Genomic DNA, 102199 nt, shown 5'->3' with positions numbered 1-102199 from the left:
GGGCTTGGGGGCACTCCAATAAAGCCTGCTGGAATGCTTGGCTTTGCGCTATTTGTTGGGCTTGTTCTTGGCTTTGTAATTGAACATAAAGATTCTGAAGCTCAAGCCTTGCCTGCGCGTCACTTATCTTGCCATCATCGACACCTTGCCCGAGCATCTTCGCAGCAAGGACATATAACTTAGGTGTTGGTGCTGATGCCATGCGTGAGTCGTTCTTCACGCTAGCATCAAGGCAATTAGCCATATCGCTAAGCTTTGGATAGCGTTGTTCGCAACTTGCCTGATAGTCGCTAACCTTTGCACACCCTGCCAGCAGAAGCGGGATAATTAACAGTGATTTTTTCATATGATTAACTCTCCTTATCTTTGCCATCATGGCACTGTTGGGTGTAAATGAGTTATTAACTCAATCGACAATATCTTCACGAAAATACTTTTTATTATTAAGATCTTTCTGATTCTAACAAAACGGAAAGTAATATGAAGAGGATTATCGGCGTCGTTGCTGGCGCTATATTGTTATCTGGGTGCGCAACTATTGTTGGTGACGAAACACAGCTTGTGCAAGTGAACAGCAATCCTTCCGGTGCGAGCTTTAAGGTAAAAGACGAATCAGGCGTGATTGTTGCGCAAGGTAAGACCCCGCAAGGAGTAACTCTTGCCAAGTCAGATGGTAGTTATTTTGGCAAAAAGAGCTATCAGATCACTATGGAAAAGGATGGGTACGAGCCAGTAACCTTGCCAATCAAAGCCAATGCTAATGGTTGGTATATTGGTGGAAACCTTGTGTTTGGTGGGTTAATTGGTTGGCTTGCTGTAGATCCATTTAATGGTGGAATGTATACCTTGAAGCCAAAAGAGGCAAATGCATCACTTATACCGTCCACAAAGCAAGACTAATAAATGGAACCCACCATCAGGTGGGTTTTTTGTACAAATCTTTCAGCGTATCAAACACCATCTTCTTAACAAGTTCGGACTGCTCATCAGCGATTCGTTCCGCATCGTCTCGATAGCCTGAAATTTTGGATGGCTTTGATACAGCATCAGTCACTATCTGAACTAATTCTGAATTAAGAGAGCGACCATTGGATTTGGCTCGCTGTTTTAGTTTTTCCTTTAATTCGTAAGGTAGCCGCAGATTAAATTGCGGGTCATCTCTTCCCATTCTTGATGCCTCGCTTTTGTGAGTGGATCGGCATCTTATTATCTGCTGGTTGCATCCTCAATAAGACCACAGCGGTCCCTTTGTTTGATTAATAATGCATCACTGTGGCAATGCTGCGGCGATTCCTTGTATCTGGAGCAAATTAAATGACAGACATTACAGCTAATGTTGTAGTGAGTATGCCTTCGCAACTCTTCACTATGGCGCGTTCTTTTAAAGCCGTAGCCAATGGCAAAATTTATATCGGTAAAATTGACACTGACCCGGTAAATCCTGAAAACCAGATTCAGGTTTATGTGGAGAACGAAGACGGCTCTCACTTTCCTGTTTCGCAACCAATCATCATTAACGCTGCTGGTTACCCGGTATATAACGGACAGATTGCCAAGTTCGTAACTGTGCAAGGCCATTCTATGGCTGTATATGATGCATATGGTGCGCAGCAGTTCTATTTTCCTAATGTGCTGAAGTATGACCCCGATCAACTGCGATCTGAACTGGAGGGGCCTGGTGGAGCTGGATTTGTCGGAGGATTAGCAAAGCCTGTTACTTGGAGTGGTTTTGCCGGAGGTGCTGACCCAACAGGGGTTGTTGATTCTACTGAAGCGTTTCTTGCGGCTAATGCGACAAGGCGCAAAATTTATATTCCTGCTGGCACTTATTTGTTAAGTCAGGATATTGTTTCAGACCCACTTACATCGTGGGAAATGGAAATGGATGTTACATTCATTGGTGGGTATTGGTTAAGGCAAGTGCCATGGATGGCAGGGCTAGGGGGAAATATTTATTTCTATTTAGAGCGACACTGTAGAAATGTTGGGATTGCCCCACCAGATGGGATAGGAATTTTTGGATCTGCTCATACTGGAGATGGTGAACCGGGTAATGCTGCTCTTGCCGTAGCCGGGATGGCTTACAACGATGATTCATCAGGTGTTAGGTCTAGCGCATGGGCACTTTATGGTTCAACTGTAAGAAATGCAGGAACAATCGGAGCAAGTCACGGTCTTGAACTTGATATAGCAAACAGGGGGAATGAGCGTGAACTGTATCCTAATTCAATGTTCCCCAACGGTCAGACTGACGCATTATGGTTAGGCTCAGGTGGTGAATTAACCCAAGCTGGAGAAGTGTTGAATGCTGCATCGGCAGCAATTGGAATAATAGCTAACGACAAAACTGCTGGGAAAACAGCACGCTTTCTGAAGGGCATCGTATTTGGCAGCAATAGCCTTAAAGGAACCGACGGAGAATCAACAGGTCAAGGTGTGGCAATTGCTTTTGGTAATAGACACTCAATGACTTGGTACAACAATTCAAATCAGAAAACTTCTGAAATACTCTCTGTTTTGGAGGATGCAACCAGATCAACCAGAATGTTATTTAGTGATAATGGCGTAGTATTTACACGATTATCGTCTGGGTTACCTATATTTTCCATAGAGTCTGGGCCTACAGTTCCTGCCAATTATCTAGCCATGCGCTCACAGACAGCATCTAATGCTCCTGCTGTTGGCGTTGCTGGAAGCGATACAGATATTGATTTGAGGCTATCTCCAAAGGGGGATGGGGTTGTAAGAGTAGACTCATCTATTACACCATACTCACAGAACAGTAATAGCACGGTCGGAACTGCTGGTCGTGTGTGGTCTGGTGGATTCACTCAAACAGCCTTTACCGTTACTTCAGATGAGCGAGCTAAAACTGCACCTCTTGAAATCACTGATACAATACTTGACGCATGGTCAGAGGTTGACTTCGTTCAATTTCAGTATCTTGACAGAACAGAAGAAAAAGGAGAAGACGGAGCTCGTTGGCATTTTGGCGTAATAGCTCAACGTGCAAAGGAGGCGTTTGAACGTCATGGGCTTGATGTGCACCGATTTGGATTCTTTTGCTTTGACGAGTGGGATGATCAATATACTAAGGTTCAGACAAACGAAGGTGTAATGGTTACTAAAACTCGCATAACAACAGTTCCTGTGCAGGTTACTAAAACTCGAATTGTAAGCAAACAAGTGATGGTTACTGAGAGTCGTCAGGTATTAAAGGATGAGGTACTGGAAGACGGAACACGGATTAAACGAGTAGTGAATGAAGAGTATCAGGCTCCAAAAATGGAAATGATACCTGTTCTTAATGAAGATGGTTCACCATTTGCGCAAAATCCATTCGTGAGCGTCCCTGTAGTTGAAGATGTAGAAGAAGAGTACATCGAGACAGAGTTTCAAGAAGTCGAAGAAGAGTATGAAGAAGAGGCAGATCCAGAATATGAAGATATTCTGGTCACTCCGGCAGGCTCACGTTATGGGATCCGTTATGAAGAGGCCTTAGTCCTTGAGGCTGCATTACAACGCAGAAATAATGAAATCCTGAAGCGTATCATTGAGGCAATTAACTCATCGAAATGAAAATATTGTAAATCACACAATGTATTATAAAATAGCGGAGGTGGATTACCTCCGCAGAAAATTGATTAGGCTTTTTCTTTAAATCTAGATATAAAATCTGAAATTGAGTCTTTATGTTTTTCTGAGTTGATGTTTCCCTTTAAATACTCCCAAAATAAAGGTTCGATTAATTCGTAACGCTCTCTTGTCCTGTTCTTAACATTCTCATACGCAATTTGTATTGATTCGCTTGCTACTATTTCGCTAATTTTTGAATCAATGATGTCAGTCATTTTAGCAATTGATTCATTCTCCACGAACCGTGGTGAGTCTAATGATGATGTGAAGAAGCCAAGGAACTGAAATAAGTGTTCTGTAAAGTTATTTCCGCTTTTTGTATTTGGGTGATTACCTCTGTTTCTAGAGTATTTCCAAATAAACTCAGCTATACTTCTATTGAAGTAATGAATAATGTAAGCGTGTGAGTTTTGTGGTTTGTTAGAAAATGATAAATCATTTTTTGTGATGGACTTTTCATGAATGTTACCTGAAGAGTCTCTATATGCGAACTTATAATTGCTATTGCACAATGGGAAATGAGGGGTTGAGCCTGAGAATTTGTGAGGCTTAAAAAATGTTTTGATATGAGCGCTTGCTTCTTTATTAATATATGGCAATCTTTTAGTTATTGGATTGTTTATCCAGTCGCTATTTTCCACTGGTTTGCTAAACATCCAGTTTAAAGCAATTGCGTCAGTTTCATTTTTGTTTTGCCAGTCTAGATAATCAGTGATGGAAGAAAACATGTATTCGTTTAAAACAAAAAATTCATCTATATCAATGAAAAGACTCCATTCATAATTTAGAACCTCCTTGTTAATTGTTAGTGCATGAGCATAAGCCTTGTTTTGTGCACTAACACCATCTCCAACAATGTTTTTTATGTAGTATATGATTCCTTCATTATGAAGATTATTAAGTAGTTCGTCAGAACCATCATCATTACCATTAGAATATATAAATATTGCATCAAACCCAATGCTTAGATGGTAAGCTATCCACTCAATAAGATAAACACCTTCATTTTTGCATGTTGCAACAATGCATGATTTATGTTTTGGTGGAGATATTTTTCTTAAATTATGAATTAGTTCAATCCAGCTGTTTTTAGAAATAATTTGGTTCGAAAGCTTAGATAAAAAATCAAGTTTTTCATCTATAACAGATATTTTTTTGCTGTAGTTGGTTAGGTTTGAAACAAATGCTTTAAATAGCGCATCATCTGAAATATCAGAAAGCGTTGCTAATTCACTGATGTTTTTAGATAGATGATAAGAGATATATGTCTTATCGTCGACGCTCATTATTTCAATTAGCTTTTCAATCGTTCTTCCTTTGTCAATCAAATCTGATCTAACAATTCTGTTGAAAACAGATGTTAAATCATCATTTTTAAAATATATTTCCTTAAGCATTTCTATTTGATTAAGGGATGATTCGCTTAAGTCTTTTGCAGGAAGCATATCAAATGTTTCCCAGCCACTTGCTTTTGTTCTGTTTGCTGTTACTGTCTTCTCAATAGCATCACCTAATGATGAAACGCAGTATAAAAGTCTGTCGCTCTCACGTGAGAGATAGCATTTCAAATGTGACAAGTGCCCAACTCTAACAAAATCTATAAATTTTTCACCAGTATGAAGAAACGCTCGATTTCCTCCTTTCTCAACTACAAGGAAGACATTTCCATCAACGCTGTTCTGTAAAAATAAGCGTCCCTTATCAAAAAGTAAGCTTGATCCTTCGAACTTGCGGCCTAGTAAAAAAATCCCCACAGTGTACCCCTCGTAACGTTATGTGATTTCTATAATAATTTAACATATTTATATTGCATTTTGTAAATGCGCAACATGACGATAAGGCGTTGCCATTGGATGTTTGCTGGCAAGTTGTGAAAATTGCTGAAGGATTGTGAACCGCAGACACATCAAGCAAGTCAGCATTCTATGGCGTGCTGTGACTGATGAAACAAAACTGAGACACACAAAGCTTTGCACTGAATTGCAAGGCTTTGTGCTCTTCTGGAGTGCGACATGTTTTTGTGACAAAAAATTAGCGCAAGATGACAAAAAATCACCTTGCGCTAATGCTCTGTCTCAGGTCACTAATACTATCTAAGTAGTTGATTCATAGTGACTGGATATGTTGTGTTTTGTAGTATCATGTAGTCTATTTTTTAGACTAAATGCATTGTAACGCATTGATATTATTGATTTTTACTGTTTCGCGTTCAGCTTTTTTATACTAACTTGAGCGAAACGGGAAGGTAAAAAGACAAAAAGTTGTTTTTAATACCTTTAAGTGATACCAGATGGCATTGCGCCATCTGGCAGAGTGATTAACTGAACATCGCAGTAATCGAGGCGCTGGCGAGAGAGTGGAAATGGACGTTAAACCCGACCATCGCGCCGCTGGCACCTTCATCGACATCAATACGTTCTACATCCAGCGCGTGAACGGTAAAAATGTAGCGATGCGTTTCGCCTTTCGGCGGCGCGGCGCCATCGTACCCGGTTCTACCAAAATCGGTACGCGTCTGCAAAACGCCGTCTGGCATTGCTACCAGACCAGAGCCAAACCCCTGCGGCAATACGCGGGTATCAGCGGGTAAGTTAACCACTACCCAGTGCCACCAGCCGGAGCCGGTTGGCGCATCCGGGTCATAGCAGGTGACAACAAAACTTTTGGTTCCCGCAGGAACATCATCCCACGCCAGATGCGGCGAAATATTATCGCCATCGTAACCCATGCCGTTAAAGACATGACGATGCGGCAGCTTATCGCCATCGCGCAGATCATTACTGATGAGTTTCATGAACCCTCCTTTCTTGTTTGCAGAAAGTGTAGCCAGAAACCTTCAGGTTGACTGCTCGTTATTGGCAAAAAAATGTTTCATCTTGTACCGCACGGTTAACCGCTGCGGTCAGGCGCTGCAACTGTTCAGGGCGAATAATATAGGGCGGCATCAGGTAAATTAGCTTGCCAAAAGGCCGGATCCAGACGCCCTGTTCGACAAAGAATTTTTGCAGCGCTGCCATATTCACCGGGCGAGTGGTTTCGACCACGCCAATTGCCCCCAGCACGCGCACATCGGCAACCATTTCGGCATCACGGGCGGGGGCAAGTTGCTCGCGCAGCTGTACTTCAATAGCCGCCACCTGTTGCTGCCAGTCGCCAGATTCGAGAATCGCCAGGCTGGCGTTTGCTGCTGCGCAGGCCAGCGGATTGCCCATAAAAGTTGGCCCATGCATAAAGCAACCGGCTTCGCCGTTACTAATGGTTTCCGCAACCTCGCGCGTGGTAAGCGTGGCGGAAAGGGTCATCGTGCCGCCGGTTAAGGCTTTGCCGAGACATAAAATGTCCGGCGCGATTTCTGCATGTTCGCAGGCAAACAGTTTGCCGGTACGACCAAATCCGGTGGCGATCTCGTCAGCAATTAGCAAGATACCTTCACGGTCGCACATTTTGCGGATTCGTTTTAACCATTCCGGATGGTAGATGCGCATCCCGCCTGCGCCCTGGACAATCGGTTCAATGATCACCGCCGCGATTTCATGACGATGCGCCGCCATCAGGCGGGCAAAGCCCACCATATCGCGCTCATCCCATTCGCCATCCATACGGCTTTGTGGAGCCGGAGCAAACAAGTTTTCCGGCAGATATCCCTTCCACAGGCTGTGCATTGAGTTGTCCGGATCGCACACCGACATCGCGCCAAAGGTATCGCCATGATAACCATTGCGGAAGGTCAGAAAACGCTGGCGCGCTTCGCCTTTGGCCTGCCAGTACTGCAACGCCATCTTCATCGCCACTTCCACCGCCACGGAACCGGAGTCCGCGAGAAAAACGCATTCCAGCGGTTGCGGCGTCATTGCCACCAGTTTGCGGCACAGCTCAATGGCTGGCGCATGGGTGATACCGCCAAACATCACATGCGACATAGCATCAATTTGCGACTTCATCGCGGCATTGAGTTGCGGGTGATTGTAGCCGTGGATCGCCGCCCACCAGGACGACATACCGTCAACCAGGCGTCTACCGTCAGACAAAATCAGCTCGCAACCTTCGGCGCTCGCCACCGGATAAACCGGCAGCGGGGAGGTCATGGATGTGTATGGGTGCCAGATATGGCGTTGGTCAAAGGCAAGATCGTCCGTTGTCATAATCGACTTGTAAACCAAATTGAAAAGATTTAGGTTTACAAGTCTACACCGAATTAACAACAAAAAACACGTTTTGGAGAAGCCCCATGGCTCACCGCCCACGCTGGACATTGTCGCAAGTCACAGAATTATTTGAAAAACCATTGCTGGATCTGCTGTTTGAAGCGCAGCAGGTGCATCGTCAGCATTTCGATCCTCGTCAGGTGCAGGTCAGCACTTTGCTGTCGATTAAAACCGGTGCTTGTCCGGAAGATTGCAAATATTGCCCGCAAAGCTCGCGCTACAAAACCGGACTGGAAGCCGAGAGGTTGATGGAAGTCGAACAGGTGCTGGAGTCGGCGCGCAAAGCGAAAGCGGCGGGATCGACGCGTTTTTGCATGGGCGCGGCGTGGAAGAATCCCCACGAACGCGATATGCCGTATCTGGAACAAATGGTGCAGGGGGTAAAAGCGATGGGCCTGGAGGCGTGTATGACGCTGGGTACGTTGAGTGAATCTCAGGCGCAGCGCCTCGCGAATGCCGGGCTGGATTACTACAACCACAACCTCGACACCTCGCCGGAGTTTTACGGCAATATCATCACCACACGCACTTATCAGGAACGTCTCGATACGCTGGAAAAAGTGCGCGATGCCGGGATCAAAGTCTGTTCTGGCGGCATTGTCGGCTTAGGCGAAACGGTAAAAGATCGCGCCGGATTATTGCTGCAATTGGCAAACCTGCCGACGCCGCCGGAAAGCGTGCCAATCAACATGTTGGTGAAGGTGAAAGGCACGCCTCTGGCCGATAACGATGATGTCGATGCCTTTGATTTTATTCGCACCATTGCCGTAGCGCGGATCATGATGCCGACCTCTTACGTGCGCCTTTCTGCCGGACGTGAGCAGATGAACGAACAGACTCAGGCAATGTGCTTTATGGCTGGCGCAAACTCGATTTTCTACGGCTGCAAACTGCTGACTACGCCGAATCCGGAAGAAGATAAAGACCTGCAACTGTTCCGCAAACTGGGGCTGAATCCGCAGCAAACCGCCGTTCTGGCGGGCGATAACGAGCAACAACAGCGTCTGGAGCAGGCGCTGATGACCCCGGATACCGACGAATATTACAACGCGGCAGCACTATGAGCTGGCAGGAGAAAATCAACGCGGCGCTCGATGCGCGGCGTGCTGCCGATGCCCTGCGTCGCCGTTATCCGGTGGCGCAAGGAGCCGGACGCTGGCTGGTGGCGGACGAGCGCCAGTATCTGAACTTTTCCAGCAATGATTACCTCGGTTTAAGCCATCATCCGAAAATTATCCGCGCCTGGCAGCAGGGCGCAGAAAAGTTTGGTGTAGGTAGCGGCGGTTCCGGTCATGTCAGCGGTTATAGCGTGGCGCATCAGTCGCTGGAAGAAGAACTGGCCGAGTGGCTGGGCTATTCGCGGGCGCTGTTGTTTATCTCTGGTTTTGCCGCTAATCAGGCGGTCATTACTGCGATGATGGCGAAAGAGGATCGTATTGTTGCCGACCGGCTTAGCCACGCCTCCTTGCTGGAGGCTGCCAGTTTAAGCCCGTCGCAGCTTCGCCGTTTTACTCATAACGGTGTCGCTCATCTGGAACGTCTGCTTGCTGCCTCCTGTCTGGGGCAGCAACTGGTGGTGACAGAAGGTGTGTTTAGTATGGACGGCGATAGCGCGCCGCTTACGGAAATTCAACAGGTAACGCAACAGCACAATGGCTGGTTGATGGTCGATGATGCCCACGGCACGGGGGTTATCGGTGAACAGGGGCGAGGCAGTTGTTGGCAGCAAAAGGTGAAGCCGGAACTGCTGGTAGTCACTTTTGGCAAAGGATTTGGCGTCAGCGGCGCGGCGGTGCTTTGTTCTGATAGCGTGGCGAATTATCTGCTGCAATTCGCCCGCCATCTTATCTACAGCACCAGTATGCCGCCCGCTCAGGCGCAGGCATTACGTGCATCGCTGGCGGTCATTCGTAGTGATGAGGGTGATGCACGGCGCGAAAAACTGGCGGCACTCATTACGCGTTTTCGTGCCGGAGTGCAGGGTTTGCCGTTTACGCTTGCGGATTCATGCAGCGCCATCCAGCCATTAATCGTCGGTGATAACAGCCGTGCGTTACAACTGGCAGAAAAACTGCGCCAGCAAGACTGCTGGGTCACGGCGATTCGCCCGCCAACCGTACCCGTCGGCACTGCGCGACTGCGCCTGACGTTGACTGCGGCACATGAAACACAGGATATCGACCGCCTGCTGGAGGTGCTGCATGGCAACGGTCAATAAACAAGCCATTGCGGCGGCATTTGGTCGGGCAGCCGCGCAATACGAGGAACACGCAAATCTACAGCGCCAGAGTGCCGATGCCTTACTGGCAATGCTCCCACAGCGTAAATACCCCCACGTACTGGATGCTGGCTGTGGACCAGGCTGGATGAGCCGCCACTGGCGCGAACGTTATGCACAGGTGACGGCCTTAGACCTCTCTCCACTTATGCTTGCGCAGGCCCGCCAGAAAGATGCCGCAGATCATTATCTGGCGGGCGATATCGAATCCTTACCGCTGGCGAATGCGACGTTCGATCTTGCATGGAGCAATCTCGCGGTGCAGTGGTGCGGTAATTTATCCACGGCACTCCGCGAGCTGTATCGGGTGGTGCGCCCCGGAGGCATGGTTGCGTTTACCACACTGGCGCAGGGATCGTTACCCGAACTGCATCAGGCGTGGCTGGCGGTAGACGAACGCCCGCATGCTAATCGCTTTTTACCGCCAGATGAAATCGAACAGTCGCTGAAAGGCTTGCGTTATCAACACCATATTCAGCCCGTCACACTGTGGTTTGATGATGCGCTCAGTGCCATGCGCTCGCTGAAAGGCATTGGCGCAACGCATCTTCATGAAGGGCGCGACCCGCGAATATTAACGCGTTCGCAGTTGCAGCGATTGCAACTAGCCTGGCCGCAACAACAGGGGCGATATCCTCTGACGTATCATCTTTTTTTGGGAGTGATTGCTCGTGAGTAAACGTTATTTTGTCACCGGAACGGATACCGAAGTAGGGAAAACCGTCGCCAGTTGTGCGCTTTTACAGGCCGCGAAGGCGGCAGGCTACCGGACGGCAGGTTACAAACCTGTTGCCTCCGGCAGCGAAATGACAGTAGAAGGCTTACGTAATAGCGACGCACTGGCGTTGCAACGCAACAGTAGCCTGCAACTGGATTACGCCACGGTAAACCCTTACACCTTCGCAGAACCGACCTCGCCGCACATCATCAGCGCGCAAGAGGGCAGACCCATCGACCCCGTGGTTATGAGCGCCGGGTTACACGCGCTGGCACAGCATGCAAACTGGGTACTGGTAGAAGGTGCAGGGGGCTGGTTTACGCCGCTTTCTGAGTCTTTCACTTTCGCGGATTGGGTAACGCAAGAACAACTGCCAGTGATACTGGTTGTGGGCGTGAAACTCGGCTGTATTAATCACGCGATGCTGACCGCACAGGCTGTACAGCAAGCCGGACTTACCCTTGCAGGGTGGGTAGCGAACGATGTCACTCCACCAGGCAAACGTCACGCTGAATATATGGCCACGCTCAAGCGGATGATTTCCGCACCGCTGCTTGGGGAGATCCCATGGCTTGATGAACCCCCTGAAAACGCGCTAACCGGAAAGTACCTCAATCTCACCGCTTTGTTGTAGCAATATATTTGGTTAAATTGCGAGCGAGATCGCGTCGTCTGCTGCCTGCAATTCAACCAATTAAATTTCAAAAGAATTGAGAAAAAATATTTACCCCCACAATATGCGGTTAGTGTGGGAATTGCCCAGGCGGCAGGGCATACGGGCTGCAGGCAGTTATCCACTATTCCTGTGGATAACCATGTGCATTAGAGTTAGAAAACGCGATGCAAGCGAGAGAATACGCGGCTTGCACGCGAATTGACGCGAAAGAAGGCTTAAGGAAATATTTGTTATTTTTCAATTAATTATATAAAAGCAATGGCAGTCATGAAAGTGACATCTCTTGCCATAAATCCGTCATCAGCCATCTTGACAATTGTTAAAAAAGCCGTTGCTTTGGGGATAACCCCGCAATCCTGGAGTTTTATCTCGTCACTGAGCAAATTATGCTCATGATTGATACCTTCGTTGACGGTGTAACAGAAATAATGTGGCGTGAAACTGTTTTTTTATCCAGTATAATTTGTTGGCATTATTAAACACGACGAGTAAAATTACATACCTGCCCGCCCACTCCTTCAGGTAGCGACTCATGAGTAAACCGTTCAAACTGAATTCCTCTTTTAAACCTTCTGGCGATCAGCCTGAGGCAATTCGACGCCTCGAAGAAGGGCTTGAAGATGGCCTGGCTCACCAGACTCTACTCGGCGTAACGGGCTCCGGGAAAACATTTACCATTGCTAACGTCATTGCCGACCTTCAGCGCCCGACGATGGTGCTGGCGCCCAACAAAACGCTGGCAGCCCAGTTGTACGGCGAGATGAAAGAATTTTTCCCGGAAAATGCGGTGGAATACTTCGTCTCTTACTACGACTACTATCAACCGGAAGCCTATGTGCCGAGCTCGGACACCTTCATTGAAAAAGATGCCTCGGTAAACGAACATATTGAACAGATGCGGCTTTCAGCGACCAAAGCTTTGCTGGAGCGGCGCGATGTGGTGGTGGTCGCCTCTGTTTCAGCCATCTACGGTCTGGGCGACCCTGACTCATATCTTAAGATGATGCTGCATCTGACGGTCGGCATGATTATCGATCAGCGCGCGATTCTGCGGCGCCTGGCGGAACTGCAATACACCCGTAACGACCAGGCGTTCCAGCGCGGGACTTTCCGTGTTCGCGGGGAAGTGATTGATATTTTTCCGGCGGAGTCCGACGACGTTGCGCTACGTGTTGAATTGTTCGACGAAGAGGTAGAGCGGTTGTCGCTTTTCGACCCGTTAACAGGGCAGATTATCTCAACCATTCCCCGCTTTACCATTTACCCGAAAACACACTACGTTACCCCGCGTGAACGTATTGTGCAGGCGATGGAAGAGATCAAAGAAGAGCTGGCCGATCGGCGCAAAGTGCTGCTGGCAAATAACAAGCTGCTGGAAGAACAACGCCTGACTCAGCGTACCCAGTTTGATCTGGAGATGATGAACGAGCTCGGTTATTGCTCAGGCATTGAAAACTATTCGCGCTTTCTTTCCGGTCGTGGACCCGGTGAGCCACCGCCGACGCTGTTTGATTATCTCCCCGCCGATGGCCTGTTGGTGGTCGATGAATCCCACGTGACTATTCCGCAAATTGGCGGCATGTATCGAGGTGATCGGGCGCGTAAAGAGACGCTGGTGGAGTACGGTTTCCGCCTGCCATCGGCGCTGGATAACCGTCCGCTGAAATTCGAAGAGTTCGAAGCGTTAGCCCCGCAAACCATCTATGTTTCTGCAACACCCGGTAATTACGAGCTGGAGAAATCCGGTGGCGATGTTGTGGATCAGGTCGTGCGTCCAACAGGGCTGCTGGACCCGATTATCGAAGTGCGCCCGGTAGCGACCCAGGTTGATGATCTTCTCTCAGAAATTCGCCTGCGAGCGGCAATTAACGAACGCGTACTGGTCACGACGTTGACTAAGCGGATGGCGGAAGATCTCACCGAATATCTGGAAGAACACGGTGAACGCGTGCGTTATCTTCACTCGGATATCGACACCGTCGAGCGTATGGAAATTATCCGCGACTTGCGCTTGGGCGAGTTTGATGTGCTGGTGGGGATCAACTTACTGCGCGAAGGTTTGGATATGCCAGAAGTTTCGCTGGTGGCGATCCTCGACGCAGACAAAGAAGGCTTCCTGCGTTCCGAACGTTCATTGATTCAGACCATTGGTCGCGCGGCGCGTAACGTCAACGGTAAAGCGATTCTCTACGGCGATAAGATCACCCCATCAATGGCGAAAGCGATTGGCGAAACCGAACGTCGCCGCGAGAAACAACAGAAGTACAACGAGGAACACGGCATTACGCCGCAAGGCTTGAACAAGAAAGTGGTCGATATCCTGGCGCTGGGGCAGAACATTGCCAAAACCAAAGCGAAGGGCAGAGGAAAATCGCGCCCGATTGTTGAGCCGGATAATGTACCGATGGATATGTCGCCTAAAGCGTTGCAGCAGAAAATCCATGAACTGGAAGGGCTGATGATGCAACACGCGCAAAATCTGGAGTTCGAAGAGGCGGCGCAAATTCGTGACCAGTTGCATCAGCTGCGTGAGTTGTTTATTGCGGCTTCGTGACAGGATAACGAAGAAGAGAGATGGCAAAAGCAAAATTGCCTGATGCGCTACGCTTATCAGGCCTACATGATCTCTGCAATACATTGAATTTGCGCGGTTTGTAGGCCGGATAAGGCGTTCACGCCGCATCCGGCATGAACAACGTGTACTTTGTCTTCAATAAGAAGCCGGAATTTTCTTTCGACTTCCCGTTAACCCAAAGCCTGTAATGCCTTTTCCAGTGCGTTATGTAACAACTGGCGGTCATGACGATAGGGGATATCGCTGGCCTCCAGTACGTCCTGAATGACTAATCTGTCGTTAACTGTAGAAACATCGACCTTCGGCCCAACAATAACCGCATCAATCACCTTTTTACCGACATACTGCTCCATAATCGCCAGCTTGTTTTCAAGCTTCAGATTCGCCGCAGGCAGGCTTAATTCTCTTCCCAAATTGCCAATATAAACCATCGGGGCTGGCGTGCGGCGTAGTGCCTGCGCCATTTCCTCAAGCAGCAGGATTGGCATCAGGCTGGTATAAAAACTGCCTGGCCCGATGATTATCAGGTCAGCCTCATTAATTGCCAGCACCGCTTCACGGGTGGCAGGTACGTTGGGGGTTAACAGTAGTTCCTGAATCGGCGTAGTTAGCTGGTCGATGTTGACCTCGCCGTAAACTTCATGTCCCTGATCGTCAATGGCCATCAGATCAACGGGATGCTCTGACATCGGAATTAATTGCGCGTCCACTTTCAACAGATTACGAATTAAATTGATGGCTTCCAGAGGCCGCACGCTAAGGTGATCCAGCGCCTTTAACATCAAGTTTCCGAGATTATGACCGGAAAGCTCGCCATTGCCGCCAAAACGGTATTCAAACATCGCGGAGGCGACGCTCGGTTCCGTTATCAGTTGGTTGAGACAGTTGCGCATATCGCCCCAGGCAATACCGCCTTCCGAGCGACGAATACGTCCCGTCGAGCCACCGTTATCCGTGGTGGTGACGATACCCGTTAAGCGAGAGCCTAAAGACGAAAGTGATGAGAGAACGCGTCCCAGTCCATGCCCCCCGCCGAGAGCAACGACACGATCAAGGTCAGCCAGCGTACGATTGCGCATATACATTCCTGAAGTCAGATTATCCGCGCTACAGTAGCGCAAATTACGGGGAAACAGCAATTAGCCTGCCAATATTGAGGATACAACTCATGGTTTTCTACCCCCAAAGGACAATATTCGCTCTGCATCCCTGATGATGTATATCAAAGTAAAACCGCCATTTTCCCTTATTCTGTAGCGAAATAGGCCGATCATGACGCTATATACATGATTACATAGCGAAAAGGGTGAATGGTAAAAATCTCATTTACGCGCTAGTATCGGCATAACCACTAAACACTCTAGCCTCTGCACCTGGGTCAACTGATATGGTGCTTTGGCCGTGACAATGCTTTGAAAGGTTGCCACCAGGGCGAAGGAAGAAATGACTTCGCCTCCCGTATCTGGAAAGGTGTACATGGCTTCACAACTGACTGATGCATTTGCGCGTAAGTTTTATTACTTGCGCCTGTCGATTACCGATGTGTGTAACTTTCGTTGCACATATTGCCTGCCGGATGGCTACAAGCCGAGCGGCGTCACCAATAAAGGCTTTCTGACCGTCGATGAAATTCGCCGGGTTACGCGCGCCTTTGCCAGTCTGGGCACCGAAAAAGTTCGTCTGACAGGCGGAGAGCCGTCTTTACGTCGCGACTTTACCGATATCATCGCCGCAGTGCGGGAAAATGACGCCATCCGTCAGATTGCGGTCACCACTAATGGTTACCGTCTGGAACGCGACGTGGCGAACTGGCGCGATGCCGGACTGACGGGCATTAACGTCAGTGTTGATAGTCTCGACGCTCGTCAGTTTCATGCCATTACCGGCCAGGATAAATTCAATCAGGTCATGGCTGGCATCGATGCTGCATTTGAGGCGGGCTTTGAGAAGGTCAAAGTCAATACCGTGCTGATGCGCGATGTCAACCATCACCAGCTCGACACCTTTCTGAACTGGATCCAACATCGTCCTATCCAGCTGCGTTTCATCGAACTGATGGAAACGGGAGAGGGCAGCGAGCTATTCCGTAAACATCACATCTCTGGTCAGGTTCTGCGTGACGAGCTACTGCGTCGCGGCTGGATCCACCAATTACGTCAACGTAGCGACGGTCCCGCGCAAGTCTTTTGTCATCCGGATTACGCCGGAGAGATTGGCCTAATTATGCCGTATGAAAAAGACTTCTGCGCCACTTGCAACCGCCTGCGTGTCTCCTCCATTGGTAAACTCCATCTCTGCCTGTTTGGTGAAGGCGGCGTTAACCTGCGCGATCTGCTGGAAGACGATACCCAGCAACAGGCGCTGGAAGCGCGTATTTCAGCGGCGCTGCGGGAGAAAAAACAGACCCATTTCCTGCATCAAAACAATACCGGTATTACGCAAAACTTATCGTACATTGGCGGATAAAACGTCAAAAGGAGAGATCAGATGAGTCAGGTAAGCACTGAATTTATCCCGACCCGTATTGCTATTCTTACGGTTTCTAATCGTCGCGGTGAAGAAGACGATACCTCCGGTCACTATCTGCGCGATACGGCGCAGGAAGCGGGCCATCACGTTGTCGATAAAGCCATTGTCAAAGAAAACCGCTACGCTATTCGCGCTCAGGTATCTGCGTGGATAGCCAGTGACGATGTACAAGTGGTGTTGATTACTGGCGGCACTGGCCTGACGGAAGGCGATCAGGCTCCCGAAGCATTGCTGCCGCTGTTCGACCGTGAAGTCGAAGGTTTCGGCGAAGTGTTCCGTATGCTGTCGTTCGAAGAGATTGGCACAGCAACGTTGCAATCCCGTGCGGTAGCGGGCGTAGCGAATAAGACACTGATTTTCGCCATGCCGGGTTCGACCAAAGCGTGCCGCACCGCGTGGGAAAATATCATCGCGCCGCAGCTGGATGCCCGTACGCGTCCGTGTAATTTCCATCCACATTTGAAGAAATAAGTATGTCGCAACTGACCCATATCAACGCCGCTGGCGAAGCGCACATGGTGGATGTCTCCGCCAAAGCGGAAACTGTACGTGAAGCGCGGGCGGAAGCCTTTGTCACCATGCGTAGCGAGACGCTGGCGATGATCATCGATGGTCGCCACCATAAAGGCGACGTGTTTGCCACAGCGCGTATTGCCGGTATTCAGGCGGCAAAACGCACCTGGGATCTGATCCCGCTGTGTCATCCGTTGATGCTCAGTAAAGTCGAAGTCAATTTACAGGCCGAGCCGGAGCACAATCGGGTGCGTATAGAAACCTTATGCCGCCTGACCGGGAAAACCGGCGTTGAAATGGAAGCGTTAACCGCGGCCTCCGTGGCAGCGCTGACCATTTATGACATGTGCAAAGCGGTGCAAAAAGATATGGTGATTGGTCCGGTACGTTTGCTGGCAAAGAGCGGCGGCAAATCAGGTGACTTTAAGGTGGAAGCGGATGATTAAAGTTCTTTTTTTCGCCCAGGTACGCGAGTTGGTGGGAACAGATGCAACCGAAGTGGCTGCGGATTTCCCAACCGTTGAAGCGTTACGCCAGCACCTGGCTGCGCAGAGCGATCGCTGGGCGCTGGCGCTGGAAGATGGCAAATTGCTGGCTGCCGTCAACCAGACGCTGGTGAGTTTTGACCATCCGCTGACTGACGGCGACGAAGTGGCTTTCTTCCCGCCGGTAACCGGAGGTTAAAATGGCAGAAACCAAAATTGTTGTCGGCCCGCAGCCGTTCAGTGTAGGGGAAGAGTACCCGTGGCTGGCGGAGCGTGACGAAGACGGTGCAGTGGTCACGTTTACCGGTAAGGTGCGCAATCATAACCTGGGAGACAGCGTCAAAGCATTAACCCTCGAACACTATCCGGGAATGACAGAAAAAGCACTGGCGGAAATCGTTGATGAAGCGCGTAACCGCTGGCCGCTGGGGCGCGTCACGGTAATTCACCGCATTGGTGAATTATGGCCGGGTGATGAAATTGTTTTTGTCGGTGTTACCAGTGCGCATCGCAGCAGTGCGTTCGAAGCCGGGCAGTTTATTATGGACTATCTCAAAACCCGCGCGCCGTTCTGGAAGCGCGAAGCCACGCCGGAAGGCGACCGCTGGGTCGAAGCTCGGGAGAGCGATCAGCAGGCGGCAAAACGCTGGTAGTTTTTAGCAGGCCGGATACCGCACAGCTGCATCCGGCAATTTCACCGCTCAGTACATGCGTTTACGCTGCGTCGATGCACAGCCCCATCATTTGCAGTATCCTTAAGATATTCCTTATATCTTCAGGAGAAAGTCATGGACAGATTCCCACGTTCTGATTCAATCGTACAAACCCGAGCTGGCCTGCAAACCTATATGGCACAGGTCTATGGCTGGATGACGGTAGGCTTGCTGCTTACCGCGTTTGTTGCCTGGTATGCGGCCAATTCCGCCGCCGTTATGGAGCTGTTATTCACCAACCGCATCTTTTTAATTGGTCTGGTAATAGCACAATTAGCTCTGGTTATTGTGTTATCAGCGATGATTCAAAAGCTGAGTGCAGGTGTGACAACCATGCTCTTTATGCTTTATTCAGCGCTGACGGGCCTGACGCTTTCCAGTATTTTCATTGTCTATACCGCTGCCTCTATCGCCAGCACCTTCGTCGTTACTGCCGGGATGTTCGGCGCAATGAGCCTGTACGGTTACACAACCAAACGCGATTTAAGCGGCTTCGGCAATATGCTGTTTATGGCGTTGATCGGCATTGTGCTGGCATCGCTGGTCAACTTCTGGCTGAAAAGCGAAGCGTTGATGTGGGCGGTCACCTACATCGGCGTGATTGTCTTTGTCGGATTGACGGCGTATGACACTCAGAAATTGAAAAATATGGGTGAGCAGATTGATACCCGTGACGCGTCGAACCTGCGCAAATATTCCATTCTTGGCGCATTAACCTTGTATCTGGACTTCATCAACCTGTTCCTGATGTTGCTGCGAATTTTTGGCAATCGTCGTTAATTCTTTTTTCACCACCAATATCCCGGCCATGTGTCGGGATTTTTTTATTTAAAACGATAACAAACAAGAGTCTGGTATAAAAAGCAATTTATGGCGTGGCGGTTGTGTTTTTCGCATCCATCTTTCATGGACGAAATAAGCTCCTTGAACTGGCGGGAAAATGCCATAGTGAAGAATTATGGAGTCCGGTTCGTTGCGCTGTTACAGGTGCATTAACACTCTATTACTATTTTATCGGCTTCTTTGGGATACTTGCAGCAATAGCGATAACGCTTGTCTGGCAAAGGCATCCGCGGTTTTTTCATTAGTCGTAAATGCACATACTAAAGAACTTAACCGAACTTCACATCGCCGCTTCATTTTTCGCCCGTAGCTTCTTCGCCTGGCTTTCCAGCAACAGGTAACAGATCAGCGCCAGCAGCAGCGGGATAAAGTAATACAACACACGGTAAGCGAGTAGGGCGGCGATAATTGTGCCTTTGGAGGTATGCTCCCCAGCCAGTAGCGCGATAAACACCGCTTCCAGCACACCAATTCCCGCCGGAATATGCACAATTACCCCAGCAATACTACTAACCAGCAACACGCCCAGTACAAAGAAATAGTTCACGCTTTGACCGAGTAACAGCCAGATAATCGCTCCCATTACCATCCAGTTAACGCTGGAAATCAGCATCTGGGCGAGGGCGAATTTCCATGAAGGCAGCACCAGCTTTTGCCCTTTGATGGTCATATGGCGGTGCTTCGCGAAAGCGCAAAACCACAAATAAACCGCGATAATCATCAGTAAGCCAATGCCGAGAATACGCAGCGTAGTTTGATCGACATACCAGTGATCCGGCAGTTCCACCACGCCTGCGGTAAAGATAATCCCTGCCAGTAAAATATAGCCCAGCCAGTTGGTGGTAATACTGAGCGAGAAAATTCGTGTAATAGTGCTGCCCGGTAACCCTAGCCGGGAGTACAAACGATAGCGCATACCAATGCCGCCGACCCAGGTACTGAGTGTCAGGTTGAAGGCATAGCAGATAAACGACACCAGCATCACCTGGCGTTTCGCCAGTTTGTGACCGCAGTAAAAGCGGGCGAGCAGGTCATAGCAGCCGTAAATCAGATAACTGATGACCACCAGCCCGACCGCACTGAGCAGCGCAACGCGATTGTAGTCGCGGATGACCTTCCAGACCTCTTCCCAGTCCACCTTTTTGGCGTAGACCACCAGCAACACAATCACCGCGATAAAAAACAGCCAGGTGAGGATCTTCTTTGCTAAGCGCCAGCGCGGATGTGATTTACTCATCAGGGCTTCATCCCCGAACTTTCAGTTTCGACCCGATCCTGCGTTTCCATTGCCGGTTGTGCGGGGGGATCAACTTGCGCCAGATGTGGCGTGTGCGCCGGAAGCCAGCCCACCAGCGCCGGGAAGTGGCGTAAAAAGTGGAACGCCAGCACGCTTTTGGTCAGGTTCCACCAGGTCCGTTTTGGCAGCATACTTTCATCCACTTGCTGGCAATCGGCGGTGATAATGCCGTTAAGATTGTCTCGCAGCGTCTGGTTAAAGTTTCGATCGTGGATGATGACATTTGCTTCGAGATTCAGCGACAAACTGAGCGGGTCGAGATTACTGGAACCCACCGTTGCCCAGTGATCGTCCATCAATGCGACTTTGCCATGTAGCGGGCGGCGGCGGTACTCAAACACCTGAACGCCGCCTTTAACCAGATAGTTATACAGCAAGCGTGCGCCGACTCTGACAATGGGCATATCCGGTTCGCCCTGAATGATCAGTTTGATCCGCACCCCGCGCCGTGCCGCTTTACGTAAGGCGTGTAAAAATCGATAGCCGGGGAAGAAGTAGGCGTTGGCGATAATGACTTCCCGCCGCGCCTGAGTGAGCATTTTCAGATAGTGACGTTCGATATCATCGCGATGTTCTTCGTTATCGCGCCAGACCAGCAATACCTGCGCTTCTCCCGGCTGGCGGTTTTCTTCCGCTTTATGATGACGTCGCCACCAGCGTCGTGCCGCGCTCTGTCCTGGCAGGTTTTCCAGTTCAAACTGGAGAATATCTTCAACAATCGGCCCTTCGAGGCGTACCGCGTAATCCTGTTTAGCCTCTGGACCGTAGCTGGACATATGCTCAGCGGAGTAATTCAGCCCGCCAATAAAGGCGATACGCGCGTCGATCACCACAATTTTGCGATGCATCCGGCGAAACACATTGGTGCGCATACCAAAAAGGCGAGGGCGGGGATCGTAGTAGCGGAACACCACGCCAGCCGCCGTCAGTTCATTGACAAACTCATCGCTGAGATCCGGCGAACCGTAGCCATCCAGCAAGACTTCCGCTTTTACTCCGCGTTGCGCTGCTGCCAGTAGCGCCGCATGCAGCTGTTTGCCGACGTCATCCTCAAACCAGATAAACGTTTCAAGAATGATGCGTTCTTGCGCTTCGCCAATTGCTTTAAACACCGCGGGATAATATTGCTCGCCATTTTCCAGCAACTGGATCTTATTGCCTTCGCGCCAGCTACATTTCATAAATGAATCTCCGCACTTAAAGGGGCATGATCAGAAAGGTGTCGCCATGTCCGCAGCGGCAACGCGGTTGGCGCGCTGGCGCTGGCATTTTTGACGTAGATCCTGTCCAGTCGTAGTAGAGGAAATTGCACCGGGAACGTGCGCGCCGGGCGCCCGTGGGCGCGGGTAAATATCTCATCCAGCCCGGCCTGCACTTTTAATGGATGATTAGCTTTTTGCCGCCAGTCGTTGAAATCACCCGCTACCAATACCGGTTCGCCGTCCGGCAGCTCATTCACCCATTCGGCGAGCAGCGCAATCTGCGCCTGACGGTGCGCCTCACGCAGGCCCAAATGTACGCACATCACATGAATCGCTTTCCCGGTCATCGGCGGAACAATGCGGCAGTAGAGCACGCCGCGCTTTTCCGCACCATCGACCGAAACATCACGATTCTCATAATGTTCAATGGGATAGCGTGACAGTATGGCGTTGCCGTGATGCCCTTCCGGATACACAGCATTGCGACCGTAGGCAAAATCGCTCCACATTGTGTCGGCGAGAAACTCGTAGTGCGAGGTATCGGGCCAGTTTTCCACATGTAGCGGATGAACTTCGTGCGCGCCCATCACTTCCTGCAGGCAAACAATATCGGCGCTGACGGTACGCACGGCATCGCGAAGTTCCGGCAAAATGAAGCGTCGGTTAAACGCGGTAAAGCCTTTGTGAATATTGATGGTGAGTACCTTGAACGAAAAGTGTTGTGTTTGATCGGGCATAATTTTCCCGTTTTGGCCTCTTATCTCATTGAAATAGTGTAGTCGGCGTCACAAAAAGGTGCGGTCTTACGGAATTTTCCGTAAAGTTCGGTACTCTGAGTAAGTAGAGATAAATTCTTCAGGAGAGAAGCCATGAAGTGGCAACAACGTGTTCGTGTCGCAACTGGCCTAAGTTGCTGGCAGATTATGTTGCATTTACTGGTAGTGGCGCTGCTGGTGGTGGGCTGGATGAGTAAAACTCTGGTTCACGTCGGCGTGGGATTATGCGTGCTGTATTGTGTCACCGTGGTAATGATGCTGGTGTTTCAGCGTCACCCCGAGCAACGCTGGCGTGAGGTGGCGGATGTGCTGGAAGAGCTGACCACCACCTGGTATTTTGGCGCGGCGCTGATTGTGCTGTGGCTGCTGTCCCGCGTACTGGAAAACAACTTTTTGCTGGCGATTGCAGGGCTGGCAATCCTTGCCGGCCCGGCGGTAGTATCTTTGCTGGCGAAAGATAAGAAGTTACATCACCTTACGTCTAAACATCGCGTACGCCGCTGACCCTGTCGTGGCCGTTATCACCAGTAGCGGCCACAAACTGTTCCACACAATATCCAGACTCGCATCCTTCAAATAAATCTGCTTGGTAATGTCCGTAAAGTGGCGAATAGGGTTAATCCAGGTCAGGTTTTGCAGCCATACTGGCATGTTCTCCACCGGCGAAACGTAACCGGAAAGCAGAATGGCGGGCATCATAAAGACGAACACGCCGATAAACGCCTGCTGTTGTGTTGAACAGAGTGATGAAATCAACAGACCGAATCCCACCAGCGATAAACCGTAAATCACCATCGTAAAGTAGAACAACGCCAGCGATCCGGCGAAGGGGATTTGATACGCCCAGATACCAATCGCCAGCACAATGGTGGCCTGGAAGGTGGCGACAATTAATGCCGGTACGGCTTTGCCGATGAATATCTGCCAGGTGGTGAGCGGCGAAACCAGTAGCTGATCGAGCGTACCTTGTTCACGTTCGCGGGCGACGGAAAGTGAAGTGACGATCATTACGCCGATAGTGGTGATCATGGCGATCAGCGACGGCACCACAAACCATTTGTAGTCGAGATTCGGGTTATACCAGTTGCGTACCACCAGCTCGCTGTTGTTGGGTTTCGGTTTTCCTTCCAGCAGCTCCTGCTGATAATTTTTGACGATCTGTTGCAGGTAGTTAGCGGCAATTTGCGCACTGTTGGAGTTACGCCCGTCGAGGATCAACTGCAACGGCGCGGTCTGGAAGGTATCCAGTTTGCGCGAGAAGTCAGCCGGGAAACGCACCAGTAGTAACGCCTTTTGTGTGTCGATGGTCGGGCGGATCTCCTGTGGGCTTTTCAGCAGCAGCACATGGGTAAAGGCGCTGGCGCGGGCAAAACGTTGAGTAAGTTCTACCGAGTGCTCGCCGTTATCTTCATCGTAGATGGCGATGGTGGCGTTGGTCACTTCCAGCGTGGCGGCGAACGGGAACAGGATCACCTGAATCAGCACGGGTAAAATCAGAATCGCACGGGTTTGCGGTTCGCGCAGCAGCGACTGCAACTCTTTGCGGATTAACGTCCATAAGCGATGAAACATGCTCTTCTCCCTAATCCAGCCGACGTTTGGTTTTAAGCCATGTCAGGCCGATAAACATCACCGCCGAAGCGATCAAAAACAGCACGTTCACCACCAGCACCACTGGAATATTCCCAGCGAGGAACAGGCTTTGCAGGGTGCTGACGAAATAACGTGCGGGAATAATGTACGTCACCGCGCGGATCACCGCGGGCATACTGTCTATCTGAAATATAAAGCCGGAAAGCATAATCGACGGCAGAAAAGCCGCGTTCAGGGCGACCTGAGCGGCGTTGAACTGGTTGCGGGTAATCGTGGAAATCAGCAGCCCCATCCCCAGGGTACTGAGTAAAAACAGGCTGGAGATAAAAAACAGAATCAGCAGCGACCCGCGATACGGCACGCCGAGAATAAACACCGACACCAGCATACACAGCAACATCGCCAGCATCCCGAGAAAGTAATAAGGGATCAGCTTACACAGCAGCAGTTCCGTGCGGGTAATCTCCGTAGAGAGCAGGGCCTCCATAGTGCCGCGCTCCCATTCTCGCGCCACCACCAGCGAGGTGAGAATCGCGCCGATGACCGTCATGATAATGGTCACCGCACCGGGGATAATAAAGTGCTGGCTGATCGCCGCCGGGTTAAACCAGTAGCGGGTTTGTACATCAATAAGCGGTTCAAAAGTCTGCCCGTTATCCTCCGCTCGCTGCATTTGCCAGATCTGCCAGATCCCTTCGACATACCCCTGCACAAAGTTAGCGGTATTCGGCTCACTGCCGTCGGTGATCACCTGAATCGGTGCGGTGGCGTTGGCGCGCTCCATCTGTTCGGCGAAATCCACCGGAATCACCACCAGACCACGAATTTTTCCCGCCTGCATTTTGGCGATCAGTTCCTGACGGTTATCGCTGATGGTGGCGTCGATATAGGGCGAACCGGCCATGGTGTGGGTGAAATCCAGCGCCGCTTCGCTACGCTGTTCCAGCAAAATCCCGACGCGCAGCTTGCTGGAGTCGAGGTTAATGCCGTAACCAAAAATAAACAGCAGTAGCAGTGGGATCACTACCGCAATCAGCCAGCTACTCGGATCGCGAACGATCTGCCGCGTCTCTTTGACGCACAGCGCCCGCACGCGACGCCAGGAAAGGATCGGATTACTCATTGCCATGCTCCTTATCCCAGTCGTGGATCAACTGAATAAAGGCTTGCTCCATAGTGGGGTCGGGTTGCTCATCGTTAGCCGACTGTGCTTTCAAATCGTCCGGCGTGCCGCTGGCGATTAATTTCCCACGGTACACCAGGCCGATGCGGTCGCAATATTCCGCTTCATCCATAAAGTGGGTGGTGACCATCACCGTGACGCCTTTCTCTACCATGCTGTTGATGTGCAGCCAAAATTCACGGCGGGTGAGGGGATCAACGCCGGAAGTCGGTTCGTCGAGAAACAGAATGTCCGGTTCATGCATCAGCGAACAGGCCAGCGCCAGTCGCTGTTTAAAACCTAATGGCAGTTCATCGGTGGCATGTGAGGCGATACTTTTCAGGCCAAATGCCTCGCTCATACGGGAGATTTTTTCGTTCTGCGCCCGACCGCGTAAGCCATAAACACCAGAAAAAAAGCGTAAATTCTGTTCGACCGTCAGGTTGCCGTAGAGCGAAAACTTTTGCGCCATATAGCCGAGATGCTGGCGCGCTTTACCTGAACTCTCTTTCAGATCCATCCCCAGTACCAGCGCCTGACCAGAGGTCGGCACCAGCAAACCACACATCATCTTAAAGGTGGTGGATTTACCCGCGCCGTTTGGCCCGAGCAAACCAAAAATCTCCCCACGTTTAACGGCAAAGTTGACGTGATCGGTGGCGGCAAAATCACCAAATTTCTTGGTCAGTTCTTTCGCTTCGATCACCGTCTCGCCAGGTGTGCCTTCCACCGTATGTAATATTGCGCCCAGCGGCGATTCCGAGGTTCCGGCACCGCCCAGCAAGTCAATAAACGCATCTTCAAAGCGGGGCGTGGTTGGGTTGATGTCGATTTCCGGCATCCCGTCGGCATGGCGAATATCGTCTGGCGTGGCCTCTTTTTTGAGGATCAGGCGTACCGATTTCCCCTGAATCATGCCGTCGCTGACCTGTGGCAGTTTCAAGGCGCGTTGTAGCAGTTTGCGGTTGCCCTCGTGCGGGCTGGTCATCAGAAAGCTGCGTCCGGCCATGGTTTGCGTCAGGGCCGTCGGTTCTCCCTGATACAGCAGCTCGCCTTCGTTCATCAGTAACACGTCACGGCACTGTTCGGCTTCGTCGAGATACGAGGTGCTCCAGAGAATTAACATTCCTTCGCCTGCCAGCTCATGCACCATCTGCCACAGTTCGCGCCGTGAGATAGGGTCAACGCCGACGCCGGGCTCATCGAGCAGCAACACTTTCGGTTCGCCCACCAGGGTACAGGCCAGGCCGAGTTTTTGCTTCATCCCGCCGGAGAGCTTGCCCGCCAGGCGCCCGGTAAACGGGCCAAGAGACGTAAACTCCAGCAGGCGAGCAAAAGTCTGTTTACGTGCTTCACCGGTGACGCTGCGCAAATCCGCGTACAGATTGAGGTTCTCCATCACCGTCAGATCTTCATACAGACCAAATTTCTGCGGCATATAGCCGAGCACGGCGTGCAGCGCAGCGTCGTTTTTGATCGGATCAAAGCCAATCACCGTGGCGCTGCCGCTGTCGGGTTTCAGTAATCCCGCCAGCATCCGCATCAGCGTGGTTTTGCCCGCACCGTCCGGCCCCACCAGCCCCGTCACAAAACCGGCATGAATGGTACAATCGAGCGGCGCGACGGCGGGCTTTTCCATGCCCGGAAAGCGTTTTTCCAGGCCGTTCAGCGTGATAACGGCATCATTCATGTCCTGCCTCGTTACCGAATTGTACCGTCACCGGCATTCCCTGGCGTAACGCATCATCGGCGTCGGTCACCACAATACGCAGGCGATAGACGAGGTCGGTACGCAGATCCGGCGTTTCGACGGTTTTCGGCGTAAATTCAGCGGTTGGCGAGACAAAGCCAATTTGTCCGTGATAGGGCTTATTCGGGCGACCATCGGTATAAAGCAGCACTTTGCGCCCCGGCTGGGCCTGGTCAAGATTACGTTCATCAACATAGGCGCGCACCCACACCGGACGTGTCAGTGAGACGGTAAACACCGTGCCACCTTCATTGAGCACCGTGCCTGGCTCCACCGCGCGGGTTAACAGCGTGCCATCAGACGGTGCTACCAGCGTTGAGTCCTGTAAATTCAGCTCCGCCTGCGCCAGTTGCGCCTGCGCCTGTTCGAGGCTGGCTTTCGCCTGGGCGATGTCCTGTTCACGGTTACCGGAACGGTACTGACGCAATTTATCCTGTGCTGATTTCAGCGTTGCCTGTGCCTGGTCGCGCGAGGAGCGGGCATTTTCCAGGTCATTTGCCGAAATGGTGCGGCTTTTCCACAATCCTTGCTGACGGGCATAGAAGTTCTGCGCATAGTCATAAGCGGCCTGTGCCTGTTTTACAGCGGCGGCAGCCTGAGCGATTTCTTCATCGCGATAGCCGGCAAGCATCAGATCATATTGTGCCTGCGCCACCGAAACGCCAGCCTTCGCTTGCATCAGCGCAATCTCATATGGCTTGTGATCCAGCTCGCCCAGCACCTGACCCGCTTTGATCGCATCACCTTCGTCCACCGCCAGCGATTCAACGCGACCACCGACACGGAAGCTCAGATTTACGGTGCGAATATCCACATTGCCATACAGCGTCAGGCCGTTATCCTGGCGACTTTGATACCACCAGTAGCCTCCGGCAATCACGGCGGCAAGTACCACTACCGCCAGTCCAATCACGACAGGTTTTTTCATCACTACAAACTCCTTTGCGATAATCCTTGCAAAATCAGGTCGATATGACAGGTTACCGTCTGGTTAATCAGTTCGGTCTTTTCTTCATCGAACGCGGTCCAGCCGGTACGTAACAGAATCGTTTCTTTGCCGAGACGAAACGCCAGAATCTCGCCGATCAGCGCATGGGTATGGAGGATCATGCGGGTGTCGTTGGCGTCGCAGCCGGTCCAGGCGGCAATCAGGCGTGTCAGGTGGCTGTGTAGCGGGCTAATCACCTGTTCATGCACCAGATGGTAGGCCGCCGTGGGAGAGAGCTGTTCACGGGAGATAAACTTGCTGAGGTTGACGGTGTCATCCTGGGTGAGCAGTTGGATCATGTTCCTGCAGGCGCGAAGGATCAGTTCGCGGATAGCGGCGCGATCCGGCTGTGGTTGTGCGAACAAGCGTTCGGCTTCCTCGGCGTGCGGACGGAACTGCTCGCCAATAAAATCGGCAATCCACTGGGCGCAGGCGAGGTACAAATCTTCTTTCGAACCGAAGTAATAGGTAATGGCAGCGATATTCTGCCCGGCCTGGGCGGCGATATCGCGGGTGGTGGCGTTCATTCCATACTCACCAAACTGTGCCAGTGCCGCAGCAATCAGCTGTTTTTTCGCCTGTTCACCTTTGGTTGTCATGGCAGGACTATTCATAGCACAGCCCATTCTTAATCAAATGATTGATTAAGATTATGACTCATTTTTAGCGTTGTCCAGTTTGGCCAGGAATTTTAGCAACGCCAGTCACAGGGATAATTTATGCGCTGCGTCACAAAAACTGCTACACTCCGCTCCCTCATGACATTGTGGTTTTTGTCATTTTCCTTTTCAGTATCTCCCTGAAAACTACACCGGTAACGGTCGGGGCGGTTCGGAGTAGTTATGTCTTTCGATTCTTTGGGTTTAAGCCCTGATATCCTGCGCGCCGTTGCCGAGCAAGGTTACCGTGAACCCACCCCTATTCAGCAGCAGGCGATCCCTGCGGTGCTGGAAGGCCGCGACCTGATGGCCAGTGCCCAGACCGGCACGGGCAAAACAGCGGGCTTTACGTTGCCGCTACTACAACACCTGATTTCCCGCGAGCCGCACGCCAAAGGGCGTCGTCCGGTACGTGCGCTCATTCTTACCCCGACCCGTGAACTGGCGGCGCAGATTGGCGAAAATGTCCGTGATTACAGCAAATACCTGAACATTCGTTCGCTGGTGGTGTTTGGTGGTGTGAGCATTAACCCGCAGATGATGAAACTGCGTGGCGGCGTTGATGTTCTGGTGGCAACGCCGGGACGTTTGCTGGACCTGGAACATCAGAATGCGGTGAAGCTGGACCAGATAGAAATCCTCGTCCTCGATGAAGCTGACCGCATGCTCGACATGGGCTTTATCCACGATATTCGTCGCGTGTTAACAAAACTGCCAGCGAAGCGCCAGAACCTGCTGTTCTCCGCCACTTTCTCTGACGACATTAAAGCGCTGGCAGAAAAGCTGCTGCACAACCCGCTGGAAATCGAAGTGGCACGCCGCAATACCGCGTCTGATCAGGTGACCCAGCACGTTCACTTTGTCGATAAGAAACGCAAACGCGAATTGCTGTCGCATATGATTGGTAAAGGGAACTGGCAGCAGGTGCTGGTGTTTACCCGTACCAAACATGGCGCTAACCATTTGGCGGAACAGCTCAATAAAGATGGCATCCGTAGTGCGGCGATCCACGGTAATAAATCGCAAGGTGCGCGTACTCGTGCGCTGGCCGATTTTAAATCGGGCGATATTCGCGTACTGGTGGCAACTGACATCGCTGCGCGCGGTCTGGATATCGAAGAGTTGCCGCACGTCGTCAACTATGAACTGCCAAACGTACCGGAGGATTATGTCCACCGTATCGGGCGTACCGGTCGTGCCGCAGCTACCGGTGAAGCGTTGTCGCTGGTATGTGTTGATGAACACAAGCTGCTGCGTGATATCGAAAAACTGCTGAAAAAAGAGATCCCGCGCATTGCGATTCCGGGCTATGAGCCGGACCCGTCAATCAAAGCCGAACCAATCCAGAATGGTCGCCAGCAACGTGGTGGCGGCGGTCGTGGGCAAGGTGGTGGTCGCGGTCAACAGCAACCACGCCGCGCTGAAGGTGGTGCGAAGTCTGGTAATGCGAAGCCCGCAGAAAAACCGTCTCGTCGCCTCGGCGATGCCAAACCGGCAGGCGAGCAACAACGTCGTCGCCGTCCGCGTAAACCTGCCGCTGCGCAGTAATCTTTTATGCCGGGCTATGCCCGGCATCTTCGCAACAAGTCTCTTTCTACCGCAATTTCATCCTGAGCAATTTACGATCAAGGTGCTGCAACTTATTATTAATTGCGCTATCTTTAATTATAAATTGCATGCCATATACAAAGAGGTTAGCGCATTATGGCACCAGAAACGATCGATCACTCAACCTTACATAAACTGGTTGAATCTGGCGTAGTGGATGCAGCACACGTTATTGGCACCCAAGGAGGCTGGTCGTTGACCGTGAAATACGGCCACACTGAACGGCCTCTTGCAGCACAACGCAGTCGGCAAATTCGCTTGTTTAAACGGCTGGAAACGGTTGTCAACTACCTGAAAGATGTTGGTATTGCCCGGTTTGAAGTCGACGCCTCTAATTACGACCCGGACGGTCAGAAGAAAACGACCCGACCTGACAGGGCAGAGGCATTAAAACGAGCTCATGAAGCTGCCGCGTATGATGCCTGGTTTCGTGAACAGGTGCAGGCCGCCATTGACGATCCACGCCCGGCGCTCTCTCATGAAGAGGCCAAAAGTCTATTTGCTGCCCGTAAAAAAGCCTTGTTGAAGGGGGATTAATGCGTCTGGAATGGAAGCCAATGTCCCTGTCTGACAGGGGGCAAATCATGGAATACATCAGTAAAGATAATCCGCAAGCGGCAATTGCCCTGGATAATCAATTTGAAGCCATTGCGGAACAGGCCAGTGAACGCCCGGATATGTACCGGGCCGGACGAGTCGCTGGTACACATGAAGCCGTTGTCAGGCCGCATTATGTGCTTATCTATCAAGTGGAGGGCTATACGCTCTCGGTATTGCGTGTTTTACATACCGCCCTGCAATGGCCGCCAGCGCAATAAGCCTGCGTGCATTGTCTTTTACTACGCAATGATGCTTCTTCTGCTGTGGGAAAATCTCACCTCCAGTAAACGTTATTGCGAGCCGCTTTCCAGAAACAGAAAAACCATTACCCCTGAAAACCGAAAAATGCCACAATATTGGCTGTTTATACAGTATTTCAGGTTTTCTCATGGCATTAACCGCCGCGCTTAAAGCGCAAATCGCCGCCTGGTATAAGGCGCTTCAGGAACAGATCCCCGACTTTATTCCCCGTGCGCCGCAGCGGCAGATGATTGCGGACGTCGCCAAAACGCTGGCCGGAGAAGAAGGGCGGCATCTGGCGATTGAAGCCCCCACCGGCGTTGGGAAAACGCTCTCCTATTTGATCCCCGGCATCGCCATTGCCCGCGAAGAGCAAAAAACGCTGGTGGTGAGTACCGCCAACGTGGCGTTGCAGGATCAGATCTACAGCAAAGATTTACCGCTGCTGAAAAAGATCATTCCCGATCTTAAATTCACTGCCGCTTTTGGGCGTGGGCGCTACGTTTGCCCGCGTAACCTGACGGCGCTCGCCAGCACTGAACCCACGCAACAGGATCTGCTGGCGTTTCTTGACGACGAACTGACGCCAAATAATCAGGAAGAGCAAAAACGTTGTGCGAAGCTGAAGGGCGATCTCGACACTTATAAATGGGACGGTCTGCGCGATCATACTGATATCGCTATAGATGACGATCTCTGGCGTCGTTTGAGTACCGACAAGGCCAGTTGCCTTAACCGCAACTGTTATTACTATCGCGAATGCCCGTTTTTTGTTGCCCGTCGGGAGATTCAGGAAGCGGAAGTGGTGGTAGCAAACCATGCGCTGGTGATGGCGGCGATGGAAAGCGAAGCCGTATTACCTGACCCGAAAAATCTGCTGCTGGTGCTGGACGAAGGTCATCACCTGCCGGATGTGGCGCGGGATGCGCTGGAGATGAGCGCCGAAATCACCGCACCGTGGTATCGGCTACAGCTGGACTTGTTCACCAAACTGGTCGCTACCTGCATGGAGCAGTTTCGCCCGAAGACAATCCCACCGCTGGCGATCCCTGAGCGTTTGAATGCGCATTGTGAAGAGTTGTATGAGCTTATCGCCTCGTTAAACAACATCCTCAATCTCTATATGCCTGCCGGACAGGAGGCAGAACACCGTTTTGCGATGGGCGAACTGCCTGATGAAGTGCTGGAGATCTGCCAGCGGCTGGCAAAACTCACCGAGATGCTGCGTGGTCTGGCGGAGTTATTTCTTAACGATTTAAGCGAGAAAACTGGTACTCATGACATTGTGCGTCTGCACCGTTTGATTTTGCAGATGAACCGCGCGCTGGGGATGTTTGAGGCGCAAAGCAAACTCTGGCGGCTGGCCTCGCTGGCGCAATCTTCCGGTGCGCCAGTGACCAAATGGGCGACGCGGGAAGAGCGCGACGGGCAGCTGCATCTCTGGTTTCACTGCGTGGGGATCCGCGTCAGCGATCAGCTGGAAAGGCTGCTGTGGCGCAGTATTCCGCACATTATTGTCACCTCCGCGACCCTGCGATCCCTGAACAGTTTTTCGCGTTTGCAGGAGATGAGTGGGCTGAAAGAGAAAGCGGGCGACCGTTTTGTGGCGCTGGATTCCCCCTTTAATCACTGCGAACAGGGAAAAATTGTTATTCCACGGATGCGCTTTGAACCGTCCATCGACAACGAAGAGCAGCACATTGCCGAAATGGCGGCCTTTTTCCGTGAACAGGTGGAGAGCAAAAAACATCTCGGTATGTTGGTGCTGTTTGCCAGCGGGCGTGCGATGCAGCGCTTTCTCGACTATGTGACGGATTTACGTCTGATGTTGCTGGTGCAAGGCGATCAGCCACGTTATCGCTTAGTTGAACTGCACCGCAAACGCGTTGCCAACGGTGAGCGTAGCGTGCTGGTGGGCTTACAGTCATTTGCCGAAGGGCTTGATCTGAAAGGCGATCTGCTCAGCCAGGTGCATATCCACAAAATCGCTTTTCCGCCCATCGACAGCCCGGTGGTGATCACCGAAGGGGAATGGCTGAAAAGCCTCAACCGCTATCCGTTTGAGGTGCAAAGCCTGCCGAGCGCCTCGTTTAACCTGATTCAGCAGGTTGGGCGACTGATTCGAAGCCACGGTTGCTGGGGCGAAGTGGTGATTTACGATAAACGCTTGCTCACCAAAAACTACGGCAAGCGGCTACTGGATGCATTACCGGTATTTCCGATAGAGCAACCGGAAGTCCCTGAAGGTATAGTTAAAAAGAAAGAAAAAACGAAATCCCCACGCCGTCGGCGGCGTTAATGATGTGAGTCAGGTAAGGAGTCGTAAATGGACTATCGCAAAATCATTAAAGAGATCGGGCGCGGGAAAAACCACGCGCGCGATTTAGACCGGGATACTGCGCGCGGTCTGTATGCCCATATGCTCAATGGTGAAGTCCCTGACCTTGAGTTGGGCGGCGTATTGATTGCGCTACGTATCAAAGGGGAAGGGGAAGCAGAGATGCTCGGCTTTTACGAAGCCATGCAAAATCACACCATCAAGCTGACGCCGCCTGCAGGCAAGCCGATGCCGATTGTCATCCCCAGTTACAACGGCGCGCGTAAACAGGCCAACCTGACGCCATTGTTGGCGATTCTGCTGCACAAACTCGGTTTTCCTGTGGTGGTTCATGGGGTTAGCGAAGATCCAACCCGCGTGCTGACAGAAACCATTTTCGAACTGATGGGTATTACGCCAACGTTGCACGGCGGGCAGGCGCAGGCGAAGCTCGACGAACATCAACTGGTGTTTATGCCTGTGGGCGCGTTTTGCCCGCCGCTGGAAAAACAACTGGCGATGCGCTGGCGGATGGGCGTGCGTAACAGTGCGCATACCCTGGCGAAACTGGCGACGCCATTTGCCGAAGGTGAGGCGCTGCGTCTTTCCAGCGTTTCACATCCGGAATACATTGGACGCGTCGCGAAGTTCTTTAGCGATATTGGCGGACGAGCGCTGTTAATGCATGGCACCGAAGGTGAAGTTTATGCTAATCCGCAACGCTGCCCGCAAATCAATCTGATCGACCGTGAAGGGATGCGGGTGCTGTATGAAAAACAGGACACTGCTGGCAACGAGCTACTGCCACAAGCAAAAGACCCGGAAACCACGGCGCAGTGGATTGAGCGTTGCCTGGCTGGCAGCGAACCGATTCCTGAATCGCTGAAAATCCAGATGGCTTGCTGCCTGCTGGCGGCGGGTGAAGTGGCAACCGTTAACGACGGTCTGGCACGCGTTTAACAATCATTTTAAGTTCTCCCCCAGCCGGATGATCACTGTCATCCGGTCTTTACTCCCCAGCAAAATCAAAGTGCAGCATCTTGATTGACCTTCCCGTGTGCGGCGCGCAGCATAAAAAAGCAACAGGCATATAACATAAAAGGAGTTAACCATGGAAAGTGGTCGTCGCTTTGATGCCCAGACGCTGCACAACTTTATCCTGGCTGTGTTTCGTCAGATGGGTAGCGAGGAACAGGAAGCAAAACTAGTAGCAGATCATTTAATTGCGGCAAATCTGGCAGGACATGATTCACATGGTATTGGCATGATCCCGAACTATGTGCGTTCCTGGCAGCAGGGTTATTTGCAACTCAACCATCACGCTAAAATTGTCAAAGATGCGGGGGCAATGGTCACGCTTGATGGCGATCGTGCATGCGGTCAGGTAGCTGCATATGAGGCAATGGCGCTGGGGATTGAAAAAGCACGCCAGCACGGCATTGCCGCCATAGCGCTGAGTAACTCACATCATATCGGGCGTATCGGTTATTGGGCGGAACAGTGCGCGGCGGCGGGATTCGTCTCTATCCACTTTGTCAGTGTGGTCGGGAGTAAGGCTGTTGCGCCGTTCCGTGGCCGGGACAGTCGCTTAGGCACAAATCCGTTTTGCGTCGTCTTTCCTCGAAAAGATGGTTTCCCGCTGCTGCTTGATTACGCGACCAGCACCATTGCGTTTGGTAAAACGCGTGTCGCCTGGCATAAAGGCGTACCCGTGCCGCCAGGTTGCCTGATTGATGCTAACGGTGTGCCAACGACCAATCCGGCGGTAATGCAGGAGCCACCGTTGGGAGCGTTGCTGAGTTTTGCTGAACATAAAGGTTATGCTCTGGCGGTGATGTGCGAAATTCTTGGTGGTGCGCTTTCTGGCGGTAAAACTACCCATCAGGACACATTGCAGAGTAGCCCCGATGCCGGTTTTAACTGTATGACCACTATTATCGTTAATCCGGAGTTGTTTGGTACGACGGAATGCACAGCGCAAACAGAAGCCTTTACCCAGTGGGTGAAAGCCTCGCCGCATGATGAAGATAAACCGATTTTGCTGCCGGGCGAGTGGGAAGTGAATATGCGCCGTGAGCGGCAGGAGTTTGGGATCCCGCTGGATGCCGGGAGCTGGCAGGCCATTTGCGATGCAGCGCGACAGGTTGGTATGCCAGAAGAGACGTTGCAGGCTTTCTGCTAACAATTAGCCAGCTAAAAAAAGCCCGTCCAGTGTCGGACGGGCAAACAAGGGTAACATAGGATCAATGAGGGTTAGAGCATATGCGTCTGTCGGCAAACAGACAGGGAAATACTTTTGCTGGATGTAGCGTAAACGTCATATCCAACCAACGGTTCGGATTTTGTAGGCCTGATAAGACGCGGTAGCGTCGCATCAGGCATCTGTTGTCGGATGCGGTGTAAACGCTTTATCCGGCCTACGAATTACTTATAGATAACCGCGGTACCGCTTAATTTATTGTTGTTGGTGGCGGAAGTAATGCTGTATCCACTAGCACCGGCTGCTGCCGCTTTCTCAGCCAGTTTCGCTTCCAGGGCATCGAGGGTGGATGCGCCATCGGCAGAAACTACGCCGATTTTGTTCATGCTCTGGGCCTGAGATGCCGTTACCGGTTCCGCCGCAAACACGCCAAATGACAGAGTTGAAAGAGCCATAGCAGCAACAACAGTATTGATAGTTTTCATAATTAATCTCTCGCAGGTGATTTTTGTTTAAGTGACGTTGTTTCGTCGATGTGATGAGTATCACGTTTTTTTTCGAGAGATAAAATCGAAGAGAATTGACCGCCTTGTTCAAATAAATTGATTGATATCTAACATATTGATAAACCATTTATTTGTTGTACTTATGGACCCGTTTTATATCGCGTGGCAGTCACGATAGCGTTAAAGGCACGGAATGCCACGCAAAATACAAATTATACTCGCTATGCATCGCGCCAGTTGCAGTTAACGTAACTGGCTGTCTTTCGAACCTCTGCGATTATATCCTGTATAAGCTGGTTTTTGTAAATCTTTCTCCTGCTGACAATGAATGCATAAGCGCACGCCAGGAATGGCTTCCCGACGGGCCTGCGGGATGGGGGCGCCACACTCTTCACATTCATACAGGCTTTCGCCACGCGGAATTTCATCCCGAGCGCGGGCAATCGCATCTTCAATTGTACTGTTGATCTGTTCGTTGACGGCGTCATCGTTAGCCCAACCGGATGCCATATCGTCCCCTCCATATCAATGCTTGTACAGTTAAGTGTAGCTAATATAGGGACGAACTCGGGCAGTTCAAGCGTCAGATCTCCGACCATTCCCGCAGCAGATTATGATAAAGATTGAGCAGCGACAGGATCTCTTCACTTTCGCCATAGCGGCTTTTCAGCGACTGAATATTGTTGTCCAGTTCAAACAGCATGGCGCGCTTTTTATCATCGCGGATCATCGACTGGATCCACATAAATGATGCCACTCGCACGCCGCGGGTTACGGGTGTCACGCAGTGCAGGCTGCTGGAGGGGTACAACACCAGATCGCCAGCCGGGAGTTTTACCCGATGTTGTCCGAAGGTGTCATTAACGACCAGTTCGCCGCCGTCGTAGCTTTGTGGATCGCTCAAAAACAGCGTGGCAGAAAGGTCAGTGCGCATCCAGCCGTTTTGTGGATGGCTGCGTACTGCGCCATCCACATGAAAACCATAAGTTTCATTGTTCTGATAGCGATTAAACAGCGGTGTGGAAAGGGTACGCGGCAAGGCAGCGGCAAAGAACAAAGCATGTTGGTTAACCGCGTTCAGCACCTCATTTTGCAGTGCGGCGTACAGAGCGCTGCGGGTGTCCACTTGCTGATTGCTCTTAACTTGTGCGCCTTGTGCACCGGTGGTGACTCGTCCATCAACCCATTCGGCTTGTTCCAGTTGTTCGCGAAACCGGGCGACGTCCTGTGGCGATAGCACGCCAGGAATGTGGTACATCATACAAATTCTCCAAAAAGTGGGGCCGTGCGCCCCACATCTGAATCAGAAATGCATATTGGCGGTGAGCAGGAACGTTCTTGGTTCGCCCGGGTGATAACGGTAGCCGCTCTTGTTGATCGAGGCGACGTAATCGGTATCAAACAGGTTGTAGACATTTAGCTGGAAGTCGAGATTGCGATTAACCCGATACCCCAGTTTGGCATCGGCGACCCAATAACCTTCGGTAAATGCTGGCGTTCCCACCGCGCCGTCTGAACCTTTATGCATACTGCCGATGTAACGCGCGCCCGCGCCAACGGAAATATCATCGGTTGCCTGATATTGGCTCCATAAGGTAAAGGCGTGCTCCGGCGTATATGGCAGTGATGATGAACCATCCTGAGCCACGTCCGCGCCATTTTTAATGGTCGCTTTTTGCTGGGTATATCCGCCAATCACCTGCCACGCGGGCGTGATATTCCCGGCCACGGATATCTCATAGCCTTCGACGCGTTTCTTACCGTATTGCGAGTAAGTCCCGTCATCGTTTTGCTCAACTTCATTTTCGATATCAGTACGGAACAGTGCGGCGGTAAGCAACAGGCGTTTATCCAGCACCTGCCATTTGGTGCCAATCTCACTGGTGTTGGCTTTTTGCGGTTTAAAGTCGGTGCGGCTGGCGCTGTTACCGCTGCCAGACTGCGCAAGGGCGAAGTTGTTGCCGCCTGGCGGCTGCTGGGAAACGGCATAGTTAATATAGACATTGCCGTTTTCCGTCAGGTGATACAGCGCCCCGGCTTTCCAGTTCACCAGATTGCCCGACTTGGCAGTGTCGATGGTGGTGACCGGAGAACCGTTTGCCACGCCAGCAGGGCAGGTGACTGCGCCGCGTCCACTGCCGCCGCAGGCGGTGGCACTGTCATATTCAGTATGATAATTATCCAGGCGGATCCCGCCGTTCAGCTCAAAATCACGGGTGATTTGCAGCGTATCGAAGGCATAAATTGCGAAGGTATCCGTCTGACCATCGGCGTTTGCGCCGTTGCGCGTCAGGCCGCCGGGATGAATGCTGCTGTCAGGATGATAAATATTCACCGCCGGTAACGTCAGCGGATTAACGCCGTAGTTAGTCTGCGTTTCACGGGTAAATTCCACGCCAGTACTGACATCATGACCGACAGAGCCGGTATAAAATGTGGTAGTCAGGTTGGTCTGGTTGGTGAGAATTTTATTACTCACATCTTTGGTGTTCGCCGTACGTGACCAGGTCCAAGTATTCACATCGCTGGTGGGCTGGGTAATATTCGACGCCCCGCCCATAATCGCCGTCATCAGGTAATCCTGCTTTACGCGCGACCAACGAGTCGTATTGCGAATGGTGGTGTTATCGTTGATGTCGTGCTCAAAACGCATGGTGGCGGTATCGGTGGTCGAATCGTCGTAATCGGAATCCGTGCCATAAAAGTTATGCGTATCTACTTTTCCGGAATGATTCAGTGCCGCTGTTCCCGCAGATGGGGCGGAATAGCCCGGCAAACCGATGGTCGGAATGCCGCCGTCTGGCGTGTTGTGCTGGGTGACATGCAGATAATTAAGATACAAACGATTCGCTGTGCCAAGGCCAAAAGCGACAGAAGGGGCGACGCCGTAACGCTCATTTTTGACTTTGTCGCGTCCGGCATCGTGCGTTTTTTCGCCCATCACATTCAGACGCACCGCGGAGGTATCGCCAATCACCTGATTGACGTCCAGCGTGCCGCGGCGGAACCAGGCGCTGCCAATACTGGCGGAGGCGTCAATGCCGGAATCATTGCGCGGCTGCTTGCTGATCATATTGATCGAGCCCGTCGGCGCGCTGCGCCCGTAGTCGGTGCCGGACGGCCCTTTAATCACTTCGACCTGCTCGGTATTGAAGGTGTCGCGCGAGACGCTGCCGATATCGCGAATGCCATCAATATAAATACTGTTAGAGGTATCGGCACCGCGCATATAAATGGCATCGCCAGTGGTGGAGTTACCGTTCTCACCAGCAAAAAATGCGCCTACGCCGGGGACGTTTTTGAGTGCGTCGGTAAGGTTAGTCGCGCCCTGATCTTTAATCACCTGTTCGGAAATCACCGTCATCGTGCGGGTCGTATCCGCTACCGGACGCGAGAATTTCGGATCGGCAGATTGTTGTGGCGCATAAAGCGAAGGCGTTGATGCTTCGACAACCAGCGTGTCATCCGCGTTAGTTTGCCCTTCGGCGGCGAGTGCCTGTGCCACAGGCGTGATGCCAATACAAAGACCGGCAAAGAACGTGAGCGAATGAAATTGTCTGGCAGGGAAATTGCGATTGTTTTCCATTTAGCAGGTGACTTTTTCTTATATGTTTAAGTTTTCACTGTCACGAGAAAGCATCTCTGCGGATGCGATGCCACTGTTAATCCCGTAATAGCATTCGTGAAAGTGATAATAATTTTGATAAGCATTATCACTTGGCGCGATTTTCTATCACCCATTGCGCGAAAAAGAAATACATTTATTTACATTGCGTTCATATTTGATGTTTTTTGATTACAAAACAGACGAAAACTGCATCCAGAGGCGAATGCAGTTACGTTGGTGGGGTTATTTGTAGATGGTTGCAGTACCGAACATCTGGTCATTTCCGCCTGCGGAATTAATGACATAACCTTTCGCGCCTTGTTCGCGCGCTTTTTCTGCCAGTTTATCCTCCAGATCGCTTAGGTTTGATGCGCCGGTCGCCGAAACGGTACCGGCGGGCCGTAGCTGACCGCTGTCCTGGTTACTCAGAGGCTGCGCGGCATAAGCCGCGAGAGAGATTCCGCTCAGGACGGTGGCAATCAGTAGTGCGAGGCACTTTTTCATAATGACATCCTCAGAAATACAACGAGTAGTGCCTGATAAGTGTAGGTCGCCTGTGCGATGCAAATGACGCAAAAAATTGACAGAGATGTGCTTGTTTTTTGAACGATATATTTTTACAAAATAAGACAAATCAATGACATGCATGATGCTGATTTTTATGGTGAATTGCCATAAACCATAGTCATGTTAAGGTTTTGGGGAATGATAAATGCAGCCAGATATTTACCCTGTCGCGTTATGCGGGTATCTTACGCCGCTGCTTAAAGGAGAATGCTATGTCCGCCCAGAAACCGGGGTTGCATCCGCGCAACCGTCATCACAGCCGCTACGATCTCGCCACGCTTTGTCAGGTCAATCCTGAACTCAAGCAATTCCTCACGCTTACACCCGCCGGGGAGCAAAGCGTAGACTTTGCCAATCCGCTGGCGGTGAAGGCGCTCAATAAGGCGTTGCTGGCCCATTTTTACGCCGTAGCGAACTGGGACATTCCGGACGGTTTTCTCTGCCCGCCAGTACCGGGCCGGGCGGATTATATTCATCACCTTGCCGATTTACTGGCAGAAGCAAGCGGAACAATTCCATCTAATGCCAGCATTCTGGATATCGGCGTTGGTGCGAACTGTATTTACCCGCTGATTGGCGTACATGAATATGGCTGGCGTTTTACCGGCAGCGAAACCAGCAGCCAGGCGTTAAGCAGTGCGCAGGCGATCATCAGTGCTAATCCGGGGCTTAACCGCGCCATTCGTCTGCGTCGGCAGAAAGAGAGCGGGGCGATTTTTAACGGTATCATCCACAAAAACGAGCAATACGACGCGACCTTGTGTAACCCGCCATTCCACGATTCCGCCGCTGCGGCACGGGCAGGTAGTGAGCGTAAACGCCGTAACCTTGGGCTGAACAAAGACGATGCACTGAACTTTGGTGGTCAGCAACAGGAGTTGTGGTGTGAAGGCGGTGAAGTCGCCTTTATCAAAAAGATGATTGAAGAGAGCAAAGGCTTCGCGAAGCAAGTGATGTGGTTTACCTCGCTGGTATCTCGTGGTGAAAACTTACCGCCGTTGTATCGTGCTTTGACGGACGTGGGCGCGGTGAAGGTGGTAAAAAAAGAGATGGCCCAGGGGCAAAAGCAGAGTCGCTTTATTGCCTGGACCTTTATGAACGACGAGCAGCGTCGCCGTTTTGTCAATCGCCAGCGTTAAAGCGTTGGCTCCCCCGGTGGCAGCGGTTCTGCCGGGGCCGCGCCCGGAGCCGGCAGCACCTGATAAGTCTGCACTGGCGCGCGAACACCCGCCAGGTCGAAATGCTTTTTCACCTGGCTGTCGAGGGCAAAGCGTACCGTCCACTGTTTGAGTGGCAGCGTGGTGAACGACACACGCAGTGTAAACGCGGTATTGCTTAAGCCGACAATCCCGGCAAAGTTCGGTTCACCAATAACCAGCCCGCGAATTTCTTCGTTTTCCATCAGTTCCGTTACCGCATCTTTCAGCGCCTGATTGGCTTTATCAGTATCTTCATGGCGATCAACATCGTAATTTGCCACCACTGAACCAATGCCACGGACAAAGTTGGCAAAGGTGGTAATCGAAGACCACGGAATGATGTGATACGCCCCGGTATCCTGGCGCACGCCAACGGATCGAATCGACATTCGTTCCACCGTACCCGTCAACGGCCCGATGGTCACTAAATCTCCGGTGTTCATACCGTTTTCAAACTGAATAAATACCCCGGTGATAATATCTTTCACCAGCGTTTGCGAACCGAAAGAGATAGCCAGCCCCAACGCCCCTGCACCTGCCAGCAGCGGCGCAATGTTGACGCCGATTTCCGACAACACAATCATGATGGTGATGGTACTGATGATCACTGCCAGCGCGTTACGAAACAGCGTCAGCAGGGTACGTGTGCGGGCGCTGGGCAGCGGGCGACCATGGATATCCGAGGCCAGTCGGTTTTCGATCAAACTGGCGAGCACCGTCCAGCCAACCGCTGAGAAGAAAAGAATGAGCGCGATACGGATCAGGATATCTACCGTTTTTTGCCCCGCACCGTTTTGCAGCCAGTTCCAGAAATCGAACAATCCCCATGCGCTCAACAGCAACATTACCGCCACGCAGACTGTCAGAATACGCGCCGTTTTCAGTGCCGCCGAAAGCCAGCCATTCAGCCGTTTTTGCAGCTCCGGATAGTTACGCTGAGTATGTGGCGAGAGGGTGATGGTTTTCGCCAGCCAGCGGGAAAACATACCGGAAACAAACGCTGCGATTCCAATAATCGCCAGGCTGCGCACCGTCGCGCCCATCATAAATTTCAGGCTATTGCCCGGATCGAACAACGAAAAGAAAAACAGCACGATAAAATAGGCGCTTGCCAGCCAGTGCCAGACCAGCGCAAAGGCGCGGATAAACAGGCTGAAAAAGGCCAGCGAATGCTCCGCAAAGTTGAGCAAATGCTGGGTAATCTCTTTTTTATTACGAAAGATCAGGTACAGCGCCCAGATGGTCATGCACAGCATGATTGCCACGTTTGCCAGCGCGCCAATTTGTACATTCACCTGATTAGAGATAATCGGCACTGCCACAATCAGGCCATAGCCTATCAAACTGCTTAACCAGCTAAGGCGGCGACTCCAGTAACGGGCGCTCTCGTCCTGAATCGTGAACGGGCGCAGCTCCGCCACGTTTGGGCAAAAAATCAGGCGTAGTACGGCTTTGAAAAATTCAATCAGGGCAAAGGCGTTGAGAAACAAACTTTGTTGGAAAGCGATGGTGCGACTGCCCGCATTCAGGTTGTCGCTTAAAACCTGACCGACAAATAATGTCAGAGCCAGTAACAGCAGGTCGATAATAAACGCCCCGATAATCATTGCCGGAAGCTGCAACCAGTTACTGCGCTCACGATTTTTTTGCCGCGCCCACTGGCCCATTTTGCGATACAGCGGCAGTGCGCACAGGCGAATCAGCCAGTAAAAACCAAACACTAAAACCGCTAACATTGAAAAATGGGTCAGCGCATTGCTGAAGGTTTGTGGATTAAACGGCTTATGCGGGGAGCCGGTGATATTGCGATAAAGTTGCCCGAAGCGGGCGGAAAGGGCTTCACCATAATGGCGGCTGACTTCGGTGACCTTTTGCAGCACAGTTTGCTCTTCAACCAGCGTTGGCGGCACGATCTTCGGGACCGGTTCCGCAGGGGGCGTCGCGGCGACGGTGCGCAACTGGTCGATCAACTCTTTACGCGAGGTGTCATTATCCAGCACATCCGCCAGTGCGCCATAGGCCGCTTTTTTTTGTTCGATATCCGGTTCCGGGGCCGATTCAGTCGTTGAGTCCGTTGTCGTTGTGGTTGTAACGCCGGGTATGGATACCGCGTGGGCAGGTGCGCCCAGCAGGCAGAAGAGGATGAACAGGATCCACCGCATGACTCCTCCAGTGAGAAAACAGTGCAAAAAGATAAGTATAGATGCTGGGGGAGGGGCGATTTTAAATGAGAGGAATCTGGTGTGCCTCCCTTTCGGGTGAAAGGGAGGAAGGGATATTAAGCAGGTTGCTGACAACGTGCGGGCTTTTTTGCCGGATGCGGCGTGAACGCCTTATCCGTCCTACAAGTTCATGCAATTTTAATAAGTTGCCATATATCCTGTAGGCCTGATAAGCGTAGCGCATCAGGCAATGTGTCTTATTAAGAGACGTGCTGTAAAAATTCCTGCAAGCGCTGGCTCGGCGGATTTTTGATCAACGCCTGCGGATCGCCATCTTCCGCAATCCGGCCTTTGTCGATAAAGATCAGGCGCGAAGCTACTTTCTCGGCAAAACCGATTTCGTGGGTCACGATCACCATCGTCATGCCTTCTTCAGCCAGATCCTGCATAACCTTCAGCACTTCATGGCGCAATTCCGGGTCAAGAGCGGAAGTCGGTTCATCAAACAACATCATTTTCGGTTTCACCGCCAGCGCGCGGGCAATCGCTACACGCTGCTGTTGACCACCAGAAAGTTCGGAAGGGTAGTGATGTGCACGTTCTGCCAGACCGACTTTCGCCAGCAGTTCACGTGCCAGTTTTTCCGCCTCTTCTTTGTTCGCGCCACGCACGCGTAGCGGGCCAAACATGACGTTTTCCAGCGCCGTCAGATGCGGGAAAAGGTAAAACTGCTGGAACACCATACCCGCTTCCTGGCGAATCAGGCGCTCGTCAACTTTCGGATCGTTAACCTTCAGGCCATCGACAATCAGATCGCCGGAGGTGATTTCTTCCAGTTTGTTGATGCAGCGCAGGAGGGTCGATTTACCGGAACCGGACGGCCCGATAATCACCACGACTTCGCCCTGGGCAATATTCAAATCGATATTGTGCAGCACCTGGGTTGGGCCAAAGTGCTTGGAGACGTTTTTAAATTCAATCACAGGATTTTCATCCTTCTTTCCAGTCGACGCAGAATAAAGCTCAGCACCAGGGTAATAATCAGATAGAACACCGCCACGGCGCTCCAGATTTCAAGGGCGCGGAAGTTACCGGCAATAATTTCTTGCCCCTGACGGGTCAGTTCCGCCACGCCGATAACAATAAACAGCGATGTATCTTTAATGCTGATGATCCACTGGTTACCCAGCGGCGGCAGCATGCGGCGCAGTGCCAGCGGTAAAATGACGTAGCGAATGGTTTCCCAACGTGAAAGGCCGAGCGCCAGTCCTGCTTCACGAAAACCTTTGTGGATTGACAGCACCGCACCACGCGTGATTTCCGCAATGTACGCGCCGGAGTTGATCATGATGGTGACCACCGCCGCAGTAAACGGGTCGATGCGTAAGTCGTTAAACGCCATCGGCAGGGCGAAGTAGATAAACATCACCTGGACGACGATAGGTGTGCCGCGGATCACTTCAATAAAGACCAGCGCGACGTGGTTGGCTATCCAACCACCGAAGGTGCGTGCAAAACCTGCCGCCAGTCCGATAACCAGGCCGCCAGCCAGACCGAGGACCGAAATCCACAGGGTCATTTTGGCGCCTTCAATCAGAAGCGGAATGGCAGGCCAGATGGCACTCCAGTCAAACTGCATATGTTGTTCCTGTTACCGTGGTGTAAATACCCGAGCCAGAAGGTTGGCGGGGAGAAACGCTGGCCCGGTATGCAAAAGGCCACCGGGCCATAAATTAAAGGCAATCATTATTTCGGTTCAGTACCGAACCATTTTTTGTAGATTTCGTTGTATGTGCCGTTCTCGCGCAGGGTTTTCAACGCGCCGTTGATTTTGTCACGCAGCTCGTCGCTACCTTTCGGGAACGCAATACCGTATTGTTGTGCTTCCAGAGAGTCACCTACCGCTTTGAACTGACCGTTCCCGGCGGTTTTGATGAAGTACAGAATGTTTGGTGTGTCGTGCAGGACGGCGTCTGCGCGGTTGGTACCCAGTTCCATATAGGCGTTATCGATGTTCGGGAACTGACGCAGATCTTTGGTTTTGATGTTCGCTTTTGCGTAATCAACGGAGCCGGTGCCGCTTTTCACAGCAACCACTTTACCGTCGAGATCTTTCACGCTTTTCACATCGTTATTGTTGGCTTTCACCATCACTAACAGGCCGCTTTTGTAGTAGCCGTCAGAGAAATCGATCGCTTTTTTACGCTCGTCGGTAATGGTAATGCCCGCCAGCGCCAGATCGATGTTTTTGGTTTGCAGTGCTGGGATGATGCCGCTGAAATCCATTGGTTTCAGTTCGTAATCCAGCTTCAGTTCTTTGGCGATAGCAGCCCACAGATCCACATCAAAACCAACGTATTTGTCGCCCTGTTTAAATTCAAACGGAACGAAGGCGGTATCCGTCGCCACAACCAGTTTTTTATCCGCGGCATGAGAAGAAACCGCAAAAGCCAGGGTCAGTGCAGCCAGTGAAACTTTTAATACAGACTTCATAGCATTTCCTTTTTTCTATCCACGGGACGATCCCCTGCGTGACATTTACGTATATGAAAAAATCGTGCCAGTTTTACAACTCTTTGATTTTTATAGGAGCAGTTAAAACGGGTTGCACAATTTATGGGGCAACATCTCCGGTCTGCACCATATTGGGGCGCCAAAGTGGTGCGCAAAAATAGTGCACTCAACACATAGGTTATTTAGCGTAAATTATGATGAAAAAACAATCTTTATGTAACGATTGTGTGATGTTGCTGATACAAATATTTTACTTTGACAGGCGGGAAAGACGATGAGTTGCACTAAAAAAGTGCGTAGAGGCGGGCAGCAATACAAAACGGCTTCCTGCCAGGAAGCCGCCTTTATCGCTTACTTAAGTTCTGCACCATCTGCGATGGATTTATTCGATATTAGATTCGATAAACCACAAGAATTTATCCAGGTCGCGGGAAGCGGCGGTCAGGATATCTGCGGTGTCGTCATCTTTCGCTTCGCCAATCGCTTTACGTACATCATTAGCGACAATCGCGTAACGGTCAGCCAGTTCTTTCAGGTGATCCTGAACGCTGTGGATGTCCAGCGGGTAGCTTTTCAGCGGGGTTTTGCTGTTAATAACTTGAGTGGTACCAAGGGCAACGCCGCCTAGCTGCACCGCGCGCTCTGCCATAGTATCCAGGTGATCGGTCAGTGCGGTACGGAAACCATCCAGCATCTCATGTACGGCAATGAAGTTAGCGCCGCGCATGTTCCAGTGCGCTTGTTTGGTAATCAAAGAGAGATCAATAAACTGGATAACCTGGCGATTCAGCAACTCAACTGTCGCTTTCTTCTCGCTGTCAGAGACATCGTTGCGGGTATAAAGCAGATTTGTCGCTTTTGCTTTAACTAATTTAGCGGTACTCATAATTTCATATCCTCTTGATGTTGTGTCCCAGTAATTAACGAGACTAAGTATAGCACCACCCTGGTGTTCCGCTATTCTGGCTGTCCCTATCACACTAATAGCGGTAACAAGCGTGAAAAATAAAAACCATATAAATTCACATAGTTATGTATATTGCTGGAGGCGATTCTTATTTTCTTTTTTACGCGAGCTATTCAGAGAGAATAGGTTTTAGGATAACAAGATATATAAAAAGGGCAGGGATGAAGAGTCGTGTAATATTCTGCATGGTTATGCATAACCATGCAGAAAGCTAGCTTTAATTAATATCTAATTCTTTAATTTTAGTCTCTTTGCGCGCTGTCAGCGTTGAGCCCATTGAGGCGGCAATAATCGCGCCGAGGGCCAGTAGTTGTATTGGCGCCAATGTCTCACCGAGGAAAATCATTCCGGAAACGGCAGCCAGTGCAGGTTCCATACTCATTAGCGTACCAAATGTCCGGGTCGGCAGACGGGTGAGGGCAATCATCTCAAGCGAATAGGGCAGAGCGGTAGAGAGGATAGCGACAGCCAGACCCAATGGAACAACCGACCAGTGCCAGAGCGCCTCTCCGGCCTGGAATGCGCCAATCGGCACGAAAATAAGCGCCGCAATCAGCGAACCGATTGCCACCGTCGCCGGGCCGTGTTCCGCACCGGCGCGTTGCCCACTTAATATGTAGATAGCCCAACAAGCACCGGCACCGAGCGCCAGCGCACAGCCGGTTAGGTCGACATGCGAAACATCCTGCCCCAGCGGCAGCAGGAACCACAGGCCGAGTACCACCAGCACAACCCAAACAAAGTCTACGGGGCGGCGTGAAGAGAACAGCGCCACTGCCAGTGGTCCGGTGAATTCCAGCGCCACCGCAATCCCAAGCGGTACGGTCTGAATAGAAAGATAAAAAAGATAGTTCATTCCCCCCAGTGAGATGCCGTAAAACAACAGCGGCAAGCGCTGTTCCTTGGCAAACCGCAGTCGCCACGGTTTAAAGAATGCGATAAGAATCAGTGTTCCCAGCGCCAGGCGCAGTGCAGTCACGCCCGGCGCGCCGACCAGTGGAAAAAGCGACTTTGCTAATGAGGCCCCGCCCTGAATAGACGCCATGGCAACGAGCAATAATAATATCGGTAACCAGACCGGCATTTTACGTAATGTCCCTGGCATCCGTTCCCCCATAAATTTGTATAGTCAGGTAAAGCGAGGAGTGTACTGGATATAACTAAAACTGGTTGAGCATTTGTTGAAAAATTTTTCCCCGATTTGACTAAAATGCGCCAGGATTGATTGATTCATCAGCTTGGCGATTAGGAATAATCTGGATGAACGGCAGTGAAAATATGCGTAATACTTACGCAGTTCACTGAAAAAATGATGTAAATTTAGATGGATAGCGGCATGTGGAAACGTTCTGTTACATGAAATGGCCCGTTAGACATCACAAATCGCGAAGAGTTTCCCATTAATTTTTGATATATTTAAAGCTTAGGACTTATTTGAATCACATTTGAGGTGGTTATGAAAAAAATTGCATGTCTTTCAGCACTGGCCGCAGTTCTGGCTTTCACCGCAGGTACTTCCGTAGCTGCTACTTCTACCGTAACTGGCGGTTACGCTCAGAGCGACGCTCAGGGCAAAATGAACAAAATGGGCGGTTTCAACCTGAAATACCGCTATGAAGAAGACAACAGCCCGCTGGGTGTGATCGGTTCTTTCACTTACACTGAAAAAAGTCGTACTAACAGTGCAGGCGATTACAACAAAACCCAGTACTACGGCATCACTGCTGGTCCGGCATACCGCATCAACGACTGGGCGAGCATCTACGGTGTTGTAGGTGTGGGCTACGGTAAATTCCAGGACACCAACTACCCGACCTATAAACACGACACCAGCGACTACGGTTTCTCCTACGGCGCAGGTCTGCAGTTCAACCCGATCGAAAACGTTGCTCTGGACTTCTCTTACGAGCAGAGCCGTATTCGTAGCGTTGACGTAGGCACCTGGATCGCCGGTGTTGGTTACCGCTTCTAATCACTTCGGTGATATAAAAAATCCGCCCCTCGGGGCGGATTTTTTTATCTTAGGATTTCGGGTCGAAAATATCGGTTCCGAGATGGTTGTAGTCCACCTTCTGTAACTGGAAGTTGGTGATGTAGATTGGCCCGGCTTTCTTCTCGGAAATAAACGGGTAGTTGATGTTGATTTCCTGCGCTTTAATTCCCGTCCACTGTGAGAAAAAACCTAAGAAATCATTGGCTGAACGGCGGGCTTTAATCACCCGATGCGCTTTATCGTCGCTGGAAATGACCATAAAAGGCACCTGGAAATTCTGCTGATATTTATCATCGTGGGCCAGGTATTGAACTTCTTTTCCGCGTTCTTTAAAGGCTAAACCGTGGTCTGAAAAATAAACCATGGAGAAACTGCTGCCGCTGTTGCGTAACTGGTCGTACAGTTTGCGCAGTAAATCGTCAGTTTGCGTCATGGTGTAGAGATAGCACGATGTTTCTTTCGATTGTACAAAGGTTTCGTATTTGCCTTGTGTCCGGTCACAGGCCTGAGGATGTGAGCCCATCAGATGCAAAACAATCAGTTGCGGCTGCGAGTGTTCTTCCGCCAATACCTGAGCGGTCATTGTCAGTAGTTCTTCGTCTTTAGCGTTCTTATCTGCTTCAAAATTACCGTTTTTCAGGAATTGCACTTCATCTGCACGTTTAGCGATGCTGGCGATAGCTGTATCGTATTCGCCTATTTGCCCCTGATTAGAAAACCACCAGGTCTGGAATCCTGCTCGGTTGGCCAGGGTCACAAAGTTATCCTGAAACTGTGGCTTGCCATCGACTACGCGGTTAAGCGTTAATCCGAGAGATTTCTGCGTGGAGCCACTGGCAGCAATATAATCAGAAAAAATCAGGCCGTTAACGCTGCTGGTAAACGGGGTATTGTTCCAGTGACCGCCAAAGGCACCGAGGGCATCGCGGCGTGCGCTTTCGCCAATGACCACCACATAAGTGTGATATTTGGGTTTAACTGCGGTGACTGTCCAGGTATCTTTCATCCCGGAAAGTTTCGCCATCCGTTCCTGCTCTTCAATCACCTCGTTATTGTTGACGATGACATCCCTGGCAAAACGAAATACCGGATAACCGGTGTCTTTAAGTTTAAATACGCCGCCCCAGGCGAGATTTTGAACCGGAGCGACAAAAAATGTCGCCACACTGAATACCAGACACAGGCTGTCGAATTTATTCCAGCGTGCTTTTTCATTCTCTTTTTTCCGCCTGATCGCAATCACGCCGAGCGCAAAAATAAATAAGCCGACCAGATAGCTATACCACGGGAAGATCGTAAGAATTTCGGTCGACTCTTCCATATTGGTGGAATGCAGCGCCAGCAATGTATTGAAGTTAGGCGCACCATACGCCTGAGCAAAAGGGAAATAACAGGCCGCCACCAGCGAACAGACGCCTATTAAGGTTTTTTGCACGCGCGGCAACATCCGCCATAACAAAAGCAAAATGGCAGTAAAAGCGGCGGTATAGAGAAAACTAAAGGGATAACCTAAACCAAGGTTAATCAATAGCGACTGTAAAAAGTAGAACGCAGTCCACGGGCTAAAAACCCGGCTACGGGAAACAAGCGATTCTTTAAGGGTTAAGTTCATATGCCACTATCGTAACAAACGCCATGTGCTTACCCTGGCGTCAAGGGTCAATACCTGCAAGAGTGCGTGAAGAGGGGGAAGGGTCCGCATCTGCGAGCCGCAATATACGCAGGGCTGCAAGAAGATAGAGCGAGCTGCCGTTCAGGTCAACTACTGAGGAACAAATCTTTTGCGAAGAGAATAGCAAATCCGATAAAAAGTGGGGGGGCAATCCAGAACAATCTATGCCTGCAATAAAGCAGGAGTAAAGCGGCGTACCGCGACGCCGCTATTTATCGGAAGGTTTATCTTGCTGCGGTTTGTTGTTGACCATATCGCACAACATCGAGAGCAGCATTAAGCGTACTTTAAAGGGAGAGTGACTAAACACGCGCATACACCTCTTGAACTCATTCATAAGACCTCCTGACTTGCTAATCCCGTCGTTCCATGAGGGATGATTGCATTACATACAGATATAGCACAGGCTATATTATAAAGCATCAACTATCTACGAAAAACAATAACTTACAGTGTTATCAATAAGTTACGTTAGTTAATATCTGTGAGTATTCGGCAGTATTTCTAAGCTGCAGCGACATTTTTGCGACATTTTAAGGGGTTAAGTCGCATAGCATCTTCAAGGTGGCTTGGGGCGAAATGGGCATAACGCATTGTCATAGTGATGTCAGCGTGGCCGAGAATTTTTTGCAGAACCAGAATGTTCCCGCCATTCATCATAAAGTGGCTGGCAAATGTATGGCGTAATACGTGGGTTAGCTGACCAGAAGGCAATTCAATACCTGCACGTTCCAGGGCGGAACGAAAAGCGTTATAGCAGGGCTTCGGAAACAGAGCGCCTTTTGTTTCCGAAATTTCAGCCAGAAGTTCATCATCTAAGGGAATGGTACGGTTCCTTTTCCCTTTTGTTTTTATGAAGGTGACTTTTCCGCCAGCAATCTGGGAGCTTTTGAGTGTCGCCGCTTCATTCCACCTTGCGCCGGTCGCCAGGCAAATTTTTACTACTAACTCTAAGTAACTTACTTTACTGCGTTTGCATTCCAGCAAAAGCCGATCAATTTCTTCAGCAGTGAGGAAAGCCATTTCGGTTTCATCAGTGCGATACTGTCTGACGTTTTCCAGTGGGTTAGGGGCTGACCATTCTCCAATCCGTTTAAGCTCATTGAACATAGCCAGAAAGTAAGCATGTTCAAGGTTCATTGTTTTCGGGGAAACCTTGGATACTCTGTTAGTGCGGGCATAATGCCCATCAAGCCTTTTTGCGCGGTATGCTGTAAACAGTTGAGCATTAAACTCTGTGGCCAGCGGGAATCCCATACACTCCGCCGCCCATGTCATTGCGTCTTTACGCTTTTGACCGTTGCGCAAAGCTACGCCGTGGCGTTCGTACCACATGTTGATTAGGTCGCTTAGAGTACGGAGGTCTTTACCCTCGCCAAGCCAGGGGGAGTTCTCCACTTGCTGAAGCGTATAGTTCTCGTAGGCCAGGGCTTCGCCTTTTGTAGCGAATTTTTTACGAATACGCTTACCGGCTTTACCATTGCTTCGATCCACCGTGTAGAAATCGGCAATCCACTGGCCATTTGTTAATTTTCTTACAGACATAGCTTAGCTGTTTAAAATGCGTTGTTTTTGCTGCTGAAATTCTTCTTCAGTAAGAATGCCTTCTGCTTTCATTTCAGCCAAACGTTCAATTTTATCCATGACATCATCAAATGAAGATTTTTCGTTGGAGCTTGTAGGAGCGGTGATAACTTGTGGCTTGTCCAGACTATTCCTTGTCTCATTAACAAGGTTGGTAAAAGGAATTACGGAGGATTTTATAACGTTTTTTATGGTGTAATTCTGTCCGCTTGTTGAAATCATTATCTCACCAAATATCAGTCCAGTCTTTCCGCCAACGCTTACAATGTTACGAAGGCTAATATCGACCTGCTTAACACCAAATATCATCCCTTTATCGAGGAAGATAACGCGTTGGTTAGTTAAAGTTATTAACCAGGTGTTGCCATCCATCATACCGCTTACTATGCCAAGCGGTTCCTCGCCGGTGTTTAAAACTTCGGGAAGATGAAAAAATTCTTTTTTTGTACCAAATGGCGTATCTGAAACAGCGGCAGACAATCGTTTCATTTCTACTTTTAATTGGTCTTTAGATGCAGTCTTGTAATCTATCATTATAATTTTCCTTATTATTTTATAGTTAAGATAATACGACCTAAAATTTTTATATCTTCGATAGCGCAATCAAATGCCATCCCAACGCCACTCACTCGAACTTTGCCTACGGGGATGCGCGTAAGGGTTCTCACACTTGTTTTTCCTTCAATTTCAACTAACCAATCATCGTCGTAAACTTCGGGAAAGTGTTGATCAACAATGTACTGCATTGCGTTGTCAATCACACAGATTGGATTCTGTGGTAAAGGCTTACCAGGTAAAAAAGTAACCTTATCGAGCATTAGCAAACCGGAATCATAGAGTTTTCCGTCCACAATCTTCTTACGCGGCAGTTTCATGATGTCTAATTCGTCATCGTTAAACTTTCTTCCTTGCCCAGTCGCAAGCCATTCCAGAGTTGCTCCCGTTTCAGCCATGCATCTAACAACGATATCTGCTGGAAAAAAATCCCTCTTGTAGCGATTAGCCAGGCTGCTACTTGCTATATCAAGATGTTCGGCCAGGGCTAATTTTGTGTTGAAACCATACGCCTGGATGACTCTGTCCAAGACTTCTGATCCGCCATGAGAAAATTCAATTTGTAGCTTCACGAAAATTTTTCCTTGAAATCTTTCTCAAAGCGAGTTTAAACTCTGCTTTGTAGGTTTAAGTGAATATTGACAGTTACAGCCCTGTATTACCGTACAGGTTGACTAATGGAGTTTGCCTTATGCGTCCGAGCATTACAATCATCATACCGGAACCTTACCTGCCTTTAGACGAATATTGCCGTCGTACTGGTACAAACAAAGAAACTGCCAGAAATCTGATCGAATACGGGAAATTGCCCATTAAACCTAAGGGTAAGCAGAAGAAAGGCCTGGTTGAGGTCAACATGGCCGCGCTAACCATTCAGGCTTTAAGTGAATGTGATATTTCACTTAACGCGTAATTCATCCTACGGATTAGCGAGAGGCAAACAATGTTTGATTACCAGATCTCTAAACATGCGCGATTTGATGCGGCTTGCCGAGCATTTGCAATTGAGCACAATCTTGAAGATGTGGCTGTTGCCGTTGGTATAAGGCCGCAGATCCTGCGCAACAAACTAAATCCAGCGCAACCGCACCGTTTAACGTGCGATGAGCTTATATCCATTACGGATTACACCGAAGATGCACGTTTACTGGATGGGATGTTAAGCCAAATTAACTGCCTGCCATCCGTGCCTGTGAATAATGCCACTGAAGGCAACATGCAACTGTGTGCTCTTAGCGCCACTGCGTGCGTGGGGGCGATTGCTGGGGAAGCCGTATCAACTTGCCATATGACTGCCGCTCGTCGTACTCAAATTCTGGATCGCGCCCGCGATGCAATTCGTAGCTTATCCGTGCTGGCTTATACCGTGGAAAGTCGTTTTCACTCTACGCCCGTCCTGGCCGCTGCGGTAGCGCTGGTCACAATCAATGCCACCGGCCTGATATGAGAGAGCACTATGAAAGCGTTTGCCACCTACCTGAAAAATGAATCACCAGCAATGCAGTTGCCAAGTGGATCAACGGGTTGGATAGAACTGCCCAACGGGCAGCGTTGGAACCCCGGTCACATGTACAAATTCAATGGCCAGCAACAGCGCCGCCCGTGGTGGTGGCGTTTGATGGGGTTATAAATCTAAAGGGGAATAATATGCGCAAGCCTAAAAAAACCAGCGGCACGATAGTGTATTTCACCATAAAGCGCCATCTAGAAAGTAGCCGCCAGGGAGATGAACGCGGGCGCGTGTGGTTTCACAATCACTCTTGTTTGGACGTTCCGTTTTGTCGCGCGCCACGTCTTGTCCGTCGTCTGTCTTTCAACTTTGATCGTTAACTATCACAGCACGGTGGGAAGAGGGCGCTATGGCGATTAGTCAGGAACAGCAAAAGCGTGGACTTGAGCAATTAAAACAGATCCGCCGTAAATATTTCAGCGAAAGCAGTAAGGCCGCTGAATGGTGGGACGACTTAACACCAGAATGGCGCGGTGTGGTTCTTCATGCTGCTGCGATTACTTCAGGTTCCAGAGTATTTAAAGCTCATTTATGCAAATGCTGCTGGCGGGAGATTTATGAACGCCTGGGCTATCGGTACATGATTCAACTGCGTCAGGGGATATCACGGGCGCGATTAACATTTGACGGTTTTGGCAGTTTACGTGACAGCGATTTTTCGAAACGTACCGCGAATCGGCCAATAAAAAAAGCACATCCAATTTGTAGTAATAGTGGGGTGCAGATGGTGATCGCGCCTCATATCGTCCATAAGTTCCAGCAATAGAGGAATCACTAATGACCATTATTTCCGTTGAGGGTAAATCGTTGCGGGAAGAACTCGCTGTATGGGGCGTCCCTCATATCTATGTTGTATCGTTTGCAGCGAAAAACACCAGTGAAAATGGTCGCATCGCTTTGCATCCTTTCTTTTTCAATGACGCCGAACACATGATGAATCTGCGCCACTGGTTAGCTATTAATGCCGCTTTCTGGTGCTGCGTGTACCGCGAAGCACAGAGCAAAGATGCGCAGATCGAAGCGCTGGCAGGGATTCGCGCGATTTTCTATACAGCCGGGGCGCTGGGTGTTGGCGAGATAAAATCAATAATCCAGGAGTGGTGGCAGACAACCTATGAGCTGCATCTGATTCCGGCACCGAACTATTCAGCCGCCACAGTACTAACCCATTTTCACTAATTAACTGTCTGAATTTTTGGTCACAGTTCAAGTGGCCGGGGATTCTTTTGCCTTAAGGGAACCCAAAATGTATATGACACATCAGGATTTACCCGCAACAAAGCTTGGTACTGATCTACTGGACATGCTTGCTAAAGCCACGCAGGAAGGTAAAGCCGCAGTTGCTGACCTGTGTTCCATCCGCCTGGATAAGCTGGCCACTCATGCAGCAAATGAAGGTTTAAGCGCAGCGGAAATCGTTGAGTTGATCCGAGAAGAGGCCGAGGCTATTTGCAGCAAAGGCGGTGCGGCATGGCAATAAAAACACCACTAAAATGTCCTTCGCCATCGCTTCTTGAGGCCAGCATATGATGTTGGCTATAAAGGAACACTTCTATGCTGTCGATACGTGGCGGCGTGAAACTTTCGCATCTTGCATACCGGCAGACGCGACAATCACAGAACGCCGTTTGTGGGCTGTAAATCCGCAGGATTATGAATGGAGAGCCCGGTACCTTCATGAGATACCCGACTGGTTAGCCGGGTATTTTGGCCGTCGTTACGAAAAGCTGTTTGCTGGTCGTGACGGGCGTCGCTGTGCCAATACATTCCTGCGCCAGACTATCGGCGGGAGTGTATTGCCACGTCTGCGCAAAGTGGCTGCGCGTTACTCGCTGGCCGCTGACGCTGCCGATCTTCCTTTTGGTAAGTCGCTGGAGCGCTTGCCGTCACTAGACCGTCCTGATCTTAAAAAACTGGCTGGCCAGGTATCTGGTTGGATTTCCCAGTCACTTTATGACTTCACCGAACAGTTTGACTCCGGCACTGACGACGCCAGAGAGCTGCATCGCCGCACCTTGGAATCATACCGCCATCTTTGCGCGGGTTGCCTGATGCTGAATAACCAGCCGCCGTACTGGGCTGAACATGAGGCCAATGAAGGTCAACTGGAAATGCGTAAGGCGGAATCCGGGATACTGCGCATGATGGCGCCGGAATGGTGGTACCTACGTCTTAAACGTGCGCGTGATATGCAGCGCGAACATATGGCCATCGCGGTGGGACAGGTACAAAAAGCGGCCAGCGCTTATGTATCCCGCAAAACACTGGACGAATGGATAGACCAGAAAAAGCGGAATCTGGAGTTCTTTAAAAAGTTTGATCTGCTGAATGATGAGGGGCTGCGCATTGCACTGGACAGCATGGTGCACCGCAGCGTTGCAAATCCGGCGATCCGTCGATGTGAACTAATGGTAAGAATGCGAGGGTTTGAAGATATGGCCAATGAAGAAGGGCTGGCCGGTGAGTTTTACACCATCACCGCGCCATCACGTTTCCACGCAGTGCACAGCAAAGGTGGCTTTGTATCGCAATGGGATGGATGTACACCGCAGGATACCCAGCGCTATTTATGCGGCGTATGGGCAAAAGCACGCGCAGCGATCTCGCGTGCGGGTATTCATGTATTTGGGTTTCGGGTTGTTGAGCCACACCATGACGGGACACCGCACTGGCATATGTTGCTTTTTATGCGTCTGCAGGACGTGGACACGGTACGCGATATTCTTTGCTATCACGCCAGAATTACCGATTCTGAGGAACTGCAATCTGAAAAGGCGCTTAAGGCACGTTTTCACGTTGAAGCTATCGATCCCGACAAAGGTTCAGCCACGGGCTACATCGCGAAATACATTTCAAAAAATATTGATGGTTTTGCGTTGGATGGTGAGCAGGACGAAGAAACCGGCGAAAACCTGCGTGATATGGCTAAGTCCGTTTCTGCATGGGCTTCACGCTGGCGCATTCGTCAGTTTCAGCAGATTGGTGGTGCGCCGGTAACCGTCTGGCGTGAGCTGCGTCGGTTGCGGGATCTGGTGCTGACAGATCGCAGAATGGATGCGGTTCTGGCCGCTGCTGATGTTGGCGATTGGGCTGCATACACCCAAGCACAGGGTGGCGCACTGATTGCCCGCCGTGATCTGGTTGTTCGTCTGGCCTATGAAATTACGGAACAGGGCAACGAGTACGCAGAGGACGTGCAGCGCGTACAGGGGGTTTATTCTCCTTTGGTTCCTGATTCGGAAGTTTGCACCCGTCTGGTTAAGTGGCAAAAGGTTGCGAAGTTGGCCGAAGCGCCAGCGGAGGCGGGGGTTTCTGGCGGCAACGCCGCCCCTTGGAGTTCTGTCAATAACTGTACGGAGGGGGGAATCCTCAGACGGTTAAAACTGGAATTATGCAGTCGGGGTTTTAACGGTTCTAATGAAGAAATAGCCATTCTCCTACGGGGTAGTGGTTTGATGTTTGGCCAAGGGGGACTGGTTTACCGTAATGGGTGGCTTAAAGAGATTCAAAACGAGCCATTAAACGAGTTATGGCCGGGGTGGGTCTAGCAGGGTAAATATGTGAAATGCATGCATTTCTCAGTAGATGGAAGGAAATTAAATTTCACTATTCGTGCTTTACGGTGTACGGTATACTGGATACTTATCCAGTCACTATTGCTTGTGGGGGCTAAATGGATCTTTTGGAGGCGTCGGCACAGCTGGAACGCATTGAGTTATTAGCTAAAATTGCCCATGATTACGAAAGTAACCAGAGAGAAAAAACAATCGCTTTGGCCTGGATTGGAGAACTTGCGGAAGAGGTTCACAAAATGGTTAGAAAGGAAGGGAAAAGCCCTCATTCTGGGGGCTTTTTAGGCAGCGGGAGTCACTTTCAGTAAATCTAATGCTACCTGGCGCTGAGCGGGAGAAAGTGCACTCAGTATTTTTTGCACCACCGCATCACCCGTTTTAGCGCTGGGGCTGAGAGTGTGGGAAAATGTCAGATTCATAACAAATGTGTGGCCACATTCAACATCTGAACAGGCGCAGTAAATATCTGCAATTTGCCGATGCTTCCTGTTCGTTTTACGAATAACAGCCTTTGAGCCGCATTCCGGGCATTCGATTTTCAGAACTCGCATATTCCATGCTCCAGCTGTTAAATGAAGCATGGATTTTAGCCAGTTTCGCATCATGCCGCACCTTTATCTATTGATTCTATGTAACTTAAATCAAAGTTTAGGTGCAACCTTTCCGGTATTTCGGGATCGTTGTTAACGGCCAGCATGAAACGGCGCTGGATGGGCGCAATTTCGCTTTTCTTATAAATGCGTTCAGCCTTTTCAACATCCCCCAGTCCGGCAGTATTCTGCGGGACAATACCGGCGAGGCCGGCAGGGAAACGGTGCGCGTTCAGAATGTCCTGTGCGCTGATGTTCTTGATGTTGGCAAATTCATCCTTAGCAGAAATATCACCCATTTCAATGAACTTGATGGCGTCGCCGTCTCCGCCGGGAATGTTTACAAGGATGGTGGAGAAGTTCCCGATCCCTTTGCTGTCACGCAGCTGCTGTTCAATTTCTTCCTCCATTTCGTCCGTCATGCTGGGATCGCGGGTATAAAGAATTCCGCCTGTGTGTGCACCGTTGTGGTAGTAGCGGCGTCGGAAAATGACCGCTTCACTGTTAAGTAACGCGGAATGCACACCGCCGATGTAGTCCGGCAGTCCGTAGATATGCTGTTGCGGGTCATACATTTTGATAAAGATAATATCTTCTTCTGGCCATATCTGCGGTTCCCCTTCCTGTAACACTACGTAGTCACCGGGCTTATCCAGGGCGTTATCTCTGACTTTGCGGCGGCGTATATACAGACCGGGTAAGGGTTCAAGTGCGATCACGTCTCCCCAGCCGTTACGAATTTTGGCAATCGCAATATCCCCAAAGGTTATATAGTCATACGCTGCCGCTTCCAGCTGGTCGTGAATAAGTCCGCCACCCAAGTAATCTGAAACAATCATGTTTTTGCGGGCGTGAATGATGCCGCCGTGCTGACCGTTAAGATTAATCAGCTGTGCGAGTGCCAGCCGGTCAATCGGCTGGGTGAAGTGATCGGCGGCATTGTCGTACCAGATATCACGGTAATCTGTGCCGGTAGTCAGAACCGGTTCAGGTTTGCCGAATGTGATAATGCTCATCTTTTTTGATTTGTCGCCGCGCTGGTCGCGCTTAACAAAGCGTTTCTTTTTACTCATGCAGCCTCTTTCCTTACACCCCAGCGGGATTTAGGTTTGTTTTCATAGTTAAGGGGTTCGTTATGCAGACCGTGGGTAATCGCCCAGAACGCCTCCGCGTGGCCAGTATCCTGGCTGCGGTCAGCGACAAACGTCATGGCGTTGCCGCTTTGTGTGGTGGTTCGGCGCACAGACATAAAGCTGGCAGCGATCTCTTTCAGGTTTTTATCCCACTCAATACGTTGGCTTTCCACCACGTCCACCGCTTTCAGCACCAGTTGATTTTTGGTGTTAAGGTCGTAACGAATAGGGACGGCCACGCGCATGGCAAAATGCTGAATGTTGTCAAAAACACCCTGGCCAATGCCGGTAACGTCCACACCCAGATAAGTGAAGTTGTATTTTTTAAACAATTGCTCGATCTGTTTTGCCTGGTACCGGAAGTTCATGCCTTTCCAGTAAATCACCTTCAGAACGCGGAATTTCTCCACGGCGAGTATCGGCGGTGCGATGATGACAAAACAGGACAAATCACCGCTGCGAGCCGGGTCAAAGCCACCCCATACCGGCCTGTCACCAAATGGCCGCGCTGCATCAGGGTTGTGATCCTGCCAGGTGTCGATTTCAACACCGCAGGCTTCCAGATCGGAAAAGCTGAAAACGGAATCTTTGCTGTCAACGAACACGCACATATAGAGCATGTTAAAAGTGGCGTCGTTGTAGCGGTTGCGAAGTTTCTCGATGTTCGCCAGGTTGAAACCGCCCGCAATGGCATCTCCCATCGTAATGACGTAGCGCCATTGCCCATCCGGGCAGAGTCGCCCGCCGTCACGCATTTCGTTAAAGGACGGAAACTTAATGGCCGCACGTTTTTTACTGCCCTGTTTCCACTCATCGCCCGTCCAGAACGGGTAAGCCTGGTGCGTTTTTGCCGATGGCGTTGAAAAATAGGTGGTGCGCCACTTGTCATGTGTGGCCATTGCGCTGGCCACTTCGTTAAGTTTTGCAAAGTTTGGCACCCAGAAATATTCGTCACAGTACAGGTGGCCACTGTAGGACTGGGCAGTGTTTTTGTTGGTGGAGAGAAAACGCAGTTCTGCGCCGTTGCTTAAGCGGATCGGGTTGCCGGTTAGCGTAATACCGAAATACTGCTCTGCAATATTCACGATGTAAGACCGGAACACTTCAGCCTGTGCCTTTGACGCTGACAGAAAGATTTGCGGATCGCCGGTCATCACCGCGTTTTCAAACGCTTCAAACGCAAAATACCAGGTCGCACCGATCTGGCGGCTTTTCAGGATGTTCCTGACAAGCTGGCCAATGTTATTGCGCAGGTGTTTCTGATATTCAAAAAGATGTTCTTCAGCCCATGCGTCAAAGTCCTCCTGCGTCAGCGACGTAATATCGTTTTTCTTGTATTTCCGTTTGCTGCGTGGTTCGTTGTCATTGTTGTCCCGCGCAGCTGCTTGCCCGGAACTCTGACCGCTGGCCATTTTCTCTTTGTGTTTATTACTCTGCGCACGCAGTTTCGTGGCATGAGCAATGAGCATGTCCATTTCTTTCAGGTCGAGATCGGTTTTGTTATCGCGGCTGGCCAGCAGCTGGTAACGGCGTTCAATTGCTTCCTCTGTGCTTTCAAAACTGAGCAAATCCGCCCAGCTGTATTTCTCCGCCCAGTAGTAAACGATCCGCGCATTCGGCAGATTTAATTCAGATGCGATTTCCTTTGGCGTATAGCGGCGCAGATAAAGTGCGCGAACAACGCCTTTTAATTCTTCAGAGTATTTAGCCATGCGGATAATTATGCCGTGGCTGTGATGAAAAAACGGTGGTGTTAATTCGTGTCTGTTCGGTAAAGCGTTATAACCGAACTGTTCAGAATAAAGCGTAATGCGGTGGCGGTTTTATTTGGCAATAATTGATTTGCAGCGTCAGGGAGTGGAACAGGGGGGATATGTCACATTTAAAAACTGACTGGCTGTGTGTTGCTACTGAAGGGGATACCGTTGATGGCAGGGTAATTAAACGGCAGTGGATCATTGATATGGGGGAAACCTATGACTATAGCCACTATGTCGCTTTAATCTGGCCAGAACATGAGGATGATTGCGGGAATTTTGGTGAAGTGCTGGAAGCCACCTGGAATGATGGTGAAGATGGACTGGCACGGTTATATGTCAGCCTTTGCCCGAATATGCGTCTGATTTTCGCAAATCATGAAGATCAGCTTTTGTTCTTCTCCATTGAGCCGGAAGATAACTGGCGCGGTAGCGGGCGTACTTACCTGAAAGGGCTGGCGGTAACAGATACACCTGCCAGCGTTGGCACCACACGGCTGCGCTTTAGTAGTCGGCGCAATAAATTAACAAAGCAGGGATATTACAGCTGTGTAATTTCCCGCGACGGAAAAATTAAACAGGAAGCAAGAATGAAGAACTGGCAGAAACTGTTTGGTATTAAGCCAAAGTTTGAAGATGAAACGCCGCAGGATAATCTTGCTCCGGATGAAGATAAATTACAGGCGCTTGCCAATGTGGTGAACGATCTGGAAGCGCGAGTGGCGAAAATTGAAACTCAACTGAATGAGGTTCAGGGTGATGTTGACACAATTGCTGAAGTGGTGGATACGCAGGAATTTGCGGCAATTCGCGATAAAGCAAAAGAAATCGTAACCCGCTTTAACGAACTGGGTAATAAAAACACCCGTACACCGGGGCGTACTATAAAAGATAAAGCCGGGAAATTTAATTTCCTGTAATTCGCTTTATTGCTAATTAGCCCAGAATATATTTTTAAATCGCTTAATTGCGAGGGAGTTTTATGCACCTTAATAATCGTGCGCGGGATTTACTGGATAAATATTCGGCGGGGATGGCGCAGCAGTTTGGTGCGCGTGATACCAGTCGATATTTTTCCCTGAATGACCCACAGGAAAATGCGCTGCGTCTTGCGTTGCTGGAGTCCGTCGAGTTCCTGAACATGATCACCTGTCTGGATGTTGACCAGCTGAGTGGCCAGGTGATCTCTGTCGGTTCCTCTGTGCTGCATACCGGCCGCAGCGAAAATGGCCGTTTCATTCGTCAGGTAGGCGTTGACGGTAATGACTATTCCCTGGTTGAAACAGACAGCTGTGCCGCGTTGCGCTGGGATCTGCTTTCTGTCTGGGCAAACGCCGGTAAGGACGAAAACGAGTTTTACAACCTGGTACAGGCATTCACCACGCAGGCTTTTGCGCTGGATATGTTGCGCATTGGTTTTAACGGTAAAAGTCGCGCGAAAACCACTGATCCGGAAACTAACCCGAACGGCGAGGATGTGAACGTTGGCTGGCATGAGCGTATGAAAACGCTGCTGGGCGGCAATCAGATTATGACGGATGCCGTGGTGCTTGATGAGGCCGGGGATTACAAATCACTGGATGCAATGGCGTCCGATCTGATTAACGCCAAAATCCCGGCACAGTTCCGCAATGACCCGCGTCTGGTTGTTCTGGTTGGTGCCGATCTGGTCGCAGCTGAACAATACCGACTGTATCAGGCAGCAGACCGTCCGACTGAAAAAATCGCGGCGCAGATGCTGGGAAGCACCATTGCTGGCCGTCCGGCTATTATCCCGCCGTTTATGCCGGGTAAACGCATGGTGGTTACGCCGCTTTCTAACCTGCACATCTACACCCAGCGCAATACCCGTATGCGTAAGGCGGAGTTTGTTGAAGATCGTAAGCAGTTCGAAAACAAATACCTGCGCAATGAAGGTTACGCGGTGGAAGTGCCGGAGCTGTATGCGGCTATTGATGAATCCGCTGTGACAATCGGCAAAGTCTCCGAACCGGTGGAGGGTTGATAAATGGCACTTTCCCCCGCGCAGCGTCACAGCCAGCGTATTGCGATGGAACAAAAGCTGAAGCGCAGCCAGGCACTGGAAACCACGGAAAGTATGCACCTGCTGGTCAGGGCGCTGGAAACTGATGTGGAATATATTCGAAGTCTGCCTACCATCGCCGATCGCGTCGAGTACAAACGCAATGTGCTGTTGCCGCGCTGGGTTCCCACTGTGGAAGCCTATCTGGAGAGTGGCCAGGAGTATGCAAATCCGGTTTTCGCCTGGTGTGTTATCTGGCTGTTTGACGTGGGCGATCTGGATAAGGCGCTGGACTGGGCTGACATTGCTATCAGCCAGCAGCAGGCAACCCCGGATCGGTTACGCAGCAATTTTCCCACTTTCGTGGCGGATACGATGCTGGCATGGGCGCAGGAAACCGCAGGGCGCGGGGAAAGTGTGGAGCCTTATTTCACCCACACGTTTGAGCGGGTGGCAAACACCTGGCGACTGCATGAGCAGGTGACGGCCAAATGGTTCAAGTTTGCCGGTCAGGAGTTGCTACGCAATGACGATGGCCAGAAAACGGCGGCGGGCGTGGATGATATTGAAACGCTGGAAAAAGCCGATCAGCTGCTGGCTATTGCAGAAAAACACTACTCAAAAATTGGCGTCAGAACGGCGCGGCAGACAATTGCCGCCCGTATCCGAAAACTGACTCAAGGGTAAAGACTACCGCAAGCCAGGCGGACGCGGTGGAGGGCAGAACACCTTGTGTGTAACTGCGCCGTGGAAACCGGCCAGTCCGCCTTTTTCGGGGGATTTATGTTTAGCGGAAAGCCGCTGGATTATCAGGATGAACCGCTGACCAATAACGGATTCTGGCCAGATCTGAATCTGAAGGATTTTCAAGCGCAGCGGTCACTACCGCCAGATATTGACGCTGACACCATCAGCCAGGCGTTGCTTGCAGCGGTGGCGGAGGTGAATGCGGAGCTGGAAAACGTGGAGTCCAGTTGGATAGCGAAAGGCTACACGCTGGCGGCAGAGGTACCAGGTGTAAAAATGGGCGGACTGAACAGCCTGTGCGCCCAGTATATGAAGGCCGTTTTTGCCAGGGCAAAAGCGGATCTGCTGGGGGAGTTCGCCACTATCGGGCGGCGCGATACTCATCCGGGACAGGAAAGTATGGAAACCCGAGCGGGGTTACTGGCTGAAGCATCGGTGGTGATCCGCCGTATGAAAGGGCTGAAACGGGCAACGGTGAAAAAAGTATGAGCCAGACGCAGATCCAAAGCCTGACCACATTTTTTAAAGATAACGTCCCGCCCCGTGCGATGCAGTCATTTGACAGTGTGCTGGATGAGATGAAGTTCATCCCTGCGGCGAAGGATTACGGGCTGGGACAATATCGCCAGGCGGTTATCCGATATGACGCGGTTCTGAGCTGGGAGCGTTTCCCGTATCGCCTTTGCCCGCCGCAGTTGCTTATGTCCTTACTGGCTGCGTGGCTGGATGATGCTGACAGGGAACTATTGGATGAAGTGGGGCTGAGTGAAGCTGAACCTGACTGGGATGTGTCGGTGGAGGATGAGGAAGTGGCCACTGTGGTGCTGACTGTTCCGATGGTAGAAGAACTGGTGATCAGGCAGGACGAAAACGGGGCTATTCCGTGGCGGGGTGAGCGCTGGTCACTGGTTGAGCCTGAAATCTGGACGGCACTGACCGCCAGTATTTACAGCGTGGATGAGGCCGGTGCGCCGGTGGGGGATAGCGAATGATTGCTGGTGGCGAGCTGAATAAAAAACAGCTGGCCGAATTGTGCAAGGCACTGGCCAGCATGGAGCTGCCGCCGAGAAAACGGCAGCGTCTGATCTGGCGTCTGGCCAAATATGGCGTGATTGCTGCGGCAAAACGGCATGTGCGCAATCAGGAATCCCCGGATGGCAAGTGGCCGGGACGTAAGACAAAACGCAAAGGGAAGATGCTGCGCAACCTGCCAAAGCTGCTGCATATCCGTGAAATGCCAGAAATTCAGGCTGTGCGGATCTATTTACAGGGTGGTGGATACCGGAACGGGGAAGCGCCGGTACCAGCCGGAACGGTGGGGTACGCGCAACAAAACGGAATGCGCGTAAAGGCCAGCCGCAGTAATCAGCCACGGAAGGCAGAGGCCGGGAAAATGGCGACGCCTGCCCAGGCCAAAAAATTACGGGCGCTGGGGTACCGGGTGAAAACCGGTAAGAGATGGAAAAAGCCCACACTGGGCGAAATCACCAAAACGATGCCATACAGCCAGGCGGGGCTGCTGATTCGAAAACTCAGTAGTAAAGCCGTGAAAACCAGCTGGACAGTGGATCTTCCTGCTCGTGTGTTTCTGGGCATGAATGATGATGAATTTGACAAGGCGCTGGCGCGTCAGCTTCAGGCCATCGGCTTTGGCTGGGACGTTAAGGCGCAGGATATTAAGGGGAAAGCATGACCTGGCCAATTGTGACCGTAAACCAGGTAAATCAGCTGATGGGTGAAACCAATGAGGTGGAACGCACACTGCTGTTTATCGGCACGGGTACCAAAAATGTGGGGAAAACACTGGCGGTGAATGCCCAGAGTGATGTTGATTCACTGCTGGGCGAGGAAGCCAGCCCGCTGAAAAATGATGTTCTGGCTGCGCTGGCGAACGCTGGCCAGAACTGGTGGGGGGTCATTCACGTCCTGCCAGCTGACGCGGAGGCGGACGCCTGGGTGAAAGCGGTTTTAGCCGCGCAGGTGGTGTGCTCTGTGGAAGGCGTGGTGCTGTCTGACGATGTCACTGCTAAAGCGCAAGTAAATCAGGCAGTGACGTTACGAACCACCCTGATTTCAAAGTATGGCCGCTGGGTGTGGTTCATTCTGGCCGCACAGGGAGTGCAGGACGAAGAAGCCCAGGCGGATTACTTGGTTCGCTTGGCCACTCTTCAGGATGGGATTGCAGAAAAGTCGGTTCAGTTGGTTCCCCGGCTGTGGGGAAATGAACCGGGTGTGCTGGCTGGTCGTCTGTGTAGCTGTATGGTGACTATTGCAGATAGTCCGGCGAGGGTTAAAACCGGTGCGCTGATGAATCTGGGCAGTGACGAAATGCCGGTTGATGGTACCGGAGAAGTTCTTGAGTTGGCCACACTTCAGGCGCTGGAAGCACAGCGTTTCAGTGTGCCAATGTGGTACCCGGATTATGACGGTTTTTACTGGTCAGATGGCCGCACGTTGGACGTTGAGGGCGGCGATTATCAGTCGATTGAAACTTTGCGCGTCGCGGATAAAGCTGCCCGCCGTGTTCGTTTGCTGGCTATCAGTAAAATCGCTGATCGTTCGCTGAATAGCACGCCAGGAAGTATCGCCGCACATCAGACACTGTTCGCCAGTCCACTGCGCGAAATGTCTACTGCGGCCAGCATTAATGGGGTGTCATTTCCCGGAGAAGTGAAGCCGCCGCAGGATGGTGATGTATCCATTGTCTGGAAGAACAAAAAGGCAGTTGATATTTACATTGTGGTACGTACCTGGGAAGTGCCACTGCAAATCACCATCAGCCTGTTACTGGATGCCAGTCTGGAGGCTATAGCATGACCAAACGTATTTCGGGTATGTCGTTTGACACCTATATGGACGGCGATCTGATCCATATCGAGAAAATCACGCTCGATATTACGGATAACAGCGCTGTCGCCCAGACGCGTGGCGTCCCTGATGGGTATGTGGATGGCGATGTTGCCGCTGAGGGGGAAATTGAAGTCAGTTCAAAAACACTTCAGGTGCTGACAGCCAAAGCCCGTGCAGCGGGTTCATGGCGTGGGCTTCCACCACTTGATTTTCTTTTCTATGCCAAAGCCAGTAGCGAAGAAATGAAGGTGGAGACGTTCGGCAATAAATTGCAGGTCAGCAACCTGCTGGATATTGATCCGAAAGGTGGCGGTGTGACCACGCACAAAATCAAATATTTCGTGACCAGTCCGAAATTCGTCAACATCAACGGTGTGCCGTATCTGGAAGCGGAAGCCACAGAAAACCTGATCGGATAAGGGGCAGGGATGCAGGAGCATGAAAAGAGCCTTTATTCACTGCTGATCATTGGCGCATTGATTGCCATCGGCAATGTGCTGACCAGTAATGACCCCATCACGCCGCGCCTGTTTGCTGGTCGCGTGATCCTGGGCAGTCTGGTTTCAGTAGTGGCCGGGGCGGTGCTGATTCAGATCCCGGATGCCAGCCCGCTGGCCATTCAGGGGCTGGGGGCGGCGCTGGGGATTGCCGGTTATCAGGCGGTGGAAGTGTGGCTGCGCAGACGTGCAGCGGGAAAGCAGAACGGGAGCAAGACAAATGACCCTGAGTGAAAAACAGCAATTATTCACAGTCATGGTGGCCAGTCTGATCCACTGGGCAGAAGAACATGGCTACCGACTGACATTTGGTGAGGCTTACCGTACACCAGAACAGGCTGCGCTGAATGAGAAGAAAGGCAGTGGTACTTCTAACAGTCTGCACACCCAGCGGTTGGCTGTAGATTTTAATTTGTTCGTGAATGATCAGTACAAAACTCGCACAGAAGATTATCTGCCGCTGGGGGAGTTCTGGGAATCTCTAGGTGGAGTCTGGGGCGGGCGCTTCAAATCCAGGCCGGATGGCAATCATTTCAGCCTGGAACATAACGGGGTGCGCTGATGAGCAGCGGGCAGTGGTTGGTTGTGGTGGCGCTGGCGTTTGTCTGGGGCTGGCTAACCGCTGACTGGCGGCGTGATAGCTTAGAGTTGGCAATCAATACAGCGGCGCAGGTGGCCGGTAATGAATCGCGAAAAGCAATGCAGGGTATTGCCAGTGATTCGGCCAGAGCGCTGGAAGATAAACTGGAGGCGTTAAAAAATGTGGCACCGCGAGAGATACGCACGGAAATACTTAAGCCCGTTTTTACTAATCGTTGCCTGTCTGATGAGTTTGTCAGCATGTACAACAGCGCCGCAGCCGGTACCGAACGTGCGTTATCAGGAAAATCTGAAAACTAAATGTGCCACGCAGTTGCCGCGCCTCAATGGTGCGACAGGAAAAGACTCAGCGGAATTACTGACGATTTATCTTGATTTATATGGTCAGTGTGCTGCTCGTCATAATCAGTTAGTGGGTGAAATTATTTTAAGAGAGAGAGTTATTGATGGAACAAATTAAACTGTGTGTTTGTGGCGTTGAAATTATTTTTGAACCAAACCAGACTGCCTACAATAAATTTATTAATGAAATGGCAATGGACAATAAGGTTGCTCCTGCGCATAACTATCTGACACGAATTGTTGCGATTGAAAGTAAAGCCTCACTTTGTGAAGTATTAAAACGTCCGGGTGCTGCACTTCAACTGGTTGGCAAAGTAAATGATATTTATGCGCCTGAACTGGAAATTGAAGTAAAAAACTGACAAGTCGAGTCCATGAAATTGAAATAAATGGACTCGAACAATATTTAATTCTACGCCGTCATTATTTACCACATGGTCAGGATTCCGTTGATGATATCGCCGCCGCTATCTGGCTGGACAATCGTCACTGGGAATATACGGGAATAGCCGTGGCCAATGGTGTGGCAAAAGCATTTAAAGGCAATGAATGAAACAATTAGATTTTACATTAAGCCTGATTGATAAATTATCCCGCCCGTTAAAACAGGTGCAGGGTAACGTCACCAGCTTTGCGGAAAAATCAAAAGCAGCCTTTATGCAGATCGGTGGTGGCGTTCTGGCGCTGGCAGGTATCGGGATGGAGATCAAAAGTGCTTTATCACCGGCAATTGAAATGTATGACGCGCTGAATAATGCCGCCGCAAAAGGTATTGATGATTCAGCACTTAAGACAGTTCAGCGTGATGCCCTGCGCTTTAGTACAACCTATGGTGCCAGTGCGGTGGAGTTTGTTAAATCCACGGAAAATATTAACACTTCCATTGCCGGACTGACGGGTAATGAACTGCCGAAGGTGACGAAAGTCGCCAATACCCTGGCTTTTGCGCTCAAGTCCACAGCGGCGGACACGGCGGAATTTATGGGGCAGATGTTCGGTAACTTTTCCGCCGATGCCACCAGACTGGGCAAGGTTGAATTTGCCGAGCAACTGGCAGGCAAGATGGTTTATATGCGCAAAACCTTTGGCACAGAAATGGCCACTATCAAGGATTTGATGGAAGGCGCGCGCGGTGTCGGGACTAACTACGGCGTAGGGCTGGATGAACAACTGGCCGTGCTGGGGCAACTTCAGCGGACACTGGGAACGGAAGCCAGCAGCGCCTATGAAGGGTTTATGACCGGTGCGATTGATGGCGCTAAAAAGCTGGGGCTGTCCTTTACTGACTCCACCGGCAAAATGCTGTCCATGCCTGAAATGCTGATCAAGTTGCAGGGCAAATATGGCAAAAGCCTTGAAGGGAACCTGAAAGCCCAGGCGGAACTGGATGCAGCCTTTGGTGACAGTTCGGCAGTGGTTAAACAGCTTTACGGCAATGTCGCGTTACTTCAGCGGAACATCACCGAACTGGGCGGTGCGGACGGTCTGAAGCGTACCCAGGAAATGGCACAAAAAATGGTTAAGCCGTGGGATCGCTTTGTGCAAATCCTGAAAGCCATTCAGACCGTGATCGGGCTGACGCTGATCCCTGTGCTGTATCCGGTTCTGAATCGCCTGGCTGATATGGGGCAGACCTTTGCCCGCTGGATGCAGCTATTTCCTAACATTGCCCGTGTGATTGGTTATGCGTCGATGGCACTCCTGAGCTTTGCCGCCGTGGGTGCGGTGGTCAATATCGTGATGGGGGTATCCAGATTCATCATGATGGGATTGCGCGGGATCTGGGTGGCGCTAACGGCGATTACGAAAATCTACACGGCCACTGTCTGGCTGGCGCAAATGGCGGTAATCGCCTGGAATACCACGCTGAAGTTTTTACGCGGCGCGTTACTGGCGGTACGCATGGCCGCAATGATGACCGGAATTGGTATCAATTTGATGAGCTGGCCAATCCTGCTTGTGATTGGTGCCATTGCGCTGCTTGTTGCTGGTTGTTATCTGCTGGTTAAGCACTGGAACACGATAAAAGCATCGGTGATGAATACCGAAGCCTTCCAGGCATGTGCTGCCGTAGTGAAATGGCTAGCGGGGATCTTTGTTTTAGCCTGGCAATATGTCAGTGATGGATGGAGCAGTTTTATTTCTATGCTGACAGGATTTTCACCATCTGAGGCATTAAAGGGAATGGCCACCGGTATTATGTCGCTGTTTGATATTGTCTGGAACTCAATCAAAGAGGGATTTCTTAAGTCGTGGAACTGGATTGTTCAGAAACTGAATGAAATTCCCGGCGTGGATATTTCTCTGGCCAGTGAAACCTTACAGCCATTAACTGGTAATACGCTGTCTACGGGGGGCGATTTAAAAGGTGTGGATAATGGTGGTATCAGTAAAACAATCAGCAGAAACACAACATCCGTAATCGATAACAGCCGGAAAATTGGCGAAGTGCATTTCCATACCAAAGAAGCATTTTCTCCACTCCAGCTTATGGAATGGCAGGAGCTTGGTGCATGAGTAATGTTCTTTATATTGATTTGCTGATTCAGGGCGGCGATTTTGTTCTGAATGTCGGTAATGAACCTGAATTATGTAATAACCGACAAAGTATCGGACAGGACATTATTCATTCCATTATTGAAAGTGGGTTGGCTACGGAATTAATAGCCGAACGTAGCCCGACAATGAGAGCGGATATTTTTACCCGCATGGAATTACTGATTGAAGATGATGAACGTATTGTGCCGGGTTCGGTGGAAATCAGTGAAGAAAGTCAGAAGCGGTTGTGGGTAACCGCGAGCACATACGATTTTGGCGGGATCTCTGCGCAGGTGGATTTATGACGGAAAAACCGCAGGTTGATTTTGAAGACGTGGTGAAAGACAGCGGTATGCCGGTAACGGAAGCCGAAGTGCGGGAACGCTTTAATGCGATTGCAGCAGATGAGGGAATTATCACCAATACATCCCGAATGTCACCGTTCTGGCGATTAATCACCGCCATTGTGACCGCCCCGGTGATGTGGCTTAAAGATGTTCTGGTGTTAACCGTGCTGGCCAATATGTTTGTGGCCACGGCCAGCGGGAGCATGTTGCGTCTGCTGGCCTGGGCTGTGAACGTCACGGCAAAACCGGCGAGCGCTGCACAGGGGGTAATTCGGTTCTTCAAAGAAGACACAAAGGCTGTTGTGACGGTCAGAGCTGGGACGGTTATCCAGACAGAACGCATTAACGGGCGAGTTTATGAGCTGGCTACCACTGAAGATGTGGTGATCGCTTCCAGTGCAGCCAGCGCATTACTGCCGGTGCAAGCCACTGGTACCGGGGGCGCATATAACCTTGCGCCTGGATACTACCGCATTCTGCCGGTGGCGGTCAGTGGTATCAGCCATGTGGCCAGTGAGGAAAACTGGCTGACCGTGCCGGGAGCTGACGAGGAGAGCGATGATGAACTGCGCGAGCGTTGTCGCAATCAGTTCAATCTGGTGGGGAATTACCACACTGATGCGGTTTATCGCTCAATGATCGCCAGCGTTGCTGGGTTGAGTATCGATAGGATTTTCTTTGAGCATGAAGCACCGAGGGGACCTGGAACAGCAAACGCATTTCTATTGCTGGATAGTGGGGTGACATCGGCACCGTTCTTGGATGCAGTGAATGACTATATCAACACCCAGGGGCATCACGGGCATGGTGATGATATGCATTGTTATCCCATGCCGGAAACGTTTCACGATCTGGCCGTTACGGTTTATGTCGAGAATCTGAATAATTTCAGCGATGAGGAAAGAAAAAGCCTGAAGGATGGCGTTGAAAACATTATCCGCTGCGCTTTTCGTGAAAATGCTGATTTTGACGTCAGAAAGACGTGGCCATATTCACGGTTTTCATTTTCACAACTGGGGCGGGAAATTCATAAAACCTTTGCACAGACGGAATCACTGACATTTTCGCTCGGAGACATTACCAGTGAACTGGACGTGCCGCGTCTGAAATCACTGACGGTGAATATTGATAATGAATGAGTTTATGGAAAAGCTGGCCGGGATGGTCTTGCCTTCCTGGATGAATAAAGGCGAACCGGGGAAATTGCTGAAAACGGCGCAGCGTTTTTGGGCTGAGGTTTACAACTGGGTTACCTGGCCAATAAATCAGTTTGATCCGCTGACGTGTACACCGGCATTACTGAACCTGCTGGCTTATGACCGGGATATTACCCGCTTTGATGGTGAACCGTTGAGCCTGTTTCGCAAACGCGTGGCTTTTGCCTTCGTGAATGCGCGGGATGCTGGTTCAGTACAGGGGTTTATCAATATCTTTGACCGGTTGGGCATCGGTTATGTGGAACTGTTAGAACGGCAACCGAATATCGACTGGGATGTGATTCTGGTTCGGGTTACAGACAGCCAAATTGCAGACAACACGCAGCTGCTGATCCAGATAATCCGCCAGTACGGGCGAACATGCCGCCGTTATCAGTTTGAGGTGATCACGTCTGAAAACCTGGTAATCCGGGCTGGGTGGGATCATGGGGAATATGTGGTTTACCCGGCGACGTTAGCAGGGACGGAAGCCCGCAGCGCAACATTCAGCGCGAGTTTGTAAGGAGATTTTTATGTCACAGACAGCCATCACACTGGCGTTTGAAAACTGGAAAGCACAGCAGGGCGCAACAGGTGAACCGGTACTACTGGACGAATTTGTTTTTGCCAGTGTGCCGGATTTAAACGCGGATATCCCTGTTGATCGCAATGAAGGGTTGCCCCCGACAGCACAGATTGTTCACCGGCAAGCTGTTACCCGTACCGGTGTGGTGGATGAAAATAGGGTGGTCTATTCCGTAGTGCTGGGCGCAGATGTGGGGGATTTCAGTTTTAACTGGATTGGTCTGCTCAATAAGGCTAGCGGTACGCTGGCAATGATTGTCCATGCACCAGCACAGCAGAAACTGAAAACAAAAGAAGGGCAACAGGGGAACGTGCTGACCCGCTCGTTTCTGATGGAGTACAACGGTGCACAAACAGAAACTGGGATTAATACGCCCGCTGAAACCTGGCAGATTGATTTTACTGCACGTTTGGCCGGAATTGATGAGCGCCAGCGTCTGGAAAATACAGATATTTATGGCGCGGCGGCGTTTTTTGGTAACGGGTATCTGGTAGCCAAAACCGGCAATCAGTTTTATGTCACGAAAGGCACAGGGTATGTGGCTGGACTGCGTGTGTCACTGGATGCGAATCAGGATATTACAGTGACGACAATGTCGGTAAAAGTCTGGCTGGATGTGTGCTGGACAGGGATTCTGAGCAGTGTCTGGAGTGTACAGAGTAAAGTCACGGTTGTAGAAAATCTGACTGATTATGTTCAGAACGGTATTCAGCATTTTGTATTTGCGGTGGCCAGCATTGATGTGGATGGCAACATCACGGATTTAAGGCCAAAAGGCAGTCTGAGCGATCAACAGGCCAGCAGCGATTTTTTGCGTAAGGATGCAAACCTTGCCGATATCAATGACAAGGCGGAAGCCAGAAAAAATCTTGGGCTGGGTGAGCTGGCGGTCTTAAGCATTAGCGATGTTGTGCCGGTTGGAGTACCACTTCCTTGGCCGACTGATATTCCACCAGCGGGTCACGCAATCATGCAGGGGCAGGTGTTTGATCCAGTGGCTTACCAGCGACTGGCTATTGTATACCCATCGGGTGTTCTTCCTGATATGCGCCGCCAGACGATCAAAGGAAAACCTGATGGCCGTGCAGTTTTGTCCTATGAAGATGATGGCAATAAATCCCATGCCCACACTGCTAGTGCATTCAGTACCGATCTGGGGACGAAGTCAACATCATCCTTTGACTACGGCACTAGAGCTGTGAGCACATTTGATTACGGAACCAAAACAACCGATACAACTGGTGCACATACTCATACATATGTTAAGGGGCAGGCCACTCAAAACGGAGATATCAATAGAGGTCAGGGCGGCGATAACGTAACAACAGGTAATACGGATTTGGCTGGCAACCATGCTCATATTGTAGGGATTGGCGCACATAGCCATTCTGTAGGAATTGGAGCTCACTCTCATACCGTAGCAATAGGCGCACATAGTCACACCATTACCGTCGCCGCGTCGGGCAATGAAGAAACGACCGTTAAAAACATCGTATTTAACTACATAGTGAGACTCGCATAATGACTTTTAAAATGAGTGAAACGGATCAAACAGTTACCGTTTATAACCTGCGCTCTGACACGAATGAATTTATTGGTTTGGGTGATGCTTTTATTCCTGCGCATACCGGACTGCCAGCTAACTGCACCACGATAAAGCCACCGGCAATCAAAGCGGGGTTTGTGGCGATTTTTGATTCAGAGAAGCAAAGATGGATTTCCCGTGAGGATCACCGTGGTGAGGTTGTGTTTGATACAGAAAACGGTAATGAACTGGTGATCACCGAGCCAGGCGCTTATCCGGAAAGGACAACCACGTTAGCACCAGCTAATGCCTGGCAAAAATGGAATGGTAAGGCGTGGGTGGATGATGCGGAGGCCATGCGAATTGCATTAGTCAGCGAGGCAGACGCCGAAAAGAAAAGCCTGCTTAAACAGGCCAATGACGCCATTGCCACGTTGCAGGATGCCGTTGATTTAGACATGGCGACTGAAGAAGAAGTACTTCTACTTACTGCATGGAAAAAATTCCGGGTTTTATTGAACCGTATTCAACCGGAAGATGCTCCGGAAATTGTGTGGCCGGAGGTGCCTGGAAATGTGGCGTGAAGCATGTCTGGCCTTCACAGATTCTGTTGCTGCGCTGAACTGTTCGATCGTCCCTGCGCATCCGTGGATTTATGGGCTGGGACAGCAGACAGCGAACGGGGCATATCTCAGCCCGGTTAATGCTGTTCGCTATCTTGCTGAACGCCTGGCCGGAACAGGGGGGAATGCGGACGTGGTGATTATGATGGTCACCGGACAGACGCAGGAAAACTTTATGACCAGCCTGAATAACCTGGTCGGGATTTTCCCCGCTCCGGCATTCACGCAGGTCAAACGGCTGGCACAATCCGCCGCAGCGCTGGCTATTGAAAAGATGCAAATCCCGGCGAAAGCCGCCGCAGCGTTACCTGCGTCCATTCCACTGTCTGTACCAACCAGCAGGGCAGCTTTATCTGCTGCTGCAATCAGTCAGGCACAAAAGGTGGCGGGTGCCGGGTTTGATATCGAAGGGCTGAAAAAACAGCTGGGCGAGTTCACGCAGTTGCGTGACCAGCTTATCAGTGATGTGGCCAGCGGCCTGAATGATTTACAGGGAAAAAGTGCCAGAGCGTGGGTTTTTACTGCCAGCGGAGACACCGGCACCACGTTACTGGAACTGATGAAGGACATTCCGCAGCAGCCTGCCGTTTACACCGCTGCCATGATGCTGGTTGGTGATAATCTTGATGGAATAAAGGGAATGATTCATGACTTCGATCCCGACACTGGCGCTTAATGGCGAGGCCATCCAGCTGAAAAACATGCGGGTGACTGTTTCACAGCAATTTCAGGATAAAGATCAGTCCGGCCAGACCAGCGCCACAACAAAATCAGAGCAGGGAGCAAAGGGAAAGGAACTGCGGATCAGCGGTGAAATACCTTTTAAACAGCCTGGAATACTAAAGCGTATTTTTGAGCTGGCCAGTACTACCGATGCCAGTGGTAATCGCCAGAAATACCGCGTGGTGCATGAAGTTGCCCGTGCTGTTAATTTTCGTGAAGCAACGTTCAGCGGAACGGTGGATGCCCCCCAGCAAGATGGGAAAATGTCCTGGCTGGTGACATTCACACTGGCGGAACATATCAGCGTGCAGGAAAAGCAAGAGGCCAGGGCAACAGGTAAGACGACCGCAAAAAAACAGACTGCCGTTAGTGCGGGACAGTCCGGTGGCCAGTCTGCCGGAGAAGATGAAGAAAAACTGACGTGGTTTGAACGCAAGGTACTGAAGCCCGTCAATGATGCTTTGGGTTAATGATGAAACCAGTAAAACGCCTATACCTTTCAACGGATGAAGTTCACCTGGTGGATGCCAGCCTGGTACTGGAGCTGAACAGCTGCGGCCGGGGCTTCATCACCGCAGAGACAACAACAGATTACACCGGAAAACTGGTGCGGCTGGATGTGGGGTATACTGATCTGCTTTTGCGCTGGTTTACGGGGTACGTGGAGCGATCGCAGCCTGCTGAAAACGGTTTTCAGCGTCTGTTCATTCGTGAGTTGGCAGGTGTGTTTGAAAGGATGTGGCCATGTTCGTTTCAACACCCGACTTTGCGTGAAATTGCGGTCTGGTTGGAAGAACACAGCGGGATCACGGTCAGTGTGCCTGACGCACAGTACAGCGATACCCCTATCCCACATTTTACCCATAACGGTACTGGTTATCAGTTGCTGAACAATCTGGGAAGGGCGTTCAGTATCCAGGATTACATCTGGTACCAGTTTCCTGATGGTTCGCTTTACGTCGGTGGCGCAGAAAAGTCATTGTTTGCCGGTCGTCCCGTAGAAATCCCATCAGAGTTCAGCCAGGGGGCTGCTGGCGGTAACTCTGTAACATTACCAGTGATCCAGACTATGCGGCCAGGGGTGGAGATGAACGGTGAGCGCGTGACTAAGGTTCATCTGACGAATGACACGATGGCGATCACATGGATGCCGAGAAACCGCGTAACGGGTAAACCTTTGCAGAAAACACCAGCACAAAGGCAGATTGAAAGCCATTACCCTGAACTGGCATCCGGGCTTCATTTGCCAAAGATGGCCAGAGTCGTGGCGTATTCAGAGCCGGTAAAAAGCGGTAACTTTGCCGATCCTTTCCGGCCACGTTATGCCGTGGACGTGCAGTTGCTTGACGCAGACGGAAACCCGGACAATCAGACGCCTGTTTATTCAGCGGTGCCGTTGCCGGTACCGATGGCCGGGAATGATTCAGGCATGTTCCAGTTTCCGCCAGAAGGGACGCTGGTTGAGGTTGCATTCACGGGAGGCAGACCGGATAAACCCTTTATCAGGCAGACGCTGCCGGATGGTACCAGCCTGCCGGACGTTAAACCCGGTGAGCAATTGCAGCAGCAGCGGGAAGAAGTATCGCAGAGGGTGACTCAGGCTGGAGACTGGGTAAGGCAGACCGATCACACCATCAGCGAAACATCAATGGCGCGAACCGTAAAAGCCGATACGGAACAGCGCGAACTGGTAAGCCGTGAAACCACGGTGAAAGCTACGGATAAAACTACGGTACTGGGAACCGCCATATTGCTGGCTGGAGCCATCCAGCAGGTCAGCACCGGTGATTATAGCCAGGCGGTGAAAGGTAACAGGTTGTCCAGTATTGAAGGAAACGAAGAAACGGACATAACAGGACGGCAGTCTACTAAAGTGGGTGGTGCTGTAGCCGTGGAGGTTGGCGAAAGCCTGACAGAGAAGATTGCCGCATTGCGTAAATCAGTGGCCGCTGGAGGTCAGCAGGTCATGGGGGCAACTGTCCATATTGGCAGTGAGAGTATCAACGCCCTAACCATGATGCTGGACACCATTGATTTACTGGAAGAGCTGGCGCAGCAATGCGCGAGCCATTCGCACCCCTCCGTTGGGACGCCAACCAATGCCGCCGCGTTCACCCAGACAGGGACGAAAGCCGGGCAGACCCGGGAAAAATATCAGGGGATTATTGCCTAATGCTGACACTCACATGATAAGTTGAAACGTTCGGGACTTACTGATAGCAGTATTTCACTTGTTGTGTTGTTCAGAATAGTTAGAGGTGGAGTGCGTATCAAGCGGTAGTAGTTGTGCGGCTCTGCGGGTTATAAAGACACTATTAGCAGGAATGTTTCGGTTAACGAATGACATAGCACCAATTGTCACGTTATCACCAATGGTCAGATCATCACCGATGATGCATGAATTTGCACCAATCTCGACATTGTCTCCGATCCTGATGGCTTTGATTCCTTCAACTGTTTTTAATCCAATCGTTGTGTTTTGTCGGATACGAACATTTTTGCCAATCACAGCCTGGGGACAAATGACTATTCCAACGAAGTGATAAATTTTGAATTTTTCCCCGATCTGTGCCCCCAATCCAATATCAGTATTGTATTTTGAAACAAGTCTCCGGTGGATTCTTCGTGCCCACTTAATACTTGATTTCCCTCCCTGACAGTAAAGGCAATTCGCTATCCTCCACCAACACATGAATCTGTGTCCGGGTTGTCTCCAGCAACGTAGTATGATTCTCCTCCAGGAGAATTTTTTACTACTGTGCAGTATGTCCGCGCACAACAACTTCTTCATATCCTCATAATGCGACTTTTTGTTGTTACTCATAAATTATTCTCCCTAATAATCCTGAGGATTATCGTAACATGAGAATGATCTGATTTTCTGCCTACAATATTAAGTTATGTGGTCGGAACTGATAATTGGCTACTTAATCCCAAATAATTAGTTGAATTACTAACAAAACATCTTTCTTATCTTGTCATAGACATCGGCAGACGGATTATTAACCCTTTAATAACAAATATAACTCGGTCACTAAGTATAAAAGATCAGAATTGTAGCGTTGCGCTGGTATGGTGATATGGCGACAAAATAAATCCTTCGCAGACAAAAACGGCGCTACACCGCACCCGCCTGCGGTTTCTGGATCTGGAAATTTTTTCAGTTTTATTTTTCTACAAATCAGACAACTAGCCCGTACCAGCACTGGTGGTTTGTGGGAAATTTCGAACTGAAAAGATTGAAAAGAATTTCAGCGTTTTTCAGTGAAAAGGAGTTATGGAGGAACTGAGAAAAAACATAACCATCAGATAAATAAGAGGAAGTGTATTTCGTGTAGGTTTTGCAGAGTGATCGCTGGTGATAACGGATAATTAAAGAAAACCCACATCTAAGAGTTGGTGCGGGCTGGTCAGAAAGTTACATAATCAACAGAACTGAAATTTTCTAAACTTAAAAGTACATTGTTCTGGTTTTCGGTTTTATTAATTCATCAGTTTTTTCTGCGTAGCAGCAGACACAATTACATTTTTATTTATAGTAAATACGTTTATTCCTGGTACGGATGTATAATCACCATCATCAGTGATTATATTTGTAATGCCATGTTTTAACATTGTTTCATGAATCATGAGGTCATAACCATCTAAGGTATTACTTGTCATTTTTGATGCGCAAGAATCTGTTAAATCTTGGCATATGGTTAAGTCAACTTGTGGCGCAATCTGTTTTACTTGAGCCCACGACACTTCAACTTCTTTCATTGCAAGTTGTCTTTCCTTTGCATATTTATATCTGAATTCCTTTGTCATAATCCTCGATTTTATTGTTGCTTCGTGTATTTCTCTTTCAGTGGATTCAATGATATGCGCTAGTTCGGCTAAAGATAAGCCAGAGTGAAATAGTTGTGATTCTTTAGAAATACAATCACTAATAAATTTAATATAGGTATTTAGATATTGTCTGTTAGATGGTATACCTTTTGTATAAGTCATCCAATACCAAACATTAGTATCAACTAAAAATTTATCGTCTTTTGTTGGGGTATAATTCCCAATATTAAAAACATTAGCTAAAATTACGCCTGAAAACGCCATTAATCAGACTCCCTTGCTTGTTGTTCTAATATTTCATCTACAATTTTTTTATAATCAAGATCAGATTTAAATCTGCTTGCGTTTTCGACAACTCTTTCAATTATTGAATGACCAACAACCTCAAGATTGTCAAGATGTAAATTATTTCTTATTTCATTTTCGGAAAATTTATTAAATAACTGACCAATGCTATAGTTAAAAAAAGGTGATGCAAACATTTTTACATTGGAAAAATCCAAAATAACTTCATCTTTACTCTCTAGATGCCGAGAGATTTCTTCAAATAATTTTTGACCATCCTCTTTTAATATACATCTGGTTCCAATAAAATCTTTGATTAAAATCTTCATTTGATTATCCTAATTCTGAAGTAAGTCTGTAATATTTTTCATCACAGAGTAGAGTTATGTTAAGTATAGTACCTTCGAAATAAAAAGGCTGAGTTTTATATTCTTCTCCCTGACTGCTCATTTTAACATAACCATTATGACTATATAATTCTAGTTTGCCATTATTTACTCTGACTAATTCTTTGAGTAAATGTAAACCTAAACCTCTTGGTACACCATTTGCTGTTGCCGTTGTATTCCCACTTTGGCATGCCCATTTTAAACATGATTCTGCCGACAGGGATGCTGCTCGTGCATCAGAAGAAAGAAATTCTCTGACGTTGTGAGGTATTCCAACGCCGAAATCAACAACAGATAAAACCAGTTCATTTTTTTTTATAAAATGTTGGCCGCAAGAAAAAACTCCAATTTTGGATTTAGAATGTTCAAAGGAGTTTGCATAAATTTCCCAAACTTTTCCTGCAATCGCATCCCTCAAGGGTTCGCTAACCTTAACCCAACCTTTGCCAATCCAGTTTTGGGTTAAATAATCGAGAATTGAATTAGCATCTTCTTTAGGATCCTCTCTATATGGGATTGCGTGCCCAGGGTTCGTGTGAGAGCTGTAACCTAGCTTGCTACAAAATGTATTCTGTTTGAGCGAAGCCATTACTGCGCTTGGAATGCTTTTCCAGTCAACAAATACAGTTACACCTTTCTTTTGTAAAGAACGAATCGTGCCGCCTAAAAAGGCAACGGCATTTGGTCGCAAGAAGCGGCAATGAGTGAAGATAAACGTGATCTGTGGTGCATCTGTCTCCATCACTTGCTTATAGATCATAAACAAACGCATGAAATCCCCCTCTCCATCATTGAGGGTTGGAATCATGATAGTTAACCCCGTTTTTGTATTGAACATGTTTCTTCCAGCCATGTTTAGATGGCGGAAACTATCTCATAATTTATGCGACTTTCAAACAAAGAGGTTCACCTCTAATAAATCGTATGAACATTTTTGAATCAGAGGTTAGGGACGCCTGCTGAATGCTACGATTGTATTGAGACACTTTTGAGACATTTGATATTTAAATTTTTAACATCATGCATTTATCATGTTGATTTTAAAATATTATTTATGCAATTGTTTTTTTTGGCTAAACTATATTATATAGCTATTGCTAAAACGTTAATTTTTTGTACCTTCGCAACTCTGGTTTACAATGTGCGCACGAAATGAGAACGCTATGTATGTGTCACCATAATGAGGAAGCACAATGAGTCGTCGCGCAGGTACGCCAACAGCAAAAAAAGTGACGCAGTTAGTGAACGTGGAAGAGCACGTTGAAGGATTCCGCCAGGTCAGAGAGGCACATCGCCGTGAACTTATAGACGATTACGTTGAGCTGATTTCTGACCTGATGATGGAGGTGGGAGAAGCGCGCCAGGTTGATATGGCCGCCCGTCTGGGAGTCTCTCAACCTACGGTGGCTAAAATGCTTAAGCGACTGGCAACAATGGGATTGATTGAAATGATCCCCTGGCGTGGCGTGTTTTTAACGGCAGAAGGAGAGAAGCTGGCGCAGGAAAGTCGCGAGCGTCATCAGGTCGTCGAAAATTTCTTGTTGGTGTTGGGCATTAGCCCGGAAATCGCCCGTCGCGACGCGGAAGGCATGGAGCACCATGTCAGTGAGGAGACGCTGGACGCCTTTCGTCTGTTTACCCAGAAACACGGTGCTAAATGAGCCTGCCTTTTTTACGCTCGCTGCAAGGCGATCGCTTTTTTCAGTTATTAATTCTCGTTGGCATCGGATTAAGTTTTTTCGTTCCTTTCACACCTAAGTCCTGGCCTGGCGCTATTGACTGGCACACCATCATCACCTTAAGTGGCCTGATGCTGCTGACCAAAGGCGTCGAGTTAAGCGGCTATTTTGATGTGCTTGGGCGCAAAATGGTGCGCCGTTTTGCTACTGAGCGTCGACTGGCGATGTTTATGGTGCTGGCAGCGGCGCTGCTTTCTACGTTTCTGACCAACGACGTCGCGCTGTTTATTGTGGTTCCGCTGACCATCACGCTAAAAAGACTGTGTGAGATCCCGGTTAATCGGCTGATTATTTTCGAGGCGTTGGCGGTGAATGCCGGATCGTTGCTGACGCCGATTGGCAATCCGCAAAATATCCTAATCTGGGGACGTTCTGATCTTTCGTTTGTCGGTTTTATTGCCCAAATGGCCCCGCTGGCTGGTGCGATGATGCTGACACTACTGCTGCTGTGTTGGTGTTGTTTCCCTGGAAAGGCGCTGCAATACCATACTGGTTCGCAGATGCCGGAGTGGAAGCCTCGGCTGGTGTGGAGTTGTCTGGGGCTGTATATCGTCTTCCTTATGGCGCTGGAGTTGAAACAAGAGCTGTGGGGGCTGGTGATTGTGGCGGCGGGCTTTGCGCTTCTGGCGCGTCGCGTGGTGCTGAGCGTGGACTGGACGTTGCTGCTGGTGTTTATGGCGATGTTTATCGACGTCCATTTACTGACCCAACTTCCGGTATTACAGGGCGTGTTGAGCAACGTGAGTCATTTATCTGAACCTGGATTATGGCTGACGGCGATTGGTTTATCGCAGGTAATCAGTAACGTGCCGGGCACGATTTTGCTGCTCAATTATGTGCCACCGTCTTTACTACTGGCATGGGCGGTAAATGTAGGTGGCTTTGGTTTATTACCCGGATCGCTGGCAAATTTGATTGCGCTACGGATGGCGAACGATCGCCGTATCTGGTGGCGTTTCCATCTCTATTCAATACCGATGCTGTTGTGGGCGGCGCTGGTGGGATATGTTTTGTTGGTTATGATCCCGGCGGGGTAAGGTCTGACAAATTAAAAAGGCGGATTATTAGTCCGCCTCTGAGTGTTGGTAATACGCGCTTTGTTCATGCCAGATGCGGCCTACAAAAACTTGCGGATTCAATATATTGCAGGTTCTGCGTAGGCCTGATAAGCGTAGCGCATCAGGCAATTATGTATTGCCATGAGCAGCCTCAGGCGGATTATCACTCCGCCTTTTGCTTAAGTTTTAACGATTAATTCAGGCGAACCGGCATCCCGGAACGATTTTTAATCGCTTCATCCAGAACAACCTGATCAACGTCTGGCTGACCAGTCACTGTCTGCACGCTCTTCGTCAGAGTAATCGGTACAATTTCCTGACCTTCAAACTGGGCTTCGGTGGTAGACAGCGGGTTATGGACTTCAATATAACGGCTGCCGTCTGGCTCGGTAGTCGCTTTTACCGGCTCATCAATAAACTGCACGCGAGTACCGACTGGCACTTTCTCGAACAGGAATTTAATGTCTTCGTTACGCAGACGCACACAGCCGTGGCTTACGCGCAGACCGATACCGAAGTTAGCGTTGGTGCCGTGGATAGCGTACAGGCGACCGATGTACAGTGCATACAGCCCCATCGGGTTATCCGGGCCAGCCGGAACGACTGCCGGAAGCGGTTCGCCCGCTGCGCGGTACTCTGCGTGCATTTTGGCGGTCGGTGTCCAGGTCGGGCCTGCTTTCTTACGCTCTACTTTGGTGGTCCAGTTGATAGGTGTGTCTTTACCTAACTGACCAATCCCGATCGGCAACACGATAACGGTGTTGGTCCCTTTCGGATAGTAGTACAAACGCATCTCTGCGCTGTTAATGACGATACCTTCATGCACGGTATCTGGCAGGATCAACTGCTGTGGAATGTTCAGTACGGTGCCGCCTTTCGGCAGGAAGGTATCCACACCAGGGTTAGCTTCCATCATGTTGGAAAGACCCATCTGGTACTCGGCAGCAAAATACTCCAGCGGCTGAGTGTTACCTTCAGGGATAGTGATCACCTGATTCTGACCAACCAGGCGACTCCCGTCGGTTGGCAGAGGATAAGTTACCGCAGAGGCGGTACTGCAAAAGCCGACAACAGCGAAGGCCGCTGCGAATAATGTTTTCAATTTCATATTCATGTTAAGCGAGATTTAGTGCCTGGCAGGCCATTAGGTTGAGAATATTAGAGTATTGGAAGCGCATTATATGTTCATTCCAGCTAACAGTGAAATCAGATGTGTACTAAATCACATTTTTTGCCTTTGGGAAGAGTGTAGACCTTAAGCGACGGACGGGATCTTCTTTCAGATTTATGGCATAATGCGCGGTTTGTCATATTTCTTTTCAGGATACGCCTGTGTTAGTTTCCAGTAACGTCACCATGCAGTTCGGCAGTAAGCCGTTGTTTGAAAACATTTCCGTCAAATTTGGCGGCGGCAACCGTTACGGCCTGATTGGCGCGAACGGTAGTGGTAAATCCACCTTTATGAAAATCCTCGGCGGCGACCTTGAGCCGACGCTGGGCAACGTTTCCCTCGATCCGAATGAGCGCATTGGTAAGCTGCGCCAGGATCAATTTGCCTTTGAAGAGTACACCGTGCTGGATACGGTGATCATGGGGCATAAAGAGTTGTGGGAAGTGAAGCAAGAGCGCGACCGCATCTATGCTTTGCCGGAAATGAGCGAAGAAGATGGCTACAAAGTGGCCGATCTGGAAGTGAAATACGGCGAAATGGACGGTTACTCTGCAGAATCGCGTGCGGGGGAATTGTTGCTTGGCGTCGGTATTCCACTGGAACAACACTACGGCCCGATGAGTGAAGTTGCTCCTGGCTGGAAGCTGCGTGTGCTGCTGGCGCAGGCGCTGTTTGCAGATCCGGACATTCTCCTGCTCGACGAACCGACCAACAACCTGGACATCGACACCATTCGCTGGCTGGAGCAGGTGCTGAACGAGCGTGACAGTACCATGATCATCATTTCGCACGACCGTCACTTCCTCAACATGGTTTGTACCCACATGGCGGATCTGGACTACGGCGAACTGCGCGTTTATCCGGGCAACTACGATGAGTACATGACGGCCGCGACCCAGGCGCGTGAACGTCTGCTGGCTGATAATGCCAAGAAGAAAGCACAGATTGCTGAGCTGCAATCCTTCGTTAGCCGCTTTAGCGCCAACGCCTCGAAATCTCGCCAGGCGACTTCACGTGCGCGTCAGATTGATAAAATCAAACTGGAAGAGGTGAAAGCCTCCAGCCGTCAGAACCCGTTCATTCGTTTTGAGCAGGATAAGAAACTGTTCCGTAACGCGCTGGAAGTGGAAGGTCTGACCAAAGGGTTTGATAACGGTCCGCTGTTTAAAAATCTTAACCTGCTGCTGGAAGTCGGTGAAAAACTGGCGGTACTGGGTACCAACGGCGTCGGTAAATCGACCCTGTTAAAAACGCTGGTGGGCGATCTGCAACCGGACAGCGGCACTGTAAAATGGTCTGAGAACGCGCGCATTGGTTACTATGCCCAGGACCACGAATATGAGTTCGAAAATGATCTGACCGTGTTCGAATGGATGAGTCAGTGGAAGCAGGAAGGCGATGATGAGCAAGCGGTGCGCAGCATTCTCGGTCGTTTACTGTTCAGCCAGGACGACATCAAAAAGCCAGCTAAAGTGCTTTCCGGTGGGGAAAAAGGGCGGATGCTGTTTGGTAAGTTAATGATGCAGAAACCGAATATTCTGATCATGGACGAACCGACCAACCACCTGGATATGGAATCCATCGAGTCACTGAACATGGCGCTGGAGCTGTATCAGGGTACGCTGATCTTTGTTTCTCACGACCGTGAGTTTGTAAGCTCCCTGGCGACCCGCATTCTGGAAATCACTCCGGAACGCGTGATCGACTTTAGCGGTAATTACGAAGATTACCTGCGTAGCAGAGGGATCGAGTAAGTTATTGCCCGTCACCCCGATACAGTCGGGGTGACGGTGGCTGAGGACAAACGCAAGATTGCCTGATGCGCTACGCTTATCAGGCCTACGCAGGACCTGCAATGTATTGAATCTGCAAGACGTTGTAGGCCGCATCCGGCATGAACAAAGCGCACTTTGTCAGCAATCTGAGCAACATCGAACCTACTTCCTTAACCTCACTTCCAATAATCCATCAACTCTTACACGTCCATGCCCAGTGCGCGCTTACCGTGAATGTTCAGATCATCCAGTGTAAAGCGGCTTTTCCAGTTTGCTTCATAATCTTCCCGCGGGAAGTCGCCCGGTGATGCGCCTTTTTTCAGCGCCATTTTGACTTTGTGTGCATAAGCCCGATTTTTCTCGCACATTGGCGCAGCAGGGATATACATCACGTTGCCCCAACCCTGTTGATTGTCTACTGGCGCGACGGAGTGAATCACATCGCAGTGCCACCAGACGGAATCCCCTGCTGTTATCGCGGGAATGGATGTCAGCGCTTTAATCAATAGTGGATGCCATTTCTCTGAAATGGGAAGAACTTTGCCAGGTGCAACCCCGCACAGTTCATCGTCCGGTACGTCATCCAGCAGCGGGCGCAATAAAACATATGCCATCGCTTCCGGGATAGGCACCACATGCAACAATCCCTGACCCGATATCATATCAGAGAGCGCAGTCCAGCCTTGAAACGTGCGGAACACTGAACATTTGGTCGTGTTATCCACCGTGTACTCTTCGACATCGGTCCGGTGTGCAGCATCCCAGGGATCGTAATCATCGAAATTACCATTGAACACATTGGCAAAAACGCGCTGATAAGCGGGCAATAACCACCGTTCCAGCGCGCCAGAATCGGTATGCGCGCCCAGACCTTTAGATGTAGTACCTGGAGGACGGCGACGGATCCTATCCGGGTAAATCACACTGATATCAGGATCAAACCACTGCTTGCCGTTGCTTTCAGACTTCCACAGGCGGTTCAGGAAAGATTGCACAGCAGCCATATTTTCGCTCTGCCGCGCCTGCATCTGTGCTTGTGACCAGTAAATGGGATAGATTTCGGGACGAGAAGCCTCCAGTGAGCCGAAAAAACTGTCGCCAGGGCCTTTATAAACATCATCAAAATGATTGATATCGAGATAATCGAGCATGGCACGATCCCACGCCAGCGCCTGCTCGCGAGGGAAATGACCTTTTATTACTGCACAGCCGCGACGTTTAATTTCATTGCGAGTGACATCGCTTACTGTCCCTGCGGCAATATCGCTATAAGAAACTTCCGGCCAAACCGGCAGCCCTTGCGCTTTTAGGGCATCGATTTCAGCAACACGCGTTTCGATTTTTGCAGAGAGTGTATCGAAAACCTGTTGTACATCACCGAGCTGTTCCCGCAGCGCAGCTTTCATTTCTCGGATAGCCGCTTTCGCATCTGTGGGCAGCGTCTCACAGGAAAAAGTCATATCAACCTCTCATCTTTCGTTCGAAAGTAAAATGATTACGATTGATACTTTAAGTTAAAAATAAGTTAACGCAAGATAAAGATCTTGAGTCACCGCACAAAGCGAGCAAAAAGGCGAGAGGCCGAAGTGGTCACTCCGGCCCGGGGGAAGATCAACGATTGAAAGGAGCGATGTTATCCAGCACTGCCTGAATCACATTCAGCGCGCCTTCATGATTATTGTCATCGGTAGCGTAATGAGCGATTTGTTTAATATTTTCCGCAGCATTGCCCATCGCAAAGGAATAACGCGCCATTTTCAGCATCTCCGCATCGTTACCGCTGTCGCCAATCGCTACCACATTTTGCGGCGACAGATCCCAGCGTTTCAGTAACCGCGAAATACCGTTCGCTTTATGCAGGCCAGGTATAATCAGGTCAATAAACCCAAAACCACTGGTCACCGGTTTCATAATGCCGTCGAGTGCAATGTGCAGTTTGTCTATCACCTGTGGGATCTGTTCATCCGGCAGGTTCAGAGAAAACTTGAACAGTACGTCGTCAATGTCCTGGTAATCCTTTACAGGTTTCAGGCGATGGTAGTGTTTTGCCATCAATGCAACGAATGATTCCGGGGCATTTTCACTGATGTATGCACTTTGCAGACCACAGGCAACAAAATTCAGTTGTTTATCTTTCAATAACTCGCCAATAACAATCCGCGATTCATGTCGGGTCAGTTCGCCGTGAAAAAGCTGCTTGCCGTGTTCGTAAACCAGAGCGCCGTTTTCTGCAACAAAAGAGATTTCATCTTTTAGCTCAGGGAAGAAGGAAATGAGCTGGTAATATTGGTTACCGCTGGCGACAACGAACTCAATATCGCGATTTTTCAGTTCCTGATATTGCGCCATAAAACGCTCATGATTGTACGTTTTGGCGTCGTTTAGAAAAGTACCGTCCATGTCTGTGACGATAACTTTTACGCTCATAAGAAGTGCTCCTGGCAATGAATGCAAACCGCCACAGTGTAATAACAATGTGACGCAGGGCACAAATTTATTTCGAATGTAATTGAGCGAGAAATTGATACTGTGAATGATATAGCCCGGCGACGGTGGCCGCCGGGCGGAAGAGTTACAGCATATGTTCGGTACGGGCGATGATATCGTCCTGTGCGTCTGGAGAGAGCGCGGTGAAGAAGGCGGAATAACCTGCTACGCGCACCACCAGATCGCGGTATTGATCCGGATGTTTTTTCGCTTCCAGCAATGTTTCGCGGGAAACGATGTTGTACTGAATGTGCCAGCCTTTATGCACTTCGAAGAAGGTGCGCAGCAGGATCATCAGTTTCTGCTTGTCAGATTCGTTCTCCAGCGTCGCCGGGTTCAGTTTCTGGTTGAGCAACACACCGCCGAGAATCGCTGCGGTAGGCAGTTTACCCACTGAGCCAATAACCGCCGTTGGGCCGAGATGATCGGTACCGGAGGCCGGGCTTGCGCCTTCTGCCAGAGGGGTATGCGCTTTACGTCCGTCCGGCGTTGCCATAGTCTGCGCGCCGAATGGTACGTTGGCGGAAATAGATGATGTACCTGCGTAATAATTGCCGCCGATCGGGCCACGACCGTAGCGTGGGTTATGATACTGTTTCAGTTCGTCGATATAGGTCTGATAAGCACGAGCCAGCAGCGTATCGACGCTATCATCGTCATTGCCGTACTTCGGCGCGCCGTTAATCAGACGCTGACGCAACTGCTCGTGAGTCAGACCGTCGAAGTCTTCCGCCAGTGCGGCAGCCAGTTGTTGCTGACCAATCGCGCCCTGTTCAAATACCAGTTTCTTCACTGCCGCCAGGCTGTTGCCGAGGTTAGCAATGCCGACCTGCAGGCCAGAAACCCAGTCATATTTCGCGCCGCCTTGCTTGATACTTTTCGCTCGCTCAATACAGTCATCCACCAGCGCCGAGCAGAGAATATCGTGCACGTTCTCTTCCAGCATGGTGTCGACGACATATTCGATTTCGATTGATTTGCGGGTGTAGTAACGGATTTGCGTATCCCACGCGTCCATGACTTCATCGAAGTTGTTGAAGTTACCCGCTGACAACGCTTTTTCTTGTGGCAGGAACACTTTGCCGCTGGTGGCATCACGACCACCTTCCAGCGCCGCCAGCATCACGCGAGCGAAGTTGATAAAGCTCATGCCGGTGCAGCGATAGCCCCATTTACCGCCGACGGCGGTTTCGATACAACCAATCGCTGCGTAGTCGTAAGCGTCCTGCGGTTCAATACCGAGTTTAATAAATTCCGGAATCACGATTTCGTCGTTGTTGAACGCAGGCATCCCGAAGCCGCAGCGGATCACCTGCACACAGGCATCGAGGAAATCGTTGCTCATTCCCGCATGGTAACGCACGCTGAGGTTAGGCTGAGTCGAACGCAGGCGACCGCAAGATTCGAGGATTGCGTAAGAGAGTGGATTCACCGCGTCCATCGGCTGACCATCAACCAGATTTTGCCCGCCAATGGTGACGTTCTGATACAGCGGACTTCCCGCAGAGGCTTTTGAGTGCGAGCCGGAGCGGATCTTGTTCACTTCCAGCAGTTTCAGCCAGCAGCTATGCAGCATCTCGATAGCGTGTTCGCGATCCAGCGTCTGGTTGAGTTCAACGTCGCGGCGATAGTACGGATAGAGATACTGATCCATACGACCAAACGACACCGAGTGACCGTTAGATTCAATCTGCAAAATCAACTGGATGAAGTAGCACAGTTGCAGCGCCTGCCAGAAAGTTTGCGGCGGCTGGTGGGCGATGATGTCGCAGTTTTCTGCCATCGCCAGCAGTTCATCGCGACGACTTTCGCGGGATTCGGTGGCGGCCATTTCTCGCGCCAGAGCAGCGAAACGTTCAATGTGTTCACTGACTGCCACCAGTACGATATCAATCGCTTTCAGGAACTGCTCGCCGTGCAAATCTTCCAGCACAGTCAGGTTGATACGTGAGCGGCGCTCTGCCACTTTCTCACGCAGACCATCAAGCCCTTTTTCCAGCAGTAGCGGGAAATTGACCGCCAGGTGTGCATCGCCGGAAGTCATATTGCCTTCCGCTTTAATGATTCCGGTCGCCAGCAGACCTTTTTGCTCATCGGTAAACATGCCATAGCAGCGATCCTGTACGGTCTGACCGCGCCACCATGGGCACACTTCATGCAGAATACGTTTGTTCTCTTCGCTGACCGCAAAACCAGCACCCGGACGATCCGCCAGATCATCAATCTCTTTTTCGATCCAGGAGACGGTATATTCCGGGAAGATCGGCGCGGCGCGGACTTCACTGGCCTGGTTGCCGATGATTAACTCATCGTGTTTGATCCAGATGGTGCGATTCGCCAGGTGGTGCGCCAGCGCCAGCGCGCGACGTACCGGGATTGGCTTGTCGAGATGTTGTTGATACATCTCAGTATAGTGCTGTGCGCGCTCGGTACAGACCGGCGGTTTCACAATATGCACCAGCGCATTTTTGTGCGCTTTAATGCGGTCGCTGAGCGTGTCCAGTTTCAGTGTTGTCATGATTGTTATCCTCGTAAGGTCGCGGTTAACCCTTTCTGGCAGGCATACTGCTGGGCAAAGTCGAGCAGTTCTGGCGCATCAAGCGGTTTTTCCGGGGCGTCATAGGGCAGATTAAGTAAGTGATATTTGTTGATGCCCAGCGTGTGGTAGGGCAAGAAATGGATTTCGTTAACGTGCAATTCACTGGCGGCAAAATCGGTAATGGCTTTCACAGAGGTTTCATCGGCATTAAAGCCCTGAATCAGCGGCACGCGAATAATGATTTTTTTGCCCGCCGCCGCGAGTTTTTTCAGATTATCCAGCACTCTGGCGGCGCTGCCGTCAGTCCACTGTTTAAACGGCGCGTCGGCAACGTGTTTTAAATCGGCAAGAAACAGATCGATATAGGGCAGAGAAGGGGCGATATATTTCCACGGCACATGCAGACAGGTTTCTACCGCAGTATGAATACCGGCCTCGTGGCTGGCTTGCAGCAGCGCCGTCGCCATTTCCGGCTGCATAAACGGCTCACCACCGGAAAGCGTTAAACCGCCGCCGCTGCGATCGTAAAATGGTTTATCGCGCAGAACGGTCGCCATGATCTCCTCAACGCTTTTCGCTTCACCGCACACGGTTAATGCCTGAGTCGGACAGCAGTCGGTCAGCGCCGTCAGATGTTCAGGCGTTAACTTTTCCCTGTGAATGAGTAAACCATTCAGCGCGCGCTCAATCACTTCCGGAGCGGTTTTTGAGCATAGTTCGCAGCCTTCCAGACACAGTCGTGCGTCATACAGCAGATCTTGCGTGCGGGCGCGGCTTTCCGGGTTCTGACACCAGCGGCAGCCCAGCGAGCACCCCTTAAGGAAAACTACCGTGCGGATACCGGGACCATCGTGGGTCGAATAGCGCTGAATGTTGAAAATCATAGATGCCCCTATTTTTCGTTCAAACATTAAAATACTTTCGAATGAAAGTTAGATTGATGTGCATCAACTGTTCAGAGAGTTTTTTCGTGATAGTCTGATTTCATACAAAAGTAGATTTAGAGGATGACTATGGAACTGTATCTGGATACTTCAGACGTCGCCGCAGTGAAGACGCTGGCTCGTGTTTTTCCGTTGGCGGGTGTGACCACTAATCCAAGTATTGTGGCGGCAGGTAAGAAGCCTCTGGAAGTTTTACTTCCTGAGTTACATGAGGCGATGGGCGGACAGGGGCGTTTGTTTGCCCAGGTCATGTCTACTACTGCTGAAGGTATGGTGAACGATGCGCGTAAACTGCGTTCTATTATTGCGGATATCGTGGTTAAAGTACCTGTGACTGCAGAGGGGCTGGCAGCGATTAAGCTATTAAAAGCGGAAGGTATTCCGACGTTGGGTACGGCGGTGTATGGCGCGGCGCAAGGGCTGCTGTCGGCGCTGGCGGGGGCAGAGTATGTTGCGCCTTACGTCAACCGAATTGATGCCCAGGGCGGGAGTGGTATTCAGACTGTGACCGACTTACACCAGTTACTGAAAATGCACGCGCCACAGGCGAAAGTGCTGGCAGCCAGTTTCAAAACCCCGCGTCAGGCGCTGGACTGCTTATTGGCAGGATGCGAATCAATCACACTGCCGCTGGATGTCGCGCAACAGATGATTAGCTATCCGGCAGTTGATGCCGCTGTGGCGAAGTTTGAGCAGGACTGGCAGGGGGCGTTTGGCAGAACGTCGATTTAACCGGACTTTCTGCATCCTCATAAATTGCTGATGACGTGGCGGAGTGCACTGATGCCTGCCGCGTCTTATCAGACCTGGAAATCTGCGCCCGAACCGTAGGCCAGATAAGGCGTTCACGCCGCATCTGGCGTCAGGAGCAAATGCCTGATGCGACGCTTGCCGCATCTTATCAGGCCTGGAGCTGGCAATTAATGCCCGCACACCTCACACCCCGGATTACGCATCAGTTTCATTTCGCGAAACTGACAAGTCATCGCATCGTACATCACGATTTTCCCGCTGGCAGGTTTGCCATAACCTGCCAGCAGTTTGATCGCTTCCATTGCCTGCAATGAACCAATCACCCCAATCAACGGTGCCATTACGCCCGCTTCCACGCAGGTTAACGCGTTCTCGCCAAACAAACGGCTAAGGCAGCGATAGCACGGCTCACCGTCCTGATAAGTAAAGACCGTGATTTGCCCTTCCATACGAATTGCCGCGCCGGAAACCAGCGGCACCTTCGCGGCAAAACAGCCCGCGTTCAGTTGATTACGTACCGCAACGTTATCCGTACAGTCGAGCACCAGATTGTGTTCAGCAATCAACGCAGCCAGTTCAGCGTCATCAAGCAACGCGTTTATCGGCGTAATCGAGATATGTGGATTGATCCGCGCCAGTGCGTCACGGGCTGATTCTACCTTCGGTTGCCCGACTGTGGCATCACTGTGCAGCGTCTGGCGCTGTAAATTTGAGAGCGAAACCGTGTCGAAGTCGAGCAGCGTCAGGTTGCCGACACCGGCGCTTGCCAGATACTGCGAGGCTGCGCAGCCGAGGCCGCCCAGGCCAACTACCAGCACGCGGGAATCTTTCAATGCTTCCTGACCGTCAAAATCAAAACCACGCAGGATGATTTGCCGATTGTAGCGCAGCATCTCCTGATCGCTGAGTTCCGCCATTACAGGCCTCCGAACAACGCATTAAATGGCTCGACTTCCACCCATTCGCCCGCTTCAACATTGCCGCGATCGCGCTCCAACACGATAAAGCAGTTGCCGAGGCTAAAGGAGCTAAATATATGTGAACCCTGATGCCCGGTGGTCGTAACTTCCAGCTCGCCGTCGGCGTTGCGTTGCAGCACGCCGCGCTGGAAATCAAGACGTCCAGGGGATTTCTTCAGACGAGATGCCGTGCGTACGCGCTGGCGCGCGGGCAGGCCACTGGCGGTATTGCCGCTTAATTTGGCCAGCAAAGGTTGTACTAATTGATAGAAGGTCAGCGTCGCAGAAACCGGATTGCCCGGCAGGCCGCAGAACCAGCTATTGGAGAGTTTACCAAACGCGAACGGTTTGCCCGGTTTAATCGCCAGTTTCCAGAACGCAATTTCGCCCAGTTCTTCGAGAATGGTTTTGGTGTAATCCGCTTCACCAACCGAAACACCACCGGAACTGATCACCACATCCGCCTGGCTGTCGGCTTCAATAAATGCGGCGCGCAGGGCATGTGGATCGTCGCGAATAATCCCTAAGTTGATTACTTCACAACCCAGCTGTTCTAACATCAAATGCACCGCGAGGCGGTTGGTATCGTAAATTTGCCCATCGCCCAGAGGCTGACCGGGTAACTGCAACTCATCACCCGTGGAAAATAGCGCCACTCGCACTTTACGAATCACCGGAGCTTCGGCAATCCCTAGCGAAGCAATCACTGGCAGTTCAGCGGTAGTCAGGCGAGTACCTGCCGGAAAAACAACCGCGCCCGCAGAGATATCTTCACCGCGACGGCGAATATTTTGCCCGCTATGCACTTCAGCGGTAAAACGTACGCCATTGTCCGTTAGTTCAGTCTGTTCCTGCATGACCACTGCTTCGCAGCCTTCCGGTACTGGTGCGCCAGTCATAATGCGGATGCAGGTGCCAGCGGGCCACTCGCCATGATAAGGCTGACCGGCAAACGACTTCCCGGCAATGGGCAGCGGTTGTCCGGAGGTGATATCGGCCAAACGTACCGCGTAACCGTCCATTGCGGAGTTATCAAACCCTGGGACATCCAGCGGCGAAACCACATCGCTCGCCAGAATACGGCCAAAACACTGTACCAGTGGTAGCGTTTCCTGGGCGGTCAGTGGGGTAACGCGAGAAAGCATCTCATTAAGCGCGGTGTCGAGCGACATCAATCCGGTGGTAAATTCCATGAAAACACTCCTGCGGAGGCAAAATCGAATTTGCCTATTATGTCAGAAAAACGCCACAGACTGTATGCCACCTCGGTCGTAGAGCAGACACTCGCCTTTACATGCCATATACATCTTTCTATATTCAAAAATTGAATGAGTAATTCATAAAAATTCTGATATTTATAGCAAAAGTGGCGAGCCACCCTTAATGGACGAAGACTATGGGCAAAGCAGTCATTGCAATCCACGGCGGCGCAGGCGCAATTAGCCGCGCACAGATGAGTCTGCAACAGGAATTACGCTACATTGAGGCGCTGTCTGCCATTGTTGAAACCGGACAGCAAATGCTCGAAGCGGGCGAAAGCGCGCTGGATGTGGTGACAGAAGCGGTGCGCCTGCTGGAAGAGTGTCCGCTCTTTAACGCCGGAATTGGCGCCGTCTTTACGCGTGATGAAACGCATGAACTGGACGCCTGTCTGATGGATGGCAACACACTGAAAGCGGGGGCGGTGGCGGGCATTTGCCATCTGCGCAACCCAATTCTTGCCGCTCGTCTGGTGATGGAGCAAAGCCCGCATGTGATGATGATTGGTGAGGGGGCGGAAAACTTTGCTTTTTCTCATGGCATGGAGCGCGTCTCGCCGGAGATTTTCTCCACGCCTTTGCGTTATGAACAGCTGCTGGCGGCGCGTGAGTGTGGGGAAACCGTCCTCGACCATAGCGGCGCTCCGCTGGATGAAAAACAAAAAATGGGTACGGTGGGCGCCGTGGCGTTGGATTTACACGGCAATCTGGCGGCTGCCACGTCCACGGGCGGAATGACCAATAAATTACCCGGACGAGTGGGCGATAGTCCCTTAGTGGGTGCCGGATGCTACGCCAATAACGCCAGTGTGGCGGTTTCTTGTACTGGTACGGGCGAAGTCTTCATCCGCGCGCTGGCGGCGTATGACATCGGCGCGTTAATGGATTATGGCGGTCTAAGCCTCGCGGAAGCCTGCGAGCGGGTGGTGATGGAAAAACTCCCAGCGCTTGGCGGCAGCGGTGGCTTAATCGCTATCGACCACGAAGGTAACGTCGCACTACCGTTTAACACCGAAGGAATGTATCGCGCCTGGGGCTATGCAGGCGATACACCAACCACTGGTATCTACCGCGAAAAAGGGGACACCGTTGCCACACAGTGATGAACTTGATGCCGGTGATGTCCTGGCGGTCGATAATCTCAACATTGCCTTTATGCAGGACCAGCAGAAAGTGGCTGCGGTGCGCAATCTTTCTTTTCGGCTGCGACGCGGCGAGACGCTGGCCATTGTCGGGGAATCAGGTTCCGGTAAATCTGTCACAGCACTGGCATTGATGCGTCTATTGGAACAAGCAGGCGGTCTGGTGCAGTGCAATAAAATGCTGTTGCGGCGACGCAGTCGTGAAGTGATTGAGCTTAACGAGCAGAGTGCCAGGCAAATACAACATGTGCGCGGCGCAGATATCGCGATGATTTTTCAGGAGCCGATGACCTCGCTGAATCCGGTATTTACTGTGGGTGAGCAGATTGCCGAGTCTATCCGTTTGCATCAAAACGCCAGTCGTGAACAGGCGATGGTAGAGGCGAAGCGGATGCTGGATCAGGTTCGCATCCCGGAAGCCCAAACCATTCTTTCCCGTTATCCGCATCAACTCTCCGGCGGGATGCGCCAGCGAGTGATGATTGCAATGGCGCTGTCATGTCGCCCGGCGGTGCTGATTGCGGATGAACCGACCACCGCACTGGATGTCACCATTCAGGCGCAGATCCTGCAATTAATCAAAGTATTGCAAAAAGAGATGTCGATGGGCGTCATCTTTATTACTCACGACATGGGCGTGGTGGCGGAGATAGCCGATCGGGTGCTGGTGATGTATCAGGGCGAAGCGGTCGAAACGGGCAGCGTTGAACAGATTTTTCATGCGCCACAGCATCCTTATACCCGCGCGCTGTTGGCTGCCGTGCCGCGGTTGGGGGCGATGAAAGGGCAAGATTATCCTCGCCGTTTCCCGCTGATATCACTTGAACATCCGGCTAAACAGGAACGACCTGTCGAGCAGAAAACGGTGGTTGATGGCGACCCTGTTTTACAGGTGCGTAATCTGGTGACCCGTTTCCCTTTACGTAGTGGCTTACTGAATCGCGTTACGCGAGAAGTGCATGCGGTTGAGAAGGTCAGTTTTGATCTCTGGCCTGGCGAAACGTTGTCGCTGGTGGGAGAGTCCGGGAGTGGCAAATCAACCACCGGTAGGGCGTTGCTGCGCCTGGTTGAATCCCAGGGCGGCGAAATCATCTTCAAAGGGCAGCGAATCGATACCCTTTCACTTGGCAAACTTCAGGCATTGCGTCGCGACATCCAGTTTATTTTTCAGGACCCTTACGCCTCGCTGGACCCGCGCCAGACGGTTGGCGATTCGATTATGGAACCGCTGCGCGTACACGGTTTATTGCAAGGTGAAGAAGCTGCTGCACGCGTTGCGTGGTTGCTGGAACGCGTTGGCCTGTTACCTGAACATGCGTGGCGTTATCCCCATGAGTTTTCCGGCGGTCAGCGTCAGCGCATCTGCATTGCTCGCGCGTTGGCGTTGAATCCCAAAGTCATTATTGCCGATGAAGCTGTCTCGGCGCTGGATGTTTCTATCCGTGGGCAAATCATCAACTTGTTGCTGGATCTCCAGCGCGAGTTTGGCATCGCCTTTCTGTTTATCTCCCACGATATGGCCGTTGTAGAGCGGATTAGTCATCGTGTGGCGGTGATGTATCTTGGGCAAATCGTTGAAATTGGTCCACGGCGTGCGGTCTTTGAAAATCCGCAGCACCCTTATACACGTAAATTACTGGCGGCAGTTCCGGTCGCTGAACCGTCCCGACTACGACCGCAGCGCGTGCTGCTGTCGGATGATCTTCCCAGCAATATTCATCTGCGTGGCGAAGAAGTTGCCGCCGTCTCGTTGCAATGCGTCGGGCCAGGGCATTACGTCGCACAACCACAATCAGAGTACGCATTTTTGCGTAGATAACATTCAGGCGGAGAATAAAATGGCAAGAGCTGTACACCGTAGTGGGTTAGTGGCGCTGGGCATTGCCGCAGCGTTGATGGCACCTTGTGCATTCGCTGCCAAAGATGTGGTTGTGGCAGTGGGATCGAACTTCACTACGCTCGATCCGTATGACGCGAATGACACGTTATCTCAGGCGGTAGCGAAATCTTTTTATCAGGGACTGTTCGGTCTGGATAAAGAGATGAAACTGAAAAACGTGCTGGCGGAGAGTTATACCGTTTCCGATGACGGCCTCACTTACACCGTGAAATTGCGCGAAGGGATTAAGTTCCAGGACGGCACCGACTTTAACGCCGCAGCCGTCAAAGCGAATCTGGACCGAGCCAGCGATCCGGCAAATCATCTAAAACGCTATAACTTGTACAAAAATATTGCCAAAACTGAAGCGGTCGATCCGACAACGGTGAAGATTACGCTCAAGCAACCGTTCTCCGCGTTTATTAACATCCTCGCTCACCCGGCGACCGCGATGATTTCACCGGTGGCGCTGGAAAAATATGGCAAGGAGATTGGTTTTCACCCGGTCGGAACCGGACCGTATGAACTGGATACCTGGAACCAGACCGATTTTGTGAAGGTTAAAAAATTTGCGGGTTACTGGCAGCCAGGCTTGCCCAAACTGGACAGCATCACCTGGCGTCCGGTGGCGGACAACAATACCCGCGCGGCAATGCTGCAAACCGGTGAAGCGCAGTTTGCTTTCCCTATCCCTTATGAACAAGCTGCGCTACTGGACAAGAACAAAAATATCGAGCTGATGGCCAGCCCGTCGATTATGCAGCGTTATATCAGTATGAACGTGACGCAGAAACCATTCGATAACCCAAAAGTGCGTGAGGCACTGAATTACGCCATCAACCGTCAGGCACTGGTGAAAGTGGCCTTCGCGGGATATGCAGTTCCTGCCACTGGTGTGGTGCCACCGAGTATTGCCTACGCGCAAAGTTATAAACCGTGGCCTTACGATCCGGCTAAAGCGCGCGAACTATTAAAAGAGGCGGGATATCCCAACGGTTTCAGCACCACATTGTGGTCATCACATAATCACAGTACCGCGCAGAAAGTGCTGCAATTTACCCAGCAACAGCTAGCGCAGGTGGGGATTAAAGCCCAGGTAACGGCGATGGATGCCGGGCAGCGGGCGGCAGAAGTTGAAGGTAAAGGGCAAAAAGAGAGCGGCGTGCGAATGTTCTATACTGGCTGGTCGGCCTCGACCGGTGAAGCTGACTGGGCGCTATCGCCGCTGTTCGCCTCGCAGAACTGGCCACCGACGCTGTTTAATACTGCGTTTTACAGCAATAAGCAGGTGGATGACGAGCTTGCCCAGGCGCTGAAAACCAACGATCCGGCGGAAAAGGCGCGCTTGTATAAGGCGGCGCAGGATACCATCTGGCAAGAGTCGCCGTGGATCCCGCTGGTGGTAGAAAAACTGGTGTCGGCACACAGCAAAAAACTGAGCGGTTTTTGGATTATGCCAGACACTGGCTTTAGCTTTGAAGATGCGGATTTGCAATAAGTAGCGCAGGGAGAGGAATGCTTAATTACGTTATCAAACGCTTGCTGGGGCTGATTCCGACGCTGTTTATTGTCTCGGTGCTGGTGTTTTTGTTTGTCCATATGCTACCCGGCGACCCGGCGCGATTGATTGCCGGTCCAGAAGCCGATGCGCAGGTCATCGAACTGGTGCGTCAGCAACTGGGGCTGGATCAGCCGCTGTATCACCAGTTCTGGCACTATATCAGCAATGCCGTGCAGGGGGATTTTGGTCTGTCGATGGTGTCGCGTCGTCCGGTTGCCGAGGAGATCGCCAGCCGTTTCATGCCTACGCTGTGGTTGACCATTACCAGTATGACATGGGCGGTGCTGTTCGGCATGGCGGCGGGTATTATCGCCGCCGTCTGGCGTAACCGTTGGCCGGATCGATTAAGTATGACCATCGCAGTATCAGGGATTTCATTTCCGGCATTTGCGCTCGGAATACTGCTGATTCATGTTTTCTCTGTTGAACTGGGCTGGTTGCCTACCGTAGGTGCAGACAGTTGGCAGCATTACATATTACCTTCTCTGACGCTCGGCGCGGCGGTGGCGGCAGTGATGGCGCGTTTTACCCGCGCCTCGTTTGTTGATGTTTTAAGTGAGGATTATATGCGTACCGCGAGGGCGAAAGGGGTAAGCGAAACCTGGGTTGTCCTCAAGCATGGTTTACGCAACGCCATGATCCCTGTGGTCACCATGATGGGATTGCAGTTTGGCTTTTTGCTCGGTGGTTCCATTGTGGTGGAGAAAGTTTTCAACTGGCCCGGACTTGGACGCTTACTCGTTGACTCCGTAGAAATGCGTGATTACCCGGTGATTCAGGCAGAAATTCTGCTCTTCTCGCTGGAGTTTATTCTTATCAACTTAGTGGTGGATGTGCTTTACGCCGCCATTAACCCGGCTATCAGGTACAAGTAAGGATGCGACTATTTAACTGGCGACGTCAGGCGGTGTTAAACGCTATGCCACTGGTAAAACCTGACCAGGTACGTACACCGTGGCATGAGTTCTGGCGACGTTTTCGCCGTCAGCATATGGCGATGGCCGCCGCACTGTTCGTCATTTTGCTGATTGTGGTGGCAATTTTTGCCCGTTGGATCGCCCCCTATGATGCCGAAAATTTTTTCGATTATGACAACCTGAATAACGGCCCTTCTTTGCAACACTGGTTTGGTGTCGACTCGCTGGGGCGTGATATTTTCAGCCGTGTCCTGGTCGGCGCGCAAATCTCGCTGGCGGCGGGTGTGTTTGCTGTCTTTATTGGTGCGGCGATCGGTACGCTATTGGGTTTACTGGCGGGATATTACGAAGGCTGGTGGGACCGATTGATTATGCGTATTTGCGATGTGCTGTTTGCCTTCCCGGGTATTTTACTGGCGATTGCTGTTGTTGCGGTGTTAGGAAGCGGTATTGCCAACGTAATTATCGCAGTCGCCATCTTTTCCATTCCGGCTTTTGCCCGTCTGGTGCGCGGCAACACGCTGGTGTTGAAACAGCAAACTTTTATTGAATCGGCGCGCAGTATTGGTGCCAGCGACATGACCATCTTGTTGCGCCATATCTTGCCCGGGACTGTCTCTTCCATTGTCGTCTTTTTCACAATGCGTATTGGCACTTCGATCATCTCGGCTGCCAGCCTTTCATTTCTTGGCCTGGGGGCGCAGCCGCCGACACCAGAATGGGGGGCTATGCTCAATGAAGCGCGAGCGGATATGGTCATCGCGCCGCATGTGGCGGTTTTCCCGGCACTCGCTATCTTCCTTACCGTGCTGGCTTTCAACTTGCTGGGCGATGGTTTACGCGACGCGCTGGACCCGAAAATTAAAGCATAGCCACGGCAGAATATTGCTTAAAAATGTAATGGCGTCATAGGAAATTATTGCTATACGCAAATGTTGTAACTTTCTGCCGATTTTGTAGAATCAGGTAATTGGGTAAATATGCTGTTGTAAAAGTCTATTTATGCAGCAGGGCAGCGTACTGATAGTTATTTTGTTACGTGTATTAACATGCTTAGTTTATACGAAAAGATAAAGATAAGACTGATTATTTTATTTTTGTTGGCTACGCTGTCATTTATTGGTCTTTTTTTCATCATTAACTATCAGTTGGTATCGGAAAGGGCGGTAAAACGTGCCGATAGCCGCTTTGAACTTATTCAAAAAAACGTAGGTTATTTTTTTAAAGATATTGAGCGTTCTGCCTTAACGTTAAAGGACTCGTTGTATTTATTAAAAAACAGTGAAGAAATTAAACGTGCCGTCATTCTGAAAATGGAAATGATGCCATTTCTGGATTCGGTAGGATTGGTTCTGGATGATAATAAATATTATCTCTTTTCACGTCGGGCGAATGATAAGATCCTTGTTTACCATCAGGAAAAAGTAAATGGGCCGCTTGTCGATGAGGCAGGACGCGTCATC

Annotated in this window: 106 protein-coding genes, 2 pseudogenes and 1 riboswitch (1 of these 109 running past the window's edge); of the genes and pseudogenes, 64 read left to right on the top strand and 44 right to left on the bottom strand. The window is 50.6% G+C overall.

Annotated elements, in window-relative coordinates:
• Positions 1-346: pseudogene (locus FEK46_RS08740) on the bottom strand (hypothetical protein); the annotation flags it as partial.
• A gap of 134 nt (positions 347-480) precedes the next feature.
• Between FEK46_RS08740 and FEK46_RS08735 the strand changes: the two are divergent.
• Positions 481-900, top strand: coding sequence for a hypothetical protein (locus FEK46_RS08735; protein WP_000821222.1), 420 nt, complete (start codon positions 481-483; stop codon positions 898-900).
• A gap of 16 nt (positions 901-916) precedes the next feature.
• Here FEK46_RS08735 and FEK46_RS08730 read toward each other — a convergent pair whose 3' ends face one another.
• The gene (locus FEK46_RS08730; protein ID WP_000532176.1) at positions 917-1168 is read right to left on the bottom strand and encodes an Arc family DNA-binding protein; all 252 of its coding nucleotides are present in this window, start codon (positions 1166-1168) and stop codon (positions 917-919) included.
• A gap of 146 nt (positions 1169-1314) precedes the next feature.
• On the opposite strand from FEK46_RS08730, the gene FEK46_RS08725 reads away from it, so the two are divergent.
• Complete coding sequence (locus FEK46_RS08725) at positions 1315-3579, top strand: phage tailspike protein (RefSeq protein ID WP_135559751.1); 2265 nt, start codon at positions 1315-1317, stop codon at positions 3577-3579.
• Between the two features lie 65 nt (positions 3580-3644).
• Here FEK46_RS08725 and FEK46_RS08720 read toward each other — a convergent pair whose 3' ends face one another.
• The 3 genes from FEK46_RS08720 to bioA all read right to left on the bottom strand — a co-directional run bounded on the left by FEK46_RS08720 (position 3645) and on the right by bioA (position 7778).
• Positions 3645-5390, bottom strand: a complete 1746-nt coding sequence (locus FEK46_RS08720; RefSeq protein WP_135559750.1) for a glycosyltransferase family 2 protein — start codon at positions 5388-5390, stop codon at positions 3645-3647.
• Positions 5391-5953: 563 nt separating this feature from the next.
• Positions 5954-6430, bottom strand: coding sequence for a kinase inhibitor (locus FEK46_RS08715; RefSeq protein ID WP_135493581.1), 477 nt, complete (start codon positions 6428-6430; stop codon positions 5954-5956).
• Between the two features lie 58 nt (positions 6431-6488).
• Positions 6489-7778, bottom strand: coding sequence for an adenosylmethionine--8-amino-7-oxononanoate transaminase (gene bioA / locus FEK46_RS08710; RefSeq protein ID WP_130259787.1), 1290 nt, complete (start codon positions 7776-7778; stop codon positions 6489-6491).
• A gap of 86 nt (positions 7779-7864) precedes the next feature.
• Here bioA and bioB point away from each other — a divergent pair, with 86 nt between their 5' ends.
• The 5 genes from bioB (at position 7865) to uvrB (ending at position 14067) form a co-directional block, all read left to right on the top strand.
• Positions 7865-8905 carry a biotin synthase BioB gene (gene bioB, locus FEK46_RS08705; RefSeq protein WP_000951213.1) on the top strand — a complete coding sequence of 347 codons (1041 nt, stop codon included), beginning with the start codon at positions 7865-7867 and terminating at the stop codon, positions 8903-8905.
• Complete coding sequence (bioF, locus tag FEK46_RS08700; RefSeq protein WP_135559749.1) at positions 8902-10059, top strand: 8-amino-7-oxononanoate synthase; 1158 nt, start codon at positions 8902-8904, stop codon at positions 10057-10059. The genes bioB and bioF overlap by 4 nt, the downstream gene beginning before the upstream one ends.
• Positions 10043-10798 (top strand): malonyl-ACP O-methyltransferase BioC, encoded by a 756-nt coding sequence (gene bioC / locus FEK46_RS08695; protein ID WP_135559748.1) that lies wholly within the window; start codon positions 10043-10045, stop codon positions 10796-10798. The genes bioF and bioC overlap by 17 nt, the downstream gene beginning before the upstream one ends.
• On the top strand, positions 10791-11471 hold the full coding sequence (bioD, locus tag FEK46_RS08690) for a dethiobiotin synthase (protein WP_135559747.1): 681 nt from the start codon (positions 10791-10793) through the stop codon (positions 11469-11471). The genes bioC and bioD overlap by 8 nt, the downstream gene beginning before the upstream one ends.
• 574 nt (positions 11472-12045) lie before the next feature.
• On the top strand, positions 12046-14067 hold the full coding sequence (uvrB, locus tag FEK46_RS08685) for an excinuclease ABC subunit UvrB (protein ID WP_135559746.1): 2022 nt from the start codon (positions 12046-12048) through the stop codon (positions 14065-14067).
• Positions 14068-14258: 191 nt separating this feature from the next.
• Here the strand turns inward: uvrB and yvcK are convergent, their stop codons facing one another.
• The gene (gene yvcK, locus FEK46_RS08680) at positions 14259-15167 is read right to left on the bottom strand and encodes a uridine diphosphate-N-acetylglucosamine-binding protein YvcK (RefSeq protein ID WP_130214903.1); all 909 of its coding nucleotides are present in this window, start codon (positions 15165-15167) and stop codon (positions 14259-14261) included.
• Between the two features lie 265 nt (positions 15168-15432).
• Positions 15433-15577: riboswitch (molybdenum cofactor riboswitch) on the top strand.
• Between yvcK and moaA the strand changes: the two genes are divergently transcribed.
• The 7 genes and pseudogenes from moaA to FEK46_RS08645 all read left to right on the top strand — a co-directional run.
• Positions 15565-16554 (top strand): GTP 3',8-cyclase MoaA, encoded by a 990-nt coding sequence (moaA, locus tag FEK46_RS08675; protein WP_001295301.1) that lies wholly within the window; start codon positions 15565-15567, stop codon positions 16552-16554. (Overlaps the previous riboswitch by 13 nt.)
• A 21-nt stretch (positions 16555-16575) precedes the next feature.
• Complete coding sequence (gene moaB, locus FEK46_RS08670; protein WP_130205101.1) at positions 16576-17088, top strand: molybdenum cofactor biosynthesis protein B; 513 nt, start codon at positions 16576-16578, stop codon at positions 17086-17088.
• A gap of 2 nt (positions 17089-17090) precedes the next feature.
• Positions 17091-17576, top strand: coding sequence for a cyclic pyranopterin monophosphate synthase MoaC (gene moaC, locus FEK46_RS08665; protein WP_000080885.1), 486 nt, complete (start codon positions 17091-17093; stop codon positions 17574-17576).
• On the top strand, positions 17569-17814 hold the full coding sequence (moaD, locus tag FEK46_RS08660; RefSeq protein WP_000598612.1) for a molybdopterin synthase sulfur carrier subunit: 246 nt from the start codon (positions 17569-17571) through the stop codon (positions 17812-17814). The genes moaC and moaD overlap by 8 nt, the downstream gene beginning before the upstream one ends.
• A gap of 1 nt (position 17815) precedes the next feature.
• The gene (gene moaE, locus FEK46_RS08655; protein ID WP_000852287.1) at positions 17816-18268 is read left to right on the top strand and encodes a molybdopterin synthase catalytic subunit MoaE; all 453 of its coding nucleotides are present in this window, start codon (positions 17816-17818) and stop codon (positions 18266-18268) included.
• Positions 18269-18403: 135 nt separating this feature from the next.
• The gene (locus FEK46_RS08650) at positions 18404-19108 is read left to right on the top strand and encodes a Bax inhibitor-1/YccA family protein (protein WP_130205105.1); all 705 of its coding nucleotides are present in this window, start codon (positions 18404-18406) and stop codon (positions 19106-19108) included.
• A 125-nt stretch (positions 19109-19233) separates the two neighbouring features.
• Positions 19234-19416 (top strand): annotated as a pseudogene (locus tag FEK46_RS08645) (BAX inhibitor (BI)-1/YccA family protein); the annotation flags it as partial.
• 35 nt (positions 19417-19451) lie between these two features.
• Here FEK46_RS08645 and FEK46_RS08640 read toward each other — a convergent pair.
• The 3 genes from FEK46_RS08640 to FEK46_RS08630 are packed head-to-tail and all read right to left on the bottom strand — an operon-like array spanning position 19452 to position 22407.
• Positions 19452-20408 carry a YbhN family protein gene (locus FEK46_RS08640; protein WP_130205107.1) on the bottom strand — a complete coding sequence of 319 codons (957 nt, stop codon included), beginning with the start codon at positions 20406-20408 and terminating at the stop codon, positions 19452-19454.
• On the bottom strand, positions 20408-21649 hold the full coding sequence (gene clsB, locus FEK46_RS08635) for a cardiolipin synthase ClsB (RefSeq protein ID WP_130205109.1): 1242 nt from the start codon (positions 21647-21649) through the stop codon (positions 20408-20410). Before clsB ends, FEK46_RS08640 begins: the two co-directional genes overlap by 1 nt.
• Positions 21646-22407, bottom strand: coding sequence for an endonuclease/exonuclease/phosphatase family protein (locus tag FEK46_RS08630; protein WP_135559745.1), 762 nt, complete (start codon positions 22405-22407; stop codon positions 21646-21648). The genes clsB and FEK46_RS08630 overlap by 4 nt, the downstream gene beginning before the upstream one ends.
• A gap of 132 nt (positions 22408-22539) precedes the next feature.
• Here FEK46_RS08630 and FEK46_RS08625 point away from each other — a divergent pair, with 132 nt between their 5' ends.
• The gene (locus FEK46_RS08625) at positions 22540-22950 is read left to right on the top strand and encodes a YbhQ family protein (protein WP_077737778.1); all 411 of its coding nucleotides are present in this window, start codon (positions 22540-22542) and stop codon (positions 22948-22950) included.
• Here the strand turns inward: FEK46_RS08625 and FEK46_RS08620 are convergent.
• From FEK46_RS08620 to cecR, 5 genes are read right to left on the bottom strand one after another with little or no spacing between them, the layout of a single operon-like run.
• Positions 22912-24018, bottom strand: coding sequence for an ABC transporter permease (locus tag FEK46_RS08620; protein WP_000469031.1), 1107 nt, complete (start codon positions 24016-24018; stop codon positions 22912-22914). The genes FEK46_RS08625 and FEK46_RS08620 overlap by 39 nt on opposite strands.
• 10 nt (positions 24019-24028) lie before the next feature.
• Entirely contained in the window at positions 24029-25162 is a 1134-nt protein-coding gene (locus tag FEK46_RS08615; protein ID WP_135559744.1) for an ABC transporter permease, read from the bottom strand.
• Entirely contained in the window at positions 25155-26891 is a 1737-nt protein-coding gene (locus FEK46_RS08610; protein ID WP_135559743.1) for an ATP-binding cassette domain-containing protein, read from the bottom strand. The genes FEK46_RS08615 and FEK46_RS08610 overlap by 8 nt, the downstream gene beginning before the upstream one ends.
• Positions 26884-27879, bottom strand: a complete 996-nt coding sequence (gene hlyD / locus FEK46_RS08605) for a secretion protein HlyD (RefSeq protein ID WP_130205709.1) — start codon at positions 27877-27879, stop codon at positions 26884-26886. The genes FEK46_RS08610 and hlyD overlap by 8 nt, the downstream gene beginning before the upstream one ends.
• A 2-nt stretch (positions 27880-27881) precedes the next feature.
• On the bottom strand, positions 27882-28553 hold the full coding sequence (gene cecR / locus FEK46_RS08600; RefSeq protein WP_024191852.1) for a DNA-binding transcriptional regulator CecR: 672 nt from the start codon (positions 28551-28553) through the stop codon (positions 27882-27884).
• Between the two features lie 228 nt (positions 28554-28781).
• Here cecR and rhlE point away from each other — a divergent pair, with 228 nt between their 5' ends.
• From rhlE to FEK46_RS08570, 6 genes are all read left to right on the top strand, one after another.
• Positions 28782-30146 (top strand): ATP-dependent RNA helicase RhlE, encoded by a 1365-nt coding sequence (gene rhlE / locus FEK46_RS08595; RefSeq protein WP_130205115.1) that lies wholly within the window; start codon positions 28782-28784, stop codon positions 30144-30146.
• Positions 30147-30302: 156 nt separating this feature from the next.
• Positions 30303-30743: a hypothetical protein gene (locus tag FEK46_RS08590; protein WP_001522657.1), complete on the top strand. Its 441-nt coding sequence runs from the start codon at positions 30303-30305 to the stop codon at positions 30741-30743.
• Positions 30743-31024 carry a type II toxin-antitoxin system RelE/ParE family toxin gene (locus FEK46_RS08585; protein WP_135559742.1) on the top strand — a complete coding sequence of 94 codons (282 nt, stop codon included), beginning with the start codon at positions 30743-30745 and terminating at the stop codon, positions 31022-31024. The genes FEK46_RS08590 and FEK46_RS08585 overlap by 1 nt, the downstream gene beginning before the upstream one ends.
• A gap of 170 nt (positions 31025-31194) precedes the next feature.
• Positions 31195-33345, top strand: a complete 2151-nt coding sequence (dinG, locus tag FEK46_RS08580) for an ATP-dependent DNA helicase DinG (RefSeq protein ID WP_135559741.1) — start codon at positions 31195-31197, stop codon at positions 33343-33345.
• 27 nt (positions 33346-33372) lie between these two features.
• Complete coding sequence (gene ybiB / locus FEK46_RS08575; RefSeq protein ID WP_135559740.1) at positions 33373-34323, top strand: DNA-binding protein YbiB; 951 nt, start codon at positions 33373-33375, stop codon at positions 34321-34323.
• A 151-nt stretch (positions 34324-34474) separates the two neighbouring features.
• On the top strand, positions 34475-35545 hold the full coding sequence (locus FEK46_RS08570; protein ID WP_135559739.1) for a malate/lactate/ureidoglycolate dehydrogenase: 1071 nt from the start codon (positions 34475-34477) through the stop codon (positions 35543-35545).
• 242 nt (positions 35546-35787) lie between these two features.
• Here FEK46_RS08570 and ybiJ read toward each other — a convergent pair whose 3' ends face one another.
• The 5 genes from ybiJ to mcbA form a co-directional block, all read right to left on the bottom strand.
• Positions 35788-36048, bottom strand: coding sequence for a DUF1471 family protein YbiJ (gene ybiJ / locus FEK46_RS08565; protein WP_000849307.1), 261 nt, complete (start codon positions 36046-36048; stop codon positions 35788-35790).
• A 264-nt stretch (positions 36049-36312) separates the two neighbouring features.
• Entirely contained in the window at positions 36313-36579 is a 267-nt protein-coding gene (gene ybiI / locus FEK46_RS08560) for a C4-type zinc finger protein YbiI (RefSeq protein WP_130259772.1), read from the bottom strand.
• Between the two features lie 73 nt (positions 36580-36652).
• A complete protein-coding gene (ybiX, locus tag FEK46_RS08555) occupies positions 36653-37330 on the bottom strand; it encodes a PKHD-type hydroxylase YbiX (RefSeq protein WP_130205129.1) in 678 nt (225 codons plus the stop codon).
• A gap of 42 nt (positions 37331-37372) precedes the next feature.
• On the bottom strand, positions 37373-39655 hold the full coding sequence (locus FEK46_RS08550; RefSeq protein WP_135559738.1) for a catecholate siderophore receptor Fiu: 2283 nt from the start codon (positions 39653-39655) through the stop codon (positions 37373-37375).
• Positions 39656-39919: 264 nt separating this feature from the next.
• The gene (gene mcbA / locus FEK46_RS08545; protein ID WP_135491056.1) at positions 39920-40180 is read right to left on the bottom strand and encodes a DUF1471 family periplasmic protein McbA; all 261 of its coding nucleotides are present in this window, start codon (positions 40178-40180) and stop codon (positions 39920-39922) included.
• A 275-nt stretch (positions 40181-40455) separates the two neighbouring features.
• On the opposite strand from mcbA, the gene rlmF reads away from it, so the two are divergent.
• On the top strand, positions 40456-41382 hold the full coding sequence (rlmF, locus tag FEK46_RS08540; RefSeq protein ID WP_167850462.1) for a 23S rRNA (adenine(1618)-N(6))-methyltransferase RlmF: 927 nt from the start codon (positions 40456-40458) through the stop codon (positions 41380-41382).
• Here rlmF and ybiO read toward each other — a convergent pair.
• The 6 genes from ybiO to rhtA form a co-directional block, all read right to left on the bottom strand.
• The gene (gene ybiO / locus FEK46_RS08535) at positions 41379-43604 is read right to left on the bottom strand and encodes a mechanosensitive channel protein (protein WP_135559737.1); all 2226 of its coding nucleotides are present in this window, start codon (positions 43602-43604) and stop codon (positions 41379-41381) included. The genes rlmF and ybiO overlap by 4 nt on opposite strands.
• Positions 43605-43864: 260 nt before the next feature.
• Positions 43865-44587: a glutamine ABC transporter ATP-binding protein GlnQ gene (gene glnQ / locus FEK46_RS08530; RefSeq protein WP_032302757.1), complete on the bottom strand. Its 723-nt coding sequence runs from the start codon at positions 44585-44587 to the stop codon at positions 43865-43867.
• Positions 44584-45243 (bottom strand): glutamine ABC transporter permease GlnP, encoded by a 660-nt coding sequence (gene glnP / locus FEK46_RS08525; protein WP_061090926.1) that lies wholly within the window; start codon positions 45241-45243, stop codon positions 44584-44586. The genes glnQ and glnP overlap by 4 nt, the downstream gene beginning before the upstream one ends.
• Before the next feature lie 107 nt (positions 45244-45350).
• On the bottom strand, positions 45351-46097 hold the full coding sequence (gene glnH, locus FEK46_RS08520; RefSeq protein WP_130205139.1) for a glutamine ABC transporter substrate-binding protein GlnH: 747 nt from the start codon (positions 46095-46097) through the stop codon (positions 45351-45353).
• Between the two features lie 403 nt (positions 46098-46500).
• Positions 46501-47004, bottom strand: coding sequence for a DNA starvation/stationary phase protection protein Dps (gene dps / locus FEK46_RS08510; RefSeq protein ID WP_064530112.1), 504 nt, complete (start codon positions 47002-47004; stop codon positions 46501-46503).
• Between the two features lie 298 nt (positions 47005-47302).
• The gene (gene rhtA / locus FEK46_RS08505) at positions 47303-48190 is read right to left on the bottom strand and encodes a threonine/homoserine exporter RhtA (RefSeq protein WP_130259768.1); all 888 of its coding nucleotides are present in this window, start codon (positions 48188-48190) and stop codon (positions 47303-47305) included.
• Positions 48191-48423: 233 nt separating this feature from the next.
• Here rhtA and FEK46_RS08500 point away from each other — a divergent pair, with 233 nt between their 5' ends.
• Both FEK46_RS08500 and ompX read left to right on the top strand, forming a co-directional pair.
• Positions 48424-48489 carry a protein YliM gene (locus FEK46_RS08500; RefSeq protein WP_120795379.1) on the top strand — a complete coding sequence of 22 codons (66 nt, stop codon included), beginning with the start codon at positions 48424-48426 and terminating at the stop codon, positions 48487-48489.
• Positions 48490-48541: 52 nt separating this feature from the next.
• The gene (ompX, locus tag FEK46_RS08495; protein ID WP_105289445.1) at positions 48542-49057 is read left to right on the top strand and encodes an outer membrane protein OmpX; all 516 of its coding nucleotides are present in this window, start codon (positions 48542-48544) and stop codon (positions 49055-49057) included.
• A gap of 49 nt (positions 49058-49106) precedes the next feature.
• Here the strand turns inward: ompX and opgE are convergent, their stop codons facing one another.
• The 5 genes from opgE to FEK46_RS08470 form a co-directional block, all read right to left on the bottom strand.
• Positions 49107-50690 (bottom strand): phosphoethanolamine transferase, encoded by a 1584-nt coding sequence (gene opgE / locus FEK46_RS08490; protein WP_130205143.1) that lies wholly within the window; start codon positions 50688-50690, stop codon positions 49107-49109.
• Positions 50691-50958: 268 nt separating this feature from the next.
• Positions 50959-51087, bottom strand: coding sequence for a manganase accumulation protein MntS (gene mntS, locus FEK46_RS08485; protein ID WP_001001761.1), 129 nt, complete (start codon positions 51085-51087; stop codon positions 50959-50961).
• 167 nt (positions 51088-51254) lie between these two features.
• Positions 51255-52295 carry a tyrosine-type recombinase/integrase gene (locus tag FEK46_RS08480; RefSeq protein ID WP_130214859.1) on the bottom strand — a complete coding sequence of 347 codons (1041 nt, stop codon included), beginning with the start codon at positions 52293-52295 and terminating at the stop codon, positions 51255-51257.
• Positions 52296-52298: 3 nt separating this feature from the next.
• Positions 52299-52868, bottom strand: a complete 570-nt coding sequence (locus FEK46_RS08475; protein WP_130214857.1) for a PH domain-containing protein — start codon at positions 52866-52868, stop codon at positions 52299-52301.
• A 14-nt stretch (positions 52869-52882) separates the two neighbouring features.
• On the bottom strand, positions 52883-53461 hold the full coding sequence (locus FEK46_RS08470; RefSeq protein ID WP_130214855.1) for a phage repressor protein CI: 579 nt from the start codon (positions 53459-53461) through the stop codon (positions 52883-52885).
• Positions 53462-53580: 119 nt separating this feature from the next.
• Between FEK46_RS08470 and FEK46_RS08465 the strand changes: the two genes are divergently transcribed.
• The 8 genes from FEK46_RS08465 (at position 53581) to FEK46_RS08435 (ending at position 58279) form a co-directional block, all read left to right on the top strand.
• Entirely contained in the window at positions 53581-53802 is a 222-nt protein-coding gene (locus FEK46_RS08465) for a regulator (RefSeq protein WP_130214853.1), read from the top strand.
• Between the two features lie 30 nt (positions 53803-53832).
• Positions 53833-54336: a phage regulatory CII family protein gene (locus tag FEK46_RS08460; protein WP_130214851.1), complete on the top strand. Its 504-nt coding sequence runs from the start codon at positions 53833-53835 to the stop codon at positions 54334-54336.
• 9 nt (positions 54337-54345) lie between these two features.
• Positions 54346-54519 (top strand): phage filamentation protein Fil family protein, encoded by a 174-nt coding sequence (locus tag FEK46_RS23385; RefSeq protein WP_165383455.1) that lies wholly within the window; start codon positions 54346-54348, stop codon positions 54517-54519.
• Positions 54520-54748: 229 nt separating this feature from the next.
• Positions 54749-55165 (top strand): hypothetical protein, encoded by a 417-nt coding sequence (locus tag FEK46_RS08455; RefSeq protein ID WP_130214849.1) that lies wholly within the window; start codon positions 54749-54751, stop codon positions 55163-55165.
• 11 nt (positions 55166-55176) lie between these two features.
• Entirely contained in the window at positions 55177-55578 is a 402-nt protein-coding gene (locus FEK46_RS08450) for a hypothetical protein (RefSeq protein ID WP_130214847.1), read from the top strand.
• A 67-nt stretch (positions 55579-55645) separates the two neighbouring features.
• Entirely contained in the window at positions 55646-55879 is a 234-nt protein-coding gene (locus FEK46_RS08445; RefSeq protein WP_130214845.1) for a DUF2732 family protein, read from the top strand.
• A 46-nt stretch (positions 55880-55925) separates the two neighbouring features.
• Positions 55926-57947, top strand: coding sequence for a replication endonuclease (locus tag FEK46_RS08440; RefSeq protein WP_135559736.1), 2022 nt, complete (start codon positions 55926-55928; stop codon positions 57945-57947).
• A 125-nt stretch (positions 57948-58072) separates the two neighbouring features.
• A complete protein-coding gene (locus FEK46_RS08435) occupies positions 58073-58279 on the top strand; it encodes a hypothetical protein (RefSeq protein ID WP_135381011.1) in 207 nt (68 codons plus the stop codon).
• Here the strand turns inward: FEK46_RS08435 and FEK46_RS08430 are convergent.
• Genes FEK46_RS08430 through FEK46_RS08420 form a run of 3 tightly spaced genes read right to left on the bottom strand, consistent with a single transcriptional unit; the run spans position 58253 to position 61406 of the window.
• The gene (locus FEK46_RS08430; RefSeq protein WP_135381013.1) at positions 58253-58576 is read right to left on the bottom strand and encodes an ogr/Delta-like zinc finger family protein; all 324 of its coding nucleotides are present in this window, start codon (positions 58574-58576) and stop codon (positions 58253-58255) included. The two genes, FEK46_RS08435 and FEK46_RS08430, sit on opposite strands and share 27 nt — an antisense overlap.
• Positions 58573-59634, bottom strand: a complete 1062-nt coding sequence (locus FEK46_RS08425) for a phage portal protein (protein WP_135381015.1) — start codon at positions 59632-59634, stop codon at positions 58573-58575. Before FEK46_RS08425 ends, FEK46_RS08430 begins: the two co-directional genes overlap by 4 nt.
• The gene (locus FEK46_RS08420; protein ID WP_135559735.1) at positions 59631-61406 is read right to left on the bottom strand and encodes a terminase family protein; all 1776 of its coding nucleotides are present in this window, start codon (positions 61404-61406) and stop codon (positions 59631-59633) included. Before FEK46_RS08420 ends, FEK46_RS08425 begins: the two co-directional genes overlap by 4 nt.
• 161 nt (positions 61407-61567) lie before the next feature.
• Here FEK46_RS08420 and FEK46_RS08415 point away from each other — a divergent pair, with 161 nt between their 5' ends.
• From FEK46_RS08415 to FEK46_RS08310, 22 genes are all read left to right on the top strand, one after another.
• On the top strand, positions 61568-62371 hold the full coding sequence (locus tag FEK46_RS08415; protein WP_135559734.1) for a GPO family capsid scaffolding protein: 804 nt from the start codon (positions 61568-61570) through the stop codon (positions 62369-62371).
• Positions 62372-62433: 62 nt separating this feature from the next.
• Positions 62434-63456 carry a phage major capsid protein, P2 family gene (locus FEK46_RS08410; RefSeq protein WP_040080377.1) on the top strand — a complete coding sequence of 341 codons (1023 nt, stop codon included), beginning with the start codon at positions 62434-62436 and terminating at the stop codon, positions 63454-63456.
• A 3-nt stretch (positions 63457-63459) separates the two neighbouring features.
• Positions 63460-64161, top strand: a complete 702-nt coding sequence (gpM, locus tag FEK46_RS08405) for a phage terminase small subunit (protein WP_135559733.1) — start codon at positions 63460-63462, stop codon at positions 64159-64161.
• Positions 64162-64257: 96 nt separating this feature from the next.
• Positions 64258-64710, top strand: a complete 453-nt coding sequence (locus FEK46_RS08400; RefSeq protein WP_170283460.1) for a head completion/stabilization protein — start codon at positions 64258-64260, stop codon at positions 64708-64710.
• A complete protein-coding gene (locus FEK46_RS08395) occupies positions 64707-65213 on the top strand; it encodes a phage tail protein (RefSeq protein ID WP_040080375.1) in 507 nt (168 codons plus the stop codon). The genes FEK46_RS08400 and FEK46_RS08395 overlap by 4 nt, the downstream gene beginning before the upstream one ends.
• Positions 65210-65914 (top strand): hypothetical protein, encoded by a 705-nt coding sequence (locus FEK46_RS08390; protein ID WP_135559732.1) that lies wholly within the window; start codon positions 65210-65212, stop codon positions 65912-65914. The genes FEK46_RS08395 and FEK46_RS08390 overlap by 4 nt, the downstream gene beginning before the upstream one ends.
• The gene (locus FEK46_RS08385) at positions 65911-67038 is read left to right on the top strand and encodes a DUF2586 domain-containing protein (RefSeq protein WP_135559731.1); all 1128 of its coding nucleotides are present in this window, start codon (positions 65911-65913) and stop codon (positions 67036-67038) included. The genes FEK46_RS08390 and FEK46_RS08385 overlap by 4 nt, the downstream gene beginning before the upstream one ends.
• Positions 67035-67490 carry a phage protein gene (locus tag FEK46_RS08380; protein ID WP_135559730.1) on the top strand — a complete coding sequence of 152 codons (456 nt, stop codon included), beginning with the start codon at positions 67035-67037 and terminating at the stop codon, positions 67488-67490. The genes FEK46_RS08385 and FEK46_RS08380 overlap by 4 nt, the downstream gene beginning before the upstream one ends.
• Before the next feature lie 9 nt (positions 67491-67499).
• Positions 67500-67802 (top strand): phage holin family protein, encoded by a 303-nt coding sequence (locus FEK46_RS08375; protein WP_001155239.1) that lies wholly within the window; start codon positions 67500-67502, stop codon positions 67800-67802.
• A complete protein-coding gene (locus tag FEK46_RS08370) occupies positions 67789-68130 on the top strand; it encodes a M15 family metallopeptidase (RefSeq protein WP_135559729.1) in 342 nt (113 codons plus the stop codon). The genes FEK46_RS08375 and FEK46_RS08370 overlap by 14 nt, the downstream gene beginning before the upstream one ends.
• On the top strand, positions 68130-68468 hold the full coding sequence (locus tag FEK46_RS08365; RefSeq protein ID WP_135559728.1) for a hypothetical protein: 339 nt from the start codon (positions 68130-68132) through the stop codon (positions 68466-68468). The genes FEK46_RS08370 and FEK46_RS08365 overlap by 1 nt, the downstream gene beginning before the upstream one ends.
• On the top strand, positions 68440-68628 hold the full coding sequence (locus FEK46_RS08360) for a hypothetical protein (protein WP_135559727.1): 189 nt from the start codon (positions 68440-68442) through the stop codon (positions 68626-68628). Before FEK46_RS08365 ends, FEK46_RS08360 begins: the two co-directional genes overlap by 29 nt.
• Positions 68615-68872 carry a putative phage tail assembly chaperone gene (locus FEK46_RS08355; protein ID WP_130214821.1) on the top strand — a complete coding sequence of 86 codons (258 nt, stop codon included), beginning with the start codon at positions 68615-68617 and terminating at the stop codon, positions 68870-68872. The genes FEK46_RS08360 and FEK46_RS08355 overlap by 14 nt, the downstream gene beginning before the upstream one ends.
• A gap of 187 nt (positions 68873-69059) precedes the next feature.
• Positions 69060-71027: a phage tail tape measure protein gene (locus tag FEK46_RS08350; RefSeq protein WP_135559726.1), complete on the top strand. Its 1968-nt coding sequence runs from the start codon at positions 69060-69062 to the stop codon at positions 71025-71027.
• The gene (locus tag FEK46_RS08345; RefSeq protein WP_135559725.1) at positions 71024-71353 is read left to right on the top strand and encodes a DUF2590 family protein; all 330 of its coding nucleotides are present in this window, start codon (positions 71024-71026) and stop codon (positions 71351-71353) included. Before FEK46_RS08350 ends, FEK46_RS08345 begins: the two co-directional genes overlap by 4 nt.
• Positions 71350-72534, top strand: a complete 1185-nt coding sequence (locus FEK46_RS08340; protein WP_135559724.1) for a baseplate J/gp47 family protein — start codon at positions 71350-71352, stop codon at positions 72532-72534. Before FEK46_RS08345 ends, FEK46_RS08340 begins: the two co-directional genes overlap by 4 nt.
• Positions 72527-73114 carry a phage tail protein gene (locus FEK46_RS08335; protein ID WP_130222180.1) on the top strand — a complete coding sequence of 196 codons (588 nt, stop codon included), beginning with the start codon at positions 72527-72529 and terminating at the stop codon, positions 73112-73114. The genes FEK46_RS08340 and FEK46_RS08335 overlap by 8 nt, the downstream gene beginning before the upstream one ends.
• 10 nt (positions 73115-73124) lie before the next feature.
• A complete protein-coding gene (locus FEK46_RS08330; RefSeq protein ID WP_135559723.1) occupies positions 73125-74699 on the top strand; it encodes a phage tail protein in 1575 nt (524 codons plus the stop codon).
• Positions 74699-75286: a tail fiber assembly protein gene (locus FEK46_RS08325; RefSeq protein WP_135559722.1), complete on the top strand. Its 588-nt coding sequence runs from the start codon at positions 74699-74701 to the stop codon at positions 75284-75286. Before FEK46_RS08330 ends, FEK46_RS08325 begins: the two co-directional genes overlap by 1 nt.
• Positions 75276-76001 carry a hypothetical protein gene (locus FEK46_RS08320; RefSeq protein WP_135559721.1) on the top strand — a complete coding sequence of 242 codons (726 nt, stop codon included), beginning with the start codon at positions 75276-75278 and terminating at the stop codon, positions 75999-76001. The genes FEK46_RS08325 and FEK46_RS08320 overlap by 11 nt, the downstream gene beginning before the upstream one ends.
• On the top strand, positions 75973-76518 hold the full coding sequence (locus FEK46_RS08315; protein WP_130222176.1) for a hypothetical protein: 546 nt from the start codon (positions 75973-75975) through the stop codon (positions 76516-76518). Before FEK46_RS08320 ends, FEK46_RS08315 begins: the two co-directional genes overlap by 29 nt.
• On the top strand, positions 76518-78221 hold the full coding sequence (locus FEK46_RS08310; RefSeq protein ID WP_171021372.1) for a hypothetical protein: 1704 nt from the start codon (positions 76518-76520) through the stop codon (positions 78219-78221). The genes FEK46_RS08315 and FEK46_RS08310 overlap by 1 nt, the downstream gene beginning before the upstream one ends.
• 54 nt (positions 78222-78275) lie before the next feature.
• Here FEK46_RS08310 and FEK46_RS23655 read toward each other — a convergent pair whose 3' ends face one another.
• From FEK46_RS23655 to FEK46_RS08285, 4 genes are all read right to left on the bottom strand, one after another.
• Positions 78276-78626, bottom strand: a complete 351-nt coding sequence (locus tag FEK46_RS23655) for a serine acetyltransferase (protein WP_240731115.1) — start codon at positions 78624-78626, stop codon at positions 78276-78278.
• Between the two features lie 905 nt (positions 78627-79531).
• Positions 79532-80143 (bottom strand): PIN domain-containing protein, encoded by a 612-nt coding sequence (locus tag FEK46_RS08295; protein ID WP_135559718.1) that lies wholly within the window; start codon positions 80141-80143, stop codon positions 79532-79534.
• Entirely contained in the window at positions 80143-80493 is a 351-nt protein-coding gene (locus FEK46_RS08290; RefSeq protein ID WP_135559717.1) for an STAS-like domain-containing protein, read from the bottom strand. Before FEK46_RS08290 ends, FEK46_RS08295 begins: the two co-directional genes overlap by 1 nt.
• 4 nt (positions 80494-80497) lie before the next feature.
• Entirely contained in the window at positions 80498-81391 is an 894-nt protein-coding gene (locus tag FEK46_RS08285) for an ATP-binding protein (RefSeq protein WP_135559716.1), read from the bottom strand.
• A 355-nt stretch (positions 81392-81746) separates the two neighbouring features.
• Between FEK46_RS08285 and mntR the strand changes: the two genes are divergently transcribed.
• Both mntR and FEK46_RS08275 read left to right on the top strand, forming a co-directional pair.
• Positions 81747-82214, top strand: coding sequence for a manganese-binding transcriptional regulator MntR (mntR, locus tag FEK46_RS08280; protein ID WP_130205145.1), 468 nt, complete (start codon positions 81747-81749; stop codon positions 82212-82214).
• Positions 82211-83329 (top strand): anion transporter, encoded by a 1119-nt coding sequence (locus FEK46_RS08275; protein ID WP_130205147.1) that lies wholly within the window; start codon positions 82211-82213, stop codon positions 83327-83329. The genes mntR and FEK46_RS08275 overlap by 4 nt, the downstream gene beginning before the upstream one ends.
• A gap of 214 nt (positions 83330-83543) precedes the next feature.
• Here FEK46_RS08275 and ldtB read toward each other — a convergent pair whose 3' ends face one another.
• Positions 83544-84464, bottom strand: coding sequence for a L,D-transpeptidase (ldtB, locus tag FEK46_RS08270; RefSeq protein WP_001056384.1), 921 nt, complete (start codon positions 84462-84464; stop codon positions 83544-83546).
• Positions 84465-84682: 218 nt separating this feature from the next.
• Here ldtB and FEK46_RS08265 point away from each other — a divergent pair, with 218 nt between their 5' ends.
• Positions 84683-86275, top strand: coding sequence for an ABC-F family ATPase (locus tag FEK46_RS08265; protein WP_130205149.1), 1593 nt, complete (start codon positions 84683-84685; stop codon positions 86273-86275).
• Positions 86276-86496: 221 nt separating this feature from the next.
• Here FEK46_RS08265 and FEK46_RS08260 read toward each other — a convergent pair whose 3' ends face one another.
• The 4 genes from FEK46_RS08260 to FEK46_RS08245 form a co-directional block, all read right to left on the bottom strand.
• A complete protein-coding gene (locus FEK46_RS08260) occupies positions 86497-87756 on the bottom strand; it encodes a DUF1479 domain-containing protein (protein ID WP_135559715.1) in 1260 nt (419 codons plus the stop codon).
• Between the two features lie 151 nt (positions 87757-87907).
• Entirely contained in the window at positions 87908-88723 is an 816-nt protein-coding gene (gene ybiV, locus FEK46_RS08255) for a sugar-phosphatase YbiV (RefSeq protein ID WP_130205153.1), read from the bottom strand.
• 145 nt (positions 88724-88868) lie between these two features.
• Positions 88869-91301, bottom strand: a complete 2433-nt coding sequence (locus FEK46_RS08250; RefSeq protein ID WP_135559714.1) for a glycyl radical protein — start codon at positions 91299-91301, stop codon at positions 88869-88871.
• Positions 91302-91306: 5 nt separating this feature from the next.
• Positions 91307-92206 carry a glycyl-radical enzyme activating protein gene (locus tag FEK46_RS08245; RefSeq protein ID WP_131162155.1) on the bottom strand — a complete coding sequence of 300 codons (900 nt, stop codon included), beginning with the start codon at positions 92204-92206 and terminating at the stop codon, positions 91307-91309.
• A 129-nt stretch (positions 92207-92335) separates the two neighbouring features.
• Here FEK46_RS08245 and fsa point away from each other — a divergent pair, with 129 nt between their 5' ends.
• The gene (gene fsa / locus FEK46_RS08240; RefSeq protein WP_130214784.1) at positions 92336-92998 is read left to right on the top strand and encodes a fructose-6-phosphate aldolase; all 663 of its coding nucleotides are present in this window, start codon (positions 92336-92338) and stop codon (positions 92996-92998) included.
• Between the two features lie 188 nt (positions 92999-93186).
• Here fsa and moeB read toward each other — a convergent pair whose 3' ends face one another.
• Positions 93187-93936 (bottom strand): molybdopterin-synthase adenylyltransferase MoeB, encoded by a 750-nt coding sequence (moeB, locus tag FEK46_RS08235; protein WP_130214782.1) that lies wholly within the window; start codon positions 93934-93936, stop codon positions 93187-93189.
• Positions 93936-95171, bottom strand: a complete 1236-nt coding sequence (gene moeA / locus FEK46_RS08230) for a molybdopterin molybdotransferase MoeA (RefSeq protein WP_135559713.1) — start codon at positions 95169-95171, stop codon at positions 93936-93938. Before moeA ends, moeB begins: the two co-directional genes overlap by 1 nt.
• A 203-nt stretch (positions 95172-95374) precedes the next feature.
• On the opposite strand from moeA, the gene iaaA reads away from it, so the two are divergent.
• From iaaA to FEK46_RS08200, 6 genes are all read left to right on the top strand, one after another.
• On the top strand, positions 95375-96340 hold the full coding sequence (gene iaaA / locus FEK46_RS08225; protein WP_135559712.1) for a beta-aspartyl-peptidase: 966 nt from the start codon (positions 95375-95377) through the stop codon (positions 96338-96340).
• On the top strand, positions 96327-98198 hold the full coding sequence (gsiA, locus tag FEK46_RS08220) for a glutathione ABC transporter ATP-binding protein GsiA (RefSeq protein ID WP_135559711.1): 1872 nt from the start codon (positions 96327-96329) through the stop codon (positions 98196-98198). Before iaaA ends, gsiA begins: the two co-directional genes overlap by 14 nt.
• Positions 98199-98217: 19 nt before the next feature.
• On the top strand, positions 98218-99756 hold the full coding sequence (gsiB, locus tag FEK46_RS08215; RefSeq protein ID WP_135559710.1) for a glutathione ABC transporter substrate-binding protein GsiB: 1539 nt from the start codon (positions 98218-98220) through the stop codon (positions 99754-99756).
• Between the two features lie 17 nt (positions 99757-99773).
• Positions 99774-100694 carry a glutathione ABC transporter permease GsiC gene (gene gsiC / locus FEK46_RS08210; protein ID WP_130259756.1) on the top strand — a complete coding sequence of 307 codons (921 nt, stop codon included), beginning with the start codon at positions 99774-99776 and terminating at the stop codon, positions 100692-100694.
• A gap of 2 nt (positions 100695-100696) precedes the next feature.
• Positions 100697-101608 carry a glutathione ABC transporter permease GsiD gene (gene gsiD, locus FEK46_RS08205; protein ID WP_130205171.1) on the top strand — a complete coding sequence of 304 codons (912 nt, stop codon included), beginning with the start codon at positions 100697-100699 and terminating at the stop codon, positions 101606-101608.
• A 177-nt stretch (positions 101609-101785) separates the two neighbouring features.
• On the top strand, positions 101786-102199 hold the 5' portion of the coding sequence (locus FEK46_RS08200) for an EAL domain-containing protein (protein ID WP_135559709.1). The gene runs 1935 nt beyond the window's last position; only the first 414 of its 2349 coding nucleotides appear in the window; the start codon lies at positions 101786-101788; the stop codon falls past the right edge of the window.

It is taken from the genome of Escherichia sp. E4736, from assembly GCF_005781225.1.
In the GTDB taxonomy this organism is placed as follows: domain Bacteria; phylum Pseudomonadota; class Gammaproteobacteria; order Enterobacterales; family Enterobacteriaceae; genus Escherichia.
This window is presented reverse-complemented; position numbering and strand designations above follow the sequence as displayed.

Excerpts from the sequence above, each read along its gene's own strand:
- FEK46_RS08735 (WP_000821222.1), top strand. The coding sequence starts at position 481 with ATGAAGAGGATTATCGGCGTCGTTGCTGGCGCTATATTGTTATCTGGG.
- FEK46_RS08730 (WP_000532176.1), bottom strand. The coding sequence starts at position 1,168 with ATGGGAAGAGATGACCCGCAATTTAATCTGCGGCTACCTTACGAATTA.
- FEK46_RS08725 (WP_135559751.1), top strand. The coding sequence starts at position 1,315 with ATGACAGACATTACAGCTAATGTTGTAGTGAGTATGCCTTCGCAACTC.
- FEK46_RS08715 (WP_135493581.1), bottom strand. The coding sequence starts at position 6,430 with ATGAAACTCATCAGTAATGATCTGCGCGATGGCGATAAGCTGCCGCAT.
- bioA (WP_130259787.1), bottom strand. The coding sequence starts at position 7,778 with ATGACAACGGACGATCTTGCCTTTGACCAACGCCATATCTGGCACCCA.
- bioB (WP_000951213.1), top strand. The coding sequence starts at position 7,865 with ATGGCTCACCGCCCACGCTGGACATTGTCGCAAGTCACAGAATTATTT.
- bioF (WP_135559749.1), top strand. The coding sequence starts at position 8,902 with ATGAGCTGGCAGGAGAAAATCAACGCGGCGCTCGATGCGCGGCGTGCT.
- bioC (WP_135559748.1), top strand. The coding sequence starts at position 10,043 with ATGGCAACGGTCAATAAACAAGCCATTGCGGCGGCATTTGGTCGGGCA.
- uvrB (WP_135559746.1), top strand. The coding sequence starts at position 12,046 with ATGAGTAAACCGTTCAAACTGAATTCCTCTTTTAAACCTTCTGGCGAT.
- yvcK (WP_130214903.1), bottom strand. The coding sequence starts at position 15,167 with ATGCGCAATCGTACGCTGGCTGACCTTGATCGTGTCGTTGCTCTCGGC.
- moaA (WP_001295301.1), top strand. The coding sequence starts at position 15,565 with ATGGCTTCACAACTGACTGATGCATTTGCGCGTAAGTTTTATTACTTG.
- moaB (WP_130205101.1), top strand. The coding sequence starts at position 16,576 with ATGAGTCAGGTAAGCACTGAATTTATCCCGACCCGTATTGCTATTCTT.
- moaC (WP_000080885.1), top strand. The coding sequence starts at position 17,091 with ATGTCGCAACTGACCCATATCAACGCCGCTGGCGAAGCGCACATGGTG.
- moaD (WP_000598612.1), top strand. The coding sequence starts at position 17,569 with ATGATTAAAGTTCTTTTTTTCGCCCAGGTACGCGAGTTGGTGGGAACA.
- moaE (WP_000852287.1), top strand. The coding sequence starts at position 17,816 with ATGGCAGAAACCAAAATTGTTGTCGGCCCGCAGCCGTTCAGTGTAGGG.
- FEK46_RS08650 (WP_130205105.1), top strand. The coding sequence starts at position 18,404 with ATGGACAGATTCCCACGTTCTGATTCAATCGTACAAACCCGAGCTGGC.
- FEK46_RS08640 (WP_130205107.1), bottom strand. The coding sequence starts at position 20,408 with ATGAGTAAATCACATCCGCGCTGGCGCTTAGCAAAGAAGATCCTCACC.
- clsB (WP_130205109.1), bottom strand. The coding sequence starts at position 21,649 with ATGAAATGTAGCTGGCGCGAAGGCAATAAGATCCAGTTGCTGGAAAAT.
- FEK46_RS08630 (WP_135559745.1), bottom strand. The coding sequence starts at position 22,407 with ATGCCCGATCAAACACAACACTTTTCGTTCAAGGTACTCACCATCAAT.
- FEK46_RS08625 (WP_077737778.1), top strand. The coding sequence starts at position 22,540 with ATGAAGTGGCAACAACGTGTTCGTGTCGCAACTGGCCTAAGTTGCTGG.
- FEK46_RS08620 (WP_000469031.1), bottom strand. The coding sequence starts at position 24,018 with ATGTTTCATCGCTTATGGACGTTAATCCGCAAAGAGTTGCAGTCGCTG.
- FEK46_RS08615 (WP_135559744.1), bottom strand. The coding sequence starts at position 25,162 with ATGAGTAATCCGATCCTTTCCTGGCGTCGCGTGCGGGCGCTGTGCGTC.
- FEK46_RS08610 (WP_135559743.1), bottom strand. The coding sequence starts at position 26,891 with ATGAATGATGCCGTTATCACGCTGAACGGCCTGGAAAAACGCTTTCCG.
- hlyD (WP_130205709.1), bottom strand. The coding sequence starts at position 27,879 with ATGAAAAAACCTGTCGTGATTGGACTGGCGGTAGTGGTACTTGCCGCC.
- cecR (WP_024191852.1), bottom strand. The coding sequence starts at position 28,553 with ATGAATAGTCCTGCCATGACAACCAAAGGTGAACAGGCGAAAAAACAG.
- rhlE (WP_130205115.1), top strand. The coding sequence starts at position 28,782 with ATGTCTTTCGATTCTTTGGGTTTAAGCCCTGATATCCTGCGCGCCGTT.
- FEK46_RS08590 (WP_001522657.1), top strand. The coding sequence starts at position 30,303 with ATGGCACCAGAAACGATCGATCACTCAACCTTACATAAACTGGTTGAA.
- FEK46_RS08585 (WP_135559742.1), top strand. The coding sequence starts at position 30,743 with ATGCGTCTGGAATGGAAGCCAATGTCCCTGTCTGACAGGGGGCAAATC.
- dinG (WP_135559741.1), top strand. The coding sequence starts at position 31,195 with ATGGCATTAACCGCCGCGCTTAAAGCGCAAATCGCCGCCTGGTATAAG.
- ybiB (WP_135559740.1), top strand. The coding sequence starts at position 33,373 with ATGGACTATCGCAAAATCATTAAAGAGATCGGGCGCGGGAAAAACCAC.
- FEK46_RS08570 (WP_135559739.1), top strand. The coding sequence starts at position 34,475 with ATGGAAAGTGGTCGTCGCTTTGATGCCCAGACGCTGCACAACTTTATC.
- ybiJ (WP_000849307.1), bottom strand. The coding sequence starts at position 36,048 with ATGAAAACTATCAATACTGTTGTTGCTGCTATGGCTCTTTCAACTCTG.
- ybiI (WP_130259772.1), bottom strand. The coding sequence starts at position 36,579 with ATGGCATCCGGTTGGGCTAACGATGACGCCGTCAACGAACAGATCAAC.
- ybiX (WP_130205129.1), bottom strand. The coding sequence starts at position 37,330 with ATGATGTACCACATTCCTGGCGTGCTATCGCCACAGGACGTCGCCCGG.
- FEK46_RS08550 (WP_135559738.1), bottom strand. The coding sequence starts at position 39,655 with ATGGAAAACAATCGCAATTTCCCTGCCAGACAATTTCATTCGCTCACG.
- mcbA (WP_135491056.1), bottom strand. The coding sequence starts at position 40,180 with ATGAAAAAGTGCCTCGCACTACTGATTGCCACCGTCCTGAGCGGAATC.
- rlmF (WP_167850462.1), top strand. The coding sequence starts at position 40,456 with ATGTCCGCCCAGAAACCGGGGTTGCATCCGCGCAACCGTCATCACAGC.
- ybiO (WP_135559737.1), bottom strand. The coding sequence starts at position 43,604 with ATGCGGTGGATCCTGTTCATCCTCTTCTGCCTGCTGGGCGCACCTGCC.
- glnP (WP_061090926.1), bottom strand. The coding sequence starts at position 45,243 with ATGCAGTTTGACTGGAGTGCCATCTGGCCTGCCATTCCGCTTCTGATT.
- glnH (WP_130205139.1), bottom strand. The coding sequence starts at position 46,097 with ATGAAGTCTGTATTAAAAGTTTCACTGGCTGCACTGACCCTGGCTTTT.
- dps (WP_064530112.1), bottom strand. The coding sequence starts at position 47,004 with ATGAGTACCGCTAAATTAGTTAAAGCAAAAGCGACAAATCTGCTTTAT.
- rhtA (WP_130259768.1), bottom strand. The coding sequence starts at position 48,190 with ATGCCAGGGACATTACGTAAAATGCCGGTCTGGTTACCGATATTATTA.
- ompX (WP_105289445.1), top strand. The coding sequence starts at position 48,542 with ATGAAAAAAATTGCATGTCTTTCAGCACTGGCCGCAGTTCTGGCTTTC.
- opgE (WP_130205143.1), bottom strand. The coding sequence starts at position 50,690 with ATGAACTTAACCCTTAAAGAATCGCTTGTTTCCCGTAGCCGGGTTTTT.
- mntS (WP_001001761.1), bottom strand. The coding sequence starts at position 51,087 with ATGAATGAGTTCAAGAGGTGTATGCGCGTGTTTAGTCACTCTCCCTTT.
- FEK46_RS08480 (WP_130214859.1), bottom strand. The coding sequence starts at position 52,295 with ATGTCTGTAAGAAAATTAACAAATGGCCAGTGGATTGCCGATTTCTAC.
- FEK46_RS08475 (WP_130214857.1), bottom strand. The coding sequence starts at position 52,868 with ATGATAGATTACAAGACTGCATCTAAAGACCAATTAAAAGTAGAAATG.
- FEK46_RS08465 (WP_130214853.1), top strand. The coding sequence starts at position 53,581 with ATGCGTCCGAGCATTACAATCATCATACCGGAACCTTACCTGCCTTTA.
- FEK46_RS08460 (WP_130214851.1), top strand. The coding sequence starts at position 53,833 with ATGTTTGATTACCAGATCTCTAAACATGCGCGATTTGATGCGGCTTGC.
- FEK46_RS23385 (WP_165383455.1), top strand. The coding sequence starts at position 54,346 with ATGAAAGCGTTTGCCACCTACCTGAAAAATGAATCACCAGCAATGCAG.
- FEK46_RS08455 (WP_130214849.1), top strand. The coding sequence starts at position 54,749 with ATGGCGATTAGTCAGGAACAGCAAAAGCGTGGACTTGAGCAATTAAAA.
- FEK46_RS08450 (WP_130214847.1), top strand. The coding sequence starts at position 55,177 with ATGACCATTATTTCCGTTGAGGGTAAATCGTTGCGGGAAGAACTCGCT.
- FEK46_RS08445 (WP_130214845.1), top strand. The coding sequence starts at position 55,646 with ATGTATATGACACATCAGGATTTACCCGCAACAAAGCTTGGTACTGAT.
- FEK46_RS08440 (WP_135559736.1), top strand. The coding sequence starts at position 55,926 with ATGATGTTGGCTATAAAGGAACACTTCTATGCTGTCGATACGTGGCGG.
- FEK46_RS08435 (WP_135381011.1), top strand. The coding sequence starts at position 58,073 with ATGGATCTTTTGGAGGCGTCGGCACAGCTGGAACGCATTGAGTTATTA.
- FEK46_RS08430 (WP_135381013.1), bottom strand. The coding sequence starts at position 58,576 with ATGATGCGAAACTGGCTAAAATCCATGCTTCATTTAACAGCTGGAGCA.
- FEK46_RS08425 (WP_135381015.1), bottom strand. The coding sequence starts at position 59,634 with ATGAGTAAAAAGAAACGCTTTGTTAAGCGCGACCAGCGCGGCGACAAA.
- FEK46_RS08420 (WP_135559735.1), bottom strand. The coding sequence starts at position 61,406 with ATGGCTAAATACTCTGAAGAATTAAAAGGCGTTGTTCGCGCACTTTAT.
- FEK46_RS08415 (WP_135559734.1), top strand. The coding sequence starts at position 61,568 with ATGTCACATTTAAAAACTGACTGGCTGTGTGTTGCTACTGAAGGGGAT.
- FEK46_RS08410 (WP_040080377.1), top strand. The coding sequence starts at position 62,434 with ATGCACCTTAATAATCGTGCGCGGGATTTACTGGATAAATATTCGGCG.
- gpM (WP_135559733.1), top strand. The coding sequence starts at position 63,460 with ATGGCACTTTCCCCCGCGCAGCGTCACAGCCAGCGTATTGCGATGGAA.
- FEK46_RS08400 (WP_170283460.1), top strand. The coding sequence starts at position 64,258 with ATGTTTAGCGGAAAGCCGCTGGATTATCAGGATGAACCGCTGACCAAT.
- FEK46_RS08395 (WP_040080375.1), top strand. The coding sequence starts at position 64,707 with ATGAGCCAGACGCAGATCCAAAGCCTGACCACATTTTTTAAAGATAAC.
- FEK46_RS08390 (WP_135559732.1), top strand. The coding sequence starts at position 65,210 with ATGATTGCTGGTGGCGAGCTGAATAAAAAACAGCTGGCCGAATTGTGC.
- FEK46_RS08385 (WP_135559731.1), top strand. The coding sequence starts at position 65,911 with ATGACCTGGCCAATTGTGACCGTAAACCAGGTAAATCAGCTGATGGGT.
- FEK46_RS08380 (WP_135559730.1), top strand. The coding sequence starts at position 67,035 with ATGACCAAACGTATTTCGGGTATGTCGTTTGACACCTATATGGACGGC.
- FEK46_RS08375 (WP_001155239.1), top strand. The coding sequence starts at position 67,500 with ATGCAGGAGCATGAAAAGAGCCTTTATTCACTGCTGATCATTGGCGCA.
- FEK46_RS08370 (WP_135559729.1), top strand. The coding sequence starts at position 67,789 with ATGACCCTGAGTGAAAAACAGCAATTATTCACAGTCATGGTGGCCAGT.
- FEK46_RS08365 (WP_135559728.1), top strand. The coding sequence starts at position 68,130 with ATGAGCAGCGGGCAGTGGTTGGTTGTGGTGGCGCTGGCGTTTGTCTGG.
- FEK46_RS08355 (WP_130214821.1), top strand. The coding sequence starts at position 68,615 with ATGGAACAAATTAAACTGTGTGTTTGTGGCGTTGAAATTATTTTTGAA.
- FEK46_RS08350 (WP_135559726.1), top strand. The coding sequence starts at position 69,060 with ATGAAACAATTAGATTTTACATTAAGCCTGATTGATAAATTATCCCGC.
- FEK46_RS08345 (WP_135559725.1), top strand. The coding sequence starts at position 71,024 with ATGAGTAATGTTCTTTATATTGATTTGCTGATTCAGGGCGGCGATTTT.
- FEK46_RS08340 (WP_135559724.1), top strand. The coding sequence starts at position 71,350 with ATGACGGAAAAACCGCAGGTTGATTTTGAAGACGTGGTGAAAGACAGC.
- FEK46_RS08335 (WP_130222180.1), top strand. The coding sequence starts at position 72,527 with ATGAATGAGTTTATGGAAAAGCTGGCCGGGATGGTCTTGCCTTCCTGG.
- FEK46_RS08330 (WP_135559723.1), top strand. The coding sequence starts at position 73,125 with ATGTCACAGACAGCCATCACACTGGCGTTTGAAAACTGGAAAGCACAG.
- FEK46_RS08325 (WP_135559722.1), top strand. The coding sequence starts at position 74,699 with ATGACTTTTAAAATGAGTGAAACGGATCAAACAGTTACCGTTTATAAC.
- FEK46_RS08320 (WP_135559721.1), top strand. The coding sequence starts at position 75,276 with ATGTGGCGTGAAGCATGTCTGGCCTTCACAGATTCTGTTGCTGCGCTG.
- FEK46_RS08315 (WP_130222176.1), top strand. The coding sequence starts at position 75,973 with ATGACTTCGATCCCGACACTGGCGCTTAATGGCGAGGCCATCCAGCTG.
- FEK46_RS08310 (WP_171021372.1), top strand. The coding sequence starts at position 76,518 with ATGATGAAACCAGTAAAACGCCTATACCTTTCAACGGATGAAGTTCAC.
- FEK46_RS08295 (WP_135559718.1), bottom strand. The coding sequence starts at position 80,143 with ATGGCGTTTTCAGGCGTAATTTTAGCTAATGTTTTTAATATTGGGAAT.
- FEK46_RS08290 (WP_135559717.1), bottom strand. The coding sequence starts at position 80,493 with ATGAAGATTTTAATCAAAGATTTTATTGGAACCAGATGTATATTAAAA.
- FEK46_RS08285 (WP_135559716.1), bottom strand. The coding sequence starts at position 81,391 with ATGTTCAATACAAAAACGGGGTTAACTATCATGATTCCAACCCTCAAT.
- mntR (WP_130205145.1), top strand. The coding sequence starts at position 81,747 with ATGAGTCGTCGCGCAGGTACGCCAACAGCAAAAAAAGTGACGCAGTTA.
- FEK46_RS08275 (WP_130205147.1), top strand. The coding sequence starts at position 82,211 with ATGAGCCTGCCTTTTTTACGCTCGCTGCAAGGCGATCGCTTTTTTCAG.
- ldtB (WP_001056384.1), bottom strand. The coding sequence starts at position 84,464 with ATGAATATGAAATTGAAAACATTATTCGCAGCGGCCTTCGCTGTTGTC.
- FEK46_RS08260 (WP_135559715.1), bottom strand. The coding sequence starts at position 87,756 with ATGACTTTTTCCTGTGAGACGCTGCCCACAGATGCGAAAGCGGCTATC.
- ybiV (WP_130205153.1), bottom strand. The coding sequence starts at position 88,723 with ATGAGCGTAAAAGTTATCGTCACAGACATGGACGGTACTTTTCTAAAC.
- FEK46_RS08250 (WP_135559714.1), bottom strand. The coding sequence starts at position 91,301 with ATGACAACACTGAAACTGGACACGCTCAGCGACCGCATTAAAGCGCAC.
- FEK46_RS08245 (WP_131162155.1), bottom strand. The coding sequence starts at position 92,206 with ATGATTTTCAACATTCAGCGCTATTCGACCCACGATGGTCCCGGTATC.
- fsa (WP_130214784.1), top strand. The coding sequence starts at position 92,336 with ATGGAACTGTATCTGGATACTTCAGACGTCGCCGCAGTGAAGACGCTG.
- moeB (WP_130214782.1), bottom strand. The coding sequence starts at position 93,936 with ATGGCGGAACTCAGCGATCAGGAGATGCTGCGCTACAATCGGCAAATC.
- moeA (WP_135559713.1), bottom strand. The coding sequence starts at position 95,171 with ATGGAATTTACCACCGGATTGATGTCGCTCGACACCGCGCTTAATGAG.
- iaaA (WP_135559712.1), top strand. The coding sequence starts at position 95,375 with ATGGGCAAAGCAGTCATTGCAATCCACGGCGGCGCAGGCGCAATTAGC.
- gsiB (WP_135559710.1), top strand. The coding sequence starts at position 98,218 with ATGGCAAGAGCTGTACACCGTAGTGGGTTAGTGGCGCTGGGCATTGCC.
- gsiC (WP_130259756.1), top strand. The coding sequence starts at position 99,774 with ATGCTTAATTACGTTATCAAACGCTTGCTGGGGCTGATTCCGACGCTG.
- gsiD (WP_130205171.1), top strand. The coding sequence starts at position 100,697 with ATGCGACTATTTAACTGGCGACGTCAGGCGGTGTTAAACGCTATGCCA.